Here is a 115343-nt window from a genome sequence, read left to right as displayed (position 1 = left end):
CAGGCTGCGGAGCTCAGCACGTCTGAACCGACAAACGGTAAGTTTGCGACGCGCAGCATCCCCTGCAATGAGCCGTCTTCGCCCAGCGTACCGTGGACGATAGGAAAAATAACATCTACCGTCGGTAGCGGCTGCCCGTTCTGGGCGTTAATCAATTGGTGTTGATGTTTGCCAGGCACCTGGGCCAGACTGATTGCCGAAGGACGTAGCGCGATATGTGCCGGATCGTCTGCATTCTGCAAATAATTTTCCGCATCGTTAACATGCCATTGTCCCGCCTTATCTATCCCTAACAGCACCACGTCGAAGCGGGTTTTATCGATCGCATCAACGATATTTTTCGCTGATTGCAAAGACACTTCATGTTCCGCCGACTTACCGCCAAATACTATTCCTACCCGCAATTTCGCCATCTTAAAAACCCATTCCATCGAATGCAAAGCGTATACATTACCACGACAAAACGCGGGTTTCGCGGGGTTCTGCCATAATGTTTATGGGATGTGAGAACGGAGGCCGCGTGAGAGGTAAGGGTTTTCTGATTATTGTGCTGTTGGGCGGCATTGGCGGGCTGGGATATCGTTATCTTCCCTCTTATTATAATCCTTTTGCTCCGCTACAACTTGCCGATCCGCCAGGCTGGATCACGACCTTCAAACTACAGCGCCTTACGCCGTCGCAGTGCCGGGAGCTGTTGACGGCGGCCAATCAACAGGGATTAATTTCATCACAACCTGTTGCGGATAGCGCTGGTGAATGTCCCTTGTCCCATGTTGTGCGCGTCAGAGATTTTGGCCAGGTCAAACTGAGCAGCAGTTTTTTAGCCTCCTGCCCGTTGGCGCTGCGCTCCGCGCTGTTTGTCGAACAGCAGGCAAAACCTTTAACAGAAACGTGGATGAAGCGCCGCCTGACCCGCATCGAACATCTGGGCAGCTATGCCTGCCGTAATATTTATCACCGCCCGGATGCGCGTCGCAGTGAACATGCCAGCGCAGAAGCGCTGGATGTCAGCGGGTTTCAGCTATCAGATGGCCGAAAAATCACTGTTCTGCGCGGCTGGGGGCGTCAGGAGACGGGGCCCTGGTTACGCGCTATGTTAAACGCCAGTTGCCATTATTATGGCAATGGGCTCGGGCCTGACTATAACGCTGCTCATGCTAACCATTTTCATCTTGGAATGCGGGGCTACGGCGTGTGTCGTTAAAGCATAAACGTCTGCCTTGCGCGGCTATATAATGTGATATGTTTCACAAAAATGATGAACGGGGAGACAAAATAGCAAAGTGTGACGTATCGCACCTCTGGAACCACCAGGAAAAAGAGAACTTGCTAAGCTAACGCGTATTTTCAGCTACTTACCGTTACGAGTCTTATGGAATCCTGGAAAGTTAATCTAATTTCCGTTTGGTTTGGATGTTTTTTTACCGGGCTGGCAATCAGCCAAATCCTGCCATTTTTACCCCTGTATATTTCCCAGCTTGGCGTCTCTTCCCATGAAGCGTTATCAATGTGGTCCGGGTTAACGTTTAGCATCACGTTTCTTATTTCCGCCATTGTGTCGCCGATGTGGGGCAGTCTCGCCGATCGCAAAGGGCGTAAACTGATGCTATTGCGCGCGTCGCTCGGGATGGCGATAGCTATTCTACTGCAGGCATTCGCGACCCATGTCTGGCAACTTTTCCTGCTGCGCGGAATCATGGGGTTAACGTCAGGTTATATCCCCAATGCTATGGCGCTGGTAGCCTCTCAGGTACCGCGCGAACGTAGCGGCTGGGCGCTCAGTACGCTTTCTACCGCGCAGATCAGCGGCGTTATCGGCGGGCCGTTAATGGGCGGCTTTGTCGCGGATCATATCGGGCTGCGGGCGGTATTTCTGATTACTGCCATGCTGTTGGTGGTGAGCTTTCTGGTCACGCTATTTTTAATTAAAGAAGGCGTGCGTCCGGTCATCAAGAAAAGCGAACGCCTGAGCGGTAAAGCCGTTTTTGCGTCGTTACCTTATCCTGCGCTGGTGATCAGTTTGTTTTTTACCACGATGGTCATTCAACTCTGTAATGGTTCCATCAGTCCAATCCTGGCGCTGTTTATCAAATCAATGATGCCGGACAGTAATAACATCGCCTTTCTTAGCGGGTTAATTGCCTCGGTGCCCGGTATCTCTGCGCTTATCTCCGCGCCTCGCCTGGGAAAACTTGGCGACAGAATCGGCACGGAAAGAATTCTGATGGCCACGCTTATCTGCGCAGTGCTGCTTTTCTTCGCGATGTCCTGGGTCACCACGCCGTTCCAGTTGGGGCTGTTGCGTTTCTTGTTGGGCTTTGCCGATGGCGCGATGTTACCCGCCGTACAAACGTTATTGGTGAAATACTCCAGCGATCAAATTACCGGACGTATTTTTGGCTACAACCAGTCATTTATGTACCTGGGCAACGTGGTTGGGCCGTTGATGGGCGCGACGGTATCGGCGATGGCCGGTTTCCGCTGGGTTTTTATCGCTACGGCGGCGATCGTGTTGATCAATATCGGGCAACTGACCCTGGCGTTACGTCGTCGGCGTAACGCGCAAAAAGCGAAAGGCCAATAGCGGTGCATCGTAACGGCGCTTCTGCCGTTACGATATGGTTTAAATTAAAAGATATATTCTTTATCCGTGAAGTTTTTCTATAGATGGCATAACCTTAAATTATGATATAGCGTGATTATTGTTTTTTGATGGTTTATTATCGTCTCGTTTTCGGTCTGAGAAACGTTTCGCTGCGGCGACAGTGATAATTATTTGTGTAAAGTTCTTCCTGTATCATAAAAATAGTACTTTCAGCCTCTAGGCAGTGGTTCTTCATAGTGATAACGTCACCCTGGAACTAATAAGGAAATATGGTCATGAAAAATCTCATAGCAGAGTTGTTGCTTAAGCTAGCCCAAAAAGAAGAAGAGTCGAAAGAACTGGTTGCTCAGGTAGAAGCGTTAGAGATTATCGTCACAGCAATGTTACGTAACATGGCGCAAAACGAGCAGGAGATGTTGATACGTCAGGTAGAGGGGGCACTTGAAGGCGTAAAGCCGGATGCCAGCGTTCCTGATCACGATACGGAATTGCTGCGCCAATATGTAAAAAAGTTGCTGAGACACCCCCGGCACTAATCGTATTTAAAACAACACAGTTGTTATAACGTTACTTTTATGAAATAACATAGCCGCTTCGTTTTTATTTTCTTCTGGGTAATACAGAGCAAAATAAAAACGAAGCGGCTATGGTAATAACAGTGTAACGTTATGCGCTGTTCTTCTGCATCCTGCCAGTGTAACTGTGGATAATCGAATTGCACATTAGCCTACGGTTTGTCAATCAATAAAACATCTATTGCTAACGGTAAGTAATACTTTTACAGCCGGGTGGTATTTTTGCCAGTAACAGCCAGACTTATATAAAGTCCCTGGGATATTTCCCAAAGGGACAACGTGTAATGTGTACACTGACAAAAGGATGGTGCTATGAAAATAACATTACTGGTGACTTTACTTTTTGGCCTGGTCTTTTTAACCGCCGTCGGCGCAACCGAAAAACCGTTAACACCGCAACAGCAGCGCATGACGACCTGTAATCAGCAGGCGACAGCGCAAGCGTTGAAAGGCGATGCACGTAAAACTTACCTTAGCGACTGTCTAAAAAACAGCCAGTCAGGCCCTGGAGAGAAAAGCCTGACGCCGCAACAGCAGAAAATGCGTGAATGCAATGTTCAGGCGACGGAACAATCCCTGAAAGGCGATGACCGTAGTAAGTTTATGAGCGCCTGCCTGAAAAAAGCGGCGTAGTGCTATCGGGTGAGCCCTGAAAAACACTCACCCGAAATTTCATACTCCCTCCATGCGCTCTGTTTCTATAATTTGGGAAAATTGTTTCTAAATGTTCCCAAAAATAATGAATGATGAAAATTTTTACCGAAAAGCGGTTGAGCAGGCGGTAGCGCCGCCTGACCCTTCTGATGATCGTCAGCGCTCCGGGTTGCGCTTCGCCCGGCGCATCAGGCTACCGCGTGCGGTGGGGTTAGGGGGGATGTTTTTACCGGTGGCCGCCGTGTTAGTGACGCAACCTGTCTTTGGCGGCTGGTGGTTATTACTGGTCGGCTGGTCTTTTGTCTGGCCACATCTGGCGTGGCAGTGGGCGGCGAAAGCCCTTGATCCGCTACGCCAGGAAATTTACAACCTGAAAGTGGATGCGATCCTCTCCGGCATGTGGATCGCGCTGATGGGCGTCAATATGTTGCCTGCCGCCGCGCTGTTTATGATGATGAGCATGAATCTGATGGGGGCTGGCGGGCGGCGGCTATTCACTGTCGGAATGGGCCTTTTGCTGGCGTCATGTCTGGTGACGTTGCAGCTTACCGGGCTACCTGTCGCGATGCGAAGCTCGTCGCTGGAAGTCACGCTCTCTTTGCCCGTCATTATGTTGTATCCGCTTCTGTTCGCCTGGGTAAGTTATCAAACGGCCATTAAATTAGCGGAACATAAGCGACGCTTGCAGGCGATGAGTTCGCGGGATGGCATGACCGGCGTCTATAACCGACGCCACTGGGAAATTTTATTACGTAATGAATTCGATCACAGCCGACGCCACCATCGGGAGGCGACATTGTTGATTATCGATATCGATCATTTTAAGAGCATTAACGACACCTGGGGACATGATGTTGGGGATGAGGCTATTATCGCCCTGACGCGTCAATTACAGATAACGCTACGCGGGAGTGATATTATCGGGCGCTTTGGCGGCGACGAATTTGCGGTGATTATGTGCGGAACGCCGGCAGACAGCGCGATTACCGCCATGTCGCGAGTGCATGAACGGCTAAATACCTTACGCTTGCCGGGCGCGCCGCAGGTCATGTTACGTATCAGCGTGGGCGTGGCGCCGTTAACGCCACAAATCGGTCATTATCGGGAATGGTTAAAGTCTGCGGATATGGCGCTTTACAAAGCAAAGAATGCCGGACGTAACCGCACCGAAGTGGCGGCATGACGTCCAGCCGGGCTTCAGGATTTACTGAGCGCCTCTGATTTTTCCATACACTTCGTCATCGCTTCTATTACCGCAGCGCGGAAGCCACGTTCTTCCAGAACGCGTACGGCTTCAATCGTCGTTCCGCCAGGCGAGCACACCATATCTTTCAGTTCGCCGGGATGCTTTCCGGTTTCGAGTACCATTTTCGCCGATCCCATGACGGCCTGCGCGGCGAATTTATAAGCCTGAGCGCGAGGCATACCGCCAAGAACTGCTGCGTCCGCCATCGCCTCGATAAACATAAAGACATAGGCCGGCGAAGATCCGCTCACGCCAACCACCGGATGGATCATCGGCTCAGCAATCACTTCCGCCTCGCCAAAGCAGCGGAAAATATTCAGCACATCAGCCGTATCTTCCGGTGTGACCAGCGCGTTGGGCGTGACGGAGGTCATTCCTGCGTTGACCAGCGACGGCGTATTCGGCATAGCGCGAATGATTTTACGGTCGTGTCCCAGCGCGCGCGCAAGCTGATCAAGCGTTACGCCTGCGGCGATAGAGACCACCAGCGAGTCTTTGTTCAGGCTGGAGGAGATTTCACTGAGCACTTTCACCATAATGCCCGGTTTTACCGCGCCGAAAACGATATCCGCGACCTGAGCGACCTCCTGCGCGCTTTGCGCCGCATTAATGCCGTACTGATCATGCAGGGCGGCGACTTTATCGGGGGAGGGGGTATAGACCCAGATCTGGCCGGGAAGTACCTGACCGCTGGCAATCAGTCCGCCAAGAATAGCCTTGCCCATATTACCGCAGCCAATAAAACCGATTTTCTTCTCCATCTCGTCACTCCCTATGTTTGTGTGTTATGGGGAATGGTTAGCTTAACGCGGATTGAAAACGGGCAGAAGGAGAAACAGCACTTTGATGAAAGGCAAAAGCGCGAGACAATAAAAGATTGTATACCGTACGGGAGACATTATGACCATCTGGGTGGATGCGGATGCGTGTCCGAATGTCATTAAAGAAATTTTGTACCGCGCCGCCGAGCGGATGCAGTTGCCGCTTATTCTGGTTGCCAATCAGGCCTTGCGCGTGCCGCCTTCGCGTTTTATCCGCACGCTCCGCGTGGCCGCCGGGTTTGACGTGGCGGACAATGAAATTGTGCGTCAATGCGAAGCGGGCGATCTGGTGATTACCGCGGATATTCCGCTGGCGGCTGAAGTGCTGGAAAAAGGCGCTGCGGCTCTTAATCCCCGGGGAGAACGCTATAGCGACGCCACGATTCGCGAACGTCTGACGATGCGTGACTTTATGGACACGCTACGCGCCAGCGGCGTACAAACGGGGGGGCCAAACACTCTCTCGCCGCGCGATCGTCAGCATTTTGCCGCCGAGCTGGATAAGTGGTGGCTGGAAAGCCAGCGTAAAAAATAAATCATGTAATGAAAAATTTACAGTTTATTCATTTCTGATTCTTGCTATAGTACTAATATTGTGACTTTAGTACCTTTGTGTAAATTATTATTTACATTTATGCGTTGTACTAGTTAGATGATATGATTATAACATTGCTGATATCAAATCCTGCGTATGCGCAGTTCCTGGGGGAACGCCTGCTATGATGCAACCTCTTTATCTTGTTGGCCCGCGGGGCTGTGGGAAAACCACCATCGGTATGGCGCTGGCGCAGGCAACCGGTTTTCGGTTTGCAGATACCGACCGCTGGCTGCAATCGCACGTGCAGATGAGCGTCGCTGATATCGTTGAAAAAGAAGGCTGGGGAGGGTTCCGCGCCCGGGAAACCGCGGCCCTGGAGGCGGTAAGCGCGCCTTCGACTGTCGTGGCGACGGGAGGCGGTATTATTCTCACGGAGTATAACCGACGTTATATGCACCGTGTTGGCGTAGTGATTTATCTGTGCGCGCCGGTATCCACGCTGGTTAACCGGCTTGAGGCTGAACCTGAAGCGGATCTGCGCCCGACCCTCACCGGCAAGCCGTTGAGCGAAGAGGTTCGGGAAGTGCTTGAGCAGCGTGACGCGTTGTATCGCGAAACGGCGCATTACATTATTGACGCGACGAAAGCGCCGGCCCAGGTCGTTTCTGAAATTATTGCGGCGCTGCCGCCGTCGACGCAACGGTTACAGGGAGATGTCTATACTTAACGCTCACCCAGAATAAAGGAAACGCTATGCCAACCAGACCACCTTATCCGCGGGAAGCTTATATCGTCACCATTGAAAAAGGCACGCCGGGCCAGACGGTGACGTGGTATCAGCTACGGGCTGACCATCCGAAACCTGATTCGCTCATCAGCGAGCATCCGACCGCAGAAGAAGCGATGGATGCGAAAAATCGTTACGAAGATCCGGATAAATCATAGACGCATGAACCACTCGGAAGGGATTCTGAGTACCCCTAAATTGTATCTCCATCACATTCTTGAAACATTTATACTGGCAACTAAAACCGTAAATTAAGCGATAACAATACAATATTGGAGTTATTTGGAATCTTTACACAATACGTTGCTCATCTGCTGCTACGCTTTCTGAGATTTGTAGGGCAGGTAGCGCGGTGAGCGTGTGAATATTTGCCCGGGAATTACGACGAAGTAATAAGGTGGAATAAAAATGAGTGCGTCGTTGGCAATCCTCACAATCGGCGTTGTGCCAATGAGCGAAGTGTTACCGCTTCTGACGGAATACATCGACGAACAACACATCACCCATCATAGCCTGCTGGGAAAAATGAGCCGGGAAGACGTTATGGCGGATTACGCTGTAGAGCCTGGCGACGATCCGCTTTTGACGTTGCTGAATGATAACCAGATAGCCCATGTTTCCCGCCAGAAAGTGGAGCGAGATTTACAGAGCGTTGTCGAGGTGCTGGATAATCAGGGTTACGATGTCATTATACTGATGAGCACCGCGGCGATTAAAAGTATGGCAGCCCGTAATTCTATTTTGCTTGAACCGCTGCGTATTATTCCACCGCTTGTCGCCTCTATTGTGGATGGACATCAGGTGGGCGTGATTGTGCCTGTTGCAGAACTTCTGGCGGCCCAGGAGAAAAAATGGCAGGTATTGCAAATGCCGCCGGTGTATTCGCTGGCGAATCCGGTTCACGGTTCTGAGCAACAGTTAATTGATGCCGGACAGGCGCTACTGGATCAAGGCGCGGACGTCATTATGCTGGATTGTCTGGGTTTTCATCAGCGTCATCGGGATATTTTACAGCAGGCGCTGGATGTGCCGGTTTTACTCTCTAACGTTTTGATTGCGCGGTTAGCTTCAGAACTGCTTGTCTAATTTTACGTGACAGGCCGAACGTCAGGACTCTATATTGGGTGTTAATTTAATAATGAGACGGGGCCTGATTATGCTACAAAGCAATGAATACTTTTCCGGGAAAGTTAAGTCTATTGGATTTACCAGCAGTAGCACCGGCCGGGCCAGCGTTGGTGTGATGGCGGAAGGGGAGTATACATTTGGCACCGCCGAACCCGAAGAGATGACGGTTGTGAGCGGCGCGTTGAAGGTACTGTTGCCGGGAACTGTCGAATGGAAAGTGTATACAGCCGGTGAGGTGTTTAACGTGCCTGGCCACAGCGAGTTTCATCTCCAGGTTGCTGAGCCCGCCTCGTATCTGTGCCGCTATTTGTAACGGTGAGTCCCCTCTCCGGCGGAGAGGGGCCCTCTGGTTAGCGCTGCGCTTCGCCGCCTAATCCTTCCACCAGGCTTTGAATCAGCGCCGCCAGCTCGCCGGTCATCAGGATAAAGTCCGCGTCAAAACGTTGGGCAAAATCTTCCCGGTCGATATCTTCGTTCTGGTCGCGCAGCTCATCGCAGAATTTCAGACGCTTAATGGAGCCGTCATCGCACATGACGAATTGAATGCGCTGCTGCCAGTCGAGCGCCAGCTTCGTGACCACTTTACCCGCTTCAATATGAACGGCGATCTCGTCGCTGACCAGATCCTGCTTTTTCGCGCGGATCACGCCGCCATCTTCCAGCATCGCTTTCAATTCGGCTTCGTCCAGCAACTGGAAACCCTGAGCGACCGTACCGGAGCGCACCCACTCGGTGAGCGTCAGCTCAATCGGATTTTCCAGCGCCAGCGGGACGACCGGCAGCGAGCCAAGACTTTTACGCAGTAGCGCCAAAGTATCTTCCGCTTTTTTCGCGCTGGCGCAGTCAACCACAATCAGGCCGTTAACGGTATCAATCCACATCATTGTCTGACTGAAGCGGCTAAACGCGCGCGGCAGCAACGAATGCAACACTTCATCCTTCAGGGAATCTTTTTCCGTCTTCTTCAGCTTGCGTCCCTGATCGGCTTCCAGTTTCTGGATTTTCGCCTCCAGTGCCTGTTTGATCACTGGCGATGGCAGGATTTTCTCTTCTTTGCGCGCGCAAATAATAATTTGGCCATTGGCGGTGTGCGTTAACGCATCGCTGTGAGAGCCCATCGGCGGAACCCAGCCCATTTTGGCCATATCCTGGCTACCGCATGGGGTAAACGTCATTGAGGCGAGCTGTTTCTCCATCTCTTCGGCGCGTAATGTAATATCGCGGCTAAGACGGTAAACCATTAAATTTTTGAACCACAGCATGATAATTTCCACGGCCTTGTCGTTAAATCCAGGCGGTATAGTAACGAATTGTCGGCAGGCTTGCATTGCCAATCAGAACGGTGAATTCTACCCTGTTGATATTCCCAAAAAATGAGGAGCGGTATGTGCGTATTGGTATCGATTTAGGCGGCACAAAAACGGAAGTCATTGCGCTTGATGATGCAGGAGAGCAGCGGTTTCGCCATCGTCTGCCTACGCCGCGGGAGGATTATCAGCAAACGATAGAAACCATCGCTACGCTGGTCGACATGGCGGAACAGGCGACCGGCCAGACCGGTAGCGTCGGCATTGGCATTCCCGGTTCTCTCTCGCCTTACACCGGCGTGGTGAAAAACGCTAACTCTACGTGGCTTAACGGCCAGCCGTTCGATAGCGATGTGAGCCGTCGTCTGAAGCGTGAAGTGCGGTTAGCCAACGATGCCAATTGCCTGGCGGTATCAGAGGCGGTGGATGGCGCGGCGGCGGGGGCGCAAACGGTATTTGCGGTGATTATCGGTACCGGGTGTGGCGCGGGCGTAGCGCTAAATGGCCGGGCGCACATCGGCGGCAACGGTACGGCAGGTGAATGGGGCCACAATCCGTTGCCGTGGATGGATGACGATGAGTTGCGTTACCGCGAAGAAATTCCCTGTTATTGCGGTAAACAAGGCTGTATCGAAACCTTTATTTCCGGTACGGGATTTGCCACGGATTACCAGCGTTTGAGCGGTAACGCGCTAAAAGGCGATGAGATTATTCGTCTGGTCGACGCGCAGGACGCCGTGGCGGAACTGGCGTTAAGCCGTTATGAGCTGCGGCTGGCGAAAGCATTATCTCATGTCGTGAATATTCTGGATCCGGATGTCATTGTGCTGGGCGGCGGTATGAGCAATGTTGAGCGCCTGTACAAGACGGTTCCGTCGCTGATGAAATCGTTTGTTTTTGGCGGCGAGTGCGAGACGCCGGTACGTAAGGCGCGGCATGGCGATTCGAGCGGCGTGCGCGGCGCGGCCTGGCTGTGGCCGCTGGCGTAACGTTGTTAGCCGGATGGCGCGTCATCCGGCAACCGGCGTGACCGATGGCTGCTTGTGTTTTAGACGTCCGTATACCAGCAACGACGACATGGCGGAAAACGAGAGCAGGGCGGCGGGAAGCGCCACATAGTGGTACGCAAAACCTAGTGTCAGCATCAGCCCGCCGCACCAGGCGCCAATCGCGCTACCGAGATTAAACGCGATTTGCCCTCCCGCCGCGCCCAGCAGTTCGCCGCCTTTGGCGTTTTGCAGTAGCAGGATTTGCAGCGGCGCAGAGAGCGCAAACAGACCAGCGCAGCAGATAAACGCGAAAGTCAGCGATGTCGTTTTGTATCCGCTGAAGAAAAAGAGCGCCATGAGAGAAAGCACGATAACGAGGTCAGTCACTACCGCGATGCGCAGCGGAGTATATCTGCCGGAGAGTTTGCCGCTTAACAGATTGCCTAACACCATCCCCAGCCCGACCAGCATCATAATAAACGTCATGCTCGTCTCCGAAAAACCGGAGATGTACATCATAAATGGCTTGATATAGCTGAACCAGGCAAAAACGCCCGCATTGCCGAACATCGTGGCGGCGAAAATGAGCCACGGCGAGGGGCTACGCAAGAAGTGAAACTGCTCGCGCAGGCTGCCTTGGGCTTTGTCGCGAATATCCGGCACCCAGAAGAAAATTGCGGTGAGCACGGCGATGTTGAAAACCGCGATCAATAAAAAGGTGTAGCGCCAGCTAAATTCCTGGCTCAGGTAAGTGCCGAACGGAATGCCCACCAGATTCGCCACCGTCATCCCTGAAACCATACCCGCGACGGCGGCGGTGACCTTCCCGGGGCGGATAATCTTTGACAAGACAATGGCGCCGACGCCAAAAAAGGCACCGTGCGGAAAGCCGGAAACCAGTCTGCCGACGGCGAGCATCAGATATGACGAGGAAAAGGTAAATATGGCATTGCCCATCACGCACAACATGACCAGAAACAACAGTATATGTTTAAGCGAAAAGCGGCTGGAAAAGAGCGCCATAACAGGCGCGCCCAGCACGACGCCGAAGGCGTAAAACGAGATCATATGCCCGGCGGCGGGAATTGTTATCCCGACATCGCGTGCCAGCTCCGTCAGCACGCCCATAATGCCAAACTCGGCCATCCCCAGTCCGAACGTACCCAGCGCCAAAGAAAAAATAACTTTTTTCATACCACCTGCCGAAAATAAAGGCGCATGTTGCGCGCTGTGGCTGTGAATTGTCACAGCCAATCAACGTATAGCTTGCGGATAAGCGCGAGGTAATACCATTCCTTATCCGTCTTTGTGTATTCATTATTATGCTATGTCATGACGGTATGCTGTGCGCAGGATGACACTCGTGTTACTCCACGGCAAACGCTTTGTCCAGTTTGCTATAACCAAGCCCATTGATTTTTTTCACTTTTATCTGCACAGGGATACGTTCTTTCATGGCTTCCACGTGACTAATCACACCGATGGTCTTCCCGCTGGCATTCAGCGCATCGAGCGCATCCAGCGCGGCGTCCAGCGTTTCGCTATCAAGCGTGCCGAAGCCTTCGTCGAGGAACAAAGAATCAATGCGCGTTTTATGGCTGACCAAATCTGATAACGCCAGCGCCAGCGCCAGGCTGACCAGGAAACTTTCGCCGCCTGATAACGTTCGCGTATCGCGCACGGCGTCGGCCTGCCAGGTATCGACAACCTCCAGTTCCAGCGCGTCGCTGGCTTTGCGCTGCAATAAATAGCGGCCATGCAGGCGGGTGAGCTGATGATTCGCCAGCCAGACCAGATTATCCAGCGTCAGTCCCTGGGCGAATTTGCGGAACTTATCACCTTCTTTAGAGCCGATCAGCGCATTGAGATAGCCCCAGTCTTCCACTTGCTGAGAGGCTTGCTTCATTTCCGTCATCAGCGCGCGTTGGCGCTGCCGATTATCTGCATCCTGTTTAATTTGCTGGCGGATTTCCCCCTGGCGTGTCGTGTTCTCGCGCAGTTGTTGCGCCAACTGCGTCAGCCGCTGCGCGAGCTGCTCCGCCGTACACGTTGGGTCCAGACCTGCGGGCGGCTGTTGCTGATGGTCAGCCAGCGCCTGCGCGGACTGCGCGCTTAACGCCTTCGCTTGTTGTAGCTGACTTTCCAGCGTTTGTTGTTGTTTTTCCAGACGGGTCACGGTCTCTTCATCCAGCAACGCCGCCAGGAACGTTGCCTGGCTGTCAAACGGGCTATTTTTTAACGCCGCATCAAAGTGCGCTATCGCCTCGGCGGCGCGCTGCTGTTCCTGCGTCGTCTGTTCCTGCAGGGTTTGCAACTGGCTTTGTAATGACACGCACTCATCATGCGCCTGCCGCCAGTTATCCAGCGGCACGTCGTCGTCGGAATCCGCGGTATCCGTTTGCGGTAGCGTTTCCAGCAACGGGGCAAGCCTGTCGATCTGCGTTTGCAAATCCGCGAACTCAGTCTGACGCTGTTGCCATATTTTCGCTTCGTCGGCGCGCTCATTCAGCCACGAAGCCTCGTCTTCTGGCGCAGGAAGGGAAAGCGTATACTGCGCCAAATCAGCCGTCAGCGACGCCTGACGCTGCGCAATCTGCGCGGTAAAGCGCGCTACCTGTTCAGTATGCGCCGCGATTTGCGTTTGTAGAGCATGACGCTGGCTGAGCTGATCCAACTGTTGCTCATGCTCTTCCGCGGCGGTCAGCCAGCCCGCGAGGTCTTCTTGCGGCTGGAGCTGAACGCCCAGCGTAGCGCACAGCGTTTGCCATTCCTCAGTAAGCGCTTGCTCCTCCTGCAACAACGACTGCGCCTCGCTTTCATCCCGCTGTAATTGTTGCGTTAAGGCATCTAACTGTCCTCGCAGCGCCGCGCCTTCTTCCGCCAGCGTTTTGACCTCTTTTTCCAGCGCGTCGCGGCGGGTTTGATTCGCGCTCAGTTCCAGCGCCTGATAGGCGGCGATGGCGGGGTGCGTCGTCGAGCCGCAAAGCGGACACGGCTGGCCGGACTGTAAGTGCGCCCGCTGGCTTTCCAGATCTTTGATGCGCGCCTCCTGCTCGCAAATAGTGCGAACGTCCGCAAGCTCCTGCGCTTTAGTCTTATAACTCAAACGCTTATCCGCCAGACGTTGGGTGTATTGCGCCTGCTCCTGATGATGACGCGCGATAGCTGCCTGTAGCTGCGCCTGACGCTTTTGTTTCGGGAGAATTTGCCCCTGAAGCGCGGCGAGACGATGGCGTAGCGGACGCTGCCGGGTATGCAATGCTCTGGCTTCCGCCAGCGCCTGTGGCGTGAGGTCGAGCGTGAGCGGCGGTAGCGCATCACGCTGACGCGTATCGCTCAGCAACTGCTGTTGCCATTGGCTCAGTTGCGCCCGATCGTGGGATTGTTGTGTTAATAATGCTCGCCACCCCGCCAGTTCGCTGCGCCAGACGCGGATGCCGTCGTGTTCCGCCAGCCATGTCTTCAACCGCTGCCCTGTGGCGTTCAGTTGCGTGAATTGTCGATGCGCGCAGGCGCGGATACGCTGGCGCAGGCGATACGCGCTTTGTAAGCGAGCATTCACTTCATCACTGTGCTGGCGAACACGCTCAACGGCGCGGGTTTGTTCCTGAATGCGCTCCCAGTGCGGGCGCAACTGGCGAGCAGGTTGCGCCAGTGTCAACGCCGCGAGCTGCGGCTGCGCTTTTTCTCGCGCCTCTTGCGCCGCGTACAGCGCCTGCTGCCGGGCGTGTAATTCAGTGTGGAGCTCGTTTTTTCGGGTCAGCCAGTGAAGGTGCTGCTGCTGTCCCTGCTGGTCGGCCAGCAGGCGTTTCTCTTCGTCAGTAAGCGCCTGCAAACTGGCTTCCAGTTGCTGTAACTGTTCGTCCGCCAATAGGGCGACGCCGCTGGCCTGCGCTTGTAACTTTTCCAGTTCGAGACGGGCTGATTTATGTTTTTCAAATACCTGTGCGGAGATCTGCCCGTAAATCTCAGTGCCGGTGAGCTCCTCCAGAAGCTCTGCGCGCTCTTTCGCTTTGGCGTTAAGAAAGGCGGCGAACTGCCCCTGTGATAACAACATCGAACGGGTGAAGCGCCCGTAGTCCAGCCCGGTCAACGTGGCGATCATCTCCAGTTTATCCTTTACCTTATCGGCAAAGATCTTTCCGTCTGAACACCGTGCCAGCTCTACGCGTGGGGCCTGGAGATTGCCGTCAGGCTGATTTCGGGCTCGGTTCTGGCTCCAGAACGCGCGCCAGGCTTCGCCTTTTACCTCAAACTCCACTTCGGCCAGACATTCCGCTGTATCGCGCGTCATCAAATCGTTTTGCGATTGCGATACCGTATTCAGGCGCGGCGTTTCGTGGTACAGCGCCAGGCAGATGGCGTCAAGCAAGGTGGTTTTTCCCGCGCCGGTCGGGCCGGTAATGGCGAATAACCCGTTACTGGCAAACGGTTCGGCGGTAAAGTCGACCTTCCATTCTCCTTTCAGCGAGTTCAGGTTTTTCAGACGCAAACTGAGAATTTTCATGCCTCATGCTCCTCATTCAACGCGTAGAGCGTGCTGGAAAAGAGCTGATTCAGGCGCTCGCGCTGCGGGGGATCTAACGCTTCCAGCGCCAGACGCCGCGCAAAAACCTCCTCCACGCTAAGCTCGCTTAATGTTTCCCGCCGCTCGTTCGCCAGCGAGCGCTCGCGCTGTTCGCGGCTACGGCGCACCAGTAATACCTCTACGGGGAGTGACTCCGTTAATGTCTGTATTCTGCGTTGGATATCGTGCAGATAATCATCGGTGGTGATTTCAATATCCAGCCAGACGGGGGGCGATTGCTCAACGCCGCGCCACTGCTCAAGCTGTTCGGTAATTGACGCCAGGTCGCCTTTTAAAACCGCCAGCGGTTGAGTCACGGGGACAGCCAGACTTTCGGTACTTTGCCATTTCCCCTGCTCGAAGGTCACCAGATGCACGCATTTGCTTTTGCCGCACTCATCAAAGCTGAGGGCGATGGGTGAGCCGCAATAGCGGATATGCTCCGTGCCGCCGACACATTGCGCGCGGTGAATGTGTCCCAATGCGATATAATCCGCGGGGGGGAAATGCTGCGCCGGAAAGGCATCCAGCGTACCGATATAAATGTCGCGAACCGCATCGCTTTTGCTGGCGCCGACGGTGGTTAAATGTCCCGTCGCGATAACCGGCAGCTTTCGTTCGCCGCGTAGCTGGCACGCTTCCTGATACTGCTGTTGATAATAATCGGCAATCGCATGAAGAAGTTGCTGCTGTTTCTCGCTGCCGGATAATCCCGCCTGACTGGTAATAATGTCGCGCGGGCGCAAAAAGGGAATGGGGCACAGTACGGCGCCCGGAGACCCGTCGCGACGATGAAGTAGCCGCGGCGCATAGCCCGCGCTGGCGATCACGGTTGTATTGAGAAACGCCAGAATGTCGCGCGATTCGTTTAGCGTGGCGACGGAATCATGATTACCGGCCAGCACCACCAGATGACAGCCCGTTTGCTGTAAATTAACGACGAAACGGTTATAAAGTTCTCGGGCATAGCTTGGAGGCGAACCGGTATCAAAAATATCGCCAGCGACAATAATGGCATCCACCTGATGGGCCTGCGCGGTCTCCAGCAGCCAGTCCAGAAAAGCCTGATGCTCCGCGGCGCGGCTTTTACTGTAGAAATTTTGTCCCAGATGCCAGTCAGAGGTGTGGAGGATGCGCATAATTGTTCCATGCAAAAAAAGCGTGAACGGGATTATACACGTCATCCCTTCCATTTTTGGGCGCAATTTACCGCCGGTACACGGTAATGCATGGTTTCACCGGTGTCATAAATCATCAACATGCTGTCAATGCCGCCTTTTTTTTTCATAAATCTGTCATAAATCTGACGCATAATGGCGCGGCATTGATAACTAACGACTAACAGGGCAAATTATGGCGAGACGTATTCTGGTCGTAGAAGATGAGGCGCCGATCCGTGAAATGGTGTGCTTCGTGCTCGAACAAAATGGCTTTCAGCCCGTAGAAGCCGAAGATTATGACAGTGCGGTGAATAAACTTAATGAACCCTGGCCGGATCTCATCCTTCTTGACTGGATGTTGCCCGGCGGGTCAGGGTTACAGTTTATTAAACATCTCAAACGTGAAGCCATGACCCGGGATATTCCTGTGGTTATGCTGACCGCAAGAGGTGAGGAAGAAGATCGTGTGCGCGGGCTGGAAACCGGCGCTGACGATTACATTACCAAGCCGTTTTCCCCCAAGGAGTTGGTGGCGCGCATTAAAGCCGTTATGCGGCGCATCTCGCCGATGGCGGTCGAAGAGGTGATCGAGATGCAGGGACTGAGCCTTGATCCCGGCTCTCACCGCGTGATGACCGGCGACAGCCCGCTGGATATGGGGCCGACCGAATTTAAATTACTCCATTTCTTTATGACGCACCCGGAACGGGTTTACAGTCGCGAGCAGCTACTCAATCATGTCTGGGGCACCAATGTGTACGTTGAAGACCGGACGGTCGACGTGCATATTCGCCGTTTGCGTAAGGCGCTGGAGCACAGCGGCCACGACCGGATGGTGCAAACGGTACGCGGGACAGGGTATCGTTTTTCGACCCGCTTTTAATGCCTTTTCCGCCAGTAGAACACAGGTTTCTGGCGGAGAAGGCTTTCCATTCTTGAGGGAGTATGACGCGTGCTGGAACGGCTGTCATGGAAAAGGCTGGTGCTGGAGCTGGTGCTCTGTTGCATCCCCGCGCTTATCCTTAGCGCTTTTTTTGGTTATCTGCCGTGGTTTTTACTGGCGGCGGTGACGGGACTGCTTGTCTGGCATTTCTGGAATTTGTTACGCCTCTCCTGGTGGCTTTGGGTCGACAGAAGTATGACGCCGCCGCCGGGACGGGGAAGTTGGGAACCGCTGTTATACGGTTTACACCAGATGCAGTTGCGAAATAAGAAGCGTCGCCGCGAGCTGGGGAACCTGATTAAACGTTTTCGCAGTGGCGCGGAGTCGCTGCCTGATGCCGTGGTACTGACCACAGAAGAGGGCGGCATTTTTTGGTGTAACGGTTTGGCGCAACAGATACTGGGGCTACGCTGGCCGGATGACAACGGGCAGAATATTCTCAATCTACTGCGTTATCCGGAGTTTACCCAGTATTTAAAAACGCGTGATTTCACCCGTCCGCTTCATTTGGTGCTCAATACCGGGCGGCACCTGGAGATCCGCGTCATGCCTTATACCGATAAACAACTCCTGATGGTGGCGCGCGATGTGACGCAAATGCATCAGCTTGAAGGCGCCAGACGTAACTTTTTCGCCAACGTTAGCCATGAGTTGCGTACGCCCTTGACGGTATTGCAAGGCTATCTGGAAATGATGCAGGAACAGGCGCTGGAAGGGGCGACGCGAGAGAAAGCGCTGCATACGATGCGCGAGCAAACGTATCGTATGGAAGGGCTGGTAAAACAACTGCTTACGCTGTCTAAAATTGAGGCGGCCCCGGCGCTGTTATTAAATGAAAAAGTGGATGTACCGATGATGCTGCGGGTCGTGGAGCGTGAAGCGCAGACGCTCAGCCAGCAGAAACATACCTTTACGTTTGAGGTCGACGATAGTCTTAGCGTTCTGGGCAACGAAGAGCAGCTACGTAGCGCGATCTCAAACCTGGTGTATAACGCGGTAAACCATACGCCGGCGGGAACGCATATTACGGTGAGCTGGCGACGTGTCGCGCATGGCGCTGAGTTTTGCATTCAAGATAACGGTCCGGGGATTGCTGCCGAGCATATTCCTCGTCTGACCGAACGCTTCTACCGTGTCGATAAAGCGCGTTCGCGGCAAACGGGCGGCAGCGGCCTGGGATTGGCGATTGTGAAACATGCGTTGAATCACCATGAAAGCCGCCTTGAAATCGACAGTTCGCCTGGCAAAGGAACGCGATTTAGCTTTGTGCTGCCGGAACGTTTAATTGCCAAAAATAGCGATTAATTGCCTTTCGTAAGTATAACTTTCCATAAGCCAGCGGATGCTGGCTTATTTTCTTTGCAGTTAAGACGGGCTCGTTGAAACATTCAACGTTTGGTGGTTTTTTGTTCGCATGATTAGCCATAACTTTTTCATGAGAATGGTGTTTTATTCTGGTTGTAAATTTCATATCGCTATATTCATCTGGTTTTTAGATCCCACCTTGCTTTAAAACGTTATAAGCGTTTAAATTGCGCTTCAGGTGCTGTCATTACGACTGCATTTGCGCGGTAAATCGAAAAACAATTCTTCGCCGCATCGGTCCGGGAGCTTTTCCCGCTGAAATTGATAAAAAACGCCGCTTTATAATCCTCCGGGAAAGGCAAAAATTTTAATGTTTACAACATCACCATCCACAGGCAGTAAGACTTTATGACCCATCAGTTAAAATCGCGCGATATCATCGCCCTGGGCTTTATGACATTTGCGCTGTTCGTTGGCGCAGGCAATATTATCTTTCCTCCTATGGTCGGTTTGCAGGCGGGTGAACACGTCTGGACAGCCGCTATTGGCTTTCTGATTACCGCCGTAGGGCTACCGGTTCTTACTGTTGTGGCGCTGGCGAAAGTCGGCGGCGGCGTAGACAGCCTCAGTACGCCGATTGGTAAAGTGGCGGGACTCCTGCTGGCGACCGTTTGCTATCTGGCCGTCGGGCCGTTATTTGCGACGCCGCGTACCGCGACGGTGTCGTTTGAGGTCGGTATCGCTCCGTTGACTGGCGATTCTGCAATGCCGTTGCTGATTTACAGCGTGGTCTATTTCGCTATCGTTATTCTGGTTTCCCTCTATCCGGGTAAGCTGCTGGATACGGTAGGGAATTTCCTGGCGCCGTTGAAAATTATTGCGCTGGTCATCCTGTCCGTCGCGGCTATCGTTTGGCCTGCCGGTCCAATCAGCAACGCCCTGGACGCTTATCAGAATGCGGCCTTTTCTAACGGATTTGTGAACGGCTATCTGACGATGGATACGCTGGGCGCGATGGTGTTTGGTATCGTTATTGTGAACGCGGCGCGTTCTCGCGGCGTGACCGAAGCGCGCCTGTTGACGCGTTACACGGTCTGGGCCGGCCTGATGGCGGGCGTGGGGCTGACGCTGCTTTACCTTGCCTTGTTCCGCTTAGGTTCTGACAGCGCGACGCTGGTCGATCAGTCAGCGAACGGCGCGGCGATTCTTCATGCCTACGTTCAGCATACCTTTGGCGGCGCGGGAAGCTTCCTGCTGGCGGCGCTGATCTTTATCGCGTGTCTGGTGACGGCGGTGGGGCTGACCTGCGCCTGCGCTGAGTTTTTCGCGCAGTATATTCCGCTGTCTTACCGCACGCTGGTCTTTATTCTCGGCGGCTTCTCTATGGTGGTGTCAAACCTCGGACTGAGCCATCTGATTCAAATCTCCATTCCGGTGCTGACGGCTATCTATCCGCCGTGTATCGCACTGGTTGTATTAAGTTTTACCCGCTCATGGTGGCATAATTCCACCCGTATCATCGCGCCGGCCATGTTTATCAGTCTGCTTTTTGGTATCCTTGACGGCATCAAAGCATCTGCCTTCGGCGATATGCTGCCAGCCTGGAGTCAGCGTTTGCCGCTGGCGGAACAGGGACTGGCTTGGTTGATGCCAACGGTGGTGATGGTGATCCTGGCGATTATCTGGGATCGCGCGGCGGGTCGGCAGGTGACCTCCAGCGCTCACTAAAATCGCTGACATATGTGTACACCACGGGGCTTAACGCCCCGTGGTTTTTTATTGTGTTGATAGGTCAGAAATTGATGGAAAGCAATAATAAGCTAAAGCGTGGGCTGAGCACCCGGCACATTCGCTTTATGGCATTAGGTTCGGCAATCGGCACCGGCCTGTTTTACGGCTCGGCGGACGCCATCAAAATGGCGGGGCCGAGCGTGCTGTTGGCCTATATTATTGGCGGGGTCGCGGCATATATCATTATGCGCGCATTGGGGGAAATGTCCGTTCACAACCCTGCCGCCAGCTCATTTTCGCGCTATGCGCAGGAAAACCTCGGCCCGCTTGCGGGCTACATTACCGGCTGGACCTACTGTTTTGAGATCCTGATCGTCGCCATTGCCGACGTGACCGCGTTCGGCATTTACATGGGAGTCTGGTTCCCCGCCGTGCCGCACTGGATTTGGGTACTTAGCGTGGTGCTGATCATTTGCGCCATCAACCTGATGAGCGTCAAGGTGTTCGGCGAGCTGGAGTTTTGGTTCTCCTTCTTCAAAGTCGCCACCATTATTATCATGATTGTCGCGGGTATCGGCATCATTGTGTGGGGAATTGGCAACGGCGGGCAGCCGACCGGCATTCATAACCTGTGGAGCAACGGCGGCTTCTTCAGCAATGGCTGGTTGGGAATGATCATGTCGCTGCAAATGGTGATGTTCGCTTACGGCGGGATTGAGATTATCGGTATCACCGCCGGGGAAGCGAAAGACCCGGAGAAATCCATTCCGCGCGCCATTAACTCAGTACCGATGCGTATCCTGGTATTTTATGTCGGCACGCTGTTCGTCATTATGTCTATCTATCCGTGGAATCAGGTCGGCACAAACGGCAGTCCATTTGTGCTGACGTTCCAGCATATGGGGATTACCTTTGCCGCCAGCATTCTGAACTTTGTGGTATTGACCGCCTCGCTTTCCGCTATCAACTCCGATGTGTTTGGCGTAGGCCGTATGCTGCATGGTATGGCGGAGCAGGGGAGCGCGCCGAAAGTCTTTGCTAAAACGTCACGCCGTGGTATTCCGTGGGTCACTGTGCTGGTGATGACGATTGCGCTGCTGTTTGCGGTTTACCTGAACTACATCATGCCGGAAAACGTCTTCCTGGTGATTGCTTCGCTGGCGACGTTTGCGACGGTATGGGTATGGATTATGATCCTGCTGTCGCAAATCGCCTTCCGTCGTCGTTTACCGCCGGAAGAGGTAAAAGCGCTGAAATTTAAGGTGCCGGGCGGTGTCGTAACGACGATAGCGGGTCTGATTTTCCTGGTCTTCATTATTGCGCTTATCGGCTACCATCCGGATACCCGCATCTCACTGTATGTGGGCTTCGCCTGGATAGTTCTGCTGTTGATTGGCTGGATATTTAAACGCCGTCGCGACCGTCAATTGGCGCAGGCGTAGTCGTTTTTCTCTGCCTTATCCGGTCTGCAGGCAACGGTAGACCGGATAAGCGGAGCCGCTTCTCCTCCTGGAGCCTCCTCCCCTAATAAACCCCTGGATGATGAGTTATCCTTTAAATCTCTGTGGCAAGGTGGCCCCATTTTCAGTAGAGGGGATACGAGATGTTGAATGCCTGGCACTTACCGGTTGCCCCATTTGTGAAGCAACATAACGATAAATTAACCATTACGCTGTGGCTGAGCGGAGAAAATCCGCCGTCTCGCGTGACGTTGCGCTCAGAATTCGATAATGAAGAAATCTCACTGGCGATGCGCAAACAGCGCCGCCAGCCGCAGCCGGGCGTGACGGCGTGGCGAGCGACGCTCAATATCGCGTTAGGGCAACCCCGTCGCCGTTACAGCTTTAAATTGCTTTGGCATGACCGCCAGCTTTGGTTTACGCCACAGGGATTTAGCCGTTTTCCGCCTGCGCGTCTGGAACAATTTGCGGTTGATGTGCCGGATAGCGGCCCGCAGTGGGTCGCCGATCAAATTTTTTATCAGATCTTCCCGGATCGTTTTGCCCGCAGCCAGTCTCGTGAAGCCGGGCAGGACCGGGTGTACTACCATCATGCCGCAGGTCAGGAGATTGTGCTGCGCGACTGGGACGATCCTTTAACCCCCCAGGCGGGCGGTTCCACCTTTTACGGCGGCTGTCTGAATGGCATTTGTGAGAAGCTGCCGTATCTGAAAAAACTGGGCGTCACAGCGCTATATCTGAATCCGGTATTTACCGCGCCGAGCGTCCATAAGTACGATACGGAAGATTATCGCCATGTCGATCCGCAATTTGGCGGCGATCGGGCGCTGCTACGCCTGCGGCGTAAAACCCAGGTGCAGGGCATGAGGCTGGTGCTGGATGGCGTGTTTAATCATAGCGGCGACTCGCATGTGTGGTTTGACAGGCATAACCGCAGCACTGGCGGCGCGTGCCATCACCCGGACTCGCCGTGGCGCGACTGGTACTCCTTTTCACCACAAGGCGTGGCGCTGGACTGGCTGGGTTATCCGAGCCTGCCGAAACTCGATTATCAATCAGAAACGCTGGTCGATGAGATCTATCGCGGTGAGGACAGTATCGTTCGTCACTGGCTAAAGGCTCCGTGGAATATGGACGGCTGGCGGCTGGATGTCGTACATATGCTGGGCGAGGCGGGCGGGGCGCGTCATAATTTGCAGCACGTCGCCGGTATTACCCGGGCGGCAAAAGAGGCGCAGCCCGAAGCCTATATTGTGGGGGAACATTTCGGCGATGCGCGGCAGTGGCTACAGGCCGATGCGGAAGATGCCGCCATGAATTATCGCGGCTTCACCTTCCCGCTATGGGGATTTCTCGCCAATACTGATATCGCTTACGAACCACAGCATATTGATGCCCGGACCTGTATCGCGTGGATGGATAACTACCGCGCCGGGCTGTCACATCAGCAACAACTGCGCATGTTTAATCAACTCGACAGCCATGATACTGCGCGCTTTAAAACTCTGCTGGGTAAAGACGCGGCGCGCCTGCCGCTGGCGGTGGTCTGGCTGTTTACCTGGCCCGGCGTGCCATGTATTTATTACGGCGATGAAGTCGGCGTGGACGGCGCAAATGACCCCATGTGCCGCAAACCGTTCCCATGGGATGAACGCAAGCAGGACGGCAACTTGCTGGCGCTGTACCAGCGTATGGCGAAACTGCGCCAGAGCAGTCTGGCGCTGCGTCGTGGCGGATGCCAGGCGCTGTATGCCGAAGGTGACGTAGTGGTATTCGTGCGAGTTTATCAGCAGCAGCGGGCGCTGGTGGCGATTAACCGGGGCGAGGCCTGTGAAGTGGCGCTGGAAGCGTTGCCGTTGCTGAACGTGGCCGGATGGCAATGTAAAACGGGAAGCGGTGATATCCGCGAGGGAAGACTTAGTTTACCCGCGATTTCCGCGACGGTATGGATGAATCGTTGAGGCGAGGTGGTTCGTAACACCTTACGCATAAAAAAGGCTCGCATTCGCGAGCCTTTTATCAATGCACTGACTTACAGGCTGGAAATGTTCTCAGCCAGGTATTTAGCCACGCCGTCCGGAGAGGCGTTCATGCCTTCTTTGCCTTTTTCCCACTGCGCCGGGCAGACATCACCGTGCTCTTCGTGGAACTGCAGCGCGTCGACCATACGCAGCATTTCGTCGATATTACGACCCAGCGGCAGATCGTTTACGACCTGGTGGCGAACAATACCGTTAGCGTCAATCAGGAAAGAGCCGCGCAGCGCAACGCCTTCGTCCGGGTGTTCGATACCGTAAGCTTTCTGAATTTCACGCTTCACGTCGGCGACCATTGCGTATTTCACCGGGCCAATGCCGCCTTTATCGACAGGGGTGTTACGCCATGCGTTGTGAACGAACTCAGAGTCGAAAGAAACGCCGACCACTTCAACGCCGCGCTTCTGGAATTCTTCATAACGTTTATCAAAGGCGATCAGCTCAGACGGGCAAACAAAAGTGAAGTCCATCGGCCAGAAGAACAGAACGGTCGTTTTACCATTGGTGTGCTGTTTGAAGTTGAATTTATCAACAATCTCACCGCTACCCAGTACCGCCGCAGCGGTGAAATCCGGGGCCTGACGAGTAACCAGTACCATAATAATTCTCCTGCAATATTAAGGGTTTTAGAACGCAACGCGGGCAGTATAGGGAGGGCGAAGCGACAAAACAATGCGGTCTTGACAATCAATGAGACAGCTTTTGCCTATCGATCGGGTCATTATAAATCGTAATGATGACCCTTTTATGACAGCGAACGATCTTTCTGCCAACGGCGGATCTGACGCACGCCCTCGCTATCAGGCCGTCACAGCGCTTTGCGGGCGGCCTGTGCCATCATACGCGGATAAAAATGCCAGAAGCGCTCTTCTAACGCGTCGTAGTGCGCGTCCAGATCGTACCAGGAATCACGCAAGGCATCCAGCCGGGGACGGCGATTCGCCATGCCATTCAGCACGTTTTGAATGAAATCCATATCGCGATACCGCTCTAACCATTTTTCTGACCAAAGATAATCATTCAGGTTGACAAAGCGCGGCGGGGAGTCGGGCAGAATCGTCGCGACCTGCGCATGGGCGTAGCCGACAAACGCCTGAAGTGGAAAATCGGGAGAGATTTGCGTCCAGTGACGCGATAAAAAATGATCCCACATGACGTCCAGCGTAATGGGCGCCACGCGCCGCGTTTCATGGCGGAACCACTCTCGCGCCTCACGAACTTCCGGCAGGTTGTCGGTCATGACGTCAATACGCCGATGCATATAAATACCCTCTACCACGTCAGGAGGATAATGCGTTGCCGGGTTACCGCGGACAAAATCGGCCAGAAGATTACCGGAAAGCGAGCTGTCGGCAAGGTGCGCCAGATGCAGGTGAGCAAGAAAATTCATTATTGATTCTCTGTCCAAAAAGCGGGTAACGGTTGCAGCGGGAACGCCCCGGCACTAGACTACCCGCCTCTTATTTTAGTCTGAGTCAGAGTCATGCGCGTTACCGATTTTTCCTTTGAACTACCCGAATCCCTGATTGCCCACTACCCACAGCCGGAACGCAGTCGCTGCCGTTTGCTGTCATTAGAGGGGCCGACGGGCGCGCTGACGCACGGTACTTTCACCGATCTGCTCGATAAGCTCAACCCTGGCGATTTGCTGGTCTTCAATAATACCCGCGTGATCCCGGCGCGGCTCTTTGGCCGTAAAGCCAGCGGCGGCAAGATAGAAGTGCTGGTCGAACGTATGCTCGATGATAAACGCATCCTGGCGCATATTCGCGCTTCTAAAGCGCCAAAACCGGGTACGGAACTGCTGCTGGGCGACGACGAAAGTATTCACGCGACCATGACCGCGCGTCACGGCGCTCTGTTTGAAGTTGAGTTTAATGACCCGCGTCCGGTGCTGGATATTCTTAACGCCATCGGCCATATGCCGTTGCCGCCGTATATCGACCGTCCGGACGAGGACGCCGACCGCGAACTGTACCAGACGGTCTACAGTGAAAAACCGGGCGCCGTCGCCGCGCCGACCGCGGGGCTGCACTTTGATGAGCCGCTGCTGGCGGCGCTTCGTGAGAAAGGTGTCGAAATGGCGTTTGTTACGCTACACGTAGGCGCGGGCACTTTCCAGCCGGTGCGTGTCGATACCATTGAAGATCACATCATGCACTCCGAATATGCTGAGGTGCCGCAAGAGGTGGTCGACGCGGTGCTGGCGGCGAAAGCGCGCGGCAACCGCGTGATTGCTGTCGGCACCACCTCGGTACGCTCGCTGGAAAGCGCGGCGCAGGCGGCAAAAAGCGATTTGATAGAGCCGTTCTTCGGCGATACGCAAATCTTTATTTATCCAGGTTATCAATACAAAGTGATTGATGCGCTGATCACCAACTTCCATCTGCCGGAATCGACGTTGATTATGCTGGTTTCCGCATTTGCCGGTTATCAACACACCATGAATGCCTATAAGACTGCGGTAGAACAAAAATATCGCTTTTTTAGCTACGGGGACGCGATGTTTATCACGTACAATCCGCAGGCTATTTCTGAGCGTCCGTAAGAAGGCTATCTCACTTGCCATTTTGACGCCGGGCAGTGCTCGCCATCCTCACGTACTGCGTGTACGCTCCGGTGGCTGTGCGCTGGTCGACCCCAAACTGGCTGCGCCGATGACGTCTTCGGGAATTTATTAGCTATGGAATCATTCCGTAGCGAGTCGTTAAACGTCGGACTGTTTTTCTGACGCAGGAGTGATAATGAAATTTGAGTTAGATACCACCGATGGTCGTGCGCGTCGCGGTCGTCTGGTGTTTGATCGTGGCGTAGTGGAAACGCCAGCCTTTATGCCTGTGGGTACTTACGGTACCGTGAAAGGCATGACGCCGGAAGAAGTGGAAGCGACCGGCGCGCAGATTATTCTCGGCAACACTTTCCACCTGTGGCTGCGCCCGGGTCAGGAAATCATGAAGCTGCATGGCGATCTGCACGATTTTATGCAGTGGAAAGGGCCGATTCTCACCGATTCCGGCGGCTTCCAGGTCTTCAGCCTCGGCGATATTCGTAAGATTACCGAGCAAGGCGTGCACTTCCGTAACCCGATCAACGGCGATCCGATTTTCCTCGATCCGGAAAAGTCGATGGAGATCCAGTACGATCTCGGTTCCGATATCGTGATGATCTTTGATGAATGTACGCCGTACCCGGCAGACTGGGACTATGCTAAACGCTCGATGGAGATGTCGTTGCGTTGGGCGAAGCGTAGCCGCGACCGTTTTGATAGCCTTGGCAATAAGAATGCGCTTTTTGGCATCATTCAGGGCAGCGTTTACGAAGATTTACGCGATATCTCGGTGAAAGGTCTGGTAGAGATTGGCTTTGATGGCTACGCTGTCGGCGGTTTGGCTGTCGGTGAGCCGAAAGCAGATATGCACCGCATTCTGGAGCACGTTTGCCCGCAGATCCCGGCTGACAAACCGCGTTACCTGATGGGCGTGGGTAAACCGGAAGATCTGGTGGAAGGGGTGCGTCGCGGTATTGATATGTTTGACTGTGTCATGCCAACGCGAAATGCCCGTAATGGTCATCTGTTTGTGACCGACGGCGTGGTGAAGATTCGTAATGCAAAGCATAAAAGCGACACCAGCCCGCTTGACGCCGAGTGCGATTGCTACACCTGTCGCAATTATTCACGCGCTTACTTGCATCATCTCGACCGTTGCAACGAAATATTAGGTGCGCGTCTCAATACCATTCATAACTTGCGTTACTACCAGCGTTTGATGGCGGGTTTACGCAAGGCTATTGAAGAGGGTAAATTAGAGAGCTTCGTAACCGAGTTTTACCAACGTCAGGGGCGACCCGTTCCACCTTTGAACGTTGATTAATTTTAATAATGAGGGAATTTGAATGAGCTTTTTTATTTCTGATGCGGTAGCGGCAACAGGTGCTCCAGCGCAGGGCAGCCCGATGTCTCTGATTTTAATGCTGGTGGTGTTTGGTCTGATTTTCTATTTCATGATCCTGCGCCCGCAGCAGAAGCGCACCAAAGAGCACAAAAAGCTGATGGACTCCATTGCGAAAGGTGATGAAGTTCTGACGAATGGCGGTCTGGTCGGTCGAGTGACCAAAGTAGCGGAAGCCGGCTACATTGCCATCGCGCTGAATGACACCACGGAAGTGGTTATCAAACGTGACTTCGTAGCTGCCGTTCTGCCGAAAGGCACCATGAAGGCGCTGTAATATTTCGTTTTCCCAAAGGGAACTGCCGTGTTAAACCGTTATCCTTTGTGGAAGTACATCATGCTGGTCGTCGTGATTATCGTCGGCCTGCTTTACGCACTTCCCAACCTGTATGGTGAGGATCCGGCTGTTCAAATCACTGGCGTGCGCGGCGTCGCCGCCAGTGAGCAAACGCTGATCCAGGTCCAGAAAACGTTACAAGAAGAAAAAATTCCCGCTAAGTCTGTGGCACTGGAAGAGGGCGCTATTCTTGCGCGCTTCGACACCACCGATACCCAGCTACGCGCCCGTGAAGCGCTGATGAGCGTGCTGGGGGATAAATATGTCGTGGCGCTTAACCTTGCGCCGGCTACGCCGCGCTGGTTGGCGGCTATTCACGCCGATCCGATGAAGCTCGGTCTTGATCTGCGCGGCGGCGTTCACTTCCTGATGGAAGTGGATATGGATACCGCGTTAGGTAAACTCCAGGAACAAAATATCGATAGCCTGCGCAGCGATCTGCGTGAAAAAGGCATTCCTTATACCACCGTTCGTAAAGAAAATAATTATGGGTTGAGCATCACGTTCCGTGACAGCAAAGCGCGTGATGAGGCGATCGCCTATCTGACGCCGCGTCATCGTGACCTGGTGATTTCCAGCCAGAGCGGTAATCAACTTCGCGCGGTAATGACCGATGCGCGCCTGAGCGAAGCGCGTGAATACGCCGTTCAGCAGAACATTAATATTCTGCGTAACCGTGTTAACCAACTGGGCGTCGCGGAGCCTGTCGTACAACGCCAGGGCGCAGACCGTATTGTGGTTGAGCTGCCGGGTATCCAGGATACCGCTCGCGCGAAAGAAATTCTCGGCGCGACCGCGACGCTGGAATTCCGTCTGGTGAATACCAACGTTGACCAGGCCGCCGCTGCTGCCGGGCGCGTACCGGGTGATTCCGAAGTGAAACAGACCCGCGAAGGTCAGCCGGTGGTATTGTACAAACGCGTGATCCTCACCGGCGACCATATCACCGACTCGACGTCCAGCCAGGATGAATATAACCAACCGCAGGTTAACATCTCGCTGGATAGCGCAGGCGGCAATATCATGTCTAACTTCACTAAGGACAATATCGGCAAACCGATGGCGACCCTGTTTGTGGAGTATAAAGACAGCGGTAAGAAAGACGCTAACGGTCGCGCCGTACTGGTGAAACAGGAAGAAGTGATTAACATTGCCAACATCCAGTCCCGGCTGGGTAACAGCTTCCGTATTACCGGTATCAGCAACCCGAACGAAGCGCGTCAGCTCTCGTTGTTGCTGCGTGCGGGCGCCCTGATTGCGCCGATTCAGATCGTTGAAGAGCGCACCATTGGCCCGACTCTGGGTATGCAGAACATCAAGCAGGGCCTGGAAGCCTGTCTGGCCGGTCTGGTGGTCTCCATCCTGTTCATGATCTTCTTCTATAAGAAGTTTGGTCTGATTGCGACCAGCGCGTTAGTGGCTAACCTGGTGTTGATTGTCGGTATCATGTCGCTGTTGCCGGGGGCAACGCTCAGTATGCCGGGGATTGCGGGTATCGTGTTAACCCTTGCGGTGGCGGTCGACGCCAACGTTCTGATTAACGAACGTATCAAAGAAGAGTTGAGTAATGGCCGCACGGTACAGCAGGCGATAAACGAAGGCTATGCCGGCGCGTTCAGTTCCATCTTCGATGCGAACATCACGACGCTGATTAAAGTCATCATTCTGTATGCTGTCGGTACCGGGGCAATTAAAGGGTTCGCGATTACGACCGGTATCGGTGTGGCGACGTCGATGTTTACCGCGATTATCGGTACGCGTGCTATCGTAAACCTGCTATATGGCGGCAAGCGCGTCACTAAGCTGTCAATCTGAGGAGTGCGATGTGGCACAGGAATACACTGTTGAACAACTAAACCACGGCCGTAAAGTCTATGACTTTATGCGCTGGGACTTCTGGGCATTCGGCATCTCCGGGCTGTTGCTGATCGCGGCCATTGTCATTATGGGCGTACGCGGGTTTAACTGGGGGCTGGATTTCACCGGTGGTACGGTAATTGAAATCACGCTGGAAAAACCGGCTGAAATGGACGTGATGCGCGAAGCGCTGCAAAAAGCGGGCTATGAAGAGCCGCAGTTGCAGAACTTTGGCAGCAGTCACGACATTATGGTGCGTATGCCGCCAACCGAAGGTGAAACCGGCGGTCAGGTACTGGGTAGCAAAGTGGTGACGATCATTAATGAAGCCACCAACCAGAATGCGGCCGTGAAGCGTATTGAATTCGTGGGGCCAAGCGTGGGCGCCGATCTGGCGCAAACCGGCGCTATGGCGCTGCTGGTGGCGTTGATCTCTATCCTCGTTTATGTCGGTTTCCGCTTTGAGTGGCGACTGGCGGCAGGGGTGGTCATCGCGCTGGCGCACGACGTGATCATTACGCTGGGGATACTGTCGCTTTTCCATATCGAGATTGACCTGACCATTGTGGCATCGTTGATGTCGGTGATCGGTTACTCGCTGAATGACAGTATCGTGGTCTCTGACCGTATTCGTGAAAACTTCCGCAAAATCCGTCGCGGGACGCCTTACGAAATCTTTAACGTGTCGCTGACCCAGACGCTACACCGTACGTTGATTACCTCCGGTACGACGTTAGTGGTAATTCTGATGCTGTACCTCTTCGGCGGTCCGGTACTGGAAGGCTTCTCGCTGACGATGCTGATCGGTGTCTCTATTGGTACGGCATCTTCTATCTATGTCGCATCGGCGCTGGCGCTGAAACTCGGTATGAAGCGCGAGCATATGCTGCAGCAGAAAGTCGAAAAAGAAGGGGCGGATCAGCCGTCCATTCTGCCGTAAACACGTATTTAAGTGTTATCTGAATCCCGGTCATGCGATCGGGATTTTTTTATTTATGTACCATGACGATAAACATTACTGACAGTATGCTGTCAGGAGCCCTGTCATACACTCCTCATGAATTTACCCACACTCGCAGGAGGATGTATGAAAAACTTGATTAACTGGTTTGAAATTCCAGTTACTGATATGGCGCGTGCAATCGCCTTTTATGAGCAAGTGATGCAGATATCGTTACGTCGGGAAACCATGGATGGGGCGGACCTGGCCGTATTCCCGTATGCTGAACCCGGACCCGGCGGAGCGCTGATAAAGCAGGATGATGTCGCTCCAGTTGCGCAGGGAGTCGTTATTTATCTGCATACCGCCGATTTGTTAGCCTCGATTGAACGTGTCGTCCTTGCCGGTGGCAAGTGTGTTCTGGAACCCATGGTTCCCGGAGATGACATTGGAACCATCGCGTTGTTTATTGACAGCGAAGGCAACCGAATAGGTTTACATCAACCTGCGTGATATTTGCTAAATGTAGAGAGTCAATATGACCAGACGCGCTGACCGTTTGTTTCAGATCGTGCAAATTTTGCGGGGTAGACGACTGACGACGGCAGCGCTGTTGGCACAGCGGCTTGCGGTTTCTGAACGGACGATTTATCGCGATATTCGCGATCTGTCGTTATCCGGTGTGCCTGTCGAAGGTGAAGCGGGGAGCGGATACCGTTTAATGGCAGGTTTTGATCTGCCACCCTTGATGCTTACCCATCGTGAATCGGAAGCACTGATGGTGGCTATACGGTTATTGAAAACCTGGGGCGGCGATTCGCTATCACGCGAGCTTGAATCCGCCCAGGAAAAAGTGTTGGCCATTTTGCCGGAAGAGAGCCGCCGTAAAGCGGAGCAGACACGGATTTACGCTCCGGATTTGGGTACATCTCCACATTCGCGCAGCGCGTTTGATCTTATCCATCAGGCCGTTTCGGCGCAGCAGGTGTTGGCGCTACATTATCGTGATGAAGCGGGGCATCTCTCTTCGCGGGATATACAACCGCTGGGATTGTTTTTCTGGGGAGAGCACTGGCTGCTGGTTGCCTGGTGTGAGAGACGGGAAGACTATCGGTGTTTTCGCCTCGATCGCTGTTTACAAATTACTCCGCTTAACCGGCGATTTCGTGAAACAATCGACCGTTCTTTGCGTGATTTTTTGCGAAAAGTCGAGCACGAAAAAATGCCGTAAGATGTGATAGCGATACCTCTAACGCTTGTAAAACGGGTTGATTGGTCATCAGTTTGCCTGAAATAGCCTTGCTTACCTGGATATATAAGTTGCACAGAATCATTGCTAAAAGCCCGGCTTCGCGGGAAACTGGGCATAACCCTTTGTATTATTCAGGTACCTGTTAATTATGGCTATCATCCCAAAAAACTACGCGCGCCTGGAAAGCGGCTATCGTGAAAAAGCGCTGAAGCTGTTTCCGTGGGTGTGCGGACGTTGTTCCCGTGAGTTTGTGTATTCAAATCTGCGTGAGCTGACGGTGCATCATATCGATCATGACCACACCAATAACCCGGAAGACGGCAGCAACTGGGAGCTATTGTGCCTCTACTGCCACGATCATGAGCATTCTAAATATACCGAAGCCGATCAGTACGGTTCGACGGTCATTGCCGGGGAAGATGCGCAAAAAGATGTCGGCGAGGCGACTTATAACCCGTTTGCCGATCTGAAAGCGATGATGAACAAAAAGAAATAAGCAGACTGCTGACAAAGCTGTTGGTGCTGTTGAATGTTAGGTTACGCTTCGCTCCACCCAACGGAATCCGCAATATAAATGAATTATTGGTTTTCGTAGGTCGGATGCAATCTGGCATTTTTTCAGCCCCGGAGTTTGTCGCCAGCCCCAAATGTCCTGTAACGCATACATTGTCACTGGAATCCCGATCGCAAGGTTGGGATTTTTTTGTTTTTAAGTCCTGCCGATACTGGCGAGCAGAGTAGAATCAGCGGTAAGCCGGGGCAACCCGGTGAGGCGCAATGTTGCGGGGGCTTGATCCCCGGTGGCCTTGTCGCTGGAAAGAGAAAACCCCCGCACATTGTTCGGTATTCACCGGCAACATTACGGGGGCTAACTTGACTCCAGACAAGTTGAGGATAGCCGCGAACCGTTGCCATTGCAACAAAGGCGGCAATATGACGCTCACAGAGTTGAGCATTACTATCTGGCACGATCTGGCGGCACCAACGCTGGTCGGGATTGCGACAGGTCTGTTTTTAGGCTGGTGGCATCGCCGGAAGTAATGTGAAGTGGGCGCGACTCGCCGCCGCATGGCAGCATGCGCCCGAAACGGGCCAGAGGACGACCTCTGGCCTTTTTTGCAGGTTTAGAAGTTGTAACCCACGACCAGGTAGCCGCCCCAGCCGGTAGATTTCGCGCTGAAATCGCCGTCGCCCCAGTTCAGTTTTGCGCCATTCTGCCACTGTCCGCCGTTATGGAAGTAACGCGCAACGACCGAGTAGTGCCAGTGATCGTAGTTCAGCGCCAGGATATGGCTGGAAGCGATGGAGTTGCTGGTACGGTTCGGATCGTCGCCTAAATCAGATCCCCAGTCAAAGTTGGTAAAGCCGATATAGCTCAGTTTACCGCCCCACAGATCGGTGATGGGGACGAAGTATTTCACTTTGAAACGGTAGCCGTCCCATTCGTTTTCATTGGACGCGCCGTAGTTTTGCCACTGATATTTCGCATACACGTTCAGCGACAGACCCATCGGCAGGCCGGTGTCGATATCGGTCCCCAGACCCATATACCACGTGCTCTGGCGGCTGGCTTTGTTATCGCCCATATCGTAGATGTAGTTGTTGGCGAAATACCACTCTTTAAACGGGCCGAAGCTCAGGTCTGCGCCGGTCAGCTTATCAATTGAGAAACGCGGTTCGATTTCCATGAACAGCGGAGAACCGTCGGACCAGATACCTTTATCGTTGCCGTTACCCCAATCAAAGGTTTTGGGAATATCGATATAGCCGTAGAAATCAAACCAGTCTTTTTTGGCAAATGCTTCATATTCCAGATAGACGTCGTTGTTCAATTTCGGCGAGAAACGGGTATGGTAGCTGCCTACCACGTTTACGCTCTGGTGCCACCAGTCGGACAAATACTGCGGCTGATCATTTTCTGCTGCGTTAGCAGTAAAAGATGAGGTGAGCGCCAGCGCTGCGCTGACTGCGAGTAAAGTTTTTTTCATATGTATGCCACTGTTTGAAATCCCTTGCGGGAGTGAAAAGAACGCAATTTGCGTTTCTAAATATTTCGTGTTTCTGCGGAGCCTATTATAAAAATCATTGCTCACAAAAATATGTCTTGTTTCACATATCTATCATTTACGTAATCGATTGCGTTCACGTTTGCGCATTTTAGACGCGGCGACAGTACTATCTTTCATGAATATTACCAATCCATGTCATAAATGACGGAAATGTCAGTAGGGCAACAAAAGTCGCGCGGGGGATGTTGCGGAACGCACAAAACGCTCCGCCAGAACGTTTATTGATTAACAGGCTGAATATCATGGATGCGAATGAAGCCTAACTGCGCCGGTGTGATCCCCTTCAACGGTAACGAAATATTGACATCACTGGGCGCCAGCAAGCTGGCAGGGGCATTTACCAGAAGGCTCTGTGCATTCACCTCCTGATAGTTCTCCGTAGTGCCCTGAAGTTGCCCGTACTCTACGGTAGCGCTGAATGCCGGCAGCGGATCGCGGGACTCGCCCTGAATGTGTAACGTTGCGTGAGCGCCGTCTGCGACAGGCGTAATTTCCAGCAATGTCATACGTAGCGTACCGATCTGGCTCTCCAGCCGGGCAGGCGTATTGGCGCCAGGCAACAAATAGACGCCGCGGGTTGACTCCGCATTCAGCTTATTTTGTTGGGTAATTTTTACCGTTTCCTGATTCAGTTGGGTCATCTCTTTATTCAGGGTGCTAATGCTTTGATGCATCTGGCGAACTTCGCTCTGCGGCGCGCAGGCGGTCAGGCTCAAGAGACTTCCCACCAGGAGAATTCTTAGGTAACGTCTTGTCATGTCGATCATTTCCTTCATGGTTCGATAGCGTAATGGTAGTGCGCTATACGCACAAAGGCACCGATCCTTTATCTCAAAAGCGCTCCGCCTTTGTTGTCGCGCCAGTTCAGGGTAAAATAGCATTTCCTAAATCATCTGGTCAGGACGCCGTATGCATTGCCCATTTTGTTTCGCCGTAGATACCAAAGTCATTGACTCTCGTCTTGTAGGCGAGGGCTCGTCCGTGCGCCGCCGTCGGCAGTGCCTGGTGTGTAATGAACGCTTTACGACCTTTGAAGTGGCTGAACTGGTCATGCCGCGTGTGATAAAAAGCAACGATGTGCGCGAACCCTTTAATGAGGATAAGCTGCGTAGCGGCATGTTGAGAGCGCTGGAAAAAAGACCCGTCAGCGCAGATGATGTTGAAATGGCATTGAACCATATTAAGTCACAATTACGTGCCACTGGGGAGCGTGAAGTTCCCAGCAAGATGATTGGCAACCTGGTCATGGAGCAGCTGAAAAAACTCGATAAAGTCGCGTATATTCGCTTTGCCTCCGTCTATCGCAGTTTCGAAGATATCAAAGACTTTGGCGAAGAAATCGCTCGCCTACAGGACTAAGCCATGCAGGATGAGTTTTACATGGCGCGAGCGCTCAAACTGGCGCAGCGTGGACGTTTCACCACTCACCCGAACCCTAATGTCGGCTGTGTCATTGTTAACAATGGCGACATCGTCGGCGAAGGTTATCACCATCGCGCCGGAGAGCCGCACGCCGAGGTTCATGCGCTGCGGATGGCGGGCGCAAAAGCCAAAGGCGCAACCGCCTATGTCACGCTTGAACCCTGTAGCCATCATGGGCGAACGCCGCCATGTTGCGATGCGCTGATTGCGGCCGGCGTCGCGCGCGTGGTCGCCGCGATGCAGGACCCGAACCCACAGGTCGCCGGGCGTGGGCTGTATCGCCTGCAACAGGCGGGTATTGCGGTCAGCCACGGGTTAATGATGAGTGAAGCGGAGGCGCTCAATAAAGGCTTCCTCAAGCGGATGCGTACCGGATTCCCTTATCTTCAGCTTAAACTGGGCGCCTCCGTCGACGGACGGACGGCGATGGCCAGCGGCGAAAGCCAGTGGATCACCTCGCCGCAGGCCCGGCGCGACGTTCAGCGCTTGCGTGCGCAAAGCCACGCTATCTTAACCAGTAGCGCGACGGTATTGGCTGACGATCCGGCCTTGACGGTGCGTTGGGCGGAGTTAGATGCCTCTACGCAGGCGTCTTACCCGCAGGAAAATCTGCGCCAGCCGGTGCGAATTGTTATCGACAGCCAAAACCGGGTAACGCCTGCGCATCGTATTGTGCAGCAGCCTGGCGAAACGTGGATCGCGCGTACCCAGGAAGATAGCCGCGCGTGGCCCGATGCGGTTCGTACTATCAGCGTGCCGGCGCACAACGGACATTTGGATCTGGTTGTACTGATGATGCAGTTAGGCAGGCAGCAGATTAATAGCATATGGGTTGAAGCCGGACCGGGACTGGCAGGCGCGTTGTTGCAAGCCGGGCTGGTGGATGAACTGATTGTCTATGTCGCGCCTAAATTGTTGGGAACCCAGGCGCGGGGATTATGCGAATTGCCGGGGCTTGAGAAGCTCGCCGACGCGCCGCAATTTACCTTCAGCGAAATACGCCATGTCGGCCCGGATGTTTGCCTGCATATGGTGAGCGCATGAGTTCTCCCGTCGAAAGGGGAGCAGCGCTCAAATTATTATGATAAAATCCGCCCCCCTGCGGGGCCAAATGAACCCTGGAAGAGAGAATATGAACATTATTAAAGCTAACGTTGCAGCCCCTGACGCTCGTGTCGCCATCACTATTGCGCGTTTCAATCAGTTTATCAACGACAGCCTGCTGGATGGCGCGGTTGATGCCCTGACGCGTATTGGTCAGGTAAAAGATGATAATATTACCGTAGTGTGGGTGCCTGGCGCTTATGAACTGCCGCTGGCGACCGAAGCGCTGGCGAAAAGCGGTAAATATGACGCCGTGGTTGCGCTGGGAACCGTGATTCGCGGGGGGACTGCGCACTTTGAATATGTGGCAGGCGGCGCCAGCAATGGCCTGGCAAGCGTTGCCCAGGACAGCGGCGTGCCGGTAGCCTTTGGTGTTCTGACCACCGAGAGTATTGAACAAGCCATCGAACGTGCTGGTACAAAAGCCGGTAATAAAGGCGCAGAAGCTGCGCTGACCGCGCTTGAAATGATTAATGTATTGAAAGCCATTAAGGCCTGATTTTTTGTAAGGGGAATTCCGTGAAACCTGCTGCTCGTCGCCGCGCCCGTGAGTGTGCCGTCCAGGCGCTTTACTCCTGGCAGTTGTCCCAGAACGACATCGCTGATGTTGAATACCAGTTCCTGGCGGAACAGGACGTAAAAGACGTCGACGTTCTCTATTTCCGTGAACTGCTATCCGGGGTGGCGACTAACAGCGCGTACCTGGATGGTTTAATGAAACCGTATCTGTCCCGCCTGCTTGAAGAGCTGGGACAGGTTGAAAAAGCCGTGCTGCGTATTGCGTTGTTTGAGCTGTCAAAACGCAGCGATGTGCCTTATAAAGTGGCCATCAACGAAGCGATTGAACTGGCGAAAACCTTTGGCGCTGAAGACAGCCACAAATTCGTCAACGGCGTACTGGATAAAGCAGCTCCGGTGATTCGTCCCAACAAAAAGTGATTCACAGGCCGGAAAGATAGCGGGCGATGGATACCCGCCGTCTCCGGCCTTTTCTTTTTTTCTGCTGAGGCATAACGTATGGCATGTGGCGAGTTTTCCCTGATTGCCCGTTATTTTGACCGTGTAAGAAGCTCTCGTCTTGATGTTGAAACCGGTATTGGCGACGATTGCGCGCTCCTGAATATTCCTGAAAAGCAGACCCTGGCGATCAGTACCGATACGCTGGTGGCGGGCATCCATTTCTTACCCAATATCGATCCTGCCGATCTAGCGTATAAAGCGCTGGCGGTGAATTTAAGCGATCTGGCGGCGATGGGCGCCGATCCGGCATGGTTAACGCTGGCGCTCACGCTTCCTGACGTCGATGAGGCGTGGCTTGCCGCGTTCAGCGACAGCCTGTTTGAACAACTGGATTACTACGACATGCAGCTCATTGGCGGCGATACCACGCGCGGCCCGCTGTCGATGACGCTCGGTATTCATGGCCTTGTGCCAGCCGGTCGGGCGCTGAAACGTTCTGGCGCAAAACCGGGCGACTGGATTTATGTTACTGGCACGTTGGGCGATAGCGCTGCCGGGCTGGCGATTCTACGGGGTGATTTTCGCGTGGGAAGCTGGGGGGATGCCGACTATCTGGTCAAACGCCATCTGCGCCCGACGCCGCGTATTTTACAAGGACAGGCGCTACGCGATCTCGCCAGTTCGGCGATCGATCTTTCCGACGGTTTGATCTCCGATCTTGGTCACATTCTGCAAGCCAGCAACTGCGGCGCGCGAATCGATTTGGAGGCGCTGCCTGACTCCGAAGAACTGTGGGGACATGCCAATGATCCCGAACAAAAGCTTCGCTGGATGTTATCCGGCGGCGAAGATTATGAACTGTGCTTTACCGTCCCGGAGCTGAACCGTGGCGCGCTGGATGTCGCGCTTGGTCATCTGGGCGTGCCGTTTACCTGTATCGGGCAAATGACGGCGGATATCGAAGGGATCGCCTTTGTGCGTGACGGAGAACCTGTCACTTTTGACTGGAAAGGATATGACCATTTTGCCACGCCATAAAGATGTTGCGAAAAGCCGCCTGAATTTGCGCAATCCGTGGCACCTGCTCGCTACCGGCTTTGGCAGCGGGCTGAGCCCTGTGGTGCCGGGCACGATGGGCTCGCTGGCGGCGATCCCCTTCTGGTATTTGATGACGTTTCTGCCGTGGCAGCTTTATTCGCTGGTCGTGATGTTTGGGATCTGCATTGGCGTTTATCTTTGCCATCAGACGGCGAAAGATATGGGCGTACACGACCACGGCAGTATTGTCTGGGATGAATTTATCGGTATGTGGATAACGCTAATGGCGTTGCCGACGACGGACTGGCAGTGGGTGGCTGCCGGGTTCGTTATTTTCCGCATTCTGGATATGTGGAAACCCTGGCCGATCCGTTGGTTTGATCGCAACGTGCACGGCGGCATGGGGATTATGATCGATGATATCGTCGCCGGCGTGATATCCGCCGGCATACTGTATTTTATCGGTCATCACTGGCCGCTCGGTATTATTTAAAGGGTTTGCCGGATGGCGGCGTAAACGCCTTATCCGGCCTACCCCCGAACAATATGTCGATTTCGCAGGCCCGATAAGCGCCGCGCCATCGGGCAATGGCAGATTATTTAAATCCCACCACCGGATGTTGTTTGTACGGCGTTTCGAGTTCGGCAATCTGCTCCGGTTTGAGCGTTAAATCAACGGCATTCAGCAACTCATCTAACTGCTCTTCACGCGAAGTGCCGATAATCGGCGCGGCGACGCCTCGTTTACTGAGTAGCCAGGCCAGCGCAACCTGCGCTCGCGTTGCGCCAAGCGCCTCGCTGACGCCAGCCAGCCGTTCCGCTATTTGCGCATCATTTTTATCGCTTTCAGCGTATAAATTTTTGCCCACGTCATCCGAGACCAGCCGGGCCGTGGTTTCTCCCCAGGGGCGAGTTAAGCGCCCGCGCGCCAGCGGACTCCACGGAATCACGGCGACGCCTTCCTGCCAGCACAGCGGTAGCATCTCACGCTCTTCCTCGCGGTAGATCAGGTTATAGTGATCCTGCATGGTGACAAACGGCGCCCAGCCGTGTTGTTTTTGTAGCGCCAGCGCCTGGGCAAATTGTGAGGCGTGCATTGAGGAAGCGCCGATATAGCGGGCTTTACCCGCCTTCACCACGTCGTTTAGCGCTTCCAGAGTTTCTTCTATCGGCGTGGTGTAATCCCAGCGGTGGATTTGCAGGATATCGACATACTCCATTCCCAGACGGGTGAGGCTATCGTCAATAGAGCGCAGGATTTGCGCACGGGACAATCCTTCCGGCAGATCGCCGACGCGATGGAAGACTTTCGTCGCTACCACCACCTCGTCGCGCCGGGCGAAATCACGCAGCGCGCGGCCGACAATCTCTTCGCTGCTGCCGTCGGAGTAGCTGTTGGCGGTATCAAAAAAGTTAATGCCGCCCTCAAGGGCGCGCTTGATGATGGGACGGCTGCTCTCTTCGGGAAGCGTCCAGGCGTGATTGCCGCGACTCGGCTCGCCGAATGTCATACAGCCCAGACAAAGGCGGGACACCCGAAGATCTGTATTTCCTAACGTGTTGTATTGCATGACTCCGCTCCTGTTATACCCGTCACTCTTCAAGCATAGCAGGAGCAAAGAGGGGATTATGCCAGCCAGGCCTTGATTTTGGCTTCAATGCCTGCGGCGTCAAGCCCCAGTTCCGCGCGGGCTTCTTCCTGCGTTCCTTGCGGGATAAAGAAATCCGGAAGACCGATATTCAGCACAGGTACAGGTTTACGATGGGCCATTAGCACTTCGTTTACGCCGCTGCCAGCGCCGCCCATAATGGCGTTTTCTTCCAGCGTCACTAGCGCGTCATGCTGCGCGGCCATCTCCAGAATTAGCGTGTCGTCCAGCGGCTTAACAAAGCGCATGTCGACCAGCGTGGCGTTAAGCGCTTCGGCGACTTTCGCCGCCTCAGGCATTAAGGTGCCAAAGTTCAGAATCGCCAGTTTTTCGCCATGACGCTTCACAAGGCCTTTACCAATAGGCAGTTTTTCCAGCGGGGTTAGCGCCACGCCCTGCGCATTACCGCGTGGATAACGTACTGCCGTCGGGCCGTCGTTATAGTGATACCCGGTAAATAACATCTGGCGACATTCGTTTTCGTCGCTTGGCGTCATGATCACCATATCCGGGATGCAGCGCAGATAGGAGAGATCGAATGCGCCCTGGTGTGTTTGCCCATCCGCGCCAACGATACCGGCGCGATCGATGGCGAACATGACCGGCAGTTTCTGGATAGCGACGTCATGGATGACCTGATCGTAGGCGCGTTGCAGGAAAGTAGAGTAGATCGCCACGACGGGCTTATAGCCGCCAATCGCCAGACCTGCGGCGAAGGTGACGGCATGCTGCTCGGCGATGGCGACGTCAAAATAGCGATCCGGGAATTTACGTGAAAATTCCACCATGCCGGAACCTTCGCGCATTGCCGGGGTGATCGCCATCAGCTTGCTGTCTTTGGCGGCAGTTTCACACAGCCAGTCACCGAAGATTTTTGAATAACCTGGCAGACCGCCGCTGCTTTTCGGCAAACATCCGCTGGAGGGATCAAATTTAGGCACCGCATGGAAAGTGATCGGATCTTTTTCCGCGGGCTCATAGCCGCGGCCTTTCTTGGTCATGATATGCAGGAACTGCGGGCCTTTCAGGTCGCGCATGTTCTTCAATGTGCTGATAAGCCCCATGACATCGTGACCATCGACCGGCCCGATGTAGTTAAAGCCCAGCTCTTCGAACAGTGTGCCCGGCACAACCATGCCTTTAATATGTTCTTCGGTACGCTTGAGCAGTTCTTTAATTGGCGGTACGCCGGAGAAGACCTTTTTTCCGCCTTCGCGCAGAGAAGAGTAAAGCTTACCGGAAAGTAGCTGCGCCAGATGGTTGTTGAGCGCGCCGACGTTTTCCGAAATCGACATTTCATTGTCGTTCAGAATGACCAGCATGTCGGGCCGGATATCGCCTGCGTGATTCATTGCTTCAAACGCCATACCGGCGGTGATGGCGCCGTCGCCAATCACACAGACGGTGCGGCGATCTTTGCCTTCTTTCTCCGCCGCCACGGCAATACCGATACCGGCGCTGATAGAGGTGGAGGAATGCCCAACGCTCAGCACATCGTATTCGCTTTCTCCGCGCCACGGGAACGGGTGCAGACCGCCTTTCTGGCGAATGGTGCCGATTTTGTCGCGACGACCGGTAAGGATTTTATGTGGATAAGCCTGGTGTCCAACATCCCAGATTAGCTGGTCAAACGGGGTGTTGTAGACATAATGCAGCGCCACGGTAAGTTCTACCGTGCCCAGCCCGGAAGCGAAATGCCCGCTGGAACGGCTTACGCTGTCGAGTAAGTAGCGGCGTAGCTCGTCGCAGAGTTTCGGCAGACTCTCTTTCGGTAACAGTCGTAACTCCTGGGTGGAGTCGACCAATGCCAGGGTAGGGTATTTGGCTATATCAAAACTCATCGCAAGCTCATTGGATATGGGGTTTATTTATCACGCTGGATTATGTAGTTCGCTAGCGCTTCCAGTGCCGAGGTGTCCAGTGATTGCGCGGCCAGCTGATGTAACGACTGACGGGCGTCCTCTATCAGGTCCCGGGCTTTATTCCGGGCTTGCTCAAGACCCAGAAGTGCAGGGTAGGTACTTTTGCCAAGCTGCTGGTCTGCGCCCTGACGTTTACCTAACGTTGCAGTATCGCCCACCACATCCAGAATGTCATCCTGAACCTGGAAGGCAAGGCCGATACTCTCTGCATAGCGGTCAAGTATCGGCAGAGTATTCCGTCCTTTATCGCCCGCGCTCAATGCGCCAAGTCTAACGGCGGCGCGAATGAGCGCGCCGGTCTTATGGCGATGAATGCGTTCCAGCGCGTCCAGAGTGATCCGCTGGCCTTCTGCCGCCAGATCCAATGCCTGACCGCCGCACATGCCGGCGATGCCGCTGGCGTTCGCCAGTTCGGCGATCATCGCGATACGATCGCGATCGGTGACTTCCGGCATCGGCGCGTCGCTGATAATGGCAAACGCCAGCGTTTGCAACGCGTCTCCCGCCAGGATTGCGTTGGCTTCGCCAAATTTAATATGGCAAGTCGGCAGGCCGCGACGCAAATCGTCATCGTCCATCGCTGGCAGGTCGTCATGGATCAGCGAATAGGCATGAATGCATTCGACCGCCGCAGCTGGCGCATCCAGCGTTGCCGTACTGACGCCAAACATTTGACCGGTGGCGTAAACCAGAAATGGCCGCAGGCGTTTACCGCCTAATAATGCGCCATACTGCATGGCTTCGACCACGGGAGTGTTCTGAAAGGGCAGTGGCGCGATAAAACGGCTCAGCGCCTGATTCGCTTGCGTTACGCAAGCCTGTAGCTGCTGCGTAAAGTCCATTTACTCATTATCCGCGATAAAAGGCTCAGGTGAAGCCTCTTCATTATCAGACAGCAAAATTTGCACGCGCTGTTCCGCCTGCTGCAGTTTTGCCTGCCCCTGACGCGCCAGTTGTACGCCGCGCTCGAATTCATTCAGCGCGTCTTCCAGCGGCAAATCGCCGCTTTCCAGGCGGGTAACAATATGTTCCAGCTCGCTCAGCGCAGTTTCAAAGCTGGCGGGCGCCTCATTTTTCTTCGGCATGATGACTGTTTGACTCTCTGTAATGGCAGCACAAGTCTATGGTAACGGACTCACACTGATAAGCAAATAACGCGCAATGGTAAGGGGAAATGCGCAAGATGTCCGTGATAGTGATATACTTCCGCGCCTGGATGCAGCCGTAGGTATGGGCTGCTGTACTATTTCTCCACGACAAGCCTTAGATAGCTTGCTAAAGAACCATTGCCGCCATGAAGTTTATCATTAAATTGTTCCCGGAAATCACTATCAAAAGCCAATCTGTGCGTTTGCGCTTTATAAAAATTTTAACCGGGAACATCCGTAACGTTTTAAAGCACTACGATGAGACCCTCGCGGTTGTCCGTCACTGGGATAACATTGAAGTTCGCGCCAAAGATGAAAACCAGCGTCTGGCGATTCGCGACGCGCTGACCCGCATTCCGGGGATCCACCATATTCTTGAAGTCGAAGATGTGCCGTTCACCGATATGCACGACATTTTCGAGAAAGCGTTGGCGCAGTATCGCGAGCAGCTTGAAGGCAAAACCTTCTGCGTGCGCGTAAAACGTCGCGGTAAGCATGAGTTTAGCTCCATTGAGGTGGAGCGCTATGTCGGCGGCGGATTAAATCAGCATATTGAATCGGCGCGCGTGAAGCTCACTAACCCGGATGTGACGGTGCATCTGGAAGTGGAAGATGATCGCCTGCTGCTGATCAAAGGGCGTTATGAAGGTATTGGCGGTTTCCCGATTGGCACCCAGGAAGATGTGCTGTCGCTGATCTCCGGCGGTTTTGACTCCGGCGTCTCCAGCTATATGCTGATGCGTCGCGGCTGTCGCGTACACTACTGCTTCTTTAACCTTGGCGGCGCGGCGCATGAAATCGGCGTTCGCCAGGTGGCGCATTACCTGTGGAACCGCTTTGGCAGCTCCCATCGCGTGCGTTTTGTGGCGATTAACTTTGAACCAGTGGTCGGCGAGATTCTGGAGAAAGTCGACGACGGCCAGATGGGCGTGGTGCTCAAACGTATGATGGTACGCGCGGCGTCGAAAGTGGCGGAACGTTACGGCGTACAGGCGCTGGTGACCGGCGAAGCGCTGGGCCAGGTGTCCAGCCAGACGCTAACCAACTTGCGCTTGATCGATAACGTGTCTGACACGCTGATCCTGCGCCCGCTGATCTCTTACGATAAAGAGCACATTATCAACCTGGCGCGCCAGATTGGTACGGAAGATTTTGCCCGTACGATGCCGGAATACTGTGGCGTGATTTCAAAAAGTCCGACGGTGAAAGCCATTAAAGCGAAAATTGAAGCCGAAGAAGAAAACTTCGACTTCAGTATTCTCGATAAGGTGGTAGAAGAAGCGAACAACGTCGATATTCGTGAAATCGCCCAGCAGACCCAGCAGGAGGTGGTGGAAGTAGAAACCGTGAGCGGTTTCGGCCCGAACGACGTGATTCTGGATATCCGTTCTGTCGATGAGCAGGATGACAAGCCGCTGAAAGTGGAAGGCGTCGACGTCGTTTCGCTGCCTTTCTACAAGCTGAGCACTAAATTTGGCGACCTCGATCAGAGCAAAACCTGGCTGCTATGGTGCGAACGCGGCGTAATGAGTCGCCTGCAGGCGCTCTATCTGCGCGAGCAGGGGTTTGCCAATGTGAAGGTGTATCGCCCGTAATTCCTTTGCCGGGTGGCGGCTATGTCCTACCCGGCCTACCGTTTTATTTCTGCCCCAACCGTTTTGCAATGCGCTCCAGCTTCATCATCAGCAGCAGCGTAATGGCCACCAGCACAATGGTCAGCGCCGCGCCGTCGGCAATATTTCCACGGTCGGTCAGGCTAAAGATAGCTACCGGCAGCGTCGTCCAGCCCGGCGGATAAATCATCATCGTCGCGCCCAACTCCCCCATGGAGAGCGATAAACTCAGCGCCAGCGCTGACACCATCCACGGCATCAATAACGGCAACGTCACGTGACGCAGACGATACCAGGGCGATGCCCCCAGACTCGACGCGACGTTTTCAATATCGGCGGAAATTCGCGCCAGTCCGGTCGACACGTTACTGAAGGTAAAGGCGGAAATCAGCACAAAGTGCGCTGTCAGCACAATCCATAGGGTGCCGTTCATTTGCAATGGCCCCTGGCTGAAAGCAACCAGAATGCCCAGGCCCACGGACACTGACGGAATCGCACTCGGCAGATAGAACACCATACTTAACCATTTCTGCGTTTTCACCCCATATTGACGCAGCGCCAGCGCCGCCCAAACGCCGCAAAGCAGCGCAAACAGGCTGGCGCAAAAGCCAATCGTGAGGCTGGCAAGTAGGGCATCCCATGCCGCACCGTGCAGAGCGTTAACAAAGTGGTTCAGCGTGAAGCCACTCGGCAGAATACCGTTCCACTGCTGGCTAAGGCTGGACATCAGAATCACCGCCAGCGGCAGGAAAAAGAACACGATAAACAGTACGCTAGCCACAACGCCCGCCGCTGCGCGTCCTTTAGGTGACCAAATTAGCATGGCTGGCTCCTTACGCCGGTACGCGATGCCGCCAGGCGATAGAGGGAGAACAGCCCCAGCGACAAGACAATGTTAATCAACGCAATCATGCAGGCGACCGTATAGTCGGACTCCAGAATCGCTTTGCTGTAAACCATCATCGGCAGGGTGTTAACCCCTTTCGCGCCAATAAACAGTACGATGCCGAACTCGTTAGTGGTCAACAGTAGGCACAGGCTGCCACCAGCCATCAGCGCCGGTAGCGCCGCCGGGAAAATCACCTGCCCAATCACCCGTAACGGGTGCGCCCCCAGAATACTGGCTGCCTCTAGCTGGCTTTTATCAATTTGCCGCAGCGCGGCCATCAGTGGCCGCATCACCAGCGGAGTGAACACCGTGATCTCCGCCAGAATGACGCCCTGCATCGAGTAGAGAAAATCCACCGGCGGTAGCTCAAAGGCAAACAGGCTCATCAGCGCACCGTTGAGCAGACCCGCTGACCCATAAATAAAGGTGAACGCCAGCGTAATCAGGAAGGTCGGCAGCGCAATAAAAGTATCGACGACCCGACCAATCAACTCGCTGCCGGGGAAAGGAATAAACACCAGAATCAGCGACATCACGCTGCCCAGCAGCAGGCAACCGGCGGTGGCGAAAAAGGCGATTTGCAACGTGTTCAGCAACGCGCCGACAAAGCGTTTCGAGTCGACCACCTGCCGGAAGGTCTCGAGCCCGATCTCGCCATTGGCACCGCGTAGCGCCTGTTCAACGATGAGCGACAGAGGCCAGAAAAACAGCGTCGCCAGCACCAGCAACGGGAGCAGCAGCCACAGCAGTGGGCGTAGGTTAAGCGCCGGTTTTTCCAGAGGTAAAATGAGTGACATGGTTATACCTCAATCAGGACCGCATCATCCGGTTCGAACCACAGCGCCAGCTTGTCGCCCACGCGCGGCAGCGGATTGACATGCGTCAACACCATCCGCACCGTTTCGCCAGCAACGTCACACAGCAGATGGGTTAAATCGCCCTGCCAGTGCACCGATTGCAGTGTGGCGTTGAAGCGGTTGCTGTAGGCCGAACGCGGCGTCAGGCTGAGGTGCTGAGGACGAATGCACAGCAGTTTGTTGTAACCGTGGTGGCTGCCCCGGCTGAACGCGCGAATCACCGCACCGCCGCAGCTGACGTCCACCAGCCCCGGAGCCTCCGTTATCCCCAGCGCGATGGCGGAGAGAATATTGGCGCGACCTAAGAATTCGGCGGCAAAACGATTGGGCGGATGCTGATATAGCGCGCGGGTTTCGCCGTGAGCAATCAGCGAGCCATCCTTCATAATGCCGATTTTATCGGCCAGGGTGAGCGCTTCCGTTTGATCGTGGGTGACGTAGAGAATAGTGAGTTCCGGCAGCTCACGGTGAAGACAGGCGATTTCTTCCACCATATTATGACGAATCTGTGCGTCCAGCGCTGACAGTGGTTCATCCAGCAACAGCACGCGCGGGCGCACGGCAATCGCGCGGGCGATGGCCACGCGTTGCTGCTGGCCGCCGGAAAGTTGATGCGGATAACGGGCGGCGTAATCACTCATGCCAACCGTTTTCAGCGCCTGCGTTACACGCTCATTAATTAGCGCCTTTGGCTGCTTCTGCGCACGCAGGCCAAAAGCGACGTTGTCTTCCACTTTCAGATGCGGGAACAAGGCGTAGTTCTGCACCACCATCGCCAACCCGCGTTTATAGGGTGGCAGATGGGTGACGTCCGTATCGCCAATCAGAATACGACCGCCTGCAGGTTGCACAAAGCCCGCAACCGCACGCAGCACCGTCGTTTTTCCAGATCCTGATGGGCCAATCAGCGCCAGCACTTCGCCAGGTTCAATCGTCAAAGAGAGCGGTTTAAGCACCACGTTGCCGTGATACGCAACGCGCAGCGAGTCGAGGACTATGCCCGATGTCCCCTGCGATGCAGGGACGTGAACGGCAGTCGTTTTCATCAGCATCAGGCTTACTCGCTTTCGGTCACTTTGTGCCAACGGCTAATATCTGCCGACAGCGAAACGGCTACGTCATCCCAATTTGGCTGCCAGCTCTGCACGCCTTCTAACGCGGCAGTGGCGGTCTTGTAATGTTCGTCGCTCGGCGTCACGTCGCTGCGTACCGGCATTCCCCAGGAGAGTTCGCTGACGCGAGTCTGCGCTTCTTTACTCAGCAGGAAGTTAATCAGCTTTTTACCATTTTCACTCTGCGGCGCCCCCTGGACCAGGCCAATGACATAAGGGATGGCCAGCGCGCTGCGCTCGCCTTTGTCGTTGGCCGGCCAGAAGATTTTCACGTTCGGGTTACGTTCCATCTGCGCGAGGTTCATTTGCAGGTCGCCGTTAGCGACGTAGATTTCACCTTTATTAACCAGCGCGGTTAGCTTGCCGGTAGAGGCAGATGGCCCGACGTTATTGGCCTGCAGCTTGCCGAGATACGCAAAACCGGCATCTTTACTGCCGAAGCTGTGGAAAGCCTGCAGCATCACCGCCGTGCCGTCAGCGGCCTGACCTGGCGTGGAATACTGGAGTTTATTTTTGAAGTTACCGTCAAGCAGATCCTGCCAGCTCGCCGGGGCAGTTTTCAGCAGCTTGCTGTTGTAGATAAAGCTCAGATAGTTCTTTACCAGCGGCGAATAAAGGTTGTTGGCATCGGGGATAGCCGATGCGGCGTCGGTGTTAAAGTTCGCCAGCAGCTTTTCGGCGGCGGCGCGCTGAATGAATGGCGGCGCGGTTACCAGCACGTCGGCCTGCGGATTCGTACGCTCTTTTGCCAGACGTTCCACTACCACGCCACCACCGCCTTCAACATAGCGTACGGTAATGCCGGTCGCTTTGGTGAACGCGTCAAACTGCACCTGGTACCAGCTGTTATCGCCATCGTGCAGCCCGTCGATGGAGTACACCGTGACCACCGATTCCGCCCATGACGGGGCGCTGGCGAGAGCGAAGACAGACAGCAGAGCAAGTCGGGAAAGTTTCATCGTAATAGCCTCATAGCGTACGTTGCATTTTCTGGCCTATACCAGGTTTGCTTTTTACGCTAAACGGCTTATATGACAAAACGATGAAAGAGAAATAAATCAGTCCACGCCGGAGGATGCTGCGCTTATCCGGATAGCCGTGAGACGATACGATTGACAGGCCGGATAAGGCCCGCAGCCAACATCCGGCGCACCCGCTAGTGGGTATCTACCTCAATGCGCAGGCTGTCGTGACGCCAGTATTCGATATCCAGATCCAGCACTCGCCCGTGTTGATCGTAGTTCAGACGGCGCAGCAACAGCGCCGGGCGCCCTTCCATAACGCCCAGCGCCTGTGCGGCCTGCGCAGGCATGGCGGTGGGGTAGAACGACAGATGCATGCTGGTATAGACGAGGTTGTAGTGCGACTCGTATACCTCGGTCAGGCTGCCGTTGAGATCGTACTGCAGCAGCTCAGGCACGCGGGCGGGCAAACAATGGTTTTCGCAGTAGCACACGGCGCGGCCATCGGCGTAACGCAGACGGGTCAGCAGATAGATTTGATCAAACGGCTGGAGCTGGAGGGGCTCCATGACCTCGACAGGCACGGTGGTTAACACGCCGCTCAGTAGCGCGGTTTTTGGCTCCCGCCCCTGCTCGCGGCAAAGCTTATGGAAGTTGGTGTTCTGGGTCGGATCCAGCCACAGGCGTTCCGGCGTAACGAACCAACCGCGACGATCGGCGCGCCAGATAAGCCCACTGGACTCCAGCTGTGCCAGACTTTCGCGAATAGTAATGCGCGTGGTGTTGAAGATCGCGCACAGTTCGCGTTCAGACGGCAGTTTATCACCGCTTTTCAACGCACCGCTCTGAATACGTGCCTGAAGCTGTGCCTTGATCAACAGGTACTGCGGGATATCGCCCGGGATAGATTTCATGCTTACTCGCTTCCGTTTTGCCTGCCGCCATTATACAAGCAGAGATGAATTTTTTGTTGCAGCGCGATTTTCTCTTTGACCCGTCGCGGCAAAGATCGTCATGATAAATGCAATCTGGTATAGACCAAAGGTAAATAACATGACTTCGCGTAACTATCTGTTGCTGACTCCTGGCCCGCTCACCACCTCTCGTACCGTGAAAGAAGCGATGTTGTTCGATAGCTGTACCTGGGATGATGATTACAATATCGGCGTGGTGGAACAGATCCGCCAGCAGCTGACCGAACTGGCAACGGCCTCCGAAGGCTACACCTCCGTACTACTGCAAGGCAGCGGTAGCTATGCTGTGGAAGCCGTACTGGGCAGCGCATTGGGGCCGCAGGATAAGGTGCTGATCGTCAGCAACGGTGCATACGGCGCACGAATGGTCGAGATGGCCGGCCTTATGGGTATCGCCCATCACGCTTACGACTGCGGCGAAGTTGCGCGCCCGGACGTGCAGGCGATCGACGCGATCCTCAACGCCGACCCGACGATCAGCCATATCGCCATGGTGCATAGCGAAACGACCACCGGGATGCTCAACCCCATTGATGAGGTGGGCGCTCTGGCGCATCGCTATGGCAAAACCTACATCGTTGACGCCATGAGCAGCTTCGGCGGCATCCCCATGGATATTGCAGCATTACACATCGACTATCTGATCAGCTCCGCCAATAAATGCATTCAGGGCGTGCCGGGTTTTGCCTTTGTGATTGCCCGCGAGCAAAAACTGGCCGCGTGCAAAGGGCATTCCCGCTCGCTGTCGTTAGATCTCTACGCCCAGTGGCGTTGCATGGAGGATAACCACGGCAAATGGCGTTTTACTTCGCCCACACATACCGTCCTGGCGTTTGCACAGGCGCTGAAAGAGCTGGCGAAAGAAGGTGGCGTGGCGGCACGTCATCAACGCTATCAGCAAAATCAGCGCAGCCTGGTGGCCGGAATGCGGGCGCTGGGCTTTAACACGCTGCTGGATGACGAACTTCACTCGCCCATTATCACCGCCTTTTATTCACCGGAAGACCCGCAGTATCGCTTTAGCGAATTTTATCGCCGCCTCAAAGAGCAGGGCTTTGTTATCTATCCAGGCAAAGTGTCGCAAAGCGACTGCTTCCGCATCGGCAACATTGGCGAAGTATATGCCGCCGATATCACGGCCCTGCTGACCGCCATTCGTACCGCCATGTACTGGATGAAATAAGGAACCATGATGAACCGTATTCACGCTGTTATTCTCGACTGGGCGGGCACCACCGTCGATTTTGGCTCCTTCGCGCCGACGCAAATTTTCGTCGAGGCGTTCCGTCAGGCATTTGATGTGGAGATCACCCTCGCCGAAGCACGCGTGCCAATGGGGCTGGGTAAATGGCAACACATTGAAGCGCTGGGAAAATTACCTGCTGTTGACGCGCGCTGGCAGGCAAAGTTTGGCCGCTCCATGAGCGCAGCAGATATTGATGCCATCTACGCCGCTTTCATGCCGTTACAGATTGCTAAAGTTGTCGATTTTTCTTCTCCTATTGCCGGAGTTATCGACACGATCGCGGCGCTACGAGCCGAGGGCATCAAGATAGGCTCCTGCTCCGGTTACCCACGAGCGGTGATGGAGCGCCTGGTTCCCGCCGCCGCCGAGCATGGCTATCGTCCGGATCATTGGGTAGCAACGGACGACCTGGCCGCGGGTGGTCGCCCGGGGCCGTGGATGGCGCTGCAAAACGTGATTGCGCTGGGCATTGATGCGGTCGCGCACTGCGTGAAGGTAGATGATGCCGCGCCGGGCATTAGCGAGGGGCTTAACGCGGGGATGTGGACGGTGGGGCTGGCGGTATCGGGTAACGAATTCGGCGCAACATGGGACGCCTATCAGACAATGTCGAAAGAGGACGTTGCGGTCCGCCGCGAGCACGCGGCCAGCAAGCTGTACGCCGCCGGGGCGCATTACGTGGTGGATTCACTGGCGGATTTACCTGGGGTGATTGCGCATATTAATGCGCGTCTGGCGCAGGGCGAACGCCCGTAAAATAACTGCCGGATGGCGCTGCCGCTTATCCGGCCTACAGACTGTACCGTTTTGTAGGCCGGATAAGGTGTTTACGCCGCCATCCGGCAATCATTCTTATTCGTAGTAGTTATAAATCCCCGCCGCCATCACCAGTTGCGAAGCCACTTCATGCGCTTTTTCACGACCAGCCAACAGGTCGATGATTTTCAAGCCAAAATCGATAGCGGTACCAGGTCCCTGGCTGGTTAATAATTTTACCCGCGCATCCCACACCACACGCTTATCCTGCCACTGTTCGGCGGGGATCTTATCTTTCAGCGCCGGAAAACCGGTCATATTGCCGATAGGGAAGATATCGTGCGGCACGAGCACTGTAGCGGCTGCGGCGCAAATGGCTGCGACAATGCGCCCGGAGCGGTGAAACTGTTTTACGGTTTCGACCAGCAGCGGGCTGTCGCGAAAGCACTCGGCGCCTTTAATTCCGCCGGGCAACACGATGATGTCATAATCGCCGTCGGCAACTTCAACCAGCGGCGCATCCGCCAGTAGCTTTACACCGCGCGAGCAGACAATCGTCAGGTTGCCATCGCTGGCGACGCTTGCAGTAGTGACGTGGATTCCGCCGCGAACCAGCAGATCGATAGTGGTGACCGCTTCGGTCTCTTCACTACCAGGGGCGAGGCATACCAGTGCCTGAGCGCTCATACTCACTCTCCTTTCGCTTTACCATTTCAAACAGGCGGCTATTTTCCGGAACGGCGAGACCGTGCACGCGGGCGCGCTTGAGTAAATAACCGGTAATGTAGTCAATTTCGGTATGGCGCATGGCACGCACGTCCTGCAACATGGATGAGATGTTTTCTGCCGTACTGTCAATCACTTGCTCAACATAATAGCGTAAATCGTCTGCCGATGTGTGGTAGCCTTCACGTTCAATCACGGCGGCGACCTCTTCGCAAATCGCGTTGATTTCATCAGTATGATGGCGCAGCTCGCCGTTCGGGCAGTTCCAAAGCGCGGTGAGCGGGTTGATAACACAGTTGACCGCCAGTTTGCGCCACATCTCTGCGCGGATATTGTTATGCCAGGCGACATCGGGCAGTACCCCCTGCAGGATATCGGCGAGATAACTGTAATCGCCGTCTTGCTCGCGCGCCGGGCCAATATGCGTAGTACCGTTAGCGACATGAATAATGATATTACCGTCGCGGCGCGCAGCATGGGTGATAGTCCCCATCAACATCGGCTGTTGGATATTTTGCAGTTCTTCTATGGTTCCCATTCCATTATGAATGAGCAGGATAGGCGACGTCACCGGTAGGGTTGACGCCAGGGTTCGTACTGCGTCGGAAACCTGCCACGCTTTCAGCGTGACTAATAACAGTTCGCTCTTCGCCAAAAAATCCGGATCGTTTGCCGTCAGTGATTCGTTGAAAAAGGAACCATCGGTATCGATCAGATTTACGCTGCAATAAGGTTGTGGCACCCGTAGCCAGCCCTGTACGTCATGTCCATGTTTGCACAGTGCCGAAAGCCAAAGTTGTCCTAAGGCTCCGCATCCCAGTACAGTAATTTTCATTGTTCCTCCTCACCTGCAACAGCGCCAGGTGTTATGGCGCTAATTATAGCGTCATCAGCTAAGCTTCTCGTTAAGCCTCGTTGCAGGTATTATGCAACGCAACGAAAATGAAGGGAGAAGAAAAGATGCCATCTTTCGATATTGTTTCTGAAGTTGATCTGCAGGAAGCGCGTAACGGCGTGGATAACGCGGTTCGCGAGGTTGAGTCTCGTTTTGACTTTCGTGGCGTAGAGGCGACTATTGAACTGAACGATGCCAATAAAACCATCAAGGTGCTGAGCGAGTCCGATTTCCAGGTCAATCAGTTGCTCGATATTCTGCGCGCCAAGCTGCTTAAACGCGGTATTGAAGGCGCTTCGCTGGATGTACCGGACGAGTTCGTGCATAGCGGTAAAACCTGGTATGTGGAAGCGAAGCTGAAGCAGGGCATTGAAAGCGCCGTGCAGAAGAAAATCGTCAAGCTGATTAAAGACAGCAAACTGAAGGTGCAGGCGCAAATTCAGGGGGAAGAGATTCGCGTGACGGGCAAATCACGTGACGATCTGCAATCGGTAATGGCGCTGGTTCGCGGCGGCGATTTGGGCCAGCCGTTCCAGTTCAAAAACTTCCGCGATTAAGTTGTTATGCCGGATAGAGCCTCGCCGCCATCCGGCAATGCAGCATTCATCCTTTGCTGATAAGCTGTTCAACTTCAAAGCGATTGGTCACTTTGCTGTCGATTTTGACGTAAGCGGAATGCTCTTCCGCCACGATCAGCGCTTCGCTTACGCCTTTCATTGCCAACAGTCGCTGTTTTAGCCTGTCGTCAGCAACAATATCCGCTGGAATTTCCACGCGCAGGCTGCTGACATAGGGCGGCTCTTTCATGGTACTTGCCACTGCCAGCCATACCATCGCCAGTACGGCCCCGGCAAGGAAAACGGTTTGCCCATCAAACGTGCCGTCTATCCAGCCGCCCAGCGAGCCGCCAAGCGCCACGCCAAGAAACTGACTGGTAGAATAGACGCCCATCGCCGTTCCTTTATACCCCGCGGGCGACTCTTTGCTAATAAGCGAAGGCAGCAGCGCCTCCATCAGATTAAAGGCGAGGAAAAAGAGTTGTACGCCAATCACCAGCTCCCAGAAATGTTGGCCCGCTCCCCACAACACGATTTCTGCGACGACAATGAGCCCCACGCAGAACAGGAATACCTGCTTCATCCGCCGTTTGACTTCAGCATAGATAATAAAAGGCACGACGGCGGCAAAGGCGATCACCATGGTTGCCAGATACACCTTCCAGTGTTCGGCGGCAGGGAAACCGGCATCGGCAAGCTGGCCGGGCAGGGCGACAAAGGTGGACATCAATAAAATATGCAGACACATAATGCCGAAATTGAGCTTGAGCAGCCTCGGCTCCGCCAGCACTTTACTGAAGCTGCCTTTGACCATCCCGGATTCGCGATTCAGCACATGGTTAGTACTGTTGGGAACCACCCAGATCGTCAGAAGAATGCCCAGAGTGGCGAGGGCGGCGATCATCCAGAACAACGCGTTCAATCCCAGACTATGGGTAACGATCGGCCCTAATACCATCGCAATCGCGAAGGTGATACCAAAGCTGACGCCGATAAACGCCATCGCTTTGGTACGGTTTTGCTCGCGGGTGAGGTCAGACAGGAGCGCCATGACGGCGGCGGCAATAGCGCCGGACCCCTGTAGCGCTCGCCCCAGAATAATGCCCCAGATAGAGTGGGAGAGCGCGGCAATGACGCTGCCCGCGACAAATACCGCCAGTCCGCCGACAATCAGCGGTTTACGGCCAATGCGGTCGGACAGCAGCCCAAAGGGAATTTGAAAGATAGCCTGCGCCAGCCCGTAAATACCGATCGCAATGCCGATTAATGCTTCGCTGGCGCCCTGTAGCGCCATACCGTATGTGGTCAGTACTGGTAGAACCATAAACATGCCCAGCATACGCAACGAAAAGACGGTCCCTAAACCCCATGTGGCGCGCAGCTCCCCTGGCGTCATTTTATAATCGTTCATTGCCACCTCTGTATAAAAGCTGGGAGTAGTGTAGTGCGGGGAGTGTGCCGGGTAAATAGAGGGTTAATTAGCAAATATTATGTTTTTGAAACAGTTGAGCTAAAAAAGAGATAAATTGTTAACACGATAGGGGCGATCGGGAGAGTCAGCATAGCCTTGTGCTCATTCATATTCCGATCTCCTTGAGCTGTAGTGGCTATCTGAGCCGTATCAGTATAGTGTAGCGGTTAGCCACGGCCTTCAGGCTGTGTACGCTGTTGCTCCATGTAGCAATAGCAGACTCGTCAAGTCAGACTGTCAGCGAACCGCGCTGCTGGCCGGTGGGTGACTTTAAACTTTTGCTTTGCCATAGGAACCCGATTCTGAAACGATGGCAATGATCAGAACCGTCCATCTCCTGAAAATTTGATTTATTCAACAACGCCGAGACTGATAGCAAACTTTCTGCGTGATGGCGCGCGTTTATCAGGCAGAAGGTTCGTCATCAGTCTTATTTATTATATTATTCAAGGAGTGAATTCGTTGTGAAAATTAAATTCTTATCATTATGTATTTTAGCGGGTGTTTTATTTGTTAGCCAGGTGAATGCTTCAGCGAACAACGGTAAAGATGATGTAAAATATGCTGCGCTTACCCAGAAGGATCTTGATGCTTTGCCTGTGGAAAAAAGAGCTTCGGTTCTGGATGAACTGGGGTTTATCCATGAATACGGTATTGGTGTACCGATGAATCGCGAACGGGCGTTGCAGTATTACAAGCAGGCCTGTGAACTTGGCGGTAACTATGGTTGCTATAATGTGAAGTATGCTTATCAGTATGGCGACGGAGTGGCGAAAGATAGCGCTCAGGCCAATAAGTATGCTAAGAAAATGAATCTGGATAATTTATTGATTGAGCAAGAATATATTGATAAGTTTTCGCAAGAAATTTACATGGCAAAAGCATTGGCCGATACGGATAAATCGCAGCGGGCGGCATTTATTAGTATACTAATTCATGCTCTAAATAATAGACCCGAGAGCGATGCGCTTTTTTTTAGCCGTATTGGATTTAACCAGGAAAAAACATTTCGGCTGGCTACGTTATGGTCGCAGGATGGCGACCCGCAAATGGATTATCAGATGGGGCGACTCACCCTTAATGACTTTTCCGGTCGCTATGCGGACGAGCCTTATCAAGCCAGACCTGCGTCATTGAAGTGGTTTCGCGCCGCCGCGGAAAAAGGCGTCGTTGAGGCCCAATCTCTCTTGGGGAGTATTTATTCGGGGGGAGAGGGCGATGAGTGGGGGATTAAGCCAGACATTCAGGAAGCACAAAAATGGTATGGACAGGCGGCTAAGCAGGGGGACAGCGATGCACAGATTGCGTTAGGTAAAATCTATTATTCTGGCGCAACAGGGCGCACTGATTACGCTAAAGCGCTGGCATTATTTACGCAGGTTGAAAATGATGGTACTAATTCGCGCTCAACGATGCCGTTGAGTTGGATGTATTATAACGGTTTAGGTACTGCACCTGATTGTGATAAAGCCTGGTCGTATTACAAGAAAGCATCTCGATATGTAGGTAAGATGGTTGAGGAAAAAATATTTTTAAGTAAGTGCGCAGCGGATATTCAGAGTCGAAAAAACAACGCGGATGCTTTACCTAAAGTAACGCTAAAAAAAGAGAGTGTTTTCTCTCGCGGGATAACGGCTAAACCGAAAGAATGCGCACTAATTTTTCAGATTGGCACAGATAAAATCCGTAACATGGCGAATTTGCATATTACGCTTGAGCTGAAAAATGATGATGGAATGGCAACTGAGGAAACGTTGATGATTCCGCCATTCGGTTTGAATACTCTGGGGATAGATATGCAAAATCATGATGTTGATCCTCTCATTACCACATACGATCTCCCGCTGTATACGCAAGATTTTTGTCACGGGATCGGCGATATCCATTTTACGCTGAAATCCGCTACGGCAACGATTAACGGTAAGAATGTCGATTTACTGAAAGCTGATAGTGTGCGCTTTTTAGATAAAGAATAAGGGAATGAAAAATGATAAAACGGAAATGGAGTATTTTGTTTCTGCTTGGGCTTTCTTTCGCATCGGTATGTCAGGCAGGTGATGATATTGACGCGTTGTATAGCCGTATTGCGCAGAAAGATATTCAGGCGCTAAATGAGCTAAAAGCGTTAGCCAAAGATAATAATGCTCAAGCGCTGGCGGAGTTGGGGTTTATTTATGAGTACGGTGTTTCAGTATCTGTGGATATTCCGCAAGCAATAAAGTACTACGAGCAGGCTTGTGATTTGGACGGTGATTATGGTTGCTTTAATGCAGCTTATTTCTATGAATATGGCATCGGTACCCAAAAGGACATTACGCAAGCGAAAACATTAGCAAAACAGCTTAGAGAAAAAATTAATCTATCCAATATCAATCTCGATAAAAAGGTGAGTGAACGTATAATTGGGAGTGTTTATAGTAATAAACTTGAGGCATATAGAGACCTTTCATTTCGTCCTCATTTTATTCAAGGCTTAAGTTTCTATTTTTATGCCCCGCAATCAGATGAGCGAAAACTGCTGAGTCGAATAGGTTTTGACTCATCACATCTTGCGCGGATAGCGATACTCTGGGCGAGAGAGGGTGATCCTGAGGTCGCGTATCAGACGGCAAAACTGGTCTCTACTTTGTATTTTAATAATGAAACGAAAACGATAGATATTGCTGAAGCGCTGAAATGGCTCCGAATTTCGGCCGAGAAGGGGGATGCCGACTCACAGACGCTGTTAGGTTTTCTTTATGAACACGCTGGATTGGGATTACAACCAGATGGAGAGAAAGCCAGGAAATGGTATGAAATGGCGGCGCAGCAAGGTAATGGAGAAGCATTGTATACATTAGGTCGTATGTACTATTCTGGCGTAATGGTTAACGTTGATTACGATAAAGCGCTGTATTTTTTTAAAAAAGCTTATGAGAAAGAATTACAGGCGGCCGCTGATTATTTAGCACAGATGTATTTTAATGGCCCAGAGTGTAGATGTCGATTGCCAACAATCCTGGCACTATTACGATAACAGCTATATAAAAAAGATGACACAACGCGATTATCTTGATTATTGTGAAAAAGATCGAAAGCGCCGTAATGATTTTAGTCAGCAACTTCCTGAGCTGACATTAGAAAAATATGCGGGATTATTTGGCAGGATTGATAATATTCCTCTGTGTCAGATTGGATTTGTTGTCAATACGAATAAGTTAATTCATGTTGCGAACTTACGTGTGGAATTGATATTAAAAAATGATGCTGGAGTTAGTGACGAAAGAATGGTCGCTTTTCCTCCTTTGGGTCTCAATACTCTGGGTGCTGAACAGGGTATGGGGGATTCTTTTAAGTCGATGGGATATCTCTTGATGAAAAACGGTGACTTGTGTGATTACCATAAACTTACTTTCACCGTGAAGTCAGCGACGGCAACAATCAATGGTAAAAAAGTTGATTTACTGAAAACGGATAATTTACATATTATTCAGAATCGATAACTCGTGGGGCGTTACTGCCTGATGAAATGGATAAAAAAACCGCCGTTTGTGACACGGCGGTTTTTTCAATAGCAACGCTTGTTACCAGACGTAAGTCAGCAGATTCTGCGAATTCGGCACCATAAAATCAACGGACATCATGATACTCAGCGCAGTAATCGCAATGATAGAGAAGCCGAACAGCTTACGCGCCCAGACCTTATCATCTTCCACTTTGTAACCGCGTAGCGCCATGCCGAGCCACCAAACGCTGACCGCCGCGGCGACCACCAGGTATTTGTAACCGGCATAACCGCCCAACGTTAGCATTAGCGTTGCAACGGCAAACGCAATGATGTACAGCGTTATGTGGTTTTTAGCGACTGAGATTCCTTTTACCACCGGCAGAACCGGGATATTGGCCGCCTGATAGTCCTTAAAGCGGAAAATGGCGATGGCGTAAGAGTGCGGCATCTGCCAGAGGCTGAAAATAGCCAACAGGATCGCCGCGCCGCTATCAAAGTCGCCCGTTACGGCGCAGTAGCCAATCACCGGCGGCGCTGCGCCGGAGAGAGAACCAATCAGCGTTCCGTAGACGGAGTGACGCTTCATGTACAAGCTGTACACGCCAACGTAGACCACGAAGCCCATCACCCCCAGCCAGCAGGCCAGAGGATTAGCGCCAAACCACAGCAGCATAAAGCCAGCAATACCCAGCAGGGTGGCGTATACCAGCGAGACGCCAGGAGAAATCAGGCCTTTGACCAGCACCCGATTCTTGGTCCTTTCCATCTTCCTGTCGATATCCCTGTCGATGTAGTTGTTAAATACACAACCCGACGCCACAACCAGTGACACCCCGACCAGCGTATAGATGAACAGGGGATAGTCAATGCTGCCCTTTGAGGCCAGCAGAAATCCCCCGATCACCGAGATCAGGTTGCCAAAGATGATGCCTGGTTTCGTTACTTGCAGGTATTGCTTAAACATCATACTCGCCGCTCTTAGTGCATCATCATGTTGTAGTTGAGGTTCCACATAATCCAGATGGAGCCCACAACCAGGATGGCGATGATCAGCACGGTAAAGATGAAGGCCGTCATGTTCCAGCCTTCATCAGATTTGGTGTTCATGTGCAGGAAACACACCAGATGCACCAAAATCTGCACCACTGCCATTGCCAGGATAGATCCCAGAATAACGGCCGGAGAGGCAGCGCCGGTCATCACCATCCAGAATGGAATAACCGTCAGGATGACCGACAGGATAAAGCCGGTCATGTACGTTTTTACGCTGCCGTGGGATGCGCCGCCGCTCTCGGTAGAATGACTCATTACATCGCCCCCATCAGATAAACAACAGTGAATACGCAAATCCAAATCACATCCAGGAAGTGCCAGAACAGGCTCAGACACATGATGCGGGTACGGTTAGTGCTGGTCAGACCGCGACGGGCAACTTGCACCATCAGCACCGCCATCCAGATCAAACCGGAAGTGACGTGCAGACCGTGCGTGCCGACCAGCGCGAAGAACGCAGACAGGAAGCCGCTGCGATCCGGGCCCATACCGTTAACAATCAGGTGATGGAATTCATAGAGTTCCATCCCGATAAATCCGGCACCGAACAAGAAGGTCAACGCCAGCCAGGAGATAACCTGGCTCTTGTTGTTCTTGTGCATAGCGATCGCCGCCATGCCGTAGGTAATGGAGCTAAATAACAGCAGGAAGGTTTCAACCAGAACGAACGGCAGTTCGAAAATGTCCTTACCTGTCGGGCCGCCAGCGGTGCCGTTCACCAGAACGGCATAGGTAGCAAACAGAATAGAGAACAGAATGCAGTCGCTCATCAGGTAGACCCAAAATCCGAAGATTTTGTTCTGGCCTGCGTCATGGTGCCCGTGTTCGTGCGCGTGGGCAGTCGCGTGCGTTAAAGTATCAGTTGCCATTTTTCAGCCCTGCCTTAGTAATCTCATCGAAATGCTGGTTTTCCAGTTTTTCGACTTCCGGGACCGGCACGTAGTAATCCACATCTTCATCAAAGCTTTTTACAATCCAGCTGATGATCATGCCTGCGAAACCCACTATCGCCAGCCACCAGATATGCCAGATCATGGCGAAGCCAAATACCGTTGCGAAGGCGGCGATAACAATACCGGCACCGCTATTTTTCGGCATATGAATCTCTTCATACTGTCCAGGCTGTTGGTACGCTTCGCCTTTTTCTTTCATTTCCCAGAAGGCGTCACGTTCGTGAACGTGCGGCACAACGGCAAAGTTATAGAACGGCGGCGGAGACGAGGTTGACCACTCCAGCGTACGGCCACCCCATGGGTCGCCGGTCAGATCGCGGTTCTGATCGCGGTCGCGAATAGAAACGAAGATCTGAATCAGTTGACACAGGATACCCAGCGCAATCAGCGCGGCGCCGGCGGCGGCAACCATCAGCATCGTATGGAACTGCGGATCAATTTGCTGGCTAAGGCGACGGGTCATGCCCATGAAGCCCAGTACATACAGCGGCATAAAGGCTACAAAGAAACCGATAATCCAGAACCAGAAGGCGCGTTTACCCCAGGTTTCGTTCAGCTTGAAGCCAAACGCCTTCGGCCACCAGTAGGTCATACCCGCGAAGCAGCCAAACACTACGCCGCCGATGATCACGTTATGGAAGTGCGCAATCAAGAACAGACTGTTGTGCAGGACGAAGTCCGCGCCCGGTACCGCCAGCAGCACGCCGGTCATACCGCCGACCGAGAAGGTCACGATAAAGCCGATGGTCCACATCATTGCGGAATGGAAGACGATACGGCCCTGATACATGGTGAACAACCAGTTGAAGATCTTCACCCCGGTCGGGATGGCGATAATCATGGTGGTGATACCGAAGAAGGCGTTAACGTTCGCGCCTGCGCCCATCGTGAAGAAGTGGTGCAGCCAAACGATAAACGACAGTACGGTAATACAGACGGTCGCCCAAACCAGCGAGGTATAGCCGAACAGACGCTTACGCGAGAAGGTCGCTGCGATTTCGGAGAATACCCCGAAGACCGGCAGAATCAGAATGTACACTTCCGGATGGCCCCAGGCCCAAATCAGGTTGATGTACATCATCATGTTGCCGCCCATATCGTTGGTAAAGAAATGGGTGCCCAGATAGCGATCCAGGGTCAGCAACGCGACGGTAACCGTCAGAATCGGGAAAGAGGCGATGATCAGTACGTTGGCGCACAAAGAGGCCCAGGTAAAGACCGGCATCTTGAACATCGTCATACCCGGCGCACGCATCTTCAGGATCGTCACGAAGAAGTTGATACCGGTTAACGTCGTACCAATACCCGAGAGTTGCAACGCCCATATCCAGTAATCGACCCCGACGCTGGGACTGTACTCTATTCCCGATAGCGGCGGATAAGCCAGCCACCCTGTCTGCGCGAATTCACCCACGCCCAGCGAGAGGTTAACCAGGATAACGCCGACAACGGTGAACCAGAAGCTCAGGTTGTTCAGGAAAGGGAACGCAACGTCGCGCGCGCCGATCTGCAGCGGAACCACCAGGTTCATCAGACCGATAACGAAGGGCATCGCCACGAAGAAGATCATGATTACGCCGTGAGCGGTAAAGATCTGATCGTAGTGGTGCGGCGGTAGAAAACCCGCTTCGCCTGCGGAGGCAAGTGCCTGCTGGCTACGCATCATGATGGCATCGGCGAAACCACGTAACAGCATCACAATCGCGACGATGATATACATGATGCCGAGGCGTTTATGGTCAACTGACGTTAACCACTCTTTCCATAGGTAGGTCCACTTACCGAAGTAAGTAATCGCTGCCAGTATCGCCAGTCCCCCGACGATAATTGCAGCGATCGTTACCATGACGATAGGTTCATGGAACGGTACTGCATCCAGTGATAATTTTCCGAACATCTTATCTTCCTCAACCCTTGGAGTTGGCGGATTCCGCGTGGCTCATGTCCATACCTTCCATTCCTTCATGCGAGCTGTGCTCACCTTCAGGTTGGGTCATGTCCATGCTCTTACCGTGGTCCATGAATTTGTTAATAACGTCCTTGAACAAATCTGGTTTCACGCTGGAGAAATATTCCACCTTGTTGTACTCGCTTGGCATAGCCACTTTCTCGAACGCCGCCATATCATTCATGGTGTTCGGAGACTGCTTCGCTTTTGCGACCCATTGGTCGAATTCTGCGCGGTCTTTGGTGGCGATAGCTTTAAACTTCATACCAGAGAAGCCCGGGCCGCTATAGCTGGCGGAGATGCCATCGTAGGTTCCGGGTTCGTTGGCGATCAGATGCAAACGTGTTTGCATACCGGCCATGGCATAAATCTGGCTACCCAGACGCGGGATAAAGAAGGAGTTCATCACGGAGTTGGAGGTCACTTTGAAATAAACCGGCGTGTTCGCCGGGAAGGCGATCTCGTTGACGGTGGCGATACCCTGCTCCGGATAGATGAAGAACCATTTCCAGTCCATGGAAACCACTTCGATGGTGATCGGTTTTTCGTCATGCGCCAGCGGCTTGCTTGGTTCAAGCGCGTGCGTGGTTTTCCAGGTCAGTACGGCAAGGAAAATGATGATTAAGATAGGCACCGTCCAGACCACGGCTTCCACTTTATTGGAGTGTGACCAGTTCGGGCTATACTTCGCATCCTTATTACTCGCACGATACTTCCAGGCGAAACCAACAGCCATCAAGATGGCGGGAATAACGACGATCAACATCAGGCCAAATGCCGTCAGTATCAGCGAACGTTGCTCCAGTCCAATCTGTCCTTTGGGATCCAGCAGCGCAGAATTACAGCCACTGAGTAATGCAGTGCCTGCAATTAATGACAACCATCCCAAACTTTTATTGTATTTCCTGAGTCTCATTTAACGACCTCAATTCCACGGGACCTGGTGGCGTTTAAAGTGTAGGGGCATTTTACGGTAAGGTTACATTACTGTAAACATGATTGGTTCTGTGTTACCAAGTTCTGCCGCGCATGTCACATATGTTGCCAAGTATGTCGAAATAACTTTAAGACACTGTTGAAACTTTGCGTTATAACGGATGAGGTCTGTAAGTGGGATGTTGAGGGATAATTGGTATAACCAATGTAAAAATAAAACAATTACTTAACAATTTATTATCAATAAAAGGACAATCAACGGCAGAAATTTAAATTTAATCGGCTGAATCGTGTAAAGAAAATAGGTAGCGTAGAAATTACCAATAATTTCCAAAATTCTGTTGCGCACAAAAAGACAAATATATTTTTTATCAATTGATGGTTATTTAGCCGTTATAATTCCGGGTCGTTATTACAACGGCAAATAATGTTTTACAGCAGGCGTGTTTTTCGTAGCGCCAGGTAGTCCAGCAACCCGCCAAAGACAATGCCGCACACGGCAACCACTACCGCAGTCTCAAGCAATTCGGGCAGGAATGAGAAGTTAGTGTAATCCACCGCGTTCATGGTCAGCAGGAGTACCCATACCGCCAGCAAAGCGACGCCCGCGAGCAGGATTGAAAGCGCGAAATTGTAGGCGCCACGGTATTGCGTGCGGGGAATGAAACGCTCGCTCTGCCAGCTATATTCCAGCGTTTGCCGACAGACCAGCAACAGTAACAGCCCGGGAACGGCGGCGACAACCGAGAAGAGGTAGAATGTCGGCCAGCCGTGCGCTTCAACGAACCAGCCCGCTACAGGACCAACATAAACGCGGCCTACTGCGGAGAGGGCCGACAGTAGGGCAAACTGTGTTGCGGAAAACGACTTATTACATAGCGTCATTAATAAGGCGACAAAGGCGGCAGTACCCATCCCGCCGCACAGATTTTCGAAAAAGACCGCCGCGCCCATGCTGAACATGTTTTTATCGGTAATGGAGAGCAACCAGTAACCGGCGTTGGACGCGCCTTGCAAAATGCCGAAAATCAGCAGCGCGCGAAACAGCGAAAGACGCTGCATTAATATGCCGCCGTATAACGCGCCGACGATCGTTGCCAACAGGCCCAGCGTTTTATTGACCACGCCAACTTCACCAGCGTCAAAGCCGACGCCGCGAATCAAAAAGGTGGTGGTCAGGCTCATAGCGAAGGCGTCCCCCAGTTTATAAAGCACAATGAGCAGTAAAATCAGCCAGGCGTTATTACGGCCAAAGAAATCGCGTAGCGGCGCGACGACGGCCTGTTCCAGCGATTTCGGGGACGGGATAGTATCGGTCGGTTCCGGCGCCAGTAAGGTGGCGATAATGCAGGGGATCAACAATGCCGCCATCAGCCAGTACATGCCCTGCCAGCCGAGCCAGCGATCGGCCAGCCATAGCGCCAGTCCGCCGGAAACCAGCATCCCCAACCGGTAGCCAAGCACGCTGATTGCCGCGCCAGCGCCGCGTTCTTCTGCGGGTAAAACATCGGTTTTCCAGGCGTCGAACACGATATCCTGCGAGGCGGAGCAAAAAGCAATCACCACCGCCAGCGCCGCCATCCAGCGTAGCTGCGTGCCGGGTTCAAGAAAGCCCATCGCCGCAATCGCCGCCAGTAACAACAGTTGGGTGGCGAGTAACCAACCGCGACGACGACCTAAAAAAGGCGGCGTGTAGCGGTCCATCAGCGGGGACCAGAGAAACTTAAACACATAGGCCTGACCAACCAGCGAGAAGAAGCCAATCGTTTTAAGATCGATATTCTCGACGGTCATCCACGCCTGTAGCGTACCGGAGGTGAGCGCCAGCGGGAGACCGGAGGCAAAACCCAATATCAGCAGAATGGCTGAGCGCGGTTGCTGGAAAATACGTAAATATTGACTTGACATAGGCATCTACAGACCCGGCTTCTGCCGGGTCTTGTTGTTGCTATTAACGGGCGTTTTGCTTGATAAAATCGTGAATACTGGTGTCCTGAGACATATCAGCAATGGTATCGGTCAGAACGCTATTCACTGCGTCGGCAATATTCTGGTTAGAGGCCTGGAACGCCCCTTCAATAGAGTAGTTGGCGCGATAGTTTTTGGTCATCTTGCTGCCATTTGCCGCGGTCGCAATAATCGCGATATCCGCTTTGGTCGCGATGTTGTAGCGCACGCTGCCCTGGGAAACATCAGCATACAGTTGGTTAACAATTATCTGCAGATTAACCGCGCCGTTAGGCCCGATCATATAGCCCCGCGCCGTCATCTGTTTTTCCAGGACTTCTTGTAACAGGAAGCGTAAATCGCGGGAGGCGGTTAACGTTACCAGCTGGTTGTTACGCGTGACTTTCGCTAACGCTTGATCCTGGCGTTGGTCCGCGCCGGTAATGCTAACGGTGACGCCCATCAGGCTCGGGTCCTGCTGTGGCAAGGTGATCTTCGGCGCGACGTCAATGGTCGTCGGCGGTGTGGCGCATCCTGCCAGCATAAACAGAGCGACTAACGGAAAGAGAAGTTTTTTTAACATATTCAGGCTCTCAATGACGCTTAAAACGTGATAGGTAAAAATTCCCGCCATCATAACACCGCTAACGGCGAGGGGAAGTGGTCAACGCAGGTAAATTCGTCGTAATGTCCGATTTGGTATTGATAACGGCGCGAGCGGGGATTTTGAGCGCTAAAAGAATGATTAAGGCAGTAAACTTCATACGTTTGGCTGAAATAATCAGACGAAAGCTAAATTTTTGTTGTCATGCTGTAATGGAAACGGTAAAAGCGGCTAGTATTTAAAGGGATGGGTGACATCACAGCGTTGTCGGAGGAGATTTTCATGATGATACGTGAGCAAATAGAAGAAAAATTAAGGACAGCGTTCGACCCCGTGTTTCTCGAAGTTGTGGATGAAAGCTATCGTCACAATGTTCCAGCAGGATCGGAAAGCCATTTTAAGGTCGTGCTGGTGAGCGATCGCTTTACAGGCGAACGTTTTCTTAATCGTCATCGGATGATTTACGGTACGTTAACGGCGGAACTTTCCACAACCGTACATGCGCTGGCACTGCATACTTATACCCTCAAAGAGTGGGAAGGATTGCAGGATACTATCTTCGCGTCGCCTCCTTGTCGCGGCGCGGGAAGCATCGCGTAGCAAAACGGATTTGCAACTACCTCCGCTTTTCCAGTATGTTGCTACAGAATTATGTGAAAACGGCCTGCGGGCCGTTTTGTTTTGTCTGAATTTTGAGCGTGTCGTACAGTATTCAGACAAAAATTAGCCGAGAATTGTGAAAACCGCCGCAGCATCGCACAATCACCGTTCTCGACTCACAAAAGTGATGCCGCTATAATGCGCCGTCTTATATATGAACGTCTTCGGGATGATTCTGACGACAGGGAATGTGATTGATTACGAGAACATCCCGGTTCCGCGAAGCAAATAGCACGTGCTTGCGGAGTAGAGTTGACCGAGCACTGTGATTTTTTGAGGTAACAAGATGCAAGTTTCAGTTGAAACCACTCAGGGCCTTGGCCGCCGTGTAACGATTACAATCGCTGCTGACAGCATCGAGACCGCTGTAAAAAGCGAGCTGGTCAACGTAGCGAAAAAAGTACGTATTGACGGCTTCCGTAAAGGCAAAGTACCGATGAATATCGTCGCTCAGCGTTATGGCGCTTCTGTTCGCCAGGACGTGCTGGGCGATCTGATGAGCCGCAACTTCGTTGACGCGATCATCAAAGAAAAAATTAACCCGGCAGGCGCGCCGAACTATGTTCCGGGCGAATACAAAGTGGGTGAAGACTTCACTTACTCCGTCGAGTTTGAAGTCTATCCGGAAGTTGAGCTGACCGGCCTCGAGTCCATCGAAGTTGAAAAGCCGGTTGTTGAAGTCACCGACGCTGACGTTGATGTGATGCTGGACACCCTGCGTAAGCAGCAGGCGACCTGGAAAGAAAAAGACGGCGCTGCTGATGCGGAAGACCGCGTGACCATCGACTTCACCGGCTCTGTAGACGGCGAAGAGTTCGAAGGCGGCAAAGCGACCGATTTCGTTCTGGCGATGGGCCAGGGTCGTATGATTCCGGGCTTTGAAGACGGCGTTAAAGGCCACAAAGCTGGCGAAGAGTTCACTATCGACGTGACCTTCCCGGAAGAGTACCACGCTGAAAACCTGAAAGGTAAAGCGGCTAAGTTCGTTATCAACCTGAAGAAAGTTGAAGAACGCGAACTGCCGGAACTGACCGAAGAATTCATCAAACGTTTCGGCGTTGAAGATGGTTCCGTAGCCGGTCTGCGCGCTGAAGTACGTAAAAACATGGAACGCGAGCTGAAAGGCGCGGTGCGTAACCGCGTTAAGTCTCAGGCGATCGAAGGTCTGGTAAAAGCTAACGACATCGACGTACCGTCTGCGCTGATCGACAGCGAAATCGACGTTCTGCGTCGTCAGGCTGCGCAGCGTTTTGGTGGTAACGAGAAACAGGCTCTGGAGCTGCCGCGCGAACTGTTCGAAGAACAGGCTAAGCGTCGTGTAGTTGTCGGTCTGCTGCTCGGCGAAGTCATTCGTACCAACGAGCTGAAAGCGGACGAAGAACGCGTTAAAGGCCTGATCGAAGAGATGGCGTCTGCTTACGAAGATCCGAAAGAAGTGATTGAGTTCTACAGCAAAAATAAAGAGCTGATGGACAATATGCGTAACGTCGCTCTGGAAGAACAGGCTGTTGAAGCGGTTCTGGCAAAAGCGAAAGTGTCTGAAAAAGCCACTTCCTTCAATGAGCTGATGAACCAGCAGGCGTAATTTTTCGCGTTAAAAGCACGAAATTTGCACAAAAACCCGTCACCTTTCAGTGACGGGTTTTTTTTGTCACGTATTTTGCATGGTAAGGGTGCGAAAACCGCGTTTCAGTGTTAGCGTTAGAGCAAAAGATTGTTATGCTTGAATTATGGCGATGCCGTACCCATTACAGAGGGACTGGCTGATAATCCGTCCATCAGGTTACAATCAGTACAGCAGATTTTTTCAATTTTTATCCAGGAGACGGAAATGTCATACAGCGGAGAACGAGATAATTTGGCCCCTCATATGGCGCTGGTGCCGATGGTCATTGAACAGACCTCACGCGGTGAGCGCTCTTTTGATATCTATTCTCGTCTACTTAAGGAACGCGTCATATTTCTGACCGGCCAGGTCGAAGACCATATGGCTAACCTGATCGTGGCGCAGATGCTGTTCCTGGAAGCGGAAAACCCGGAAAAAGATATCTATCTGTACATTAATTCTCCTGGCGGCGTAATTACTGCGGGGATGTCCATCTATGACACCATGCAGTTTATTAAGCCAGACGTCAGCACCATTTGTATGGGACAGGCGGCCTCTATGGGGGCGTTTCTGCTGACTGCCGGGGCGAAAGGCAAACGTTTCTGCTTGCCGAACTCTCGCGTCATGATCCACCAGCCGCTGGGCGGCTACCAGGGCCAGGCGACGGATATTGAAATTCACGCCCGCGAAATTTTGAAAGTAAAAGGGCGCATGAATGAACTTATGGCGCATCATACGGGTCAATCTCTTGAGCAGATTGAACGTGATACTGAGCGCGATCGCTTCCTCTCCGCGCCTGAAGCGGTAGAGTACGGTTTGGTTGACTCAATTTTGACCCATCGTAATTGATGCCCTGGACGCAAGTGTGCCGCTATACACTTCATCCTTCACGCTACCTCGGTGTTGGCTGCCAGCGCGCCTCCCAGTGACTTACTTATGTAAGCGCCTGCAGAGTCGACGAGTTGCCGCCTTGATGTAGCTCGAATGATTTTGTGTATATACTAATGAAGGGCGGCACAACGCTGATTAGCGGCTTGCGCCTGAGAATGGCATTTGCGTCGTCGTGTGCGGCACAAAGAACAAAGAAGAGGTTTTGACTCATGACAGATAAACGCAAAGATGGCTCGGGCAAATTGTTGTACTGCTCTTTTTGCGGCAAAAGCCAGCATGAAGTGCGCAAGCTGATTGCCGGTCCATCCGTGTATATCTGCGACGAATGCGTCGATTTATGTAACGACATTATTCGCGAAGAAATTAAAGAAGTTGCTCCGCACCGTGAACGTAGTGCGCTGCCGACGCCGCATGAAATTCGTACCCACCTGGACGATTACGTTATCGGCCAGGAGCAGGCGAAAAAAGTGCTGGCGGTGGCGGTCTATAACCACTACAAGCGTCTGCGTAACGGCGATACCAGCAATGGCGTCGAGTTAGGTAAAAGCAACATTCTGCTGATTGGACCGACCGGTTCCGGTAAAACGCTGCTGGCGGAAACGCTGGCGCGCTTGCTGGATGTGCCGTTCACTATGGCGGATGCGACCACGCTAACCGAAGCGGGTTACGTTGGTGAAGACGTCGAGAATATCATTCAGAAACTGTTGCAGAAATGCGACTACGACGTGCAAAAAGCGCAGCGTGGGATTGTCTACATTGATGAAATCGATAAGATTTCGCGTAAATCAGACAATCCGTCCATTACCCGCGATGTTTCCGGCGAAGGCGTACAGCAGGCGTTGCTGAAACTGATCGAAGGCACCGTCGCCGCGGTTCCACCGCAGGGCGGTCGCAAACATCCGCAGCAGGAGTTCTTACAGGTAGATACCTCTAAGATTCTGTTTATCTGCGGCGGCGCGTTTGCCGGTCTGGATAAAGTGATCGCTAACCGTGTTGAAACCGGCTCCGGCATTGGTTTTGGCGCGACGGTGAAAGCGAAGTCCGACAAAGCCAGCGAAGGCGAGCTGTTGTCGCAGGTTGAACCGGAAGATTTGATCAAATTTGGTCTGATTCCTGAGTTTATCGGTCGTCTGCCAGTGGTAGCGACGCTGAATGAACTCAGCGAAGAAGCGCTGATTCAAATCCTGAAAGAGCCGAAAAATGCGCTGACCAAGCAGTATCAGGCGCTGTTTAACCTGGAAGGCGTCGATCTGGAATTCCGTGACGAAGCGCTGGACGCTATCGCCAGGAAAGCAATGGCGCGTAAAACCGGCGCCCGTGGCCTGCGTTCTATCGTCGAAGCGGCGCTGCTGGATACCATGTACGATTTGCCATCTATGGAAGACGTCGAAAAAGTGGTGATCGACGAGTCCGTTATTGCCGGTCAGAGTAAGCCGTTGCTGATTTACGGCAAACCGGAAGCGCAGGCTTCTGGCGAATAATTAAACATTCATACAATCAGTTAGCCAAAAAAGGGGGGATTTTATCTCCCCTTTCGTTTTTCCTGTAAACACGCCGTTGAATGTGTGGGAAACATCCCCATATACTGACGTACATGTTATAGGTGGTATGGAGCACAGCTATACTATCTGATTACCTGGCGGACACTAAACTAAGAGAGAGCTCTATGAATCCTGAGCGTTCTGAACGCATTGAAATCCCCGTATTGCCCTTGCGCGATGTGGTGGTTTATCCGCACATGGTCATACCCTTATTTGTAGGGCGGGAAAAATCTATCCGTTGTCTGGAAGCGGCTATGGACCATGATAAAAAAATCATGCTGGTCGCCCAGAAGGAAGCATCGACGGATGAGCCGGGTGTAAACGATCTTTTCACCGTCGGGACCGTGGCCTCTATTTTGCAGATGCTGAAACTGCCTGACGGCACCGTAAAAGTGCTGGTCGAGGGGTTACAGCGCGCGCGTATTTCCGCGCTGTCTGACAACGGCGAACATTTCTCCGCGAAGGCGGAGTACCTTGATTCGCCAGCCATTGATGAGCGTGAACAAGAAGTGCTGGTGCGTACCGCTATCAGCCAGTTCGAAGGCTACATCAAGCTGAACAAAAAAATTCCGCCGGAAGTGCTGACGTCACTCAATAGCATTGACGACCCTGCACGTCTGGCTGACACCATCGCCGCGCATATGCCGCTGAAACTGGCGGATAAACAGTCCGTACTGGAGATGTCCGACGTTAACGAACGTCTGGAATATCTGATGGCGATGATGGAATCTGAAATCGATCTGCTGCAGGTTGAGAAACGCATTCGCAACCGCGTGAAAAAGCAGATGGAGAAATCCCAGCGCGAGTACTATCTGAACGAGCAAATGAAAGCGATTCAGAAAGAGCTTGGCGAGATGGACGACGCGCCGGACGAAAACGAAGCGCTGAAGCGTAAGATCGACGCGGCGAAAATGCCGAAAGAGGCGAAAGAGAAAGCGGAAGCGGAACTGCAGAAGCTGAAAATGATGTCTCCGATGTCGGCGGAAGCGACCGTGGTGCGCGGCTACATCGACTGGATGGTGCAGGTGCCGTGGAATGCGCGTAGCAAGGTCAAAAAAGACCTGCGTCAGGCGCAGGAAATCCTCGATACTGACCATTATGGTCTGGAGCGCGTGAAAGACCGCATCCTTGAGTATCTCGCGGTTCAAAGCCGTGTAAATAAAATCAAGGGGCCGATCCTGTGTCTGGTGGGGCCGCCGGGGGTAGGTAAAACCTCGTTGGGCCAGTCCATCGCTAAAGCAACAGGGCGTAAATACATCCGTATGGCGCTGGGCGGCGTGCGTGATGAAGCGGAAATCCGCGGTCATCGCCGGACTTACATTGGCTCTATGCCGGGTAAACTGATCCAAAAAATGGCCAAAGTGGGGGTTAAAAACCCACTGTTCCTGCTCGATGAGATCGACAAAATGTCTTCTGACATGCGCGGCGATCCGGCTTCCGCACTGCTGGAAGTGCTGGATCCGGAGCAGAACGTGGCGTTCAGCGATCATTACCTGGAAGTGGATTACGATCTCAGCGATGTGATGTTCGTCGCCACTTCCAACTCCATGAACATTCCGGCGCCGCTGCTGGATCGTATGGAAGTGATCCGTCTGTCCGGTTATACCGAAGACGAGAAGCTGAATATTGCTAAACGTCACCTGCTGCCGAAGCAGATCGAGCGTAACGCGCTGAAGAAAGGCGAACTGACGGTCGACGATAGCGCGATTATCGGTATTATCCGCTATTACACGCGTGAAGCGGGCGTGCGTAGTCTGGAGCGTGAAATCTCCAAACTGTGCCGCAAAGCGGTTAAACAACTGTTGCTCGATAAGTCGTTAAAACATATCGAAATTAACGGCGATAATCTGCACGACTACCTCGGTGTGCAGCGCTTTGATTATGGCCGCGCGGATAGCGAAAACCGCGTAGGTCAGGTGACGGGGCTGGCGTGGACGGAAGTGGGCGGCGATCTGTTGACCATCGAAACCGCCTGCGTCCCGGGCAAAGGCAAGTTGACCTACACCGGCTCGCTCGGTGAAGTGATGCAGGAATCCATTCAGGCGGCGCTGACCGTGGTGCGTGCGCGCGCGGAAAAACTGGGTATTAATCCGGACTTTTACGAAAAACGCGATATCCACGTTCACGTGCCGGAAGGCGCAACGCCGAAAGACGGTCCAAGCGCCGGTATCGCGATGTGTACCGCGCTGGTTTCCTGCCTGACCGGTAATCCGGTGCGCGCAGATGTGGCAATGACCGGTGAGATCACGCTGCGTGGTCAGGTGTTGCCGATCGGCGGCCTGAAAGAAAAACTGTTGGCGGCGCATCGCGGCGGGATTAAAACGGTCTTAATTCCGTTCGAAAATAAACGTGACCTGGAGGAAATTCCGGACAACGTGATTGCCGATCTGGATATTCATCCTGTGAAGCGCATTGAGGAAGTTCTGACGCTTGCTCTGCAAAACGAACCGTCTGGAATGCAGGTTGTAACCGCAAAATAGTGACCTCGCGCAAATAGCGCTAATAAAAACAGGGCTGGCAGGCTATTTCGGACTTGCCAGCCTTTTTTTGTATAGCTAATTTAGATGGTTGATTGGGTCTGCCACCATTAACGGGTGTTGTAAGGGCGTGGCAGGCCTGATATAACTGCTGCGCGGTCGTACTTCGAAGGATTCAGGTGCGATATAAATTATAAAGAGGAAGAGAAGAGTGAATAAATCTCAACTGATCGAAAAAATTGCTGCAGGGGCTGATATCTCTAAGGCTGCGGCTGGACGTGCGTTAGATGCGATTATTGCTTCTGTTACCGAATCTCTGAAAGAAGGGGATGACGTTGCACTGGTAGGCTTTGGTACTTTTGCTGTTAAAGAGCGTGCTGCCCGTACTGGTCGCAACCCGCAAACAGGTAAAGAGATCACCATCGCCGCTGCCAAAGTGCCGAGTTTCCGTGCAGGTAAAGCGCTGAAAGACGCGGTAAACTAAGCGTGATCCCCTCGGGGGATGTGACAAAGTACAAGGGCGCATCAACTGATGTGCCTTTTTTATTGGCGATTCGGGACTTTCTGTGCGTTGCGGGCTGACAATTGCCCTCGTTTCTTGTCACAATAGGCTTTTGTGCGCCGCGTTCAGAAAATGCGATGCGCGTGAAGTCTCTATACGCAAATCATTCAGGTTGCGTCGACGCGGCGACTGAGCGAATCACTCGGTAGCCAGCGGAGAAGCCGCCTGAAAGATAAAGTGTAAAGTCACCTACAGCGGAGTGTGGTTACACCATGATGGACAGCTTACGCACGGCTGCAAACAGTCTCGTGCTCAAGATTATTTTCGTTATCATTATCGTGTCGTTCATTTTGACCGGCGTTAGTGGTTACCTGATTGGCGGAAGCAATAACTACGCCGCAAAAGTGAATGGCCAGGAAATCAGCCGGGCACAGTTTGAGAATGCGTTTAACAACGAACGTAACCGTATGCAGCAGCAGTTGGGCGACAGGTATTCTGAACTGGCGGCCAACGAAGGTTATATGAAAAGCCTGCGCCAGCAGGTGCTGAATCGTCTGATAGATGAAGCGCTGTTGGATCAATATTCTCGCGAACTGAAACTGGGCATCAGCGATGAGCAGGTAAAGCAGGCGATTTTCGCCACTCCCGCTTTTCAGGTGGACGGTAAGTTTGACAACAACCGCTATAACGCGATTGTGAATCAGATGGGAATGACCGCCGATCAGTACGCTCAGGCGCTGCGTAACCAGCTTACCACTCAGCAACTGATCAACGGCGTGGCCGGTACTGATTTTATGCTGAAAGGGGAAACCGACGAACTGGCGGCATTAGTCTCTCAACAGCGCGTGGTGCGTGAAGCCGTTATTGATGTCAACGCGCTGGCGGCGAAGCAGCAGGTGACCGATCAGGAAGTGTCCAGCTACTACGATCAGAATAAAGTCCGCTTTATGACGCCGGAACAGTTCCGCGTAAGCTATATCAAGCTGGATGCCGCGACGATGCAGGCACCGGTCAGCGATGCGGATATTCAGGCCTATTATGACCAGCATGTAGATCAGTTTACTCAGCCGGAGCGTATTCGTTACAGCATTATTCAGACCAAAACGGAAGATGATGCGAAAGCGGTACTGGATGCGCTGAACAAGGGCGAAGATTTCGCCACGCTGGCGAAAGAGAAATCTACCGATATCATCTCTGCGCGTAATGGCGGCGATATGGGCTGGCTGGAAGAGTCTGCCACGGTGCCGGAACTGAAAAACGCCGGATTAAAAGAAAAAGGCCAGATATCTGGCGTGATTAAGTCGTCTGTCGGTTTTCTGGTGGCGCGTCTGGATGATATTCAGCCTGCCAAAGTGAAACCGTTAAGCGAGGTTCGCGACGACATTGCCGCGAAAGTGAAACAAGAAAAAGCGCTGGATGCTTACTATGCGTTGCAGCAGAAAGTGAGCGATGCGGCAAGCAACGACAATGAGTCGTTAGCAGGCGCTGAACAGGTCGCTGGCGTAAAAGCCGTTGAAACCGGCTGGTTTAGCCGTGACACCTTACCGGAAGAGCTGAACTTCAAACCGGTAGCCGATGCTATCTTTAATGGCGGTCTGGTGGGCGAAAACGGTACGCCGGGGCCGAATTCAGACATTATCACCGTGGATGGTGACCGGGCTTTTGTCGTACGCGTGAGCGAACATAAACCTGAAGCCGTGAAGCCGTTGGCAGAAGTGAAAGAACAGGTCACTGCCCTGGTGAAGCATAATAAAGCGGAACAACAGGCGAAGCTGGATGCGGAAAAACTGCTGGTCGAGCTGAAAGCGGGCAAAGGCGCGGAAGCGATGAAAGCGGCGGGGCTGAGTTTTGGCGAGCCTAAAACGTTAAGTCGTACCAGTCAGGATCCGGTGAGTCAGGCGGCCTTTGCGTTAAGCCTTCCGACGAAAGATAAGCCAGTTTATGGCGTGGCGAACGATATGCAGGGTAACGTCGTTCTGCTGGCGTTTGACGAGGTGAAAGCGGGCGCCATGCCGGAAGCGCAGAAAAAAGCGATGGTGCAGGGCATCACGCAGAACAATGCGCAAATTGTCTTTGAGGCGCTGATGAGCAATCTGCGTAAAGAGGCGAAAATCAAAATCGGCGACGCTCTGGAACAGCAGTAATCGTCGAGGCGCTTCGCAAAAAATTGCAAAACGTTGTATCCCACAAAGGCCGCTTTCGCGGCCTTTTCCATTTCTGAGAATTGCCGTTTGTTCGTTTTTCTCCGCCCCGCTATCGTGGCTGCACTGTTAACAAACAAGGAGAAAACAGTATGAAACACGGAATTAAAGCACTGCTTATTACGCTTTCTTTAACCTGCGCGGGCATGGCCCATAGCGCGCTGGCGGCGACGCCTGTCGCAAAAAATGCAGCGGTGGAAACAAAAGCGGATACGCCTTCTTCATCCTCCGCCAAAGCGGCATTACCTGCTAAAGCCAGCGATGATGAAGGTACCAGGGTGAGCATTAATACCGCGTCTGCGGAGGATCTGGCGCGGGTGATGAACGGCGTTGGGCTGAAAAAAGCGCAGGCTATTGTGAGCTATCGGGAGGAGTATGGTCCTTTTAAAACGGTGGATGATTTAAAGCAGGTGCCGGGAATGGGAAGCGCGCTGGTGGAGCGTAATCTGGCAGTTTTAACATTGTAATCACTTGCACAGTGGCCAAAATTTGCCAGACTGTAGAGGTCATACCAGTTATGACCTCTGTACTTGTCGTTTACTTATAACAACAACGTAAGGTTATTGCGCTATGCAAACACAAATCAAAGTTCGTGGATATCATCTTGATGTTTATCAACATGTTAATAATGCCCGCTATCTGGAGTTTCTGGAAGAAGCCCGTTGGGATGGTCTGGAAAACAGCGACAGCTTTCAGTGGATGACGGCCCGCAATATTGCCTTTGTGGTGGTAAACATCAATATAAATTACCGTCGCCCGGCGGTATTGAGCGATCTATTGACCGTGACCAGCCAGGTACAACAGCTTAACGGTAAAAGCGGCGTATTAAGCCAGACGATTACGCTGGAGCCAGAAGGGCAGGTGGTGGCCGATGCGCTCATCACGTTTGTTTGTATTGATTTAAAAACGCAAAAAGCGCTGCCGCTGGAAGGCGAATTGCGTGAAAAGCTGGAACAGATGGTGCAATAACGCTTCGCAGTCTGATGGCGTTGAACTTGTCCGGCCTGGAGATATTGACCATGGTGAATATCTCCAGGCCGGATAAGGTGCGTGCGCCGCCATCCGGCAAAACAATCACCTTAACCCGGTTTTTTGCTTCATTGCTGCCATCACCGCCGCTTTATTCGACAGATAATGATTCAGGCCGTTAGCGCGCAGATTACAGGCTGCGCAATGACCACAGCCATCGCCTTTAATGCCGTTATAGCAGGTCAGCGTCTCTTCGCGAACCAAATCCAGTTGGCCCCAATAATCGGCCAGCGCCCAGGTTTCAGCTTTATCAATCCACATTAAGGGCGTTTCGAAACGGATATCTTTCGCCATGCCCAGATTCACCGCGTGATTCAGCGCTTTGACGAACTCATCGCGACAGTCTGGATAGCCGGAAAAATCGGTCTCGCAAACGCCAGTGATCACCGCTTCGGCTTTAACCTGATAAGCGTAAATCGCCGCCAGCGTCAGAAAGAGAATATTGCGTCCCGGTACGAAAGTATTGGGGATACCGTCAGCGTTCGGTTCATAGTCCGGCACCGGAATGCTATCCCGCGTCAGGCTGCTGACCGCCAGTTCGTTCAGCAAAGTGACATCCAGCACTTTATGCGCGCGTGCGCCAAGTTTTAACGCCAGCGCCCGCGCGACATCAATCTCTGCGCGGTGGCGCTGACCATAATCAAACGTGACACAATGCACTTCATCATACTGATGCCGCGCTTGCGCCAGACAAGTGGTGGAGTCCTGACCTCCACTAAATACAACAACGGCGCGTTTCATAGTTATCCTGATCAATGACGAAAGCCAATATGGTAACGCGTACGGATAATCCCGACCAGCTTCTTCACGGCGAAGGCGGCGGAAGCCAGGCTTCGCTAAATTCAAACCAGCCGCGAGGGGTGAGTCGAACGCCGTTAACGCCCGGTGGGGCGCTGATGCGATAGTGATAATTAAATAGTGGCGTAAGTGTGGCGTCATCCATCAGGTTAGCAAAAACTTGTTGTAGCGCGGCGCGGCGATCTTTTTCATTGGGCTGAATTTGCAGAGCGTCAAGCGTAGCCTGCAGATGGGAAAACGCAGGCGCGTCCAGGACATGTGACCAGATCTGATCGCAACGTAGCCACTGCTCCAGCGTATATTCCGGCGCTTCGCCGATCAGCCTGTCGCCCATCATCAGATCCGCTTGCGCCAACGCAGGGCAGTTATCCCAGTTTTTGGCATTATGAAAAATCAACGTTAACTCACAGCCGAGCGTCGCCAGGTAATGTCGAAGCTGTTCCGCCATCGTATGCAGCTCTACGGGAAGGTGATACGCCAGGGTAAGTTTTTTCGGCAATGGCGTTTCATCAACGTCCTGCCATTGCGGGATTGTCCAGCCGGGTAGCAGCCCCTGACTTGGCATAATCAAGTTCTCATCTACCGGTAAGGTTTTCAGCAGCGAAGTATGATGGATAATATGTATCAGACGCCGCGCCTGCTGTACGTTGAGCCGTGAGCCCTTTTTGAGGGTTAAATAACAAAAGCCAAGACTGATACCACTACTTACCTGACTCAGCGTCGCCAGCTCTTCCGGTTTGCCGATGGCAATCTGCACCGGATGGCGGCAACTGGTGCCCAGATCCTGGGCAAACAGTTGCGGGGTGATCCAGAATTCAATCGCTTTCAGCAGCGGATGGCTGAGGTGATAATGGTCATGACTTTCCAGACGCACCAGTTCCGGCGTGAACAACGCCAGGCGAAAAGGACCGGTGCCGATAAGCGGCAGGTCAGGATGCGCCAGACCGCTACAATAGCTCGCCAGACGATGCGCCAGCCAGTAATCAGGTCGGTGAAGGAGAAAGGTCAGGCACTGAGGATGCGTTACTTCGATCCGTGCGACGCTAATAAACAATTTGCTTAGCGCGGGTAGGGTAAGCAGCCTTTCCAGGCGTTCGTGTAGCTGCGCGGTATCCACCGCATCGCCATTATGCCAGTGCAGCGTGGAGCGAATATAAAAATCCCAGCGTAAACCGTCGGCGGAAACCTCCCAGTGATGCGCCAAATCCCCGCAAGGATATTGACTGTCGCGGTCGAAGCGCGTTAACCCGGAAAAAACTTGCCCTGCGAGATGCTGTTCCGCGCGGCCTGGCAGGAAACCCGGCTGCAGCGGATCAAGCGGACGATAGTAGGGAATACGCAATGTCGGCGTATCGTTTTGCCATTGGCCGCCCATAAAAGGCTGGAGCATCGCCCGTAACTCGCCCGGCGCCAGCTGCGCCAGTTCCAGTACGTTGAGCTGCTGCCCTTTTTCCAGCGCCTGTTCCATCATGGCGGTGCGGAGCGATTCCGGCGTGACCAGAAACTGGAGCCGTCCACGTTTCCCGCGCCCGGACTGCGCCTCCCATCTTAGCCAACCTGCCTGCTGGGCCTGACGCAGCAGCGTTCGCAGATGGCGCTCGCTACAAAAACAGCGTTCGGCCAGTTCGCTAACGGTGACATGTTGCGTTTCCCCGGCGGAAGGCTGCCAGAGGCGTTGATATTGATTAAGCCGATTCAGTAGCCTCATAGAAACCCGGAACACTTCCTTTTATCTGTTCACTATTACTTCCGTATATCTCAGGTAATACTGAACAACAAGTTAACCGCGTCACAGTGTGGAGAAAGAGATGGCCCGTCTGGCAGCATTTGATATGGATGGCACGTTATTAATGCCCGATCACCATTTGGGTAGAGAAACGATCGCCACGCTGGCGCGTCTGCGCGAACGCGATATCACCCTGACATTCGCTACGGGTCGTCATGTGCTGGAAATGCGGCATATTCTGGGGACGCTTTCACTGGATGCTTATCTTATTACCGGTAACGGGACGCGAATTCACTCGCTGGAAGGCGACGTGCTGCATCGTCAGGATCTCGATCCTCAGGTTGCCGATACGGTGATGCACCATGCCTGGGATACCCGAGCCAGTATGCATGTGTTTAATGACAACGGCTGGTTTACAGGCCAGGAGATCCCCGCGCTACTCCAGGCGCACGTCTACAGCGGCTTTCGTTATCAGGTTATCGATATAAAAAGCATTCCGGCCCATCAGGTGACGAAGATCTGTTTTTGCGGCGATCATGACGATCTGATCCGTTTGCGCATTCAGCTCAATGAGGCGCTGGAAGAACGCGCGCACCTCTGTTTCTCTGCCGTCGACTGCCTGGAAGTGCTACCGCTGGGGTGCAATAAAGGATCGGCGCTGGCGGTATTGAGCAACCATTTAGGGCTTTCACTGGCAGATTGCATGGCGTTTGGCGACGCGATGAACGATCGGGAAATGCTGGGCAGCGTCGGGCGGGGGCTCATTATGGGCAATGCCATGCCGCAGCTTATCGCCGCGCTGCCACACCTTTCGGTTATCGGACATTGTGGTAATCAAGCGGTATCACACTTTTTGACGCATTGGCTGGACAATCCGCATCTACCTTATTCCCCCGAATGAGAGATCTCTTCCAGCAAGCCAGACATTCAGTCTGGCTTTTTTTTGGTTTCTAGTCGCCGGTAAGTAATTTTGCGATGGCCGCTGACCACGGCGTCAAATCGCCGATATGGTCGCTAACCCAGGCCGGATGGTAATAGGTATCCAGATAGCGATCGCCGCTATCGCACAATAACGTCACGATAGCGCCGGTTTCTCCAGCCTCGCGCATCCGGGCCGCAAGCTGCAGAGCTCCCCACATATTCGTGCCGGTAGAGGCGCCGACTTTACGGCCTAGCTGCGTTTCCAGCCAGTGTGCGGTGGCAACGCTGGCGGCGTCCGGCACGCGCAGCATCTCATCCACGACATCCGGAATAAAAGAAGGCTCTACTCGCGGACGACCAATTCCTTCAATTTTACTGCCTACCGGGCTGCGTAATGAAGCGTCGCGATCCTGCCAGTAAGGTAAAAAGACGGAATTTTCCGGATCCACCACCATGAGCTGAGTATCATAGCCCTGGCAGCGAATATAGCGCCCAATCGTCGCAGAGGTTCCGCCCGTTCCGGCGCTCATGACGATAAATCGCGGTACCGGATGGAGTTCGTTGCGCATCTGGCGGAAAATACTGTCGGCAATATTATTGTTGCCCCGCCAGTCGGTAGCTCGTTCTGCGTAGGTAAACTGGTCCATATAGTGACCGTTCAGTTCATGCGCCAGCCGCTCGGAGGCGGCATAAATTTCGCAGGCGCTCTCCACAAAATGACAGTGGCCGCCGTAAAATTGAATCTGTTCGATTTTACGTTTTGCGGTACAGGCGGGCATGACGGCGATGAACGGCAGTCCCAGTAAACGCGCGAACCAGGCTTCGGAAATCGCCGTTGAGCCTGATGACGCTTCAATAATCGGAGTGCCTTCTTTAATCCAGCCATTGCACAACCCATAAAGGAACAGCGAGCGCGCCAGACGATGCTTGAGGCTACCGGTGGGATGCGTGCTTTCGTCTTTCAGGTAAAGCTGGATACCTGGAAATGCCGACAGGGGCAAACGAATAAGATGCGTATCCGCCGAGCGCTGGTGGTCAGCGTTAATTTCATTAATGGCATTTTTAACCCAATTGCTACTCATCATTAATATCCATTTATCATTTTGTGCCAAGAGTAGCGAAAAGTACGGAAAAAATTGTTGCTATTTGACCTTTAAATTACAATGTAAGGAGAAAAATATTCTCTATGGAGTGGGTATGTTAGATAAAATTGACCGTAAGCTGCTTTGCTTATTGCAGCAGGATTGTACCCTCTCTTTGCAGGCGCTGGCGGATGCCGTTAATCTGACGACAACGCCTTGCTGGAAGCGGCTTAAACGCCTGGAAGATGACGGTATCCTGCTTGGCAGGGTCGCGCTGCTGGACCCGGAAAAACTGGGGCTGGGATTAACCGCTTTCGTGTTGATAAAAACGCAGCACCACAGCAGTGAATGGTACTGTCGGTTCGTGACCGTCGTCTCTGAGATGCCGGAAGTGCTTGGCTTCTGGCGGATGGCGGGGGAATACGACTATCTGATGCGAGTTCAGGTGGCCGACATGAAGCGGTATGACGACTTCTATAAACGTCTGGTCAATAGCGTCCCAGGACTGTCAGACGTCACCTCCAGTTTTGCGATGGAACAGATTAAGTACACCACCTCTCTGCCCATTGAATAATTCTCCCGGTATTGCCGGAAATCATATCAGGAAATAACGCGTGCGATTATTTGCTCAATTAAGCTGGTACTTTCGCCGGGAATGGCGTCGCTATCTTGGCGCAGTGGCCCTGCTTATGCTTATTGCGATGCTACAGCTAATCCCGCCCAAAGTGGTGGGGATTGTCGTGGATGGCGTAACCGCACAGCAGTTTACTCCAGGCCGAATAGCGATGTGGATTGGCACCATTGCCCTGATCGCCGTAGTGGTCTATTTGTTGCGCTATGTCTGGCGCGTGCTGCTATTTGGCGCCTCTTATCAATTAGCCGTTGAACTGCGTGAAGATTATTATCGCCAGTTGAGTCGTCAGCATCCTGAATTTTATCAGCGCCATCGGACGGGCGATCTTATCGCGCGTGCGACGAATGATGTGGATCGCGTCGTATTTGCAGCGGGCGAGGGCGTTCTGACGCTGGTTGACTCGCTGGTAATGGGCTGTGCGGTACTGATTGTCATGTCGACGCAAATTAGCTGGCAGCTAACGCTATTAGCGCTGTTGCCGATGCCGATTATGGCGCTGATGATCAAACGTTACGGCGATCGGCTGCATGATTATTTCAAACTGGCGCAGGCCGCCTTCTCCAGCCTGAACGACCGCACGCAGGAGAGTCTGACCAGCATCCGCATGATCAAAGCGTTTGGTCTGGAGGACCGCCAGTCTTCGCTGTTTGCGGCGGATGCCGAAGATACCGGCAAGAAAAATATGCGCGTGGCGCGTATTGACGCGCGTTTTGATCCAACCATTTACATCGCCATTGGCATGGCGAACCTGCTCGCGATTAGCGGCGGAAGCTGGATGGTGGTTAACGGCAGCCTGACGCTGGGCGAACTCACCAGCTTTATGATGTATCTGGGGTTGATGATTTGGCCGATGCTGGCGCTGGCCTGGATGTTTAATATCGTGGAGCGGGGTAGCGCCGCATACAGCCGCATCCGCGCCATGCTGGCGGAAGCGCCGGTAGTTAAGGATGGCGAAGAGCCGGTCCCGGCGGGGCGCGGCGAACTGACGGCGGCCATTCGTGAGTTTTGCTATCCGCAAACGACGCATCCGGCGCTGGAGAATGTGAACTTTCGTCTTAAACCGGGTCAGATGCTGGGGATATGCGGTCCGACCGGCGCGGGGAAAAGCACAATATTGTCGCTTATCCAGCGCCATTTTGATGTGACGCAGGGAGAGATCCGATTCCATGACATGCCGTTGACGCATCTGCAACTGGATAGCTGGCGTAGCCGACTGGCGGTTGTCAGCCAGACGCCGTTTTTGTTCTCGGACTCTATTGCGAATAATATTGCGCTCGGACGCCCGGAGGCGACTCAGGAGGAGATTGAACAGGTGGCGCGTTTAGCCAGCGTACATGAGGATATTCTCCGCTTGCCTCAGGGCTACGACACGCAGGTAGGTGAACGTGGCGTCATGTTATCGGGAGGGCAAAAACAGCGTATCTCGATTGCCAGAGCGCTACTGTTAAATGCGGAAATTCTGCTTCTCGATGATGCGCTTTCTGCAGTAGATGGCCGCACGGAGCATCAGATTTTGCATAATTTGCGCCAGTGGGGCGAAGGGCGTACGGTCATCATCAGCGCGCATCGTTTATCCGCGCTGACCGACGCCAATGAAATTATCGTTATGCAACATGGTCATGTTGTTCAGCGCGGCGATCACGATCAACTGGCGCAGCAGATTGGCTGGTATCGCGATATGTATCGCTATCAGCAACTGGAGGCCGCGCTGGATGACGCGCCGGAACGCGGCGAGGAGGCGGTGAATGCGTAGTTTTGGACAGCTATGGCCGACGCTGAAACGGTTGCTGGCGTATGGCTCGCCATGGCGAAAACCGCTCTCTGTCGCGGTGATGATGCTGTGGATTGCGGCGGCGGCGGAGGTTAGCGGTCCGCTGCTGATCAGCTATTTCATTGATAACATGGTGGCCCGCCACCATTTACCGTTGGGCAAGGTCGCGGGGCTGGCGGCCGCCTATGTGGGGCTACAATTTCTGGCGGCGGGTCTGCATTACGCCCAGTCTTTATTATTTAACCGGGCGGCCGTTGGCGTGGTTCAGTCCTTGCGCACGGACGTCATGGATGCCGCCTTGCGCCAGCCGCTAAGCGCCTTCGACACGCAGCCTGTCGGACAATTAATTTCACGCGTGACCAACGATACGGAAGTCATCCGCGATCTGTACGTCACGGTCGTCGCAACGGTATTACGTAGCGCGGCGTTGATCGGCGCCATGCTGGTCGCTATGTTCAGCCTTGACTGGCGGATGGCGCTGGTGGCGATTTTGATTTTTCCGGCGGTATTGACCGTGATGATCATTTATCAGCGCTACAGCACGCCGATTGTACGCCGCGTGCGGGCATACCTGGCGGATATTAACGACGGCTTTAACGAAATCATCAATGGGATGAGCGTAATCCAGCAGTTTCGCCAGCAGGCGCGCTTCGGCGAACGCATGGGCGAGGCCAGCCGCTCGCACTACATGGCGCGGATGCAGACGCTGCGCTTGGATGGCTTTTTATTGCGTCCGCTGCTTAGCCTCTTTTCCGCGCTCATTTTATGCGGTTTGTTGATGCTTTTCAGCTTTACGTCTGCCGGCACGATTGAGGTCGGGGTGCTGTATGCGTTCATTAGCTATTTGTCACGTCTGAACGAGCCGCTCATTGAACTGACCACCCAGCAATCCATGCTACAGCAGGCGGTTGTGGCGGGAGAACGTGTTTTTGAACTGATGGATCGCCCGCGCCAGCGCTATGGCAGCGACGACAGGCCGTTACAAAGCGGGGCGATTGATATTGATCATCTGTCGTTTGCTTACCGCGACGATAATCTTGTTTTACAGGACATTACGCTATCAGTACCGTCCCGTAGCTTTGTGGCGCTGGTGGGGCACACCGGCAGCGGGAAGAGCACGCTCGCCAGCTTATTAATGGGGTATTACCCCCTGACACAAGGCGAAATTCGGCTGGATGGGCGAGAAATCGCCTCTCTTAATCATCGCGTTTTACGCCAGGGCGTGGCGATGGTTCAACAGGACCCGGTAGTGATGGCGGATACCTTTCTGGCTAATGTGACGCTGGGGCGCGATGTCTCCGAGGCGCAGGTGTGGCAGGCGCTGGAAACGGTACAACTGGCAGATCTGGCGCGCGGCCTGAGCGACGGGCTGCATACGCATCTCGGCGAGCAGGGAAATACGCTGTCCGTCGGGCAAAAACAGCTATTGGCGCTGGCGCGCGTGCTGGTTGACGCCCCGCAAATATTAATTCTTGATGAAGCGACGGCCAGCATCGATTCCGGCACTGAGCAGGCGATACAGCAGGCGCTGGCGGCGATTCGCGAGCGCACCACGCTGGTGGTTATTGCCCATCGGCTATCGACAATCGTGGAGGCGGATACCATTCTGGTTCTCCATCGCGGCCAGGCGGTGGAGCGCGGGACGCATCAACAATTGCTGGCGGCACAAGGACGCTACTGGCAAATGTATCAATTACAGTTAGTTGGCGAGGAGTTAGCCGCCAGCGTACACGAAGAACCCGGCCCTGCGGCGTAAGGTTTGGCGCCACAGGGCAAAACCTCGCCCATCATGCACCGTCGTGGTGCGTTTTTCTTTCCCTGTTTCGATTTTGGGGCGCGTCAATATAAAGACGCGCCGCTAACCGCGCTTTTCCTCGCTCGCCAGCTTCTGGCACATCCTTTGCAATATCCATTCAGAAGAGTCCATGCGCGGCGGCAGCCGTTACCTAATTCTGACTGGAGGGTTCTATGAAGCTGGTTACCGTGATTATCAAACCGTTCAAGCTGGAGGACGTGCGGGAGGCGCTTTCTTCCATTGGCATTCAGGGACTGACCGTCACCGAAGTGAAAGGGTTTGGCCGTCAGAAAGGACACGCCGAACTGTATCGCGGCGCGGAGTACAGCGTGAATTTCCTGCCGAAGGTCAAAATTGATGTGGCTATCGCCGACGACCAACTGGAAGAGGTGATCGATATCATCAGTAAAGCGGCTTACACCGGAAAAATTGGCGACGGCAAAATTTTCGTCGCGGAGCTCATGCGCGTTATTCGGATTCGTACCGGCGAAGCTGACGAAGCAGCGCTGTAAGACCCGCCACACAGCAACAGGAAATGAAAAAATGAAGATAGCGATGATAAAAACCACACTGGCTTCACTGGCGCTGCTGCCTGGGCTAACGATAGCCGCGCCGGCGGTTGCCGATAAAGCGGATAGTGCTTTTATGATGATTTGCACCGCGCTGGTGCTGTTCATGACGATACCGGGTATCGCGCTGTTTTACGGCGGATTAATTCGCGCCAAGAACGTGCTGTCAATGTTAACGCAAGTGACCGTCACCTTTGCGCTGGTCTGTATTTTATGGGTGGTGTACGGCTATTCGCTGGCTTTTGGCGAAGGGAATCATTTTTTCGGTAATGCCGATGGGGCGATGTTGAAGAATATCGCGTTGACGGCGGTAACGGGTACGATTTATCAGTATATTCATGTCGCGTTTCAGGGATCTTTCGCCTGTATTACCGTCGGGCTGATTGTCGGCGCGCTGGCGGAGCGTATTCGTTTTTCGGCGGTACTGATTTTTGTCGTGGTGTGGTTCACGCTCTCTTATATCCCGATTGCGCACATGGTGTGGGGCGGCGGCCTGCTGGCTGCTCACGGCGCGCTGGATTTTGCTGGTGGTACAGTGGTGCATATTAACGCCGCTATCGCTGGGCTGGTGGGGGCTTATTTAATTGGCAAACGCGTCGGCTTTGGGAAGGAAGCATTTAAACCCCATAACCTGCCGATGGTCTTTACCGGTACTGCGATTCTGTATATCGGCTGGTTTGGATTTAACGCGGGTTCTGCCGGTAGCGCAAACGAGATAGCAGCGCTGGCCTTTGTGAACACCGTGGTGGCGACCGCCGCCGCGATTCTGGGGTGGATTATCGGCGAGTGGACGCTACGCGGTAAGCCTTCCCTGCTGGGAGCGTGTTCCGGCGCGATTGCCGGTCTGGTCGGCGTGACGCCAGCCTGTGGCTATGTTGGCGTTGGCGGCGCGCTGGTTATCGGCGTTATTGCGGGTCTGGCGGGATTGTGGGGAGTCACCATGCTTAAACGTCTGCTACGGGTAGATGATCCGTGCGACGTATTTGGCGTTCACGGCGTTTGCGGAATAGTCGGCTGTATCCTGACCGGCGTTTTTGCCGCCAGTTCGCTGGGCGGCGTTGGCTTTGTCGACGGCGTTACGATGGGACATCAGGTGATGGTACAGCTGGAAAGTATTGCTATTACGGTCGTCTGGTCCGGCGTTGTCGCGTTTGTTGGTTACAAACTGGCGGATATCCTTGTTGGACTGCGTGTACCGGAAGAGCAGGAGCGCGAGGGGCTGGATGTGAACAGTCACGGCGAGAATGCGTATAACGCGTGATTGCGCAACATGCCTGATGGCGCTGCGCTTATCCAGTTTACCGTAGGCCGGATAAGCGCAGCGTCATCAGGCCATTAACGCCGCATAGCGGCATGTTTTTTAATTGTGATTGCGCATTACCCCTTCCTGCACGGTTGAAGCGACCAGCGCGCCATCCTGAGTATAAAACTCGCCGCGAACAAAGCCCCGGGCGCTGGAGGCGGAAGTGCTCTCCACGCTATAAAGTAGCCATTCATTAAAATTGAACGGGCGATGGAACCACATAGAGTGATCGATAGTGGCGATCTGAATGCCCTTTTCCAGAAAACCGATGCCGTGAGGCTGAAGCGCGACGGGAAGGAAATTCAGGTCAGAGGCATATCCCAGTAAATATTGATGGACGCGAATGTCATCCGGAACGGTGCCGTTGGCGCGAATCCATACCTGACGCACAGGCGCGGCGACGTGACCTTTCAACGGATTGTGAAATTCGACGGGACGAATTTCCAGCGGGCGATCGCAGAGAAACTTTTCTTTCAGAATCGGCGGCAGTAAATGCGCCAGCGATTGCGCGATTTCCGTTTCTGACGGTAGTCCTTCCGGCCCGACTACCGTCGGCATGGTTTTTTGATGTTCAAAACCCGGTTCCGGCGCCTGGAATGAGGCGGTCATGTAAAAGATGGGTTTCCCGTTCTGAATAGCGGCAACGCGGCGGGCGCTGAAGCTATTCCCATCGCGCAGCACTTCTACGTCATAGATAATGGGTTTTTGGCTGTCGCCTGGCCGCAGAAAATAACTGTGGAATGAATGCACCAGTCGCGCTTCCGGCACCGTTTCTTTGGCGGCATAGAGCGCCTGGCCCACCACCTGACCGCCAAATACCTGGCGCAGCCCTAAGTCTTCACTTTGGCCCCGAAAGAGTCCTTCTTCAATTTTTTCCAGATTCAATAATGTCAGCAAATTATTCAGTGTCTGACTCATACATACTCTCCAGGTGACAACGATGCCGAAGCGAGGTAGGGCAGAGTATAACGCAATTTTGCAAGTGGTCCGATGGGTACAAAAGTCTGAATAACAGACCAATTCCAGGCAAAAATGAGTGACATGTGCCACACTTAATCACGTTATGTTTCTGTTAACCACTCTTCCGGCGGGGGGAAAGGCCTGCTGGTGCATTGATGATAAGGAGAATTGAATGAAACTCGTGCACATCGTAAGTGGTTTAGCGGTTGCGATATCTCTGGCGGCCTGCGCTGATAAAAGCGCTGATATCCAGACGCCTGCGCCAAACCCTAACATGTCGATTACAGCTAACCAGTCTACTATTCAGCAACCCAATGTTTCCGGTACCGTCTGGATCCGCCAGAAGGTCGCTCTGCCGCCAGATGCGGTGCTGACCGTGACGCTTTCAGATGCTTCGCTGGCTGATGCGCCGTCTAAGGTGCTGTCGCAAAAAGCGGTACGTACCGAAGGTAAACAGGCGCCTTTCAGTTTTGTGTTGCCGTTTAACCCATCAGATATTCAACCTAACGCGCGCATCCTCCTGAGCGCGGCCATCACCGTTGATAATAAGCTGGTATTTATTACCGATAGCGTGAAACCGGTGATTAATAATGGCGGCACTAAAGCGGATCTGACGCTGGTACCGGTACAGCAAACGGCGGTGCCTGTGCAGGCCAGCGGTGGTGCGACGACGACGGTTCCATCGACTTCGCCGACCCAGGTCAATTCGTCTTCTGCCGTTCCTGCGCCTACCCAGTATTAATCCTGCGCCAACCCTCTCCGTTACGGAGAGGGTTAATACACCCAGCGATAGCGTTGTAAATCGATTTGTCCGCTTCCCGACACCACCACGCCTTCCGCCAGTAATGCCTGACGTTGCCGCTGTAGATCCGGCCCGGTAAGTGATATTGCGCCGTGGCGGTTCACCACCCGATGCCATGGTAAAGTGCTGCCTTCCGGCAGACGTTTTAAAACTCCGCCGACCTGACGCGCCGCCCGAGGCGAACCGGCAAGCCGGGCGACATCGCCGTAGGTCGTGACAAACCCTTCCGGGATCGAGGCGACGATTTGCCAGACGCGTTGAGGAAATGTGTCCTGAATATCCATAATAGAATCCTGCGTTAATGCTTCAGGATAATCTGGAATAAGGGGGGAGGAAAGCCCGGATGCGCAAGAAACCAGCATCCGATGCCTGATGGGTTGCAATTGCACGATATAGCAGTGATAATGCGCCTGCGCGTTGGTTCACAACGCTCTCAATGGGGGCTCTGTTGGTTCTCCCGCAACGCTACTCTGTTTACCAGGTCAGGTCCGGAAGGAAGCAGCCAAGGCAGATGACGCGTGTGCCGGGATGTAGCTGGCAGGGCCCCCACCCATTTGTGCCTCTCCACACTGTTCTTTTCTGCTGTGCGACGTTATAGCCGCTGTTCCGCCCAAAGAATAAATGCCGTAGCGGGTAGGGGTTTACTGTATAACCAGCCCTGACCATAATGTACGCCATGCTGGCGTAGCCACTGTTCTTGCCTGGCCGTTTCGATGCCTTCTGCGACCATCTTAAGTTTGAGCGTTTTCGCCATTTCAATAATATGCGGCGTGACGTTTTTATATTCCAGCGCATCGACAAAAGATTTATCAATTTTAAGGACATCCACATCCAGATTTTGTAAGTAGCTGAGGCTGGAATAGCCGGTGCCAAAGTCATCAATATAAATTGAATGTCCCGCGTTACGGTATCTGGCGACAATGGGCGCGCTGGTTTTCGGATCGGCGAACTCGCGTTCCGTTAACTCAAGCGCGATTTGCGACGGAGAAATTTGGCTACGGTTCAGCAGCGTGCTTAACAGCGTCGGCAACGTTTCCGACGCCAGATCGGATGCCTCAAGATTGATTGAAATATGTTGTTCGGGATGGGACTTTAACCAACTCCCCATGTCTTCAAAAACGGTGTCGATGATTAGCCGGGTTAGCGGCTCCGTGAGCCCGGTTTGTTCAGCCAGCGCGATAAAAATTTCCGGCGAAAGGAAGGTGCCGTCCGCCTGTTGCCAGCGAGCTAAGGCTTCGGCACCGACAATTTTTCCGCTGCTCAGGGAGACAATAGGCTGATAGTGTACGTTAATTTCGCGATTGTCTATCGCATCCTGGAGACGGTGGCGGGGCGACTGTAGTCGACGCAAAATACGCAGAATAAAGGCCGCGGCCAGCAGACCCGTTACGATGCCCGCCGGTAGCCAGATAAACGCCTGTCGATACCAGCTCCTTTCCAGCGGAGCGGTCGGTGCCCAGCTTACGATAGTAATGCCCATTTCCGGAAAGGGGTGGATAGCATACTGAATGCCTCGGTTTTCCAGCCGCAGGGGCGTCTCATGGTGAATGAGCGGAAGAATAGCGGGGTCAAGGTTACCGCTGCTGGCAACCACAGTATTGCGTTCCCGGCCAATAATAGCGACGTCAATCGGCCATGCGCCAAACGGAATCACATCGATAAAGGACGCCGGGTCGATCATCACGATATAGCTGTCGCTCCCGAGTGCCGCCATATAGCGTTTTATACCCAGATCGTTTTGCGCCGTAAACCAGGCGCGATAACCGTCGCGAGTGATTTTCATGGGCGGAGGGAACGCGGGAATATGGCTCTCTTTTTCAAGTGAGGAGCAAACGGGAATCGAATTTTTAAGATACAGAACTTCCTGGACATACCGAAAGCTATAAGACACGCGGCGCATGGCGAGTAAATGGGCACTGCTGCAGGGCTCGCCTTTAAAGGAGGCAATATGCGTTAACGCGGCTTTTGCCTGGTCACTGACCCTTTCTGTACGTAGCGCCACCCGGGACGAGAAGATATCCAGCTCTTCATTAAACCTCTTTTCAACTTGACGGTGCGCCAGCCACAGACTCAATCCTATCGGGAAAAGGACAGACAGGATAAGCACTCCCGTTACCAGGCTGACCAGATGTCGTGTTGTCACAGTGATGTCCTTATAAACACAGCGTAGAGAAAGTATATCCGATCGTAAATCGCGCCCTCGAATGATAAAGCTATTTTATCGATTTTACAGATTCAGGCGCCAGGCTAACGCGTTACGCCACGTTGCTTTTGCCGCCAGGAAGAGATCGTGAATGTTTACCGGTTGAAAAAGGAGCGTTGATAGCGTATTTTATTGTTATGTTATAACATAATTGAGAGGGCGCAATGAAACCTGATATTCATCCTGTATACCGCACCGTCGTATTTCACGACACCAGCGCAAATGAATATGTGAAAGTGGGATCAACTATCAAAACTGAACGTGAAATCGAACTGGACGGCGTGACATATCCGTATGTCACTATTGATGTGTCATCAAAATCGCATCCTTTTTATACCGGTAGACAGAAAACGTTTGATAGCGAAAGTAGCGCCGCACGCTTCCAGAAACGTTTCGGTCATTTTATCGGCGCTAAACGGGGGTAAATGAAATGCAGGTGTTAAACTCACTTCGCAATGCAAAACAACGGCATCCGGATTGCCAGATAGTCAAACGCAAAGGACGCTTATACGTGATTTGTAAAACAAATCCGCGTTTTAAGGCGGTTCAGGGGCGTAAAAAAAGACGTTAAAAAACCAACAGTTCAGGGAAAGCAGTGCGTACCAGGGAGGGTGCGCACTTTTTTATTACCGGCTGGCTTCTGCGCGGGCCAGCGTAAAAATATCGTAGAAGGAAAGTTCGCCCTTACGGGCAACCATTTTTTGCAGCTGGACTTTATGTTCATTATCCACCTGTGGAGACTGAAGAATCGTCTCAATGAGCGTGGGGGGAACAAAGCGGGTGTTGTACCATTCGCCGTTGTAACAGACCCGGAGGTCCAGCACATCGATGTCGTTATAGTGATAACGCGGGGCGATGTCGAAAAAGAAGAAGCCATTAAATGCGATAAATAACACCACTAACAGCCACACTGACCCCACCAGCGTTTCTGATTGCAGCATGACCGCCAGCGTCGCAAACCAGGCTGCATACATCGCGATAAATAACCCAGGATGCTTGCGGATAAAACTGATACTAAAACGCGGCCTGTTATCGCGTTTTTCACGGATGTTTAAGTCATCAATAGTTTCGCTAAGCAGGCGCTGTATCTCTGTCATCTTTTGCCTTCATGATTTCTGCGACATAGGGGTAGTAACAGCCCATTTTAAAGGGAGGTGTAACGTGAAAAAAGTAACAGATTAACCACGAATTAGCATAACAGTTATCATTTTGACTACAATTTTTTAATGATTCGCGCCGGATTTCCGCCTACCACAACGTCTGGCGGTACGTTTTTTATCACCACAGCGCCTGAAGCGACGACGACGTTATCGCCGATGGTTACGCCCGGATTAACGACGGCTCGTCCGCCTATCCAGACATTATTTCCGATAGTGACGGGTTTACCTAATTCTCTGCCGCTGTTGCGTTCGACGGCGTCCAGCGGATGCGTGGCGGTATAGATATGTACCCCTGGCGCGAGCATACAATTATCGCCAATATGAATTGGGCAAACATCAAGCATGACGCAGTCGAAGTTAGCGTAAAAGGAGTGACCAAGAAAAATATTATAGCCGTAGTCGCAACGGAAGGAAGGTTCAATATAGGCGTCTTCGCATCGACCCAACAGGTCGCGTAAAATCGCCTGACGCTTATTTATTTCATCAGGCGTAGTATAATTGTATTGATGGATGAGTTGACGCGCCCGCAGTCGATCCTGGCATAAAGTTTCATCGGTCGGGCAATACAGTGCCCCAGCGATCATTTTTTGTTTTTCGTCACTCATCGCGCGCTCCCCTTGGTGGATATTATCGCAATAGAAGCAATAATAAAGTATTAGAGGGAACGTTCCCTGCTATTGCTATGTGATCTATATCACTGTTCTATAATAGCCCGTTGTGTTATTAGCCAGAACGAGGAGGCAGATAACACCTGCGTGTTCTCTAAAAAGTAATGTAGCGTGATTAACGAATGAATTTCCATACTGAAGAGGGGATCTTGTCGTAGAGTTTGTTCATCGTCAATTCTGCAAGACGGTGATCCGCAGCTGAGTAAAATACAGCCAGCTCATTGTCGGACAATTCATATTTATTTTTCTCAATGACGCGCTCCAGAGTGTCAATTGTCTGACAGCGCCGTAAACGCATCAAATAATCAGTTTTAGTTAATGGTTTATCAGACATAAATTCTACCTATGATTGTAATAATTTTTAACAAGACAAACTAACAGGATTGGCCCTGGTGGCGTTGACGAAACAACGGAACAGGCGGTTGCCCGATTTACGCCATTTTTGCAAATCCTGCGTATTAATACCATAGCTGCTGAACAACATAAAGGTGTCGTCCAGGTATTCATCTATCTGCGCAATCAATTTATTGTCTTCATTGTACTTAATTTTATAATTAAGCGCGAAAGTTGCAATATGCTCTATCAGCTCATTGAGCTGCAGGTTGACTGCTGAGGTCGGGTCATTAACCCAGCCATGGTTGCTTTCTTCAAGGTTTGCAAGACAGTCATGATACAGGGTTTCGCAAAGAAATTTAAGCTGTGCTATATCATGTCTTTTGGGTGAGTATTCGTCCATAATGCATCCCCTTTTTAGTGGCTTAAACTAACCGAACACCTTCGGGATGGATACAACTAACTAACCTGGTACTTCCCACGTCACCTTATGATTTAACTATAATCTACTCTAAAAAACTTTTCATCGTCATATTACTAAAAATTACAATTGCGTGAAAGCCGCGTGTTGCCATACTTTTTCGAATTTTAACAGTGATCGTCGGTCGCCTAAAAAGGAACCAGTTTTATTGTTTGTGTAATCATTGGGTTAACGTTTTTTAGCTTTTCAGGCTAAAACAATAGACTCTGACAGGAGAAAATAGCCAGGAATATTCTTAATATTTCTTAATTAATGGCTGAATTAAGAAATGGCCAACTTTCCTAAGAAAAGCCTTTAACGCAGTAAGGATTATACCTTTTATTAATATGGCAAAAAATAATCAATCTAACAATAAGCGTATTTTATGATTTTTGCGTAAAAAAGGCCGCTTGCGCGGCCTTATCAACAGTGAGCAAATCAGCGATGTTCTGTCGAATGACTATGCTCAATATCTTCGCTTTTACGGCTAAAGCGGCGGCGTACCACCACGAAGAAGACCGGTACGAAGAAAATAGCCAGTACGGTTGCCGTTACCATCCCGCCCAGTACGCCAGTACCTACCGCATTCTGCGCGCCGGAACCCGCGCCGGAACTGATAACCAGCGGCATAACCCCCAGCATGAACGCTAACGAGGTCATCAGAATCGGGCGCAAACGCATCCGGACGGCCTCCAGCGTCGCTTCTACCAGACCTTTCCCTTCTTTATCCATTAAGTCTTTGGCGAATTCGACGATAAGTATCGCGTTCTTCGCCGACAACCCAATGGTTGTGAGCAGGCCCACCTGGAAGTAAACGTCGTTAGTCAGTCCGCGGAAGGTCGCAGCCAGCAGCGCGCCGATAACCCCAAGCGGAACAACCAGCATTACGGAGAACGGGATAGACCAGCTCTCATACAATGCCGCCAGACACAGGAAGACGACGATCAGCGATATAGCATACAGGGCAGGGGCCTGGTTGCCGGACAACCGCTCCTGGTAGGACATCCCGGTCCAGTCATACCCAATGCCTGACGGCAGCTTGCTGGCCAGTTCTTCCATCATCGCCATCGCTTCACCGGTACTCTTGCCTGGCGCCGCCTGCCCCAGAATTTCCATCGAAGGCAGACCGTTATAGCGTTCCAGACGCGGCGAACCATATTCCCAGCGGGAAGAGGAGAATGCGGAGAATGGCACCATCTGACCATCGCTACCACGAACGTACCAGTCGTTAATATCATCCGGCAACATGCGGTATTTCGCTTCGGACATCACGTAAACTTTCTTCACACGACCGCGATCGATAAAGTCGTTTACATAGCTGCCGCCCCATGCTGCGCCCAGCGTGGTATTAATGTCGCTAATAGATACGCCCAGCGCCTGAGCTTTTTCCTGGTCGATATCGATTTTAAACTGCGGCGTATCTTCCAGACCGTTAGGTCGAACGCCGACCAGCAGATCAGGATATTTCGCCACCTCGCCGAACAACTGATTACGTGCCTGGGTGAGTTTTTCATGACCAAGTCCCGCCTGGTCAATCAACTCGAAGTCAAAGCCGGTTGCGGTGCCCAGCTCAACGATCGCCGGCAGGTTAAAGGCGAAGACCATCGCATCTTTAATTTGTGAAAACGCTGCGGTTGCCCGCTGGGTAATCGCTTCAACCTTGTTTTTTTCGCCTGGACGATCGGCCCAGTCTTTCAACGACACGAATGCAATACCGGTATTCTGACCGCGCCCTGCAAAACCGAAGCCGTTGACGGCGAATACCGATTCAACGTTGGCTTTCTCTTTGTTCAGATAGTAATCCGTGACCTCATCCAGCACTTTTTGCGTGCGCTCTTGCGTTGCGCCCGCGGGGAGCTGGACCATTGTCAGGAATACGCCCTGGTCTTCATCCGGCAAGAAAGAGCTTGGCAGACGAACGAACAGATAAGCCATACCGACGACGATAATGAGATAGAGCAGCAGATAACGCCCGGTGCTGCGCAGAATATTGCCTACGCTATCGGTGTAGTGATGCGTGCTCTTATCAAACAGGCGGTTAAACCAGCCGAAAAAGCCTTTTTTCCCTTCGCCATGATCGCCTTTGGCGACGGGTTTGAGCATCGTCGCGCACAGCGCAGGCGTCAGGATCAGCGCGACCAGCACCGACAGCGCCATCGCCGATACGATGGTGATAGAGAACTGACGATAAATTGCCCCGGTTGAGCCGCCAAAGAAGGCCATCGGAATAAATACCGCCGACAGTACCATCGCGATACCCACCAATGCGCCCTGAATCTGGCCCATGGATTTGCGCGTCGCTTCCTTCGGCGGAAGGCCTTCTTCCGTCATAACACGTTCGACGTTCTCGACCACCACGATGGCGTCATCCACCAGCAAGCCGATGGCGAGCACCATCCCGAACATCGTCAGCGTGTTTATCGAGAAACCGAATGCCGCAAGCACGGCAAAGGTTCCCAACAACACCACCGGAACCGCAATAGTCGGAATCAACGTCGCGCGGAAGTTCTGCAGGAACAGGTACATCACCAGGAACACGAGGATAATCGCTTCGACCAGCGTTTTTACCACTTCATGAATAGAGATCTTCACGAACGGCGTGGTGTCATACGGGTAGACGATTTTCATCCCTGGCGGGAAGAACGGTTCCATTTTTTTCAGTTCGGCACGAATAGCGGTAGCGGTATCCAGCGCGTTGGCGCCGGTAGCCAGTTTGATGCCAAGACCTGACGCTGGCTGACCGTTAAATTTCGCAATGACGTCGTAGTTCTCGCCGCCAAGCTCAATTTTCGCTACATCCCGCAGACGAACCTGGGAGCCATCCTGATTCACTTTCAGCAGGATTTTGCCAAACTCATCCGTTGAGGTCAGACGCGTTTGGGCAATAATCGATGCGTTAAGCTGCTGGCCTTTAACCGGCGGCGTACCACCGAGCTGACCTGCCGCGACCTGGGCGTTCTGCGCTTTGATCGCGTTAATCACGTCGACCGGCGTCAGTTGGTATTTGGTCAGCTCTGTCGGATTCATCCAGATACGCATCGCATATTGCGAACCAAACAGCTGGACGTCGCCCACCCCAGAGGTACGGCTGATCGGATCTTTCATATTGGCGGCAACGTAATCCGAAATATCCTCCTGGGTCATGGTGCCGTCGGTGTTAATGACGCCCACTACCATCAGGAAGCTACTTGAGGACTTCTCAACGCTCACGCCCTGTTGCTGTACTTCCTGGGGAAGTAACGGCATTGCCAGTTGCAACTTGTTCTGAACCTGAACCTGCGCGATATCCGCATCGGTGCCGGATTCAAAGGTCAGCGTGATCTGCACGGTCCCCGTGGAGTCACTGTTGGAGGACATATACATCAGGTTATCGATACCGTTCATATTCTGTTCGATAACCTGCGTGACGGTATCCTGTACCGTTTTCGCATCAGCGCCAGGGTAGGTTGCGGAGATCGTCACTGCTGGTGGCGCAATCGTCGGATATTGCGCTACCGGCAATTTGAGGATCGCGAGCCCCCCTGCCAACATGATGATGATGGCGATCACCCACGCAAATATAGGGCGATCGATAAAGAAATTAGGCATGTCTTAACGGCTCCTGTTTAAGTTAAGACCTGGGCTGAGCAGGTTGATCACCGCTTGCGGCTTGCTGTTTGTTATCCGCGGTAATTTCCTGTACTTTAACCTGTGCGCCAGGACGTACTTTTTGCAGCCCGCTGACGACTACGCGGTCGCCCGCTTTCAATCCGTCAGTCACCAGCCACTTATCGCCGATCGCCTGGCTTGCGACGATTTGGCGGGTTTCCACTTTGTTATCAGCGCCAACCACCAGCACCGTGGCATCGCCGCGTGGAGTACGGGTAACGCCCTGTTGTGGAACCAGTAATGCCGTCGGTTTTGTCCCTTCCTGCAGACGTGCGCGAACGAACATTCCTGGCAATAAGGTGTGATCCGGGTTAGGGAAGATGGCGCGCAAAGTAATAGACCCGGTGGTTTGGTCAACGGTCACGTCGGAGAACTCAAGCGTACCGGACTGCGGGAATTTGATACCGTCGCTGGTCACCAGGTCGACCTTCGCTTTGCCGTTTTCCTGTTTCAGCGAACCATTTGCCAGCTCCTGCTTCAGGCGCAGGAAGTCATTGCTGGACTGGGTCACATCGACATAAATAGGGTCCAGCTGCTGCACTGTCGCCAGCGCCGACGCCTGACCGTTCTGTACCAGTGCGCCTTCCGTTACGGATGACTTACCAATACGACCGCTAATCGGCGAGGTGACTTTGGTATACGCCAGGTTGATACGTGCGGTTTCAACGGCGGCTTTTGCTGCGACAACAGCGGCAGTCGCTTGTTGTGCGTCAGCCAGCGCCTGATCGTATTCCTGCTTACTGATGTACTGCGTACCCAGCAGCTTTTGATAACGCTTCACCGTCAGTTCAGCGATATTCGCGGCGGCCTGCGCTTTTGCCAGATCGCCCTTAGCGCTGTCGTAAGTCGCCTGGTAGGTCGCAGGATCAATCTGATAGAGAGAGACTCCCGCTTCGATATCACTTCCCTCAACGAAATTACGCTTCAGGATAATGCCGCTTACCTGCGGGCGAACTTCGGCGATACGGTAAGCAACGGTACGACCCGGAAGTTCAGTTGTGATTTGCAGTGGTTCCGTTTTTAGTGTGACAACCCCAACTTCTGGCATCTGCTGGCCGCCTTGCTGGTCCTGTTTGTCGTCACATCCTGTTAGCGCTAAGCTGCCTGAGAGCATCAGAACGACCGCCAGAGGCGTTAACCCTCTGTTTTTGTTCATATGTAAACCTCGAGTGTCCGATTTCAAATTGGTCAATGGTCAAAGGTCCTTAAACCCATTGCTGCGTTTATATTATCGTCGTGCTATGGTACATACATCCATAAATGTATGTAAATCTAACGCCTGTAAATTCACCGACATATGGCACGAAAAACCAAACAACAAGCGCTGGAGACACGACAACACATCCTGGATGTGGCCCTGCGTTTGTTCTCGCAGCAAGGCGTATCGGCAACCTCGCTGGCGGAGATTGCGAACGCTGCTGGCGTGACGCGCGGCGCAATCTATTGGCATTTCAAAAATAAGTCGGATTTATTCAGTGAGATCTGGGAGCTATCAGAATCCAATATTGGTGAGCTTGAGATTGAGTATCAGGCAAAATTCCCCGACGATCCACTATCTGTATTAAGAGAAATTTTAGTTCATATTCTTGAAGCTACTGTAACAGAAGAACGACGCCGCTTATTGATGGAGATTATATTCCATAAATGTGAGTTTGTCGGAGAAATGGTTGTGGTTCAACAGGCGCAACGTAGCCTTTGTCTGGAAAGTTACGATCGGATTGAACAAACGTTAAAACATTGTATTAATGCTAAAATGCTGCCTGAAAATCTGCTGACCCGTCGTGCGGCGATACTGATGCGCAGCTTTATTTCAGGGCTCATGGAAAACTGGTTATTTGCTCCGCAATCGTTTGATTTAAAAAAAGAAGCTCGCGCCTACGTCACGATCCTGCTGGAGATGTATCAATTGTGTCCGACGCTGCGCGCGTCGACGGTCAACGGCTCCCCCTGATAATATTCCAGGAAAACTCCTGGACATTTTCTGTGTCGCTATTCTGTTTGTTACAGGCGTGATATTCTTGCGACTCAATTATTTCCGGTCTGCTTGCCGGTTCAGACACTTCATTCTCATGACTATGTTGCAGCTTTATAAACGTTCACAGCATTTTGTTTTTATTACAATTAGCGTCCTTATTATCCTGCTGTCCTGTCAGTCTCTGGCATTTGCCCGGGGGCAAACGAATGGCGACCTGCCGTCAAAAGCGGATGTGCAAAACCAGCTGGATACGCTGAATAAGCAAAAAGATCTCTCCGCCCAGGATAAGCTCGTCCAGCAGGACCTTATTGATACGTTAGCTACGCTGGAGAAAATCGAGCGGGTGAAAGAGGAGACCGTACAGCTACGGCAGAAGGTGGCGCAGGCGCCTGAAAAAATGCGTCAGGCGACGGCTGCGTTGAATGCGCTGAGCGACGTCGATAATGATGATGAAATGCGAAAAACGCTGAGTGCGCTTTCGCTACGTCAGCTTGAGCTGCGCGTGGCGCAGGTACTGGATGATTTGCAAAATTCGCAAAACGATCTTGCCGCTTATAACAGCCAGCTTGTTTCGCTACAGACCCAGCCTGAGCGCGTGCAAAACGCCATGTATACCGCCTCACAGCAAATACAGCAAATCCGTAACCGTCTTGACGGCAATAACGTCGGCGAAGCTGCGCTTCGCCCCAGCCAACAGGTGTTATTACAGGCACAACAGGCGCTGCTTAATGCGCAGATCGACCAGCAACGCAAGAGTCTTGAAGGAAATACCGTTTTGCAGGACACCCTGCAAAAACAGCGGGATTACGTGACGGCCAACAGTAATCGCCTTGAACATCAGCTTCAACTTTTACAGGAGGCGGTCAACAGTAAACGACTTACGCTAACGGAAAAAACGGCCCAGGAGGCCATTTCGCCGGACGAAACGGCGCGTATCCAGGCAAACCCGCTGGTAAAACAGGAACTGGATATTAACCATCAACTCAGCCAGCGTCTGATTGTCGCGACCGAAAACGGCAATATGTTGATGCAGCAAAACATTAAAGTAAAAAACTGGCTCGATCGCGCGCTGCAGTCGGAAAGAAATATCAAAGAACAGATTGCCGTCTTAAAAGGCAGCCTGTTGCTGTCGCGTATTCTTTATCAACAGCAGCAAACTCTGCCCTCCGCCGACGAACTCGAAGATATGACCAACCGCATTGCGGATTTGCGTCTGGAGCAGTTTGAAATCAACCAGCAGCGTGATGCCTTATTCCAAAGCGATGCCTTTGTCGACAAGCTGGAGGAGGGGCATACCAGCGAGGTGAATGATGAAGTTCATGATGCGTTGCTTCAGGTGGTGGAGATGCGCCGTGAGCTATTGGATCAGCTAAATAAACAGTTGGGTAACCAGCTGATGATGGCGATTAACCTGCAAGTTAACCAGCAGCAGTTGATGAGCGTCTCGAAAAATCTGAAAGCCATTTTGACGCAGCAGATTTTTTGGGTGAACAGTAACCGCCCTATGGACTGGGACTGGCTTAAAGCGTTCCCCCAAACGTTAAAAGAGCAATTCAGCGCCATGAAAATCACGGTGAACTGGCAAAAAGCCTGGCCCGCGGTATTTATTGCTTTTTTGGCCGGGTTGCCGCTCTTGCTCATCGCCGGTTTAATCCGCTGGCGTCTGAAATGGTTAAAAGCGTATCAACAGAAGCTGGCCGCCGCCGTGGGATCGCTGCGTAACGATAGTCAGCTCAATACGCCAAAAGCTATTCTGATCGATCTGATCCGCGCGCTGCCGGTGTGCCTGATTATCCTCGCGCTTGGACTGATCCTGCTGACCATGCAGCTAAATATCAGCGATCTGCTCTGGGCCTTTAGTAAAAAGCTCGCGATGTTCTGGCTGGTCTTTGGGCTGTGCTGGAAGGTGCTGGAAAAAGAGGGCGTGGCGATACGCCATTTTGGTATGCCGGCGCAGTTGACCAGCCACTGGCGTCGCCAGATTGTACGCATTAGCCTCGCATTGCTGCCGCTGCACTTTTGGTCTGTGGTGGCGGAGTTGTCGCCGCTGAATCTGATGGATGACGTGCTGGGGCAGGCGGTTATTTTCCTCAATCTGCTGGTCATAACATTGCTGGTGTGGCCACTGTGCCGGGAAAGCTGGCGCGATAAAGAATCTCACGGCATTCGACTGGTGACCGTGACGATTCTTTCCATTATTCCAGTGGCGTTAATGGTATTAACGGCGACCGGCTATTTCTATACCACCCTGCGCCTGGCGGGGCGCTGGATTGAAACCGTCTATCTGGTCATTATCTGGAACCTGCTTTATCAAACGGTGCTGCGCGGGTTAAGTGTAGCGGCGCGCCGGATTGCCTGGCGACGCGCGCTGGCTCGTCGTCAGAACCTGGTAAAAGAGGGTGCGGAAGGCGCGGAGCCACAGGAAGAACCCACCATCGCGCTGGAGCAGATTAACCAGCAAACATTACGTATCACGATGCTGCTAATGCTTGCCCTGTTTGGCGTTATGTTCTGGGCGATTTGGTCCGATTTGATCACCGTATTCAGCTATCTTGATAGCATTACGCTGTGGCACTACAACGGCTCCGAAGCTGGCGCTGCGGTGGTGAAAAGCGTGACGATGGGCAGCTTGCTATTTGCCATTATTGCCGCGATGGTGGCCTGGGCGCTCATCCGCAACTTACCCGGCCTGCTGGAAGTGCTGGTGCTTTCACGCCTGAATATGCGCCAGGGGGCTTCGTATGCGATCACCACGATCCTTAACTACGTCATTATCGCTGTTGGCGCGATGACAGTATTCGGATCGCTCGGCGTCTCGTGGGATAAACTCCAGTGGCTGGCGGCGGCGTTGTCGGTGGGTCTCGGCTTTGGGCTACAGGAGATCTTCGGTAACTTTGTCTCGGGTTTAATCATCCTCTTCGAACGTCCGGTACGCATTGGCGATACGGTAACGATCGGCACCTACTCCGGCACGGTCAGTAAGATTCGTATTCGCGCCACCACTATTACCGATTTTGATCGTAAAGAAGTGATCATTCCGAACAAAGCGTTCGTAACGGAGCGGCTAATTAACTGGTCCCTCTCCGATACCACGACACGTCTGGTGATCCGGCTTGGCGTGGCTTATGGCTCGGATCTGGAGAAAGTGAAAAGAGTCTTGCTACAGGCGGCGATGGAGCATCCGAAGGTGATGCACGATCCGGAACCTGCCGTATTCTTCACCACCTTTGGCGCCAGCACTCTGGATCATGAACTGCGTCTGTACGTGCGTGAATTGCGCGATCGTAGCCATACGGTGGATGAACTGAACCGCGCGATCGATCGACTGTGCCGTGAAAATGATATCAATATCGCCTTTAACCAGCTTGAGGTGCATCTGCATAACGCGAAGGGCGACGAAGTCACTGAAGTGAAGCGCGATCTCAACGGCGGCGATCTGGCACCTACGGCAAGCTAAAAGGCGGTGGGCCGCGCGCTTTATGAGTGCGCGCGGCGCCGCTAATGCGAAAGCGTAGAAAGCTCTTCCGGCGTAATGCCGGTGACGCTGGCGATGAGCCCGGGTTCCAGCCCGTTGGCAAGCATTTTGCGGGCAATAGCGCGCGCTTCGGCCTCACGGCCTTGTGCTAACCCTTGCTCAAGGCCTTTTTGCAGGCCCTTTTGCAACCCTTCCGTTCGGCCTTTTTCTTCCAGCCATTCCGCTATTGTCATCAGTTGTTCCTTATACTGCGGCGCGCCCTGCGCCAGTTGACGAATTAGCGCCCCGGGTTCTGCGGCGTTTCCTGCTTTCAACATATAGTTGATCAGCACACTGAGCTGCGCGTCCGTCAAATGATCCTGCGTTAAAAGCGTGATAAGGGGGTCGAGCAGTTCGCTTAAATCGCGTTGACGAATATGTTTTTGCAGGAGCTCTAACATCGCTATCCGCCGATGCTGCAAAAGCTGATTATCCGGCATTGTCGTCAGGTCGACCAGCGCAAAATCGCGGCTGTATAAGGCCTTCGCCATATCCGGTTTCACAAACATATTATGCCAGTTAAGGCTATAGGGCCACGGGCTTTCCGGACCGTGATAAAAAAGGATTGGTACCACCAGCGGCAAGGTATCATGACCGGCATCCAGATGACGCTGCATGGCGGCAATGGCGTAACGCATCAGGCGAAAAGCCATCAGCCGGTCTGATTTGCTCTGATGTTCAATGAGCGCGTAAACATACCCGGGGCCGTGTTGGGTATGCAGAGAGTAGAGAATATCTGAATAGCGGCTGCGTAAATTGTCTTCAACAAAACTCCCCGACTCCAGCTTCAGTGAATCCAGATCGCAGATTGCAAGAAAGTCTTCTGGCATGTGGATAGCCAGAAAGTCGCGGGCGACCTCTTTTTGCATCAGCATCTGTCGAAATACCGCATCGTGCGGCGTGGTGGGTAGACGTTCCATGCCCCGTCCTTTGTTGCCTGACTGTAGCGACCACTCTGTCAGCGACAACGAGGACAAACCAGCGGGCAATTACTCTGTTTGCGAGTCGTCTTCCGTACTTTTTAACTTGTTTTCATAATCACGCATAACTATTTCCAGCGCGCGTAGCACCGTTCGTGCCGGTAAGCGATTCTCTTCAAGCAGCACAATTAAATCCACGGCCAGTTTGACTTCATCAGGGGCATTTTCAAGCGACATACTTTCTCCAGGGTTAGCGGGTTAAACGCGCCAGTACGTTTTCTATTTTCTCCAGCGCATGTCGGCAACGCGCCAGCCGTCCTTCATAGATCTCGACTTCCTTTTGCAGCGTTTGTTGTTCGACAAGGCCGGTCGCCTGCGCCAGACGAATTTTGCGCTCCTGTGTCATCGCCAGTAGTCGACGTTCAAACTCCTGATGCTGTATTCGTCTGCGCTGCCAACGGCCAAGCCCTGGCGCGGCGGCGTCCCACTGGCGCAGCGACCAGGCGGCGGTTTCACGCGATATCGCCTCCAGTTGCGAAGCCAGATGTTCCGCCAGCCAGGCGACTTGCGGCAGTTGCTCATGTTTTACCGCCTGACGCAACGCGACGAGATTGGCGCCTGCCTCTTCCAGATATCCCTGCAACAGAGTACTGCGGGTACGGAAAAGGTGTCGGTCAAAGCGCGCGCTTAACGTCGCATGTTGCGCCAGCGGCGCGCAGCGTTGGCGTAGCGTCGCCAGCCTCTCTTCCAGCGTCTGTAACAGCATAGCGGTTTTCAATTCAACACCCCGATGAAAATAAGACAGGCTGTGCTACAGTAGCCTTCTGTTTGATAACGATTCGCATTATGCAACGTACTATTTTAATCATCATTGGCTGGCTGGCGGTAGTATTAGGGACATTGGGCGTGGTTTTGCCCCTGTTGCCGACTACGCCGTTCATTTTACTGGCGGCCTGGTGTTTCGCCCGCTCGTCGCCTCGTTTCCATGCCTGGTTGTTATACCGCTCATGGTTTGGCGGTTATCTGCGCCACTGGCAGCGCTATCGGGCCATGCCGCCGGGAGCGAAACCGCGAGCGATCGCGTTGATATTGCTGACCTTTGGTATTTCGCTGTGGCTGGTGAATATGATGTGGGTGCGGGTGCTGCTGTTGGTTATTTTGGCCTGTCTGCTGATTTTTATGTGGCGGATACCGGTGATTGATGAAAAGCAACAAAAGCGCTGAAGCACACGAATCGCTGTTGCAATTGTCGTTCACAGCCAGTAAATTCGACCGTTTTCGAGCACAGGCGCAGGCGGTCAAAGAGTAACCGAGCGTTACCCCTGACCGAAAAGTATTGCGCCGTGAGTAACACCGTACTTAGCAGGCATATATCCATGACCGCGACTGCACAGCAGCTTGAGTTTCTCAAAAACAGCATCAAAAGCATTCAGGATTACCCGAAACCGGGCATTCTTTTCCGTGATGTCACCAGCTTACTGGAAGACCCGAAAGCCTACGCGCTCAGTATTGAATTGTTGGTTGAGCGTTATAAAAATGCGGGTATCACCAAAGTGGTCGGCACCGAAGCGCGTGGCTTCCTGTTTGGCGCGCCGGTTGCGCTTGGGCTGGGCGTTGGTTTTGTTCCGGTACGTAAACCGCGCAAATTACCGCGTGAAACTATTGCCGAGACCTATGAATTAGAGTACGGCACCGATCAGCTGGAAATTCATGTCGACGCGATTAAACCTGGCGACAACGTGCTGGTCGTGGACGATCTGCTGGCGACTGGCGGCACCATTGAGGCGACCGTGAAGCTGATCCGTCGTCTGGGCGGGAAAGTCACCGATGCGGCGTTCATCATCAATTTGTTCGATCTGGGCGGCGAGCAGCGTCTGGAAAAGCAGGGGATTACCTGTTATAGCCTGGTGCCGTTTCCAGGGCATTGATTCAGGCTATTCGCACTGCTATTTTAGCCAGAGAGACAACCTCGCTGTATCGGCGAGGTTGTGTTAGCATTACCCTTCTATGAATCCACCTTCCAGCGTTTCAGAGCCTGCCAATGAGTTATCAGGTCTTAGCCAGAAAATGGCGCCCACAAACCTTTGCTGACGTCGTCGGCCAGGAACATGTGCTGACCGCACTGGCGAACGGCTTGTCGTTAGGGCGCATTCATCACGCATATCTTTTTTCCGGCACGCGCGGCGTCGGTAAAACCTCTATCGCCCGGCTGCTGGCGAAGGGGCTGAACTGCGAAACCGGTATTACCGCGACGCCGTGCGGCGTTTGCGATAACTGTCGGGAAATTGAGCAGGGGCGTTTTGTCGATCTCATTGAGATTGACGCCGCATCGCGTACCAAAGTCGAAGACACCCGCGACCTGCTGGATAACGTCCAGTACGCGCCTGCGCGCGGTCGCTTTAAAGTCTATCTGATCGATGAAGTCCACATGCTGTCGCGCCACAGCTTTAATGCGCTACTTAAAACGCTTGAAGAACCGCCAGCGCATGTGAAATTTTTACTGGCGACCACCGATCCGCAGAAGCTGCCGGTGACCATTTTGTCGCGCTGCCTACAGTTTCATCTCAAAGCGCTGGATGTTGAACAGATTCGCCATCAGCTTGAGCATATTCTCAATGAGGAACATATCGCTCACGAACCCCGCGCGTTGCAGTTGTTATCGCGTGCGGCTGACGGCAGCCTGCGCGATGCATTAAGTCTGACTGACCAGGCGATCGCCAGCGGCGACGGGCAGGTTTCGACGCAGGCGGTAAGCGCCATGCTCGGTACGCTGGACGACGACCAGGCTTTGTCATTAGTTGAGGCGGTGGTTGACGCTAACGGCGAACGCGTCATGTCGCTTATCAACGAGGCGGCGGCGCGCGGTATTGAATGGGAAGCGCTGCTGGTCGAAATGCTTAGCCTGCTGCACCGTATTGCGATGGTGCAACTTTCGCCTGCCGCGTTAGGCAGCGATATGGCGGCTATCGAGCAACGGATGCGCGAACTTGCCCGGACGGTGCCTCCCGGCGATCTTCAGCTCTATTATCAGACGTTGTTGATTGGTCGCAAAGAATTGCCCTGGGCGCCGGACCGGCGGATGGGCGTTGAAATGACGTTACTGCGTGCACTGGCGTTTCACCCGCGTATGCCCTTGCCGGAGCCTGAAACGCCGCGGCAGTCTTTTGCGCCCGTGGCCCCAACGGCGGTAATGACGCCGCCGCAGCTGCAGCAGCCGTCGGCGCCCGCGCCGCAGACATCGCCAGCGCCGCTGCCGGCGTCTACCAGTCAGGTGCTGGCGGCGCGCAATCAGCTACAGCGCGCGCAGGGAGTAACCAAAACAAAAAAGAGTGAACCGGCAGCCGCATCCCGCGCGCGGCCGGTGAATAACTCTGCGCTGGAGCGGCTGGCCTCGGTTTCGGAGCGCGTACAGGCGCGCCCGGCGCCGTCCGCGCTGGAAACGGCGCCAGTAAAGAAAGAGGCTTATCGCTGGAAGGCCACCACGCCGGTAGTACAAACCAAAGAAGTGGTGGCTACGCCAAAAGCGCTTAAGAAAGCTCTGGAGCATGAAAAAACGCCGGAGCTGGCGGCTAAACTGGCGGCGGAAGCGATTGAGCGCGATCCGTGGGCGGCGCAGGTAAGCCAGCTTTCTTTGCCTAAGCTGGTGGAGCAGGTGGCGCTTAATGCCTGGAAGGAGCAGAACGGCAACGCGGTTTGTCTGCATCTGCGTTCGACGCAGCGGCACCTCAATTCCAGCGGCGCGCAGCAAAAGCTGGCGCAAGCGCTCAGCGATCTGACGGGAACGACGGTTGAACTGACCATCGTTGAAGATGATAATCCCGCGGTGCGTACGCCGCTGGAATGGCGTCAGGCCATTTATGAAGAGAAACTCGCGCAAGCGCGTGAGTCAATTATTGCGGATAATAACATTCAGACGCTGCGTCGATTCTTCGACGCCGAGCTGGATGAAGAGAGTATCCGCCCCATTTGATCGTAAGCCCGGCTTGCGATTGTGAACCATCAAGAGAGAGAGCTTATGTTTGGAAAAGGCGGTCTGGGCAATCTGATGAAACAGGCCCAGCAGATGCAGGAAAAAATGCAGAAAATGCAGGAAGAGATTGCGCAGCTGGAAGTGACCGGCGAATCCGGCGCGGGTCTGGTGAAGGTTACCATCAACGGCGCGCATAACTGCCGCCGCGTGGAAATTGACCCAAGCCTGCTGGAAGATGACAAAGAGATGCTGGAAGATCTGGTCGCTGCGGCCTTCAACGATGCGGCGCGCCGCATTGAAGAGACGCAAAAAGAGAAGATGGCTTCCGTCTCTTCCGGTATGCAACTGCCGCCAGGCTTTAAGATGCCATTCTGATGCAAACCAGTCCGCTGTTAACTCAGCTTATGGAAGCGTTGCGCTGCCTTCCGGGCGTTGGCCCTAAGTCGGCGCAGCGGATGGCGTTTACCCTGTTGCAGCGCGATCGCAGCGGCGGAATGCGCCTGGCGCAGGCGCTGACTCGGGCGATGTCGGAAATCGGCCACTGCGCCGACTGCCGCACCTTTACCGAGCAGGATGTTTGTAATATCTGCTCGAACCCGCGGCGTCAGGAAAACGGCCAGATTTGCGTGGTGGAGAGTCCTGCGGATATCTACGCCATTGAGCAGACCGGGCAATTTTCCGGGCGGTATTTCGTGCTGATGGGCCACCTGTCGCCGCTGGACGGCATCGGGCCGGATGATATCGGTCTTGATCGTCTGGAACAGCGGCTGGCGTCAGAAAAAATCAGTGAGCTGATCCTCGCGACCAACCCGACGGTTGAAGGGGAGGCTACCGCGAACTATATTGCCGAGCTGTGCGCGGAGGCCGGCGTCGAAGCCAGTCGTATCGCCCACGGCGTGCCGGTTGGCGGCGAACTGGAGATGGTCGACGGTACGACGCTGTCCCACTCGCTGGCGGGACGCCATAAGATTATTTTCTGAACAAACGGAGGCGGCATTCGCGGCCTCCGCTTGAAATCACACCCGCTTGTCCCCATCTCACCCTCAACGTATTTTTACCATTAAAAATGGCATTGTTGAGGTCTATCCACATGAAAGGACAAGAAACGCGTGGTTTTCAGTCAGAAGTTAAACAGCTTCTGCACCTGATGATCCATTCTCTTTATTCCAATAAAGAAATCTTCCTGCGTGAACTCATCTCTAACGCCTCAGATGCGGCGGACAAGCTGCGTTTCCGCGCTCTGTCAAACCCGGATCTGTATGAAGGAGATGGCGAGCTGCGTGTGCGCGTCTCTTTCGATAAAGATAAGCGTACGTTGACCATTGCCGATAACGGCGTGGGGATGAATCGTGATGAGGTGATTGACCACTTAGGCACCATTGCCAAGTCCGGCACCAAATCTTTCCTCGAATCAATGGGGTCCGATCAGGCGAAAGATAGCCAGCTCATCGGTCAGTTTGGCGTAGGCTTCTACTCCGCGTTTATTGTGGCCGATAAAGTGACCGTACGTACTCGTGCGGCAGGCGACAAGCCGGAAAATGGCGTGTTCTGGGAATCGGCAGGCGAAGGCGAATACACCGTTGCCGATATCACCAAAAATGACCGTGGTACGGAAATCACCTTACACCTGCGTGAAGGCGAAGATGAATTCCTCGATGACTGGCGCGTACGCTCGATTATCAGCAAATATTCCGATCACATCGCATTGCCGGTAGAGATTGAAAAACGGGAAGAAAAAGACGGCGAAACCGTGATTTCCTGGGAGAAAATCAACAAGGCCCAGGCGTTGTGGACCCGTAACAAGTCGGAAATTAAAGACGACGAGTACAACGAGTTTTACAAGCACATCGCGCATGATTTCACCGATCCGCTGACCTGGAGCCACAACCGCGTGGAAGGTAAGCAGGAGTACACCAGCCTGCTGTATATCCCGTCGCAGGCGCCGTGGGATCTGTGGAACCGCGATCACAAACATGGTCTGAAGCTGTACGTACAGCGCGTGTTCATTATGGACGATGCCGAGCAGTTCATGCCGAACTATCTGCGTTTCGTGCGCGGCCTGATTGATTCTAATGACCTGCCGTTGAACGTCTCCCGTGAAATCCTGCAGGACAGCACGGTAACGCGTAATCTGCGTAGCGCTCTGACCAAACGCGTCCTGCAAATGCTGGAAAAACTGGCGAAAGACGACGCGGAAAAATACCAAACCTTCTGGAAACAGTTCGGTCTGGTGCTGAAAGAAGGCCCGGCGGAAGATCACGCCAACCAGGAAGCGATCGCTAAACTGTTGCGCTTTGCCTCCACCCATACCGACTCTTCCGCCCAGACCGTGTCGCTGGAAGATTACGTCTCCCGGATGAAAGAAGGGCAGGAAAAAATCTACTACATCACCGCAGACAGCTATGCGGCGGCGAAAAACAGCCCGCACCTGGAACTGCTGCGTAAGAAAGGCATCGAAGTGCTGCTGCTCTCCGATCGCATCGACGAGTGGATGATGAACTACCTGACCGAGTTTGACGGTAAAGCATTCCAGTCGGTCGCTAAAGCCGATGAATCCATCGAAAAACTGGCGGATGAAGTCGACGAAAACGCGAAAGAAGCGGAAAAGGCGCTTGAGCCGTTTGTGGAGCGTGTCAAAACCCTGCTGGGCGATCGCGTGAAAGACGTGCGTCTGACGCACCGTTTAACCGACACGCCGGCGATTGTCACCACCGATGCGGATGAAATGAGCACCCAGATGGCGAAACTGTTCGCCGCGGCTGGTCAGTCCGTGCCGGAAGTGAAATACATCTTTGAGCTCAACCCGGATCATGTGCTGGTTAAACGCACTGCCGATACCAAGGATGAAGCGCAGTTTAAAGAGTGGGTTGAGCTGCTGCTGGATCAGGCGCTGTTCGCTGAACGCGGTACGCTGGAAGATCCGAACCAGTTTATCCGCCGTATGAACCAGTTGCTGGTGTCCTGATAACGCTCATCTGACTGCCGGATGGCGACGCGAAGCGTCTTATCCGGCCTACGGCGAGTACTGTTTGTAGGCCGGATAAGCGCCAGCGCCATCCGGCATTTTTTATAATACCTTCTCTTTTCTGGATTTCTCTTCGTTAACCGTTTCAGCATCAGGCGGCTTCCTTGAGCGAAATGCGTGATGGTGGTATCGTTTAGCGCTTTTTAAAAAATATCGACAACCTTTGAGGGGATTTTCGTAATGCGTATTATTCTGCTTGGCGCTCCGGGCGCGGGTAAAGGAACTCAGGCTCAGTTCATCATGGAGAAATATGGTATTCCGCAAATCTCCACTGGCGATATGCTGCGCGCCGCAGTGAAATCAGGCTCCGAGTTGGGCAAACAGGCGAAAGATATCATGGACGCCGGTAAACTGGTGACCGATGAACTGGTGATTGCGCTGGTTAAAGAGCGTATCGCCCAGGAAGACTGCCGTAACGGTTTTCTGCTGGACGGTTTCCCGCGCACGATCCCGCAGGCTGACGCGATGAAAGAAGCGGGTATTGTCGTGGATTACGTGCTGGAATTCGACGTACCGGACGAACTGATCGTTGACCGTATTGTGGGTCGTCGCGTACACGCCGCCTCTGGCCGCGTTTACCACGTTAAGTTTAATCCGCCGAAAGTGGAAGGCAAAGATGACGTCACCGGCGAAGATCTGACCACCCGTAAAGACGATCAGGAAGAGACCGTTCGCAAACGTCTGGTGGAATATCATCAGATGACCGCGCCGCTGATTGGCTACTACCAGAAAGAAGCGGAAGCGGGCAACACCAAATACGCTAAAGTTGACGGTACGCAGGCCGTTGCCGACGTGCGCGCAGCGCTGGAAAAAATCCTCGGTTAATTTTTTCGCGTAGTGAAGCACTTATCAGGCCTGCTGTTATCCCGCAAGCCTGATAAGCGTAACGCCATCAGGCAATCGGTGCCGGATGGCGGCCTGAACGCCTTATCCGGCCTACTGGCATCGTTAGCGCCATTCGGCAAATTCTCGTCTTACCTCTCGCAGCAATTAGTTCTTCTTTATCGCTTTTCCGCTACAATTATCAACAATTTGAATAGATAAGAGGCGGCAATGCGTCAGACGAAAACCGGTATCCTGCTGGCTAACCTTGGCACGCCAGATGCCCCAACTCCTGAAGCGGTAAAGCGTTACCTGAAACAATTTTTAAGCGACAGACGCGTGGTGGATACTCCTCGTCTGCTGTGGTGGCCGCTGCTGCGTGGCGTTATTTTACCGCTGCGTTCGCCGCGCGTCGCGAAACTCTATCAATCTATCTGGATGGATGGCGGTTCGCCGCTCATGGTATATAGCCGCGAACAGCAACAGGCGCTGGCCGCGCGGTTGCCAGATACGCCCGTCGCGCTGGGGATGAGCTACGGCTCGCCCTCGCTGGAAAGCGCTGTCGATGAACTGTTAGCAAGCGACGTCGACCATATCGTCGTGCTGCCGTTGTACCCGCAATACTCTTGCTCAACGGTGGGCGCAGTCTGGGACGAACTGGGGCGGATACTGGCGCGTAAACGTCGTATTCCCGGTATCTCATTTATTCGCGATTACGCGGATGACGGCGCTTATATCGATGCGCTGGCGAAAAGCGCGCGTGAGTCGTTCGCCAGGCACGGCGAGCCCGATGTGCTTCTGCTCTCCTATCACGGCATTCCACAACGTTATGCGGATGAAGGCGATGACTATCCGCAGCGCTGCCGCGATACCACGCGCGAACTGGTTTCCGCATTGGGACTGCCGCCGGAAAAGGTAATGATGACGTTCCAGTCGCGCTTTGGCCGTGAACCGTGGCTGACGCCGTACACCGATGAAACGCTAAAAATGTTGGGTGAAAAGGGGACTGGCCATATTCAGGTTATGTGTCCGGGATTTGCCGCGGATTGTCTGGAGACGCTGGAAGAGATAGCGGAACAGAACCGCGAGATTTTCCTTGAAGCGGGCGGTAAAAAATATGCGTACATTCCGGCGCTGAACGCGACGCCGGAACATATTGATATGATGCTGAAACTCACGGCGCCGTACCGTTAACGCGGCGTCTTCATCCTCGCCATAAAGAAGCGTGCGCCGTCCTGCAAGGCATCGTCGGCGATTGTCATCATTCGCGAATAGTGCAGAAAGGCGTGCAGCGTGCCGGGATACATTTTGTATTCGCAGGGCTGCTGGTGCGCCTGTAATGTCTGGTGCAGCAAGCGGCTGTCATCAATGAGCGGATCAAACTCCGCGCTGGCAATAAAGCAGGGCGGCACATCGCGCGTGAGATCGTTATTAAACAGACAATACCAGGGCGATTCCCGATCTTCATCGTTACGCAGATAGGCCTTTTCGTACATGTCCAGATCTTCACGCGTCAGGCCGTCCCACGCGCCGCCGAACAGACGGCGGCTTACCGAATCTTGCAACCCATACAGCCCATACCACAACAGAATCGCGATAACGTTACCGCAGCGAATGTGCTTATCACGTAGCCAGAGCGCGCTGGCAAGCGCCAGCATGGCGCCTGCGGAATCTCCGGCGAAACCGATTTTCTCCACGTTGAGCGAGTATTCATCGGCATGTTGAGAGAAGTAGCTGCATACCGCGACGGTTTCTTCAATGGCCTGTGGATAACGCGCTTGCGGCGACAGCGAATAATCAATGCCGATCACGGTGCAGCCGGTATAACGCGCCAGCAGACGCATTATCCGGTCATGCGTATCCAGGTTACCGAGGATAAATCCGCCGCCGTGCAGATAGTATAAGGTGGCCTGGCTGGTCGGCTGCGGCGAGTAGAGCCGGGTTGTTACATCGCCATAAGGCGTAGGGACGGCGCAGGTGCGGGTGGTCATGGACGGCGCGTCGGCATTCCAGAAACGGCGCTCAAGAAGATAATACTGACGCTGGGTCTCAATATCGCCATCGGCAGGCCAGGGGGGAAGGCCTGGTTGCTGGAAGTTTACGACGGCTGTCATTTCGTCTGACAGTCGGGTGAGTACGGGAATTTTATTTTCCGGCTTCATAAAACGCTCCTTGTGAAAGTGAACCATTGTAAAAAACGCGGCTGGAGAAACTGCGATCTCGTCGTCCGATATTGAAACGCCATCGTCCGTCGCGCGCAGCAGGGGGAATGTGCTACCATGCAGCGCTCCGTTATTCATCCGTAAGCACAATCATGAAATTTCCCGGTAAACGTAAATCCAAACACTATTTTCCCGTCAATGCGCGTGACCCGTTGTTGCAACAAATTCAGCCAGAACAGGAAACCAACGCCTCCTGGGTCGTCGGTATCGACCAGACGTTGGTGGATATTGAGGCGAAAGTGGATGACGATTTTATTACACGCTATGGATTAAGCGCCGGGCATTCTCTGGTGATAGAAGACGAGGTGGCGGAGAAGCTGTATCAGGAACTGACGCGGGAAAATTTGATCACCCATCAGTTTGCTGGCGGCACTATAGGCAATACGATGCATAATTACTCGGTACTGGCGGATGACCGTTCGGTGTTACTGGGCGTGATGTGCAGCAACATTGAGATTGGCAGCTACGCTTATCGCTACCTGTGTAATACTTCCAGCCGTACCGACCTGAATTATCTGCAAGCGGTAGATGGCCCGATTGGCCGCTGTTTCACGCTGATTGGCGAATCCGGCGAGCGTACCTTCGCTATCAGCCCCGGCCATATGAATCAGTTACGGGCGGAAAGTATTCCGGAAGCGGTGATCGCTGGCGCTTCCGCGCTGGTGTTGA

Annotated in this window: 110 protein-coding genes, 1 other RNA gene, 3 pseudogenes and 1 other annotated feature (2 of these 115 cut by a window edge); of the genes and pseudogenes, 68 read left to right on the top strand and 46 right to left on the bottom strand. The window is 53.2% G+C overall.

What is annotated here, in order from left to right; genetic code table 11:
- Positions 1 to 413, bottom strand: partial view of a D-alanine--D-alanine ligase gene (ddlA, locus tag QEN31_RS17580; RefSeq protein ID WP_020999994.1) — the beginning only. The gene continues 682 nt to the left of window position 1, outside the view; 413 of the gene's 1095 nt are visible here — the first part of the coding sequence; its start codon is at positions 411 to 413; the stop codon falls past the left edge of the window.
- Between the two features lie 77 nt (positions 414 to 490).
- On the opposite strand from ddlA, the gene QEN31_RS17575 reads away from it, so the two are divergent.
- The 5 genes from QEN31_RS17575 to adrA all read left to right on the top strand — a co-directional run bounded on the left by QEN31_RS17575 (position 491) and on the right by adrA (position 5017).
- Positions 491 to 1204, top strand: coding sequence for an extensin-like domain-containing protein (locus QEN31_RS17575; protein WP_000480794.1), 714 nt, complete (start codon positions 491 to 493; stop codon positions 1202 to 1204).
- A 168-nt stretch (positions 1205 to 1372) separates the two neighbouring features.
- Positions 1373 to 2584, top strand: a complete 1212-nt coding sequence (locus QEN31_RS17570; RefSeq protein WP_000446768.1) for a multidrug efflux MFS transporter — start codon at positions 1373 to 1375, stop codon at positions 2582 to 2584.
- Positions 2585 to 2880: 296 nt separating this feature from the next.
- Complete coding sequence (gene iraP, locus QEN31_RS17565) at positions 2881 to 3141, top strand: anti-adapter protein IraP (RefSeq protein ID WP_001518423.1); 261 nt, start codon at positions 2881 to 2883, stop codon at positions 3139 to 3141.
- A gap of 351 nt (positions 3142 to 3492) precedes the next feature.
- Complete coding sequence (gene psiF, locus QEN31_RS17560) at positions 3493 to 3813, top strand: phosphate starvation-inducible protein PsiF (RefSeq protein WP_000705166.1); 321 nt, start codon at positions 3493 to 3495, stop codon at positions 3811 to 3813.
- Between the two features lie 91 nt (positions 3814 to 3904).
- Positions 3905 to 5017, top strand: a complete 1113-nt coding sequence (gene adrA, locus QEN31_RS17555) for a diguanylate cyclase AdrA (protein ID WP_063808892.1) — start codon at positions 3905 to 3907, stop codon at positions 5015 to 5017.
- A 14-nt stretch (positions 5018 to 5031) separates the two neighbouring features.
- Here the strand turns inward: adrA and proC are convergent, their stop codons facing one another.
- Positions 5032 to 5841, bottom strand: a complete 810-nt coding sequence (gene proC, locus QEN31_RS17550) for a pyrroline-5-carboxylate reductase (RefSeq protein ID WP_000412193.1) — start codon at positions 5839 to 5841, stop codon at positions 5032 to 5034.
- Between the two features lie 139 nt (positions 5842 to 5980).
- On the opposite strand from proC, the gene QEN31_RS17545 reads away from it, so the two are divergent.
- From QEN31_RS17545 to ppnP, 5 genes are all read left to right on the top strand, one after another.
- Complete coding sequence (locus QEN31_RS17545; protein ID WP_000158137.1) at positions 5981 to 6436, top strand: YaiI/YqxD family protein; 456 nt, start codon at positions 5981 to 5983, stop codon at positions 6434 to 6436.
- A 184-nt stretch (positions 6437 to 6620) separates the two neighbouring features.
- A complete protein-coding gene (gene aroL / locus QEN31_RS17540) occupies positions 6621 to 7166 on the top strand; it encodes a shikimate kinase AroL (protein ID WP_000983569.1) in 546 nt (181 codons plus the stop codon).
- Between the two features lie 26 nt (positions 7167 to 7192).
- Entirely contained in the window at positions 7193 to 7384 is a 192-nt protein-coding gene (gene yaiA / locus QEN31_RS17535) for a protein YaiA (RefSeq protein WP_001143163.1), read from the top strand.
- A gap of 250 nt (positions 7385 to 7634) precedes the next feature.
- The gene (locus QEN31_RS17530; protein WP_001276437.1) at positions 7635 to 8312 is read left to right on the top strand and encodes an AroM family protein; all 678 of its coding nucleotides are present in this window, start codon (positions 7635 to 7637) and stop codon (positions 8310 to 8312) included.
- Positions 8313 to 8382: 70 nt separating this feature from the next.
- Positions 8383 to 8667 (top strand): pyrimidine/purine nucleoside phosphorylase, encoded by a 285-nt coding sequence (gene ppnP, locus QEN31_RS17525; RefSeq protein ID WP_000941952.1) that lies wholly within the window; start codon positions 8383 to 8385, stop codon positions 8665 to 8667.
- 37 nt (positions 8668 to 8704) lie between these two features.
- On the opposite strand, the gene rdgC is transcribed toward ppnP, so the two are convergent.
- A complete protein-coding gene (gene rdgC / locus QEN31_RS17520) occupies positions 8705 to 9616 on the bottom strand; it encodes a recombination-associated protein RdgC (RefSeq protein ID WP_099949700.1) in 912 nt (303 codons plus the stop codon).
- 125 nt (positions 9617 to 9741) lie between these two features.
- Between rdgC and mak the strand changes: the two genes are divergently transcribed.
- Entirely contained in the window at positions 9742 to 10650 is a 909-nt protein-coding gene (mak, locus tag QEN31_RS17515) for a fructokinase (RefSeq protein WP_001219277.1), read from the top strand.
- Positions 10651 to 10671: 21 nt separating this feature from the next.
- Here the strand turns inward: mak and araJ are convergent, their stop codons facing one another.
- The 3 genes from araJ to sbcD form a co-directional block, all read right to left on the bottom strand.
- A complete protein-coding gene (gene araJ, locus QEN31_RS17510) occupies positions 10672 to 11844 on the bottom strand; it encodes an MFS transporter AraJ (RefSeq protein WP_000755620.1) in 1173 nt (390 codons plus the stop codon).
- Between the two features lie 172 nt (positions 11845 to 12016).
- Positions 12017 to 15157: an exonuclease subunit SbcC gene (gene sbcC / locus QEN31_RS17505; protein WP_099949699.1), complete on the bottom strand. Its 3141-nt coding sequence runs from the start codon at positions 15155 to 15157 to the stop codon at positions 12017 to 12019.
- The gene (gene sbcD, locus QEN31_RS17500) at positions 15154 to 16356 is read right to left on the bottom strand and encodes an exonuclease subunit SbcD (protein ID WP_001221261.1); all 1203 of its coding nucleotides are present in this window, start codon (positions 16354 to 16356) and stop codon (positions 15154 to 15156) included. The genes sbcC and sbcD overlap by 4 nt, the downstream gene beginning before the upstream one ends.
- Positions 16357 to 16570: 214 nt before the next feature.
- On the opposite strand from sbcD, the gene phoB reads away from it, so the two are divergent.
- The 5 genes from phoB (at position 16571) to malZ (ending at position 23777) form a co-directional block, all read left to right on the top strand.
- Positions 16571 to 17260: a phosphate response regulator transcription factor PhoB gene (gene phoB, locus QEN31_RS17495; protein WP_000113921.1), complete on the top strand. Its 690-nt coding sequence runs from the start codon at positions 16571 to 16573 to the stop codon at positions 17258 to 17260.
- A gap of 69 nt (positions 17261 to 17329) precedes the next feature.
- Positions 17330 to 18625, top strand: a complete 1296-nt coding sequence (phoR, locus tag QEN31_RS17490) for a phosphate regulon sensor histidine kinase PhoR (RefSeq protein ID WP_000893645.1) — start codon at positions 17330 to 17332, stop codon at positions 18623 to 18625.
- A 408-nt stretch (positions 18626 to 19033) separates the two neighbouring features.
- A complete protein-coding gene (gene brnQ, locus QEN31_RS17485) occupies positions 19034 to 20353 on the top strand; it encodes a branched-chain amino acid transporter carrier protein BrnQ (protein ID WP_000149625.1) in 1320 nt (439 codons plus the stop codon).
- A 74-nt stretch (positions 20354 to 20427) separates the two neighbouring features.
- Complete coding sequence (gene proY / locus QEN31_RS17480) at positions 20428 to 21798, top strand: proline-specific permease ProY (RefSeq protein WP_001555879.1); 1371 nt, start codon at positions 20428 to 20430, stop codon at positions 21796 to 21798.
- 161 nt (positions 21799 to 21959) lie between these two features.
- Positions 21960 to 23777 (top strand): maltodextrin glucosidase, encoded by a 1818-nt coding sequence (gene malZ / locus QEN31_RS17475; RefSeq protein ID WP_000930727.1) that lies wholly within the window; start codon positions 21960 to 21962, stop codon positions 23775 to 23777.
- A 71-nt stretch (positions 23778 to 23848) separates the two neighbouring features.
- Here the strand turns inward: malZ and QEN31_RS17470 are convergent, their stop codons facing one another.
- Together QEN31_RS17470 and acpH are read right to left on the bottom strand one after the other, a co-directional pair.
- On the bottom strand, positions 23849 to 24451 hold the full coding sequence (locus QEN31_RS17470; RefSeq protein ID WP_000244731.1) for a peroxiredoxin: 603 nt from the start codon (positions 24449 to 24451) through the stop codon (positions 23849 to 23851).
- A gap of 209 nt (positions 24452 to 24660) precedes the next feature.
- Entirely contained in the window at positions 24661 to 25242 is a 582-nt protein-coding gene (gene acpH / locus QEN31_RS17465; RefSeq protein WP_001009858.1) for an ACP phosphodiesterase, read from the bottom strand.
- Positions 25243 to 25335: 93 nt separating this feature from the next.
- Here acpH and queA point away from each other — a divergent pair, with 93 nt between their 5' ends.
- From queA to QEN31_RS17420, 9 genes are all read left to right on the top strand, one after another.
- Positions 25336 to 26400 carry a tRNA preQ1(34) S-adenosylmethionine ribosyltransferase-isomerase QueA gene (queA, locus tag QEN31_RS17460; protein ID WP_001266530.1) on the top strand — a complete coding sequence of 355 codons (1065 nt, stop codon included), beginning with the start codon at positions 25336 to 25338 and terminating at the stop codon, positions 26398 to 26400.
- A 196-nt stretch (positions 26401 to 26596) separates the two neighbouring features.
- Positions 26597 to 27724 (top strand): tRNA guanosine(34) transglycosylase Tgt, encoded by a 1128-nt coding sequence (gene tgt, locus QEN31_RS17455; RefSeq protein WP_000667305.1) that lies wholly within the window; start codon positions 26597 to 26599, stop codon positions 27722 to 27724.
- 22 nt (positions 27725 to 27746) lie between these two features.
- Positions 27747 to 28079: a preprotein translocase subunit YajC gene (gene yajC, locus QEN31_RS17450; protein ID WP_000007628.1), complete on the top strand. Its 333-nt coding sequence runs from the start codon at positions 27747 to 27749 to the stop codon at positions 28077 to 28079.
- Positions 28080 to 28106: 27 nt separating this feature from the next.
- Positions 28107 to 29954: a protein translocase subunit SecD gene (gene secD / locus QEN31_RS17445; protein WP_000934811.1), complete on the top strand. Its 1848-nt coding sequence runs from the start codon at positions 28107 to 28109 to the stop codon at positions 29952 to 29954.
- 10 nt (positions 29955 to 29964) lie between these two features.
- Positions 29965 to 30936, top strand: coding sequence for a protein translocase subunit SecF (secF, locus tag QEN31_RS17440; RefSeq protein ID WP_000046629.1), 972 nt, complete (start codon positions 29965 to 29967; stop codon positions 30934 to 30936).
- Positions 30937 to 31083: 147 nt separating this feature from the next.
- A complete protein-coding gene (locus tag QEN31_RS17435) occupies positions 31084 to 31449 on the top strand; it encodes a VOC family protein (RefSeq protein ID WP_000793035.1) in 366 nt (121 codons plus the stop codon).
- 25 nt (positions 31450 to 31474) lie between these two features.
- Positions 31475 to 32167: a helix-turn-helix transcriptional regulator gene (locus QEN31_RS17430; protein ID WP_000198318.1), complete on the top strand. Its 693-nt coding sequence runs from the start codon at positions 31475 to 31477 to the stop codon at positions 32165 to 32167.
- 169 nt (positions 32168 to 32336) lie between these two features.
- The gene (gene yajD / locus QEN31_RS17425) at positions 32337 to 32684 is read left to right on the top strand and encodes an HNH nuclease YajD (RefSeq protein ID WP_000974818.1); all 348 of its coding nucleotides are present in this window, start codon (positions 32337 to 32339) and stop codon (positions 32682 to 32684) included.
- Between the two features lie 437 nt (positions 32685 to 33121).
- Positions 33122 to 33229, top strand: coding sequence for a type I toxin-antitoxin system toxin Ldr family protein (locus QEN31_RS17420; RefSeq protein WP_000176312.1), 108 nt, complete (start codon positions 33122 to 33124; stop codon positions 33227 to 33229).
- A gap of 83 nt (positions 33230 to 33312) precedes the next feature.
- Here QEN31_RS17420 and QEN31_RS17415 read toward each other — a convergent pair whose 3' ends face one another.
- Together QEN31_RS17415 and QEN31_RS17410 are read right to left on the bottom strand one after the other, a co-directional pair.
- Positions 33313 to 34176 (bottom strand): nucleoside-specific channel-forming protein Tsx, encoded by an 864-nt coding sequence (locus QEN31_RS17415; protein WP_000752021.1) that lies wholly within the window; start codon positions 34174 to 34176, stop codon positions 33313 to 33315.
- A gap of 299 nt (positions 34177 to 34475) precedes the next feature.
- On the bottom strand, positions 34476 to 35015 hold the full coding sequence (locus tag QEN31_RS17410) for a DUF3251 domain-containing protein (protein WP_000198484.1): 540 nt from the start codon (positions 35013 to 35015) through the stop codon (positions 34476 to 34478).
- Between the two features lie 151 nt (positions 35016 to 35166).
- Here QEN31_RS17410 and nrdR point away from each other — a divergent pair, with 151 nt between their 5' ends.
- The 6 genes from nrdR to pgpA all read left to right on the top strand — a co-directional run bounded on the left by nrdR (position 35167) and on the right by pgpA (position 39274).
- Positions 35167 to 35616, top strand: a complete 450-nt coding sequence (nrdR, locus tag QEN31_RS17405) for a transcriptional regulator NrdR (RefSeq protein ID WP_000543533.1) — start codon at positions 35167 to 35169, stop codon at positions 35614 to 35616.
- Positions 35617 to 35619: 3 nt separating this feature from the next.
- Positions 35620 to 36723, top strand: coding sequence for a bifunctional diaminohydroxyphosphoribosylaminopyrimidine deaminase/5-amino-6-(5-phosphoribosylamino)uracil reductase RibD (ribD, locus tag QEN31_RS17400; protein WP_001150216.1), 1104 nt, complete (start codon positions 35620 to 35622; stop codon positions 36721 to 36723).
- An 88-nt stretch (positions 36724 to 36811) separates the two neighbouring features.
- Positions 36812 to 37282, top strand: coding sequence for a 6,7-dimethyl-8-ribityllumazine synthase (gene ribH, locus QEN31_RS17395; RefSeq protein ID WP_001021372.1), 471 nt, complete (start codon positions 36812 to 36814; stop codon positions 37280 to 37282).
- A gap of 20 nt (positions 37283 to 37302) precedes the next feature.
- Positions 37303 to 37722 carry a transcription antitermination factor NusB gene (gene nusB, locus QEN31_RS17390; protein WP_000801129.1) on the top strand — a complete coding sequence of 140 codons (420 nt, stop codon included), beginning with the start codon at positions 37303 to 37305 and terminating at the stop codon, positions 37720 to 37722.
- A 78-nt stretch (positions 37723 to 37800) separates the two neighbouring features.
- A complete protein-coding gene (gene thiL, locus QEN31_RS17385; RefSeq protein ID WP_000752137.1) occupies positions 37801 to 38781 on the top strand; it encodes a thiamine-phosphate kinase in 981 nt (326 codons plus the stop codon).
- Positions 38759 to 39274, top strand: a complete 516-nt coding sequence (gene pgpA, locus QEN31_RS17380) for a phosphatidylglycerophosphatase A (RefSeq protein ID WP_000154063.1) — start codon at positions 38759 to 38761, stop codon at positions 39272 to 39274. Before thiL ends, pgpA begins: the two co-directional genes overlap by 23 nt.
- A 4-nt stretch (positions 39275 to 39278) precedes the next feature.
- Here the strand turns inward: pgpA and QEN31_RS25455 are convergent.
- The 5 genes and pseudogenes from QEN31_RS25455 to xseB all read right to left on the bottom strand — a co-directional run.
- A pseudogene (locus tag QEN31_RS25455) lies at positions 39279 to 39370 on the bottom strand (hypothetical protein); the annotation flags it as partial.
- Between the two features lie 7 nt (positions 39371 to 39377).
- A complete protein-coding gene (locus tag QEN31_RS17375) occupies positions 39378 to 40352 on the bottom strand; it encodes an aldo/keto reductase (protein WP_001199870.1) in 975 nt (324 codons plus the stop codon).
- A 56-nt stretch (positions 40353 to 40408) separates the two neighbouring features.
- Entirely contained in the window at positions 40409 to 42271 is a 1863-nt protein-coding gene (dxs, locus tag QEN31_RS17370; RefSeq protein WP_000006777.1) for a 1-deoxy-D-xylulose-5-phosphate synthase, read from the bottom strand.
- A 23-nt stretch (positions 42272 to 42294) separates the two neighbouring features.
- Complete coding sequence (gene ispA / locus QEN31_RS17365; RefSeq protein ID WP_000348076.1) at positions 42295 to 43194, bottom strand: (2E,6E)-farnesyl diphosphate synthase; 900 nt, start codon at positions 43192 to 43194, stop codon at positions 42295 to 42297.
- Positions 43195 to 43437, bottom strand: coding sequence for an exodeoxyribonuclease VII small subunit (xseB, locus tag QEN31_RS17360; RefSeq protein WP_001124944.1), 243 nt, complete (start codon positions 43435 to 43437; stop codon positions 43195 to 43197). It abuts the gene before it with no gap.
- Positions 43438 to 43646: 209 nt separating this feature from the next.
- Here xseB and thiI point away from each other — a divergent pair, with 209 nt between their 5' ends.
- On the top strand, positions 43647 to 45095 hold the full coding sequence (gene thiI / locus QEN31_RS17355; protein WP_000668650.1) for a tRNA uracil 4-sulfurtransferase ThiI: 1449 nt from the start codon (positions 43647 to 43649) through the stop codon (positions 45093 to 45095).
- 43 nt (positions 45096 to 45138) lie between these two features.
- On the opposite strand, the gene phnV is transcribed toward thiI, so the two are convergent.
- The 5 genes from phnV to phnR all read right to left on the bottom strand — a co-directional run bounded on the left by phnV (position 45139) and on the right by phnR (position 49847).
- A complete protein-coding gene (gene phnV / locus QEN31_RS17350) occupies positions 45139 to 45936 on the bottom strand; it encodes a 2-aminoethylphosphonate ABC transport system, membrane component PhnV (protein WP_000909793.1) in 798 nt (265 codons plus the stop codon).
- Positions 45930 to 46799 (bottom strand): 2-aminoethylphosphonate ABC transporter permease subunit, encoded by an 870-nt coding sequence (gene phnU / locus QEN31_RS17345; RefSeq protein WP_000052714.1) that lies wholly within the window; start codon positions 46797 to 46799, stop codon positions 45930 to 45932. The genes phnV and phnU overlap by 7 nt, the downstream gene beginning before the upstream one ends.
- A 2-nt stretch (positions 46800 to 46801) precedes the next feature.
- A complete protein-coding gene (phnT, locus tag QEN31_RS17340) occupies positions 46802 to 47911 on the bottom strand; it encodes a 2-aminoethylphosphonate ABC transport system ATP-binding subunit PhnT (RefSeq protein ID WP_000928799.1) in 1110 nt (369 codons plus the stop codon).
- A 5-nt stretch (positions 47912 to 47916) separates the two neighbouring features.
- Entirely contained in the window at positions 47917 to 48930 is a 1014-nt protein-coding gene (gene phnS, locus QEN31_RS17335) for a 2-aminoethylphosphonate ABC transporter substrate-binding protein (RefSeq protein ID WP_000778011.1), read from the bottom strand.
- A gap of 197 nt (positions 48931 to 49127) precedes the next feature.
- Positions 49128 to 49847 (bottom strand): phosphonate utilization transcriptional regulator PhnR, encoded by a 720-nt coding sequence (gene phnR, locus QEN31_RS17330; RefSeq protein ID WP_000836268.1) that lies wholly within the window; start codon positions 49845 to 49847, stop codon positions 49128 to 49130.
- 139 nt (positions 49848 to 49986) lie between these two features.
- Here phnR and phnW point away from each other — a divergent pair, with 139 nt between their 5' ends.
- From phnW to QEN31_RS25450, 3 genes and pseudogenes are all read left to right on the top strand, one after another.
- Positions 49987 to 51090 carry a 2-aminoethylphosphonate--pyruvate transaminase gene (phnW, locus tag QEN31_RS17325; RefSeq protein ID WP_000203968.1) on the top strand — a complete coding sequence of 368 codons (1104 nt, stop codon included), beginning with the start codon at positions 49987 to 49989 and terminating at the stop codon, positions 51088 to 51090.
- A gap of 9 nt (positions 51091 to 51099) precedes the next feature.
- Complete coding sequence (gene phnX / locus QEN31_RS17320; protein WP_001530701.1) at positions 51100 to 51909, top strand: phosphonoacetaldehyde hydrolase; 810 nt, start codon at positions 51100 to 51102, stop codon at positions 51907 to 51909.
- A gap of 5 nt (positions 51910 to 51914) precedes the next feature.
- Positions 51915 to 51997 (top strand): annotated as a pseudogene (locus tag QEN31_RS25450) (hypothetical protein); the annotation flags it as partial.
- 8 nt (positions 51998 to 52005) lie between these two features.
- On the opposite strand, the gene yajL reads toward QEN31_RS25450, so the two are convergent.
- Entirely contained in the window at positions 52006 to 52596 is a 591-nt protein-coding gene (gene yajL / locus QEN31_RS17315; RefSeq protein ID WP_001275807.1) for a protein deglycase YajL, read from the bottom strand.
- Complete coding sequence (panE, locus tag QEN31_RS17310) at positions 52559 to 53470, bottom strand: 2-dehydropantoate 2-reductase (protein ID WP_000705816.1); 912 nt, start codon at positions 53468 to 53470, stop codon at positions 52559 to 52561. The genes yajL and panE overlap by 38 nt, the downstream gene beginning before the upstream one ends.
- Positions 53471 to 53595: 125 nt before the next feature.
- On the opposite strand from panE, the gene QEN31_RS17305 reads away from it, so the two are divergent.
- Complete coding sequence (locus tag QEN31_RS17305; RefSeq protein ID WP_001138913.1) at positions 53596 to 54087, top strand: YajQ family cyclic di-GMP-binding protein; 492 nt, start codon at positions 53596 to 53598, stop codon at positions 54085 to 54087.
- A 46-nt stretch (positions 54088 to 54133) separates the two neighbouring features.
- Here QEN31_RS17305 and QEN31_RS17300 read toward each other — a convergent pair whose 3' ends face one another.
- Complete coding sequence (locus QEN31_RS17300) at positions 54134 to 55498, bottom strand: MFS transporter (RefSeq protein ID WP_001000938.1); 1365 nt, start codon at positions 55496 to 55498, stop codon at positions 54134 to 54136.
- A 524-nt stretch (positions 55499 to 56022) separates the two neighbouring features.
- On the opposite strand from QEN31_RS17300, the gene QEN31_RS17295 reads away from it, so the two are divergent.
- Together QEN31_RS17295 and QEN31_RS17290 are read left to right on the top strand one after the other, a co-directional pair.
- Positions 56023 to 57534, top strand: a complete 1512-nt coding sequence (locus tag QEN31_RS17295; protein WP_000693743.1) for a tetratricopeptide repeat protein — start codon at positions 56023 to 56025, stop codon at positions 57532 to 57534.
- 11 nt (positions 57535 to 57545) lie between these two features.
- Positions 57546 to 59040, top strand: a pseudogene (locus QEN31_RS17290) (tetratricopeptide repeat protein).
- An 81-nt stretch (positions 59041 to 59121) separates the two neighbouring features.
- Here the strand turns inward: QEN31_RS17290 and cyoE are convergent.
- The 7 genes from cyoE to QEN31_RS17255 all read right to left on the bottom strand — a co-directional run bounded on the left by cyoE (position 59122) and on the right by QEN31_RS17255 (position 66465).
- Positions 59122 to 60012, bottom strand: a complete 891-nt coding sequence (gene cyoE, locus QEN31_RS17285; protein WP_000971352.1) for a heme o synthase — start codon at positions 60010 to 60012, stop codon at positions 59122 to 59124.
- Between the two features lie 11 nt (positions 60013 to 60023).
- A complete protein-coding gene (locus tag QEN31_RS17280) occupies positions 60024 to 60353 on the bottom strand; it encodes a cytochrome o ubiquinol oxidase subunit IV (RefSeq protein ID WP_000019878.1) in 330 nt (109 codons plus the stop codon).
- On the bottom strand, positions 60353 to 60967 hold the full coding sequence (locus tag QEN31_RS17275) for a cytochrome o ubiquinol oxidase subunit III (RefSeq protein WP_000179833.1): 615 nt from the start codon (positions 60965 to 60967) through the stop codon (positions 60353 to 60355). Before QEN31_RS17275 ends, QEN31_RS17280 begins: the two co-directional genes overlap by 1 nt.
- Positions 60957 to 62948, bottom strand: coding sequence for a cytochrome o ubiquinol oxidase subunit I (gene cyoB / locus QEN31_RS17270; protein ID WP_000467158.1), 1992 nt, complete (start codon positions 62946 to 62948; stop codon positions 60957 to 60959). The genes QEN31_RS17275 and cyoB overlap by 11 nt, the downstream gene beginning before the upstream one ends.
- 10 nt (positions 62949 to 62958) lie before the next feature.
- Positions 62959 to 63915, bottom strand: coding sequence for a cytochrome o ubiquinol oxidase subunit II (cyoA, locus tag QEN31_RS17265; RefSeq protein WP_001239448.1), 957 nt, complete (start codon positions 63913 to 63915; stop codon positions 62959 to 62961).
- A gap of 452 nt (positions 63916 to 64367) precedes the next feature.
- A complete protein-coding gene (gene ampG / locus QEN31_RS17260) occupies positions 64368 to 65843 on the bottom strand; it encodes a muropeptide MFS transporter AmpG (protein ID WP_000098481.1) in 1476 nt (491 codons plus the stop codon).
- Positions 65844 to 65886: 43 nt separating this feature from the next.
- Positions 65887 to 66465, bottom strand: a complete 579-nt coding sequence (locus QEN31_RS17255; RefSeq protein WP_001537832.1) for a lipoprotein — start codon at positions 66463 to 66465, stop codon at positions 65887 to 65889.
- A gap of 303 nt (positions 66466 to 66768) precedes the next feature.
- Here QEN31_RS17255 and bolA point away from each other — a divergent pair, with 303 nt between their 5' ends.
- The 9 genes from bolA (at position 66769) to fadM (ending at position 77333) form a co-directional block, all read left to right on the top strand.
- The gene (bolA, locus tag QEN31_RS17250; RefSeq protein ID WP_000973433.1) at positions 66769 to 67086 is read left to right on the top strand and encodes a transcriptional regulator BolA; all 318 of its coding nucleotides are present in this window, start codon (positions 66769 to 66771) and stop codon (positions 67084 to 67086) included.
- A gap of 346 nt (positions 67087 to 67432) precedes the next feature.
- A complete protein-coding gene (gene tig / locus QEN31_RS17245; protein ID WP_001198406.1) occupies positions 67433 to 68731 on the top strand; it encodes a trigger factor in 1299 nt (432 codons plus the stop codon).
- A gap of 246 nt (positions 68732 to 68977) precedes the next feature.
- Positions 68978 to 69601, top strand: a complete 624-nt coding sequence (clpP, locus tag QEN31_RS17240; protein WP_000122257.1) for an ATP-dependent Clp endopeptidase proteolytic subunit ClpP — start codon at positions 68978 to 68980, stop codon at positions 69599 to 69601.
- A 251-nt stretch (positions 69602 to 69852) separates the two neighbouring features.
- The gene (gene clpX, locus QEN31_RS17235) at positions 69853 to 71124 is read left to right on the top strand and encodes an ATP-dependent protease ATP-binding subunit ClpX (RefSeq protein ID WP_000130314.1); all 1272 of its coding nucleotides are present in this window, start codon (positions 69853 to 69855) and stop codon (positions 71122 to 71124) included.
- A gap of 185 nt (positions 71125 to 71309) precedes the next feature.
- Positions 71310 to 73664 (top strand): endopeptidase La, encoded by a 2355-nt coding sequence (lon, locus tag QEN31_RS17230; RefSeq protein WP_001067723.1) that lies wholly within the window; start codon positions 71310 to 71312, stop codon positions 73662 to 73664.
- A 208-nt stretch (positions 73665 to 73872) separates the two neighbouring features.
- On the top strand, positions 73873 to 74145 hold the full coding sequence (hupB, locus tag QEN31_RS17225; RefSeq protein ID WP_001043544.1) for a nucleoid-associated protein HU-beta: 273 nt from the start codon (positions 73873 to 73875) through the stop codon (positions 74143 to 74145).
- A gap of 290 nt (positions 74146 to 74435) precedes the next feature.
- On the top strand, positions 74436 to 76307 hold the full coding sequence (ppiD, locus tag QEN31_RS17220; RefSeq protein ID WP_000969434.1) for a peptidylprolyl isomerase: 1872 nt from the start codon (positions 74436 to 74438) through the stop codon (positions 76305 to 76307).
- Between the two features lie 149 nt (positions 76308 to 76456).
- Positions 76457 to 76831, top strand: coding sequence for a helix-hairpin-helix domain-containing protein (locus tag QEN31_RS17215; protein WP_000680322.1), 375 nt, complete (start codon positions 76457 to 76459; stop codon positions 76829 to 76831).
- 103 nt (positions 76832 to 76934) lie between these two features.
- Positions 76935 to 77333 carry a long-chain acyl-CoA thioesterase FadM gene (gene fadM, locus QEN31_RS17210; protein WP_001194543.1) on the top strand — a complete coding sequence of 133 codons (399 nt, stop codon included), beginning with the start codon at positions 76935 to 76937 and terminating at the stop codon, positions 77331 to 77333.
- 105 nt (positions 77334 to 77438) lie between these two features.
- Here fadM and queC read toward each other — a convergent pair whose 3' ends face one another.
- Together queC and QEN31_RS17200 are read right to left on the bottom strand one after the other, a co-directional pair.
- Positions 77439 to 78134 (bottom strand): 7-cyano-7-deazaguanine synthase QueC, encoded by a 696-nt coding sequence (gene queC, locus QEN31_RS17205; protein WP_000817201.1) that lies wholly within the window; start codon positions 78132 to 78134, stop codon positions 77439 to 77441.
- Between the two features lie 64 nt (positions 78135 to 78198).
- The gene (locus QEN31_RS17200; RefSeq protein WP_001238163.1) at positions 78199 to 79899 is read right to left on the bottom strand and encodes an SgrR family transcriptional regulator; all 1701 of its coding nucleotides are present in this window, start codon (positions 79897 to 79899) and stop codon (positions 78199 to 78201) included.
- A 100-nt stretch (positions 79900 to 79999) separates the two neighbouring features.
- Between QEN31_RS17200 and cof the strand changes: the two genes are divergently transcribed.
- The gene (cof, locus tag QEN31_RS17195) at positions 80000 to 80818 is read left to right on the top strand and encodes an HMP-PP phosphatase (protein WP_000113030.1); all 819 of its coding nucleotides are present in this window, start codon (positions 80000 to 80002) and stop codon (positions 80816 to 80818) included.
- A gap of 49 nt (positions 80819 to 80867) precedes the next feature.
- Here the strand turns inward: cof and cdsH are convergent, their stop codons facing one another.
- Complete coding sequence (gene cdsH, locus QEN31_RS17190; protein WP_000987846.1) at positions 80868 to 81923, bottom strand: cysteine desulfhydrase; 1056 nt, start codon at positions 81921 to 81923, stop codon at positions 80868 to 80870.
- Positions 81924 to 82035: 112 nt separating this feature from the next.
- Between cdsH and decR the strand changes: the two genes are divergently transcribed.
- The 5 genes from decR to amtB all read left to right on the top strand — a co-directional run bounded on the left by decR (position 82036) and on the right by amtB (position 87950).
- Positions 82036 to 82494, top strand: a complete 459-nt coding sequence (gene decR / locus QEN31_RS17185; protein ID WP_000884593.1) for a DNA-binding transcriptional regulator DecR — start codon at positions 82036 to 82038, stop codon at positions 82492 to 82494.
- A gap of 40 nt (positions 82495 to 82534) precedes the next feature.
- Entirely contained in the window at positions 82535 to 84307 is a 1773-nt protein-coding gene (locus QEN31_RS17180) for a SmdA family multidrug ABC transporter permease/ATP-binding protein (RefSeq protein ID WP_001235572.1), read from the top strand.
- Positions 84300 to 86081, top strand: coding sequence for a SmdB family multidrug efflux ABC transporter permease/ATP-binding protein (locus tag QEN31_RS17175; protein WP_001256070.1), 1782 nt, complete (start codon positions 84300 to 84302; stop codon positions 86079 to 86081). The genes QEN31_RS17180 and QEN31_RS17175 overlap by 8 nt, the downstream gene beginning before the upstream one ends.
- A 212-nt stretch (positions 86082 to 86293) precedes the next feature.
- Complete coding sequence (glnK, locus tag QEN31_RS17170; RefSeq protein WP_000780341.1) at positions 86294 to 86632, top strand: P-II family nitrogen regulator; 339 nt, start codon at positions 86294 to 86296, stop codon at positions 86630 to 86632.
- Positions 86633 to 86663: 31 nt separating this feature from the next.
- Complete coding sequence (gene amtB / locus QEN31_RS17165; protein WP_000684912.1) at positions 86664 to 87950, top strand: ammonium transporter AmtB; 1287 nt, start codon at positions 86664 to 86666, stop codon at positions 87948 to 87950.
- 99 nt (positions 87951 to 88049) lie between these two features.
- Here the strand turns inward: amtB and tesB are convergent, their stop codons facing one another.
- Positions 88050 to 88910, bottom strand: coding sequence for an acyl-CoA thioesterase II (gene tesB, locus QEN31_RS17160; protein WP_000084180.1), 861 nt, complete (start codon positions 88908 to 88910; stop codon positions 88050 to 88052).
- Between the two features lie 214 nt (positions 88911 to 89124).
- On the opposite strand from tesB, the gene QEN31_RS17155 reads away from it, so the two are divergent.
- A complete protein-coding gene (locus QEN31_RS17155) occupies positions 89125 to 89694 on the top strand; it encodes a YbaY family lipoprotein (RefSeq protein ID WP_000779803.1) in 570 nt (189 codons plus the stop codon).
- Between the two features lie 32 nt (positions 89695 to 89726).
- Here the strand turns inward: QEN31_RS17155 and QEN31_RS17150 are convergent, their stop codons facing one another.
- Positions 89727 to 90116, bottom strand: a complete 390-nt coding sequence (locus QEN31_RS17150) for an MGMT family protein (RefSeq protein ID WP_000961285.1) — start codon at positions 90114 to 90116, stop codon at positions 89727 to 89729.
- An 84-nt stretch (positions 90117 to 90200) separates the two neighbouring features.
- Between QEN31_RS17150 and ffs the strand changes: the two genes are divergently transcribed.
- Positions 90201 to 90297: signal recognition particle sRNA small type (ffs, locus tag QEN31_RS17145), an RNA gene on the top strand.
- 49 nt (positions 90298 to 90346) lie between these two features.
- On the opposite strand, the gene QEN31_RS17140 is transcribed toward ffs, so the two are convergent.
- On the bottom strand, positions 90347 to 91897 hold the full coding sequence (locus QEN31_RS17140) for an EAL domain-containing protein (protein ID WP_000213139.1): 1551 nt from the start codon (positions 91895 to 91897) through the stop codon (positions 90347 to 90349).
- A gap of 224 nt (positions 91898 to 92121) precedes the next feature.
- Here QEN31_RS17140 and QEN31_RS17135 point away from each other — a divergent pair, with 224 nt between their 5' ends.
- Entirely contained in the window at positions 92122 to 92382 is a 261-nt protein-coding gene (locus tag QEN31_RS17135; RefSeq protein WP_000801415.1) for a type B 50S ribosomal protein L31, read from the top strand.
- Between the two features lie 5 nt (positions 92383 to 92387).
- Positions 92388 to 92528 carry a type B 50S ribosomal protein L36 gene (gene ykgO / locus QEN31_RS17130; RefSeq protein ID WP_001197749.1) on the top strand — a complete coding sequence of 47 codons (141 nt, stop codon included), beginning with the start codon at positions 92388 to 92390 and terminating at the stop codon, positions 92526 to 92528.
- Between the two features lie 55 nt (positions 92529 to 92583).
- Here ykgO and QEN31_RS17125 read toward each other — a convergent pair whose 3' ends face one another.
- The 6 genes from QEN31_RS17125 to acrA form a co-directional block, all read right to left on the bottom strand.
- On the bottom strand, positions 92584 to 93054 hold the full coding sequence (locus tag QEN31_RS17125; protein ID WP_000136181.1) for a YlaC family protein: 471 nt from the start codon (positions 93052 to 93054) through the stop codon (positions 92584 to 92586).
- 116 nt (positions 93055 to 93170) lie between these two features.
- Positions 93171 to 93722, bottom strand: a complete 552-nt coding sequence (gene maa, locus QEN31_RS17120; protein WP_001278792.1) for a maltose O-acetyltransferase — start codon at positions 93720 to 93722, stop codon at positions 93171 to 93173.
- A 178-nt stretch (positions 93723 to 93900) separates the two neighbouring features.
- A complete protein-coding gene (locus QEN31_RS17115) occupies positions 93901 to 94119 on the bottom strand; it encodes an HHA domain-containing protein (RefSeq protein WP_001280991.1) in 219 nt (72 codons plus the stop codon).
- A gap of 27 nt (positions 94120 to 94146) precedes the next feature.
- Positions 94147 to 94521 carry an Hha toxicity modulator TomB gene (gene tomB, locus QEN31_RS17110; RefSeq protein WP_000344807.1) on the bottom strand — a complete coding sequence of 125 codons (375 nt, stop codon included), beginning with the start codon at positions 94519 to 94521 and terminating at the stop codon, positions 94147 to 94149.
- 495 nt (positions 94522 to 95016) lie between these two features.
- The gene (gene acrB, locus QEN31_RS17105; RefSeq protein ID WP_001132508.1) at positions 95017 to 98166 is read right to left on the bottom strand and encodes an efflux RND transporter permease AcrB; all 3150 of its coding nucleotides are present in this window, start codon (positions 98164 to 98166) and stop codon (positions 95017 to 95019) included.
- A 22-nt stretch (positions 98167 to 98188) separates the two neighbouring features.
- Complete coding sequence (gene acrA / locus QEN31_RS17100; RefSeq protein ID WP_001039202.1) at positions 98189 to 99382, bottom strand: multidrug efflux RND transporter periplasmic adaptor subunit AcrA; 1194 nt, start codon at positions 99380 to 99382, stop codon at positions 98189 to 98191.
- Positions 99383 to 99523: 141 nt separating this feature from the next.
- Between acrA and acrR the strand changes: the two genes are divergently transcribed.
- Both acrR and mscK read left to right on the top strand, forming a co-directional pair.
- Positions 99524 to 100177 carry a multidrug efflux transporter transcriptional repressor AcrR gene (acrR, locus tag QEN31_RS17095; RefSeq protein ID WP_000101755.1) on the top strand — a complete coding sequence of 218 codons (654 nt, stop codon included), beginning with the start codon at positions 99524 to 99526 and terminating at the stop codon, positions 100175 to 100177.
- 118 nt (positions 100178 to 100295) lie between these two features.
- Positions 100296 to 103658 (top strand): mechanosensitive channel MscK, encoded by a 3363-nt coding sequence (gene mscK, locus QEN31_RS17090; protein WP_000178249.1) that lies wholly within the window; start codon positions 100296 to 100298, stop codon positions 103656 to 103658.
- Positions 103659 to 103699: 41 nt separating this feature from the next.
- Here the strand turns inward: mscK and QEN31_RS17085 are convergent, their stop codons facing one another.
- The 3 genes from QEN31_RS17085 to priC all read right to left on the bottom strand — a co-directional run bounded on the left by QEN31_RS17085 (position 103700) and on the right by priC (position 105413).
- Positions 103700 to 104635 (bottom strand): Rpn family recombination-promoting nuclease/putative transposase, encoded by a 936-nt coding sequence (locus QEN31_RS17085; protein ID WP_000440523.1) that lies wholly within the window; start codon positions 104633 to 104635, stop codon positions 103700 to 103702.
- Between the two features lie 69 nt (positions 104636 to 104704).
- Entirely contained in the window at positions 104705 to 104872 is a 168-nt protein-coding gene (rsmS, locus tag QEN31_RS17080; RefSeq protein WP_000051161.1) for a pleiotropic regulatory protein RsmS, read from the bottom strand.
- Between the two features lie 13 nt (positions 104873 to 104885).
- Complete coding sequence (gene priC / locus QEN31_RS17075) at positions 104886 to 105413, bottom strand: primosomal replication protein N'' (protein WP_001738050.1); 528 nt, start codon at positions 105411 to 105413, stop codon at positions 104886 to 104888.
- Positions 105414 to 105481: 68 nt separating this feature from the next.
- On the opposite strand from priC, the gene QEN31_RS17070 reads away from it, so the two are divergent.
- The 8 genes from QEN31_RS17070 (at position 105482) to hemH (ending at position 113646) form a co-directional block, all read left to right on the top strand.
- Entirely contained in the window at positions 105482 to 105859 is a 378-nt protein-coding gene (locus QEN31_RS17070; protein ID WP_001189860.1) for a DUF454 family protein, read from the top strand.
- A gap of 152 nt (positions 105860 to 106011) precedes the next feature.
- On the top strand, positions 106012 to 106563 hold the full coding sequence (gene apt, locus QEN31_RS17065; RefSeq protein WP_000127350.1) for an adenine phosphoribosyltransferase: 552 nt from the start codon (positions 106012 to 106014) through the stop codon (positions 106561 to 106563).
- Positions 106564 to 106676: 113 nt separating this feature from the next.
- Positions 106677 to 108605: a DNA polymerase III subunit gamma/tau gene (gene dnaX / locus QEN31_RS17060; protein WP_000121962.1), complete on the top strand. Its 1929-nt coding sequence runs from the start codon at positions 106677 to 106679 to the stop codon at positions 108603 to 108605.
- Positions 107938 to 108002 (top strand) — a sequence feature (DnaX frameshifting element). Its footprint overlaps the gene before it by 65 nt.
- A gap of 45 nt (positions 108606 to 108650) precedes the next feature.
- Positions 108651 to 108980, top strand: coding sequence for a YbaB/EbfC family nucleoid-associated protein (locus QEN31_RS17055; protein ID WP_000467098.1), 330 nt, complete (start codon positions 108651 to 108653; stop codon positions 108978 to 108980).
- Positions 108980 to 109585, top strand: coding sequence for a recombination mediator RecR (gene recR, locus QEN31_RS17050; RefSeq protein ID WP_001195023.1), 606 nt, complete (start codon positions 108980 to 108982; stop codon positions 109583 to 109585). Before QEN31_RS17055 ends, recR begins: the two co-directional genes overlap by 1 nt.
- Before the next feature lie 110 nt (positions 109586 to 109695).
- The gene (gene htpG, locus QEN31_RS17045) at positions 109696 to 111570 is read left to right on the top strand and encodes a molecular chaperone HtpG (RefSeq protein WP_001520210.1); all 1875 of its coding nucleotides are present in this window, start codon (positions 109696 to 109698) and stop codon (positions 111568 to 111570) included.
- A gap of 240 nt (positions 111571 to 111810) precedes the next feature.
- Positions 111811 to 112455, top strand: coding sequence for an adenylate kinase (adk, locus tag QEN31_RS17040; RefSeq protein WP_001220237.1), 645 nt, complete (start codon positions 111811 to 111813; stop codon positions 112453 to 112455).
- 228 nt (positions 112456 to 112683) lie between these two features.
- A complete protein-coding gene (gene hemH, locus QEN31_RS17035) occupies positions 112684 to 113646 on the top strand; it encodes a ferrochelatase (protein WP_001250078.1) in 963 nt (320 codons plus the stop codon).
- Here the strand turns inward: hemH and aes are convergent.
- Positions 113643 to 114614 (bottom strand): acetyl esterase, encoded by a 972-nt coding sequence (gene aes / locus QEN31_RS17030; protein ID WP_000801786.1) that lies wholly within the window; start codon positions 114612 to 114614, stop codon positions 113643 to 113645. The genes hemH and aes overlap by 4 nt on opposite strands.
- Positions 114615 to 114766: 152 nt before the next feature.
- On the opposite strand from aes, the gene gsk reads away from it, so the two are divergent.
- On the top strand, positions 114767 to 115343 hold the 5' portion of the coding sequence (gsk, locus tag QEN31_RS17025) for an inosine/guanosine kinase (RefSeq protein ID WP_000671592.1). The gene runs 728 nt beyond the window's last position; the window shows 577 of its 1305 coding nt (coding positions 1-577); the start codon lies at positions 114767 to 114769; its stop codon lies beyond the right edge, outside the window.

The sequence above is a fragment of the Salmonella sp. SA15303 genome (genome assembly GCF_029962125.1).
GTDB classification, from domain to species: domain Bacteria; phylum Pseudomonadota; class Gammaproteobacteria; order Enterobacterales; family Enterobacteriaceae; genus Salmonella; species Salmonella enterica.
This window is presented reverse-complemented; position numbering and strand designations above follow the sequence as displayed.

Coding starts and splice junctions, on each gene's coding strand:
- hemH (WP_001250078.1), top strand. CDS start 112,684: ATGCGTCAGACGAAAACCGGTATCCTGCTGGCTAACCTTGGCACGCCA.
- QEN31_RS17420 (WP_000176312.1), top strand. CDS start 33,122: ATGACGCTCACAGAGTTGAGCATTACTATCTGGCACGATCTGGCGGCA.
- QEN31_RS17175 (WP_001256070.1), top strand. CDS start 84,300: ATGCGTAGTTTTGGACAGCTATGGCCGACGCTGAAACGGTTGCTGGCG.
- QEN31_RS17215 (WP_000680322.1), top strand. CDS start 76,457: ATGAAACACGGAATTAAAGCACTGCTTATTACGCTTTCTTTAACCTGC.
- fadM (WP_001194543.1), top strand. CDS start 76,935: ATGCAAACACAAATCAAAGTTCGTGGATATCATCTTGATGTTTATCAA.
- QEN31_RS17435 (WP_000793035.1), top strand. CDS start 31,084: ATGAAAAACTTGATTAACTGGTTTGAAATTCCAGTTACTGATATGGCG.
- clpP (WP_000122257.1), top strand. CDS start 68,978: ATGTCATACAGCGGAGAACGAGATAATTTGGCCCCTCATATGGCGCTG.
- QEN31_RS17470 (WP_000244731.1), bottom strand. CDS start 24,451: ATGGTACTGGTTACTCGTCAGGCCCCGGATTTCACCGCTGCGGCGGTA.
- ppnP (WP_000941952.1), top strand. CDS start 8,383: ATGCTACAAAGCAATGAATACTTTTCCGGGAAAGTTAAGTCTATTGGA.
- phnU (WP_000052714.1), bottom strand. CDS start 46,799: ATGTCACTCATTTTACCTCTGGAAAAACCGGCGCTTAACCTACGCCCA.
- ampG (WP_000098481.1), bottom strand. CDS start 65,843: ATGTCAAGTCAATATTTACGTATTTTCCAGCAACCGCGCTCAGCCATT.
- glnK (WP_000780341.1), top strand. CDS start 86,294: ATGAAGCTGGTTACCGTGATTATCAAACCGTTCAAGCTGGAGGACGTG.
- yajC (WP_000007628.1), top strand. CDS start 27,747: ATGAGCTTTTTTATTTCTGATGCGGTAGCGGCAACAGGTGCTCCAGCG.
- queC (WP_000817201.1), bottom strand. CDS start 78,134: ATGAAACGCGCCGTTGTTGTATTTAGTGGAGGTCAGGACTCCACCACT.
- QEN31_RS17125 (WP_000136181.1), bottom strand. CDS start 93,054: ATGACAGAGATACAGCGCCTGCTTAGCGAAACTATTGATGACTTAAAC.
- psiF (WP_000705166.1), top strand. CDS start 3,493: ATGAAAATAACATTACTGGTGACTTTACTTTTTGGCCTGGTCTTTTTA.
- QEN31_RS17115 (WP_001280991.1), bottom strand. CDS start 94,119: ATGTCTGATAAACCATTAACTAAAACTGATTATTTGATGCGTTTACGG.
- pgpA (WP_000154063.1), top strand. CDS start 38,759: ATGACCATTTTGCCACGCCATAAAGATGTTGCGAAAAGCCGCCTGAAT.
- QEN31_RS17055 (WP_000467098.1), top strand. CDS start 108,651: ATGTTTGGAAAAGGCGGTCTGGGCAATCTGATGAAACAGGCCCAGCAG.
- cdsH (WP_000987846.1), bottom strand. CDS start 81,923: ATGATGAGTAGCAATTGGGTTAAAAATGCCATTAATGAAATTAACGCT.
- ispA (WP_000348076.1), bottom strand. CDS start 43,194: ATGGACTTTACGCAGCAGCTACAGGCTTGCGTAACGCAAGCGAATCAG.
- aes (WP_000801786.1), bottom strand. CDS start 114,614: ATGAAGCCGGAAAATAAAATTCCCGTACTCACCCGACTGTCAGACGAA.
- QEN31_RS17300 (WP_001000938.1), bottom strand. CDS start 55,498: ATGAACGATTATAAAATGACGCCAGGGGAGCTGCGCGCCACATGGGGT.
- QEN31_RS17155 (WP_000779803.1), top strand. CDS start 89,125: ATGAAACTCGTGCACATCGTAAGTGGTTTAGCGGTTGCGATATCTCTG.
- QEN31_RS17150 (WP_000961285.1), bottom strand. CDS start 90,116: ATGCTGGTTTCTTGCGCATCCGGGCTTTCCTCCCCCCTTATTCCAGAT.
- QEN31_RS17415 (WP_000752021.1), bottom strand. CDS start 34,176: ATGAAAAAAACTTTACTCGCAGTCAGCGCAGCGCTGGCGCTCACCTCA.
- dxs (WP_000006777.1), bottom strand. CDS start 42,271: ATGAGTTTTGATATAGCCAAATACCCTACCCTGGCATTGGTCGACTCC.
- acrB (WP_001132508.1), bottom strand. CDS start 98,166: ATGCCTAATTTCTTTATCGATCGCCCTATATTTGCGTGGGTGATCGCC.
- QEN31_RS17375 (WP_001199870.1), bottom strand. CDS start 40,352: ATGCAATACAACACGTTAGGAAATACAGATCTTCGGGTGTCCCGCCTT.
- brnQ (WP_000149625.1), top strand. CDS start 19,034: ATGACCCATCAGTTAAAATCGCGCGATATCATCGCCCTGGGCTTTATG.
- yaiA (WP_001143163.1), top strand. CDS start 7,193: ATGCCAACCAGACCACCTTATCCGCGGGAAGCTTATATCGTCACCATT.
- sbcC (WP_099949699.1), bottom strand. CDS start 15,157: ATGAAAATTCTCAGTTTGCGTCTGAAAAACCTGAACTCGCTGAAAGGA.
- yajD (WP_000974818.1), top strand. CDS start 32,337: ATGGCTATCATCCCAAAAAACTACGCGCGCCTGGAAAGCGGCTATCGT.
- rsmS (WP_000051161.1), bottom strand. CDS start 104,872: ATGTCGCTTGAAAATGCCCCTGATGAAGTCAAACTGGCCGTGGATTTA.
- iraP (WP_001518423.1), top strand. CDS start 2,881: ATGAAAAATCTCATAGCAGAGTTGTTGCTTAAGCTAGCCCAAAAAGAA.
- phnT (WP_000928799.1), bottom strand. CDS start 47,911: ATGCTGATGAAAACGACTGCCGTTCACGTCCCTGCATCGCAGGGGACA.
- acpH (WP_001009858.1), bottom strand. CDS start 25,242: ATGAATTTTCTTGCTCACCTGCATCTGGCGCACCTTGCCGACAGCTCG.
- maa (WP_001278792.1), bottom strand. CDS start 93,722: ATGAGTGACGAAAAACAAAAAATGATCGCTGGGGCACTGTATTGCCCG.
- QEN31_RS17530 (WP_001276437.1), top strand. CDS start 7,635: ATGAGTGCGTCGTTGGCAATCCTCACAATCGGCGTTGTGCCAATGAGC.
- QEN31_RS17200 (WP_001238163.1), bottom strand. CDS start 79,899: ATGAGGCTACTGAATCGGCTTAATCAATATCAACGCCTCTGGCAGCCT.
- cof (WP_000113030.1), top strand. CDS start 80,000: ATGGCCCGTCTGGCAGCATTTGATATGGATGGCACGTTATTAATGCCC.
- cyoA (WP_001239448.1), bottom strand. CDS start 63,915: ATGAGACTCAGGAAATACAATAAAAGTTTGGGATGGTTGTCATTAATT.
- sbcD (WP_001221261.1), bottom strand. CDS start 16,356: ATGCGCATCCTCCACACCTCTGACTGGCATCTGGGACAAAATTTCTAC.
- proY (WP_001555879.1), top strand. CDS start 20,428: ATGGAAAGCAATAATAAGCTAAAGCGTGGGCTGAGCACCCGGCACATT.
- ribH (WP_001021372.1), top strand. CDS start 36,812: ATGAACATTATTAAAGCTAACGTTGCAGCCCCTGACGCTCGTGTCGCC.
- adrA (WP_063808892.1), top strand. CDS start 3,905: ATGTTCCCAAAAATAATGAATGATGAAAATTTTTACCGAAAAGCGGTT.
- proC (WP_000412193.1), bottom strand. CDS start 5,841: ATGGAGAAGAAAATCGGTTTTATTGGCTGCGGTAATATGGGCAAGGCT.
- tig (WP_001198406.1), top strand. CDS start 67,433: ATGCAAGTTTCAGTTGAAACCACTCAGGGCCTTGGCCGCCGTGTAACG.
- QEN31_RS17255 (WP_001537832.1), bottom strand. CDS start 66,465: ATGTTAAAAAAACTTCTCTTTCCGTTAGTCGCTCTGTTTATGCTGGCA.
- aroL (WP_000983569.1), top strand. CDS start 6,621: ATGATGCAACCTCTTTATCTTGTTGGCCCGCGGGGCTGTGGGAAAACC.
- thiI (WP_000668650.1), top strand. CDS start 43,647: ATGAAGTTTATCATTAAATTGTTCCCGGAAATCACTATCAAAAGCCAA.
- phnR (WP_000836268.1), bottom strand. CDS start 49,847: ATGAAATCTATCCCGGGCGATATCCCGCAGTACCTGTTGATCAAGGCA.
- xseB (WP_001124944.1), bottom strand. CDS start 43,437: ATGCCGAAGAAAAATGAGGCGCCCGCCAGCTTTGAAACTGCGCTGAGC.
- htpG (WP_001520210.1), top strand. CDS start 109,696: ATGAAAGGACAAGAAACGCGTGGTTTTCAGTCAGAAGTTAAACAGCTT.
- amtB (WP_000684912.1), top strand. CDS start 86,664: ATGAAGATAGCGATGATAAAAACCACACTGGCTTCACTGGCGCTGCTG.
- QEN31_RS17430 (WP_000198318.1), top strand. CDS start 31,475: ATGACCAGACGCGCTGACCGTTTGTTTCAGATCGTGCAAATTTTGCGG.
- tgt (WP_000667305.1), top strand. CDS start 26,597: ATGAAATTTGAGTTAGATACCACCGATGGTCGTGCGCGTCGCGGTCGT.
- acrA (WP_001039202.1), bottom strand. CDS start 99,382: ATGAACAAAAACAGAGGGTTAACGCCTCTGGCGGTCGTTCTGATGCTC.
- cyoE (WP_000971352.1), bottom strand. CDS start 60,012: ATGATGTTTAAGCAATACCTGCAAGTAACGAAACCAGGCATCATCTTT.
- malZ (WP_000930727.1), top strand. CDS start 21,960: ATGTTGAATGCCTGGCACTTACCGGTTGCCCCATTTGTGAAGCAACAT.
- nrdR (WP_000543533.1), top strand. CDS start 35,167: ATGCATTGCCCATTTTGTTTCGCCGTAGATACCAAAGTCATTGACTCT.
- tomB (WP_000344807.1), bottom strand. CDS start 94,521: ATGGACGAATACTCACCCAAAAGACATGATATAGCACAGCTTAAATTT.
- ykgO (WP_001197749.1), top strand. CDS start 92,388: ATGCAGGTGTTAAACTCACTTCGCAATGCAAAACAACGGCATCCGGAT.
- mscK (WP_000178249.1), top strand. CDS start 100,296: ATGACTATGTTGCAGCTTTATAAACGTTCACAGCATTTTGTTTTTATT.
- yajL (WP_001275807.1), bottom strand. CDS start 52,596: ATGAGCGCTCAGGCACTGGTATGCCTCGCCCCTGGTAGTGAAGAGACC.
- ppiD (WP_000969434.1), top strand. CDS start 74,436: ATGATGGACAGCTTACGCACGGCTGCAAACAGTCTCGTGCTCAAGATT.
- ribD (WP_001150216.1), top strand. CDS start 35,620: ATGCAGGATGAGTTTTACATGGCGCGAGCGCTCAAACTGGCGCAGCGT.
- QEN31_RS17575 (WP_000480794.1), top strand. CDS start 491: ATGTTTATGGGATGTGAGAACGGAGGCCGCGTGAGAGGTAAGGGTTTT.
- decR (WP_000884593.1), top strand. CDS start 82,036: ATGTTAGATAAAATTGACCGTAAGCTGCTTTGCTTATTGCAGCAGGAT.
- queA (WP_001266530.1), top strand. CDS start 25,336: ATGCGCGTTACCGATTTTTCCTTTGAACTACCCGAATCCCTGATTGCC.
- clpX (WP_000130314.1), top strand. CDS start 69,853: ATGACAGATAAACGCAAAGATGGCTCGGGCAAATTGTTGTACTGCTCT.
- QEN31_RS17070 (WP_001189860.1), top strand. CDS start 105,482: ATGCAACGTACTATTTTAATCATCATTGGCTGGCTGGCGGTAGTATTA.
- QEN31_RS17135 (WP_000801415.1), top strand. CDS start 92,122: ATGAAACCTGATATTCATCCTGTATACCGCACCGTCGTATTTCACGAC.
- phnV (WP_000909793.1), bottom strand. CDS start 45,936: ATGCTAATTTGGTCACCTAAAGGACGCGCAGCGGCGGGCGTTGTGGCT.
- apt (WP_000127350.1), top strand. CDS start 106,012: ATGACCGCGACTGCACAGCAGCTTGAGTTTCTCAAAAACAGCATCAAA.
- QEN31_RS17410 (WP_000198484.1), bottom strand. CDS start 35,015: ATGACAAGACGTTACCTAAGAATTCTCCTGGTGGGAAGTCTCTTGAGC.
- QEN31_RS17570 (WP_000446768.1), top strand. CDS start 1,373: ATGGAATCCTGGAAAGTTAATCTAATTTCCGTTTGGTTTGGATGTTTT.
- bolA (WP_000973433.1), top strand. CDS start 66,769: ATGATGATACGTGAGCAAATAGAAGAAAAATTAAGGACAGCGTTCGAC.
- adk (WP_001220237.1), top strand. CDS start 111,811: ATGCGTATTATTCTGCTTGGCGCTCCGGGCGCGGGTAAAGGAACTCAG.
- tesB (WP_000084180.1), bottom strand. CDS start 88,910: ATGAGTCAGACACTGAATAATTTGCTGACATTATTGAATCTGGAAAAA.
- acrR (WP_000101755.1), top strand. CDS start 99,524: ATGGCACGAAAAACCAAACAACAAGCGCTGGAGACACGACAACACATC.
- rdgC (WP_099949700.1), bottom strand. CDS start 9,616: ATGCTGTGGTTCAAAAATTTAATGGTTTACCGTCTTAGCCGCGATATT.
- phnX (WP_001530701.1), top strand. CDS start 51,100: ATGAACCGTATTCACGCTGTTATTCTCGACTGGGCGGGCACCACCGTC.
- recR (WP_001195023.1), top strand. CDS start 108,980: ATGCAAACCAGTCCGCTGTTAACTCAGCTTATGGAAGCGTTGCGCTGC.
- phnW (WP_000203968.1), top strand. CDS start 49,987: ATGACTTCGCGTAACTATCTGTTGCTGACTCCTGGCCCGCTCACCACC.
- dnaX (WP_000121962.1), top strand. CDS start 106,677: ATGAGTTATCAGGTCTTAGCCAGAAAATGGCGCCCACAAACCTTTGCT.
- phoB (WP_000113921.1), top strand. CDS start 16,571: ATGGCGAGACGTATTCTGGTCGTAGAAGATGAGGCGCCGATCCGTGAA.
- thiL (WP_000752137.1), top strand. CDS start 37,801: ATGGCATGTGGCGAGTTTTCCCTGATTGCCCGTTATTTTGACCGTGTA.
- araJ (WP_000755620.1), bottom strand. CDS start 11,844: ATGAAAAAAGTTATTTTTTCTTTGGCGCTGGGTACGTTCGGACTGGGG.
- QEN31_RS17085 (WP_000440523.1), bottom strand. CDS start 104,635: ATGGAACGTCTACCCACCACGCCGCACGATGCGGTATTTCGACAGATG.
- QEN31_RS17305 (WP_001138913.1), top strand. CDS start 53,596: ATGCCATCTTTCGATATTGTTTCTGAAGTTGATCTGCAGGAAGCGCGT.
- lon (WP_001067723.1), top strand. CDS start 71,310: ATGAATCCTGAGCGTTCTGAACGCATTGAAATCCCCGTATTGCCCTTG.
- QEN31_RS17275 (WP_000179833.1), bottom strand. CDS start 60,967: ATGGCAACTGATACTTTAACGCACGCGACTGCCCACGCGCACGAACAC.
- QEN31_RS17545 (WP_000158137.1), top strand. CDS start 5,981: ATGACCATCTGGGTGGATGCGGATGCGTGTCCGAATGTCATTAAAGAA.
- cyoB (WP_000467158.1), bottom strand. CDS start 62,948: ATGTTCGGAAAATTATCACTGGATGCAGTACCGTTCCATGAACCTATC.
- phnS (WP_000778011.1), bottom strand. CDS start 48,930: ATGAAACTTTCCCGACTTGCTCTGCTGTCTGTCTTCGCTCTCGCCAGC.
- QEN31_RS17280 (WP_000019878.1), bottom strand. CDS start 60,353: ATGAGTCATTCTACCGAGAGCGGCGGCGCATCCCACGGCAGCGTAAAA.
- panE (WP_000705816.1), bottom strand. CDS start 53,470: ATGAAAATTACTGTACTGGGATGCGGAGCCTTAGGACAACTTTGGCTT.